The sequence below is a fragment of the Alkalihalobacterium chitinilyticum genome (genome assembly GCF_029028005.1).
Classification (GTDB): domain Bacteria; phylum Bacillota; class Bacilli; order Bacillales; family Bacillaceae_F; genus Alkalihalobacterium; species Alkalihalobacterium chitinilyticum.
Genome location: NZ_JAOTPO010000009.1, coordinates 115,344 through 206,139, shown reverse-complemented (window position 1 = coordinate 206,139; position 90,796 = coordinate 115,344). Strand labels below are relative to the sequence as shown.

The 90,796-nt window shown below is 36.9% G+C and carries 74 protein-coding genes and 1 rRNA gene; 14 read left to right on the top strand and 61 right to left on the bottom strand.

Features of this window, described 5'->3' with window-relative positions:
• The 3 genes from N7Z68_RS14360 to N7Z68_RS14350 form a co-directional block, all read right to left on the bottom strand.
• Positions 1 to 312: ribosomal RNA gene (locus N7Z68_RS14360) — 16S ribosomal RNA — on the bottom strand; the annotation flags it as partial.
• A 581-nt stretch (positions 313 to 893) separates the two neighbouring features.
• Complete coding sequence (locus tag N7Z68_RS14355) at positions 894 to 2,309, bottom strand: ABC transporter permease (protein WP_275119173.1); 1,416 nt, start codon at positions 2,307 to 2,309, stop codon at positions 894 to 896.
• A gap of 15 nt (positions 2,310 to 2,324) precedes the next feature.
• Complete coding sequence (locus tag N7Z68_RS14350) at positions 2,325 to 3,266, bottom strand: ABC transporter ATP-binding protein (protein WP_275119172.1); 942 nt, start codon at positions 3,264 to 3,266, stop codon at positions 2,325 to 2,327.
• Positions 3,267 to 3,407: 141 nt separating this feature from the next.
• Here N7Z68_RS14350 and ltaE point away from each other — a divergent pair, with 141 nt between their 5' ends.
• Positions 3,408 to 4,436 (top strand): low-specificity L-threonine aldolase, encoded by a 1,029-nt coding sequence (gene ltaE, locus N7Z68_RS14345; RefSeq protein ID WP_275119171.1) that lies wholly within the window; start codon positions 3,408 to 3,410, stop codon positions 4,434 to 4,436.
• Positions 4,437 to 4,593: 157 nt separating this feature from the next.
• On the opposite strand, the gene N7Z68_RS14340 is transcribed toward ltaE, so the two are convergent.
• From N7Z68_RS14340 to N7Z68_RS14315, 6 genes are all read right to left on the bottom strand, one after another.
• Complete coding sequence (locus N7Z68_RS14340; RefSeq protein ID WP_275119170.1) at positions 4,594 to 5,526, bottom strand: D-2-hydroxyacid dehydrogenase; 933 nt, start codon at positions 5,524 to 5,526, stop codon at positions 4,594 to 4,596.
• 37 nt (positions 5,527 to 5,563) lie between these two features.
• Positions 5,564 to 6,892, bottom strand: coding sequence for a phospholipase D-like domain-containing protein (locus N7Z68_RS14335; RefSeq protein WP_275119169.1), 1,329 nt, complete (start codon positions 6,890 to 6,892; stop codon positions 5,564 to 5,566).
• A 296-nt stretch (positions 6,893 to 7,188) separates the two neighbouring features.
• Positions 7,189 to 8,541, bottom strand: a complete 1,353-nt coding sequence (locus N7Z68_RS14330) for a sensor histidine kinase (RefSeq protein WP_275119179.1) — start codon at positions 8,539 to 8,541, stop codon at positions 7,189 to 7,191.
• Positions 8,542 to 8,550: 9 nt separating this feature from the next.
• Complete coding sequence (locus N7Z68_RS14325; RefSeq protein ID WP_275119168.1) at positions 8,551 to 9,219, bottom strand: response regulator transcription factor; 669 nt, start codon at positions 9,217 to 9,219, stop codon at positions 8,551 to 8,553.
• Between the two features lie 295 nt (positions 9,220 to 9,514).
• The gene (locus tag N7Z68_RS14320) at positions 9,515 to 12,619 is read right to left on the bottom strand and encodes an efflux RND transporter permease subunit (protein WP_275119167.1); all 3,105 of its coding nucleotides are present in this window, start codon (positions 12,617 to 12,619) and stop codon (positions 9,515 to 9,517) included.
• A gap of 20 nt (positions 12,620 to 12,639) precedes the next feature.
• On the bottom strand, positions 12,640 to 14,061 hold the full coding sequence (locus N7Z68_RS14315; RefSeq protein ID WP_275119166.1) for an efflux RND transporter periplasmic adaptor subunit: 1,422 nt from the start codon (positions 14,059 to 14,061) through the stop codon (positions 12,640 to 12,642).
• 362 nt (positions 14,062 to 14,423) lie between these two features.
• Between N7Z68_RS14315 and N7Z68_RS14310 the strand changes: the two genes are divergently transcribed.
• Positions 14,424 to 15,539, top strand: coding sequence for an acyltransferase family protein (locus N7Z68_RS14310; RefSeq protein WP_275119165.1), 1,116 nt, complete (start codon positions 14,424 to 14,426; stop codon positions 15,537 to 15,539).
• Positions 15,540 to 15,676: 137 nt separating this feature from the next.
• Positions 15,677 to 16,750: a serine hydrolase domain-containing protein gene (locus tag N7Z68_RS14305; protein WP_275119164.1), complete on the top strand. Its 1,074-nt coding sequence runs from the start codon at positions 15,677 to 15,679 to the stop codon at positions 16,748 to 16,750.
• Between the two features lie 249 nt (positions 16,751 to 16,999).
• Here the strand turns inward: N7Z68_RS14305 and N7Z68_RS14300 are convergent, their stop codons facing one another.
• Both N7Z68_RS14300 and N7Z68_RS14295 read right to left on the bottom strand, forming a co-directional pair.
• Positions 17,000 to 17,389 carry a VOC family protein gene (locus N7Z68_RS14300; RefSeq protein WP_275119163.1) on the bottom strand — a complete coding sequence of 130 codons (390 nt, stop codon included), beginning with the start codon at positions 17,387 to 17,389 and terminating at the stop codon, positions 17,000 to 17,002.
• A gap of 20 nt (positions 17,390 to 17,409) precedes the next feature.
• Positions 17,410 to 18,933 carry an NAD(P)H-hydrate dehydratase gene (locus tag N7Z68_RS14295; protein WP_275119162.1) on the bottom strand — a complete coding sequence of 508 codons (1,524 nt, stop codon included), beginning with the start codon at positions 18,931 to 18,933 and terminating at the stop codon, positions 17,410 to 17,412.
• Between the two features lie 199 nt (positions 18,934 to 19,132).
• On the opposite strand from N7Z68_RS14295, the gene N7Z68_RS14290 reads away from it, so the two are divergent.
• Complete coding sequence (locus tag N7Z68_RS14290) at positions 19,133 to 19,282, top strand: hypothetical protein (RefSeq protein ID WP_275119180.1); 150 nt, start codon at positions 19,133 to 19,135, stop codon at positions 19,280 to 19,282.
• Between the two features lie 101 nt (positions 19,283 to 19,383).
• Here the strand turns inward: N7Z68_RS14290 and N7Z68_RS14285 are convergent, their stop codons facing one another.
• Positions 19,384 to 19,818, bottom strand: a complete 435-nt coding sequence (locus N7Z68_RS14285) for a hypothetical protein (protein WP_275119161.1) — start codon at positions 19,816 to 19,818, stop codon at positions 19,384 to 19,386.
• A 146-nt stretch (positions 19,819 to 19,964) separates the two neighbouring features.
• Between N7Z68_RS14285 and N7Z68_RS14280 the strand changes: the two genes are divergently transcribed.
• On the top strand, positions 19,965 to 20,795 hold the full coding sequence (locus N7Z68_RS14280) for an MBL fold metallo-hydrolase (protein WP_275119160.1): 831 nt from the start codon (positions 19,965 to 19,967) through the stop codon (positions 20,793 to 20,795).
• Positions 20,796 to 20,807: 12 nt separating this feature from the next.
• Here N7Z68_RS14280 and N7Z68_RS14275 read toward each other — a convergent pair whose 3' ends face one another.
• The 20 genes from N7Z68_RS14275 to N7Z68_RS14175 form a co-directional block, all read right to left on the bottom strand.
• Entirely contained in the window at positions 20,808 to 21,470 is a 663-nt protein-coding gene (locus N7Z68_RS14275) for an NUDIX hydrolase (RefSeq protein WP_275119159.1), read from the bottom strand.
• Positions 21,471 to 21,724: 254 nt separating this feature from the next.
• Positions 21,725 to 22,354 (bottom strand): hypothetical protein, encoded by a 630-nt coding sequence (locus tag N7Z68_RS14270; RefSeq protein ID WP_275119158.1) that lies wholly within the window; start codon positions 22,352 to 22,354, stop codon positions 21,725 to 21,727.
• A 77-nt stretch (positions 22,355 to 22,431) separates the two neighbouring features.
• A complete protein-coding gene (locus N7Z68_RS14265) occupies positions 22,432 to 23,151 on the bottom strand; it encodes a gamma-glutamyl-gamma-aminobutyrate hydrolase family protein (protein WP_275119157.1) in 720 nt (239 codons plus the stop codon).
• Positions 23,152 to 23,452: 301 nt separating this feature from the next.
• Positions 23,453 to 25,198 (bottom strand): acyl-CoA dehydrogenase family protein, encoded by a 1,746-nt coding sequence (locus N7Z68_RS14260; RefSeq protein WP_275119156.1) that lies wholly within the window; start codon positions 25,196 to 25,198, stop codon positions 23,453 to 23,455.
• 342 nt (positions 25,199 to 25,540) lie between these two features.
• Complete coding sequence (locus N7Z68_RS14255) at positions 25,541 to 25,942, bottom strand: MerR family DNA-binding protein (protein WP_275119155.1); 402 nt, start codon at positions 25,940 to 25,942, stop codon at positions 25,541 to 25,543.
• An 11-nt stretch (positions 25,943 to 25,953) separates the two neighbouring features.
• Positions 25,954 to 26,976, bottom strand: coding sequence for a zinc-binding dehydrogenase (locus N7Z68_RS14250; RefSeq protein WP_275119154.1), 1,023 nt, complete (start codon positions 26,974 to 26,976; stop codon positions 25,954 to 25,956).
• A 66-nt stretch (positions 26,977 to 27,042) separates the two neighbouring features.
• Entirely contained in the window at positions 27,043 to 29,040 is a 1,998-nt protein-coding gene (locus N7Z68_RS14245) for an acetoacetate--CoA ligase (RefSeq protein ID WP_275119153.1), read from the bottom strand.
• Between the two features lie 531 nt (positions 29,041 to 29,571).
• Positions 29,572 to 30,051, bottom strand: a complete 480-nt coding sequence (locus tag N7Z68_RS14235; RefSeq protein WP_441296789.1) for a DUF2203 family protein — start codon at positions 30,049 to 30,051, stop codon at positions 29,572 to 29,574.
• Positions 30,052 to 30,145: 94 nt separating this feature from the next.
• Positions 30,146 to 31,591: a DEAD/DEAH box helicase gene (locus N7Z68_RS14230; protein ID WP_275119151.1), complete on the bottom strand. Its 1,446-nt coding sequence runs from the start codon at positions 31,589 to 31,591 to the stop codon at positions 30,146 to 30,148.
• 304 nt (positions 31,592 to 31,895) lie between these two features.
• Positions 31,896 to 32,069 carry a hypothetical protein gene (locus tag N7Z68_RS14225; RefSeq protein ID WP_275119150.1) on the bottom strand — a complete coding sequence of 58 codons (174 nt, stop codon included), beginning with the start codon at positions 32,067 to 32,069 and terminating at the stop codon, positions 31,896 to 31,898.
• A 190-nt stretch (positions 32,070 to 32,259) separates the two neighbouring features.
• The gene (locus N7Z68_RS14220) at positions 32,260 to 33,690 is read right to left on the bottom strand and encodes an MFS transporter (RefSeq protein WP_275119149.1); all 1,431 of its coding nucleotides are present in this window, start codon (positions 33,688 to 33,690) and stop codon (positions 32,260 to 32,262) included.
• Between the two features lie 318 nt (positions 33,691 to 34,008).
• Entirely contained in the window at positions 34,009 to 35,523 is a 1,515-nt protein-coding gene (locus tag N7Z68_RS14215; RefSeq protein ID WP_275119148.1) for a long-chain-fatty-acid--CoA ligase, read from the bottom strand.
• Positions 35,524 to 35,650: 127 nt separating this feature from the next.
• Complete coding sequence (locus N7Z68_RS14210; protein ID WP_275119147.1) at positions 35,651 to 36,805, bottom strand: acyl-CoA dehydrogenase family protein; 1,155 nt, start codon at positions 36,803 to 36,805, stop codon at positions 35,651 to 35,653.
• A 104-nt stretch (positions 36,806 to 36,909) separates the two neighbouring features.
• Complete coding sequence (locus N7Z68_RS14205; RefSeq protein WP_275119146.1) at positions 36,910 to 37,677, bottom strand: 3-hydroxyacyl-CoA dehydrogenase; 768 nt, start codon at positions 37,675 to 37,677, stop codon at positions 36,910 to 36,912.
• Positions 37,678 to 37,735: 58 nt separating this feature from the next.
• On the bottom strand, positions 37,736 to 38,884 hold the full coding sequence (locus N7Z68_RS14200) for a thiolase family protein (RefSeq protein ID WP_275119145.1): 1,149 nt from the start codon (positions 38,882 to 38,884) through the stop codon (positions 37,736 to 37,738).
• 339 nt (positions 38,885 to 39,223) lie between these two features.
• Positions 39,224 to 41,308, bottom strand: a complete 2,085-nt coding sequence (locus N7Z68_RS14195; RefSeq protein ID WP_275119143.1) for a sigma-54-dependent Fis family transcriptional regulator — start codon at positions 41,306 to 41,308, stop codon at positions 39,224 to 39,226.
• Positions 41,309 to 41,594: 286 nt separating this feature from the next.
• Positions 41,595 to 42,053 carry a hypothetical protein gene (locus N7Z68_RS14190; RefSeq protein ID WP_275119142.1) on the bottom strand — a complete coding sequence of 153 codons (459 nt, stop codon included), beginning with the start codon at positions 42,051 to 42,053 and terminating at the stop codon, positions 41,595 to 41,597.
• Positions 42,054 to 42,064: 11 nt separating this feature from the next.
• Positions 42,065 to 43,099: a phosphotransferase family protein gene (locus tag N7Z68_RS14185; protein ID WP_275119141.1), complete on the bottom strand. Its 1,035-nt coding sequence runs from the start codon at positions 43,097 to 43,099 to the stop codon at positions 42,065 to 42,067.
• 91 nt (positions 43,100 to 43,190) lie between these two features.
• A complete protein-coding gene (locus N7Z68_RS14180; RefSeq protein ID WP_275119140.1) occupies positions 43,191 to 44,192 on the bottom strand; it encodes an MBL fold metallo-hydrolase in 1,002 nt (333 codons plus the stop codon).
• 75 nt (positions 44,193 to 44,267) lie between these two features.
• Positions 44,268 to 45,056 (bottom strand): enoyl-CoA hydratase, encoded by a 789-nt coding sequence (locus tag N7Z68_RS14175; RefSeq protein ID WP_275119139.1) that lies wholly within the window; start codon positions 45,054 to 45,056, stop codon positions 44,268 to 44,270.
• 730 nt (positions 45,057 to 45,786) lie between these two features.
• Here N7Z68_RS14175 and N7Z68_RS14170 point away from each other — a divergent pair.
• From N7Z68_RS14170 to N7Z68_RS14160, 3 genes are all read left to right on the top strand, one after another.
• Positions 45,787 to 46,941: a TRAP transporter substrate-binding protein gene (locus N7Z68_RS14170; RefSeq protein WP_275119138.1), complete on the top strand. Its 1,155-nt coding sequence runs from the start codon at positions 45,787 to 45,789 to the stop codon at positions 46,939 to 46,941.
• 97 nt (positions 46,942 to 47,038) lie between these two features.
• Positions 47,039 to 47,572 (top strand): TRAP transporter small permease subunit, encoded by a 534-nt coding sequence (locus N7Z68_RS14165; RefSeq protein WP_275119137.1) that lies wholly within the window; start codon positions 47,039 to 47,041, stop codon positions 47,570 to 47,572.
• A gap of 1 nt (position 47,573) precedes the next feature.
• Positions 47,574 to 48,887 (top strand): TRAP transporter large permease, encoded by a 1,314-nt coding sequence (locus N7Z68_RS14160; RefSeq protein WP_275119136.1) that lies wholly within the window; start codon positions 47,574 to 47,576, stop codon positions 48,885 to 48,887.
• 178 nt (positions 48,888 to 49,065) lie between these two features.
• On the opposite strand, the gene N7Z68_RS14155 is transcribed toward N7Z68_RS14160, so the two are convergent.
• The 9 genes from N7Z68_RS14155 to N7Z68_RS14115 form a co-directional block, all read right to left on the bottom strand.
• On the bottom strand, positions 49,066 to 50,637 hold the full coding sequence (locus N7Z68_RS14155; RefSeq protein ID WP_275119135.1) for an acyl-CoA synthetase: 1,572 nt from the start codon (positions 50,635 to 50,637) through the stop codon (positions 49,066 to 49,068).
• 46 nt (positions 50,638 to 50,683) lie between these two features.
• On the bottom strand, positions 50,684 to 51,208 hold the full coding sequence (locus tag N7Z68_RS14150; RefSeq protein WP_275119134.1) for a TRAP transporter small permease: 525 nt from the start codon (positions 51,206 to 51,208) through the stop codon (positions 50,684 to 50,686).
• A 26-nt stretch (positions 51,209 to 51,234) separates the two neighbouring features.
• On the bottom strand, positions 51,235 to 52,554 hold the full coding sequence (locus N7Z68_RS14145; RefSeq protein WP_275119133.1) for a TRAP transporter large permease: 1,320 nt from the start codon (positions 52,552 to 52,554) through the stop codon (positions 51,235 to 51,237).
• Positions 52,555 to 52,607: 53 nt separating this feature from the next.
• Positions 52,608 to 53,780, bottom strand: coding sequence for a TRAP transporter substrate-binding protein DctP (gene dctP, locus N7Z68_RS14140; protein ID WP_275119132.1), 1,173 nt, complete (start codon positions 53,778 to 53,780; stop codon positions 52,608 to 52,610).
• Between the two features lie 930 nt (positions 53,781 to 54,710).
• Positions 54,711 to 55,310, bottom strand: coding sequence for a response regulator transcription factor (locus tag N7Z68_RS14135; protein WP_275119131.1), 600 nt, complete (start codon positions 55,308 to 55,310; stop codon positions 54,711 to 54,713).
• Complete coding sequence (locus N7Z68_RS14130; protein ID WP_275119130.1) at positions 55,307 to 56,443, bottom strand: sensor histidine kinase; 1,137 nt, start codon at positions 56,441 to 56,443, stop codon at positions 55,307 to 55,309. Before N7Z68_RS14130 ends, N7Z68_RS14135 begins: the two co-directional genes overlap by 4 nt.
• Before the next feature lie 181 nt (positions 56,444 to 56,624).
• Positions 56,625 to 57,674 carry a Delta(5) desaturase DesA gene (desA, locus tag N7Z68_RS14125; RefSeq protein WP_275119129.1) on the bottom strand — a complete coding sequence of 350 codons (1,050 nt, stop codon included), beginning with the start codon at positions 57,672 to 57,674 and terminating at the stop codon, positions 56,625 to 56,627.
• A 251-nt stretch (positions 57,675 to 57,925) separates the two neighbouring features.
• Positions 57,926 to 58,216 (bottom strand): DUF6509 family protein, encoded by a 291-nt coding sequence (locus N7Z68_RS14120; protein WP_275119128.1) that lies wholly within the window; start codon positions 58,214 to 58,216, stop codon positions 57,926 to 57,928.
• A 77-nt stretch (positions 58,217 to 58,293) separates the two neighbouring features.
• A complete protein-coding gene (locus tag N7Z68_RS14115) occupies positions 58,294 to 58,479 on the bottom strand; it encodes a hypothetical protein (protein ID WP_275119127.1) in 186 nt (61 codons plus the stop codon).
• Positions 58,480 to 58,867: 388 nt separating this feature from the next.
• Here N7Z68_RS14115 and N7Z68_RS14110 point away from each other — a divergent pair, with 388 nt between their 5' ends.
• Together N7Z68_RS14110 and N7Z68_RS14105 are read left to right on the top strand one after the other, a co-directional pair.
• Positions 58,868 to 59,293 carry a hypothetical protein gene (locus N7Z68_RS14110; RefSeq protein ID WP_275119126.1) on the top strand — a complete coding sequence of 142 codons (426 nt, stop codon included), beginning with the start codon at positions 58,868 to 58,870 and terminating at the stop codon, positions 59,291 to 59,293.
• Between the two features lie 547 nt (positions 59,294 to 59,840).
• Positions 59,841 to 61,424, top strand: coding sequence for a bifunctional metallophosphatase/5'-nucleotidase (locus N7Z68_RS14105; RefSeq protein ID WP_275119125.1), 1,584 nt, complete (start codon positions 59,841 to 59,843; stop codon positions 61,422 to 61,424).
• A gap of 443 nt (positions 61,425 to 61,867) precedes the next feature.
• Here N7Z68_RS14105 and N7Z68_RS14100 read toward each other — a convergent pair whose 3' ends face one another.
• Positions 61,868 to 65,125 (bottom strand): DEAD/DEAH box helicase, encoded by a 3,258-nt coding sequence (locus tag N7Z68_RS14100; protein WP_275119124.1) that lies wholly within the window; start codon positions 65,123 to 65,125, stop codon positions 61,868 to 61,870.
• Positions 65,126 to 65,380: 255 nt separating this feature from the next.
• Between N7Z68_RS14100 and N7Z68_RS14095 the strand changes: the two genes are divergently transcribed.
• A complete protein-coding gene (locus N7Z68_RS14095; protein ID WP_275119123.1) occupies positions 65,381 to 66,415 on the top strand; it encodes an AbrB family transcriptional regulator in 1,035 nt (344 codons plus the stop codon).
• Between the two features lie 755 nt (positions 66,416 to 67,170).
• Here N7Z68_RS14095 and pepF read toward each other — a convergent pair.
• Together pepF and N7Z68_RS14085 are read right to left on the bottom strand one after the other, a co-directional pair.
• Positions 67,171 to 68,973, bottom strand: coding sequence for an oligoendopeptidase F (gene pepF, locus N7Z68_RS14090; RefSeq protein WP_275119122.1), 1,803 nt, complete (start codon positions 68,971 to 68,973; stop codon positions 67,171 to 67,173).
• 154 nt (positions 68,974 to 69,127) lie between these two features.
• A complete protein-coding gene (locus N7Z68_RS14085) occupies positions 69,128 to 70,342 on the bottom strand; it encodes a hypothetical protein (RefSeq protein ID WP_275119121.1) in 1,215 nt (404 codons plus the stop codon).
• Positions 70,343 to 70,909: 567 nt separating this feature from the next.
• Between N7Z68_RS14085 and N7Z68_RS14080 the strand changes: the two genes are divergently transcribed.
• The gene (locus N7Z68_RS14080; RefSeq protein WP_275119120.1) at positions 70,910 to 72,133 is read left to right on the top strand and encodes an MFS transporter; all 1,224 of its coding nucleotides are present in this window, start codon (positions 70,910 to 70,912) and stop codon (positions 72,131 to 72,133) included.
• Positions 72,134 to 72,242: 109 nt separating this feature from the next.
• Here N7Z68_RS14080 and N7Z68_RS14075 read toward each other — a convergent pair whose 3' ends face one another.
• The 11 genes from N7Z68_RS14075 to phaQ all read right to left on the bottom strand — a co-directional run bounded on the left by N7Z68_RS14075 (position 72,243) and on the right by phaQ (position 82,929).
• The gene (locus N7Z68_RS14075; RefSeq protein WP_275119119.1) at positions 72,243 to 73,601 is read right to left on the bottom strand and encodes a flavin monoamine oxidase family protein; all 1,359 of its coding nucleotides are present in this window, start codon (positions 73,599 to 73,601) and stop codon (positions 72,243 to 72,245) included.
• A gap of 159 nt (positions 73,602 to 73,760) precedes the next feature.
• Positions 73,761 to 74,483 (bottom strand): amino acid ABC transporter ATP-binding protein, encoded by a 723-nt coding sequence (locus N7Z68_RS14070; protein WP_275119118.1) that lies wholly within the window; start codon positions 74,481 to 74,483, stop codon positions 73,761 to 73,763.
• Positions 74,480 to 75,103, bottom strand: coding sequence for an amino acid ABC transporter permease (locus N7Z68_RS14065; RefSeq protein WP_275119117.1), 624 nt, complete (start codon positions 75,101 to 75,103; stop codon positions 74,480 to 74,482). The genes N7Z68_RS14070 and N7Z68_RS14065 overlap by 4 nt, the downstream gene beginning before the upstream one ends.
• A 97-nt stretch (positions 75,104 to 75,200) precedes the next feature.
• Complete coding sequence (locus N7Z68_RS14060; protein ID WP_275119116.1) at positions 75,201 to 76,025, bottom strand: basic amino acid ABC transporter substrate-binding protein; 825 nt, start codon at positions 76,023 to 76,025, stop codon at positions 75,201 to 75,203.
• A 363-nt stretch (positions 76,026 to 76,388) separates the two neighbouring features.
• The gene (locus N7Z68_RS14055) at positions 76,389 to 77,675 is read right to left on the bottom strand and encodes a DUF2254 domain-containing protein (protein WP_275119115.1); all 1,287 of its coding nucleotides are present in this window, start codon (positions 77,673 to 77,675) and stop codon (positions 76,389 to 76,391) included.
• A gap of 64 nt (positions 77,676 to 77,739) precedes the next feature.
• Positions 77,740 to 77,895, bottom strand: coding sequence for a hypothetical protein (locus N7Z68_RS14050; protein WP_275119114.1), 156 nt, complete (start codon positions 77,893 to 77,895; stop codon positions 77,740 to 77,742).
• Positions 77,896 to 78,051: 156 nt separating this feature from the next.
• Positions 78,052 to 79,059 carry a rod-share determining protein MreBH gene (mreBH, locus tag N7Z68_RS14045; RefSeq protein ID WP_275119113.1) on the bottom strand — a complete coding sequence of 336 codons (1,008 nt, stop codon included), beginning with the start codon at positions 79,057 to 79,059 and terminating at the stop codon, positions 78,052 to 78,054.
• Positions 79,060 to 79,272: 213 nt separating this feature from the next.
• Complete coding sequence (locus N7Z68_RS14040; protein ID WP_275119112.1) at positions 79,273 to 80,130, bottom strand: alpha/beta fold hydrolase; 858 nt, start codon at positions 80,128 to 80,130, stop codon at positions 79,273 to 79,275.
• A 149-nt stretch (positions 80,131 to 80,279) separates the two neighbouring features.
• Positions 80,280 to 81,623, bottom strand: coding sequence for a cytochrome P450 (locus N7Z68_RS14035; protein WP_275119111.1), 1,344 nt, complete (start codon positions 81,621 to 81,623; stop codon positions 80,280 to 80,282).
• Positions 81,624 to 81,953: 330 nt separating this feature from the next.
• Positions 81,954 to 82,508: a polyhydroxyalkanoic acid inclusion protein PhaP gene (gene phaP, locus N7Z68_RS14030; RefSeq protein ID WP_275119110.1), complete on the bottom strand. Its 555-nt coding sequence runs from the start codon at positions 82,506 to 82,508 to the stop codon at positions 81,954 to 81,956.
• Positions 82,480 to 82,929 carry a poly-beta-hydroxybutyrate-responsive repressor gene (gene phaQ, locus N7Z68_RS14025; RefSeq protein ID WP_275119108.1) on the bottom strand — a complete coding sequence of 150 codons (450 nt, stop codon included), beginning with the start codon at positions 82,927 to 82,929 and terminating at the stop codon, positions 82,480 to 82,482. Before phaQ ends, phaP begins: the two co-directional genes overlap by 29 nt.
• Before the next feature lie 168 nt (positions 82,930 to 83,097).
• Between phaQ and N7Z68_RS14020 the strand changes: the two genes are divergently transcribed.
• Positions 83,098 to 83,883 (top strand): alpha/beta fold hydrolase, encoded by a 786-nt coding sequence (locus N7Z68_RS14020; protein ID WP_275119107.1) that lies wholly within the window; start codon positions 83,098 to 83,100, stop codon positions 83,881 to 83,883.
• 80 nt (positions 83,884 to 83,963) lie between these two features.
• Here N7Z68_RS14020 and N7Z68_RS14015 read toward each other — a convergent pair whose 3' ends face one another.
• From N7Z68_RS14015 to N7Z68_RS14000, 4 genes are read right to left on the bottom strand one after another with little or no spacing between them, the layout of a single operon-like run.
• Positions 83,964 to 85,055 carry an alpha/beta fold hydrolase gene (locus N7Z68_RS14015; protein ID WP_275119106.1) on the bottom strand — a complete coding sequence of 364 codons (1,092 nt, stop codon included), beginning with the start codon at positions 85,053 to 85,055 and terminating at the stop codon, positions 83,964 to 83,966.
• Between the two features lie 22 nt (positions 85,056 to 85,077).
• Positions 85,078 to 85,656 carry a polyhydroxyalkanoate biosynthesis repressor PhaR gene (locus N7Z68_RS14010; RefSeq protein ID WP_275119105.1) on the bottom strand — a complete coding sequence of 193 codons (579 nt, stop codon included), beginning with the start codon at positions 85,654 to 85,656 and terminating at the stop codon, positions 85,078 to 85,080.
• Between the two features lie 30 nt (positions 85,657 to 85,686).
• Positions 85,687 to 86,274, bottom strand: coding sequence for a hypothetical protein (locus N7Z68_RS14005; RefSeq protein ID WP_275119104.1), 588 nt, complete (start codon positions 86,272 to 86,274; stop codon positions 85,687 to 85,689).
• Between the two features lie 51 nt (positions 86,275 to 86,325).
• Positions 86,326 to 86,760 carry a hypothetical protein gene (locus N7Z68_RS14000; protein ID WP_275119103.1) on the bottom strand — a complete coding sequence of 145 codons (435 nt, stop codon included), beginning with the start codon at positions 86,758 to 86,760 and terminating at the stop codon, positions 86,326 to 86,328.
• 370 nt (positions 86,761 to 87,130) lie between these two features.
• Here N7Z68_RS14000 and N7Z68_RS13995 point away from each other — a divergent pair, with 370 nt between their 5' ends.
• A complete protein-coding gene (locus N7Z68_RS13995) occupies positions 87,131 to 87,937 on the top strand; it encodes an alpha/beta fold hydrolase (RefSeq protein ID WP_275119102.1) in 807 nt (268 codons plus the stop codon).
• 52 nt (positions 87,938 to 87,989) lie between these two features.
• Here the strand turns inward: N7Z68_RS13995 and N7Z68_RS13990 are convergent, their stop codons facing one another.
• Both N7Z68_RS13990 and N7Z68_RS13985 read right to left on the bottom strand, forming a co-directional pair.
• Positions 87,990 to 88,769 (bottom strand): SDR family oxidoreductase, encoded by a 780-nt coding sequence (locus tag N7Z68_RS13990; RefSeq protein ID WP_275119101.1) that lies wholly within the window; start codon positions 88,767 to 88,769, stop codon positions 87,990 to 87,992.
• A gap of 117 nt (positions 88,770 to 88,886) precedes the next feature.
• Positions 88,887 to 90,521 (bottom strand): long-chain-fatty-acid--CoA ligase, encoded by a 1,635-nt coding sequence (locus N7Z68_RS13985; protein WP_275119100.1) that lies wholly within the window; start codon positions 90,519 to 90,521, stop codon positions 88,887 to 88,889.
• Positions 90,522 to 90,796: the final 275 nt, after the last annotated feature.

Here is a 90,796-nt window from a genome sequence, read left to right as displayed (position 1 = left end):
TCACCCTCTCAGGTCGGCTACGCATCGTCGCCTTGGTGAGCCGTTACCTCACCAACTAGCTAATGCGCCGCGGGCCCATCCTGTAGTGTTAGTATCCCAACTTTTACAATGACACCATGTGGTGTCACTGATTATCCGGTATTAGCTCCGGTTTCCCGAAGTTATCCCAGTCTACAGGGCAGGTTGCCCACGTGTTACTCACCCGTCCGCCGCTAACCTCATAAGAGCAAGCTCTTATGAGGTCCGCTCGACTTGCATGTATTAGGCACGCCGCCAGCGTTCGTCCTGAGCCAGGATCAAACTCTCCATAAAAGTGTTTGATATAGCTCACTTGTCACCGTAGTGACTACTTCATATATAATGAAGTTGATTGACGAGATATCATGTATCTCATTTATTTCGCTTGGCTTTTTGTTCAGTTTTCAAAGAACTTTTCCGTCGTGTTAACGACTGGATACTTATCTTATCACGCTTATTCCTTTTCATCAATGAACAATTATTGGTAAAAAGTTTTGTTTTTTTCAAAGCGATAAGTTCAACTATATCAATAAACTTTGACAAAAGCAACATTTAATTTAAATTTCCAAAACCAATCATTAACCTTTTTGGCTTTGATTTGTTAGTCACTCACAAAAGCGACAAGAAATAATATATCAAATAAAATAATGAATTACAACCATTTATCATTATGAAATGATTGGTAATCATTAGCCGCTTTTTCAGCCGTTTGCTGTTTGGACATATCATGCGGGAGATAGTTTTTGCTTAGTGACGTTGTTTATGCGTAACTATTTCGATTTATAATGTGCAACACTCATCACAACCTCCATATAAAAAAGGTGCGAATGAACGTAATTCATCAGCGCACCCAATTAAATAGAGTAACTACCTTTTTAAGAGTCCTTTTCAACTAATTCATTTCTAGTAATTATCTGCTTAGTAGAGTCTTGCTCCCCTGAAATATAGGTTCTCATCCTCCAGATTGAAATCAACATAAACACTGCCCCAAAACCTCCAAGAATGAATAAATTATTTAATATATCTGTCCAGCTAAGTTCTCGGACTAGTATATCTTGATATGCTGTCAATGCCCATGCATGAGGAGTAATAAAAGCAATTTGTTGCATCAAGTCTGGCATGACGAATAATGGGACCATCGTTCCACCGAGTGCTGCCATCGTCAAAATGACCATCACAGACCAACCTGTAATTTGCGATTCAGTCTGAACGAGAGAGGCGATTAGCATCCCTAAAGATGAACTAACCCACACTAACGCTAAACTAATAAGAAGTAACGCGAATAGCGAACTTCCTAGGGACATCCCAAAAACGAAATGACCGAAACTGAAAAGGATCGCAACTTGAGTAAGGCCGATCAAGTAAAACGGAACCCATTTACCTATCAGTAAATTCCAACCAGAAACAGGAGCTAATAAAATCCTTTGCAACGTTCCTGATCTTTTCTCATTTAAGAATGACCTGCCAGCAAAAGTGACTATAAAAAATGCAAACATAACGGTATAACCAGGTACATTTTGTTGAAAAGGATCCGGTTGGGATGATCGTCGTTGGGCACCTGTCAAGGAATGAACCGTTACATTGGGGTTATTTAAGGCTTCTTGTGCTTCTATCTTCAATTCGTCCTTCATCGCATCTAGTATTAGGGAATCTCTTTCAATATCACCGGCTATTGTTGAACTTTCAATCGTTTCAAGAGAAAACAAACCCACACTCACGCTGTTTAACAGTTGCTCATACTGTTGTTCGTATTTTTCCTCCATTTTTGCTAACTCATCATTCAATTTTTCATTAACAACTTCCACTTGGTTGTCGACCATACGATTAATGGTGTATTGCATCGAAAAGGACTGAGTAACACCTTCAATCGCTTTCTCTAGTACAGAAGTTGAACTTCGTTGAGCTGCATCTTGATAAGTCGTAATGGCAATAGGCTCTTGCTGGCTCAATGCTTGACTGAATTGACTAGGGATAATGATTGAAAGTGGATATTTTCCATCTAACACAAGAGACTGTGCCTGTTCTTCTGTTAATTTTTGACCCTCAAATTTAGAAACGACAGTAAGTCCATCTACCTTATTCAATGTTTCTTCAAAACGAAAAGAGGCTTCACTCGAGTCATCGTTTACCACAAGCACTTCAACATCTTTCCCACCTAGATTATACATAGGCATTAACGCAAAGCTCATAATACTAATAAACATGATTGGAAGTAAAAATAAAACAACGACAGCCCCGCGATCTTGCAGTAGAATTTTTAAATCTTTTCTCGTAATTACCCAAAACGACATAGCTCGCTCCTCCAATTATTCTCTCAGTGCTTTTCCAGTTAATCGTAAAAATACGGTTTCCAAATTAGGTGGCATAATCATTAAATCATCAATAACGATGCTGTTCGCCTGAAGTCCATTCATTAAAGTTCCGATCGCTTCTTGAATATTCGTCGTTACAACTACCATTACTTTTAATTCACTGGTTTCAACCTCTTTCACAAACGGCAGTGTGCTTATGTAATGGACAGCTGGCTCTAATTGATCTCGAGAACGTAATTGAAATTCAACAATTCCGGCAGAAACAGTATCGATTAAATCAGCTACTTTATCTAGCATTAATAGTTTTCCATGATCAATAATCGCTACTCTATCACAAAGCGATGTCGCTTCCTCCATATAATGCGTCGTATAAATGACCGTTTTTCCTTCTTTTTTAAGCATTTCAATGAGCTCATATATTTTAATTCGGGATTGCGGGTCTATTCCAACGGTAGGTTCATCCATTAAAACGACTTTAGGATCATGCAAGAGTGCTGCAGCGATATTTATTCTTCTCTTCATTCCACCTGAATACTGAGAGATAGGTTCGCTCGCACGGTCACTAAGACCAGTTAAATCTAAAAGCGAATGGACTCGTTTTTTTAATTCTTTACGTTTTATTCCATATAAGGATCCAAAAAAGAATAAGTTATCAAAACCGCTGAGTTCACTATACAAAGCAATATCTTGTGGAACAACACCGACAAATGACTTTACCTTTTTCATATTTTTTGTTAAGTCCACCTGATCAAACCACACAACTCCGCTCGTAGGTTGGAGTTGTGCACTAAGCATTAGTAAAGTTGTCGTTTTCCCCGCCCCGTTCGGTCCAAGGATTCCAAATACTTCTCCTTCTTTTATACTCAAACTAATCCCGCTAACTGCCTTTCGCTGGGCATACTCCTTTTCAACGTTTTCTAATTCAATGATGTTCATAGGTACTCCTTTTTTACTTTTTTGATATTTTTTCCATATTTAAATGCAGTCATACAGATACGAGTGGAAATAGCACAAAAATTAACGACAACACCTTTCTCCTGTATAATGGTCATAAAATACATCATAGGAGAGAGGAAAATGACATTTATTGATTTTCGTAGCGATACAGTAACCAAACCAACAGAAGAAATGCGACAAGCGATGTTGACAGCAGAAGTCGGTGATGACGTCTATGGTGAAGACCCTACCATTAATCGCCTAGAAGCATTAGCCGCTAAAATACTAGGGAAAGAAGCCGCATTATTCGTTACTAGCGGTACACAAGGAAACCAAGTCGCCGTTTTAACGCATTGCCGTCCAGGTGATGAGGTGATTTTAGAGGCTGAATCTCATATCTTTTTATATGAAGGTGGTGCTTCTTCCGCCCTTGCTGGTGTACAAACGAGACCAATTCAAGGTCTGCGGGGAGCACTGGACCCGTTAGATGTAAAAAAAGCGATTAGAGGAGAAGATATTCACTATCCTTACTCAGGTCTAATCTGTTTGGAAAACACACATAACAAAGCAGGTGGTAAAGTCGTACCTGTTCAAACGATGAAAGAAATTTATGAGATTGCTAGAGAAAAAGACGTACCGGTCCATCTTGATGGTGCCAGACTGTTTAATGCCGCGGTAGCATTAGGTGTACCCGTTTCCGAGTTAACACAGCATGTCGATACCGTTCAAGTATGCTTATCGAAAGGGTTATCAGCACCGGTTGGTTCCATCTTAGCAGGTAGTCAATCATTTATTAATGAAGCAAGAAAATGGAGAAAACGTCTCGGCGGCGGTTTACGCCAAGCAGGTGTAATTGCAGCTCCAGGTATTATTGCATTAGAAAAAATGATTGACCGTCTAGCAGAAGACCATGCAAATGCTCAGCTGTTAGCAGAAGGGTTATCTACCATTCCTCAACTTCAAGTAAGGGTAGAAGAAGTAGAAACGAATATCATTCTTTGTAATATTAAAGAAACAGGCTTATCCAACGACCAATTTTTAAGTAAACTAAAAGACGCAGGCATTCTAGCTGTGCCTTTCGATGATGGAATTATCCGTTTTGTCACTCATCGTGAAGTAACAAATGACATGGTTCAAACTGCAGTGGAGACGATCAGCGGAATTTTATAATCCTTTAGGTCGTGTAAGGCATCGGACAATAAAATTCACACATTCACCTAACTACATGTAAAATCTACAAAAAAACAACCCTCTTACCAACAAAATAGTCGGCACGAGGGTTGTTTTTGCTATAGTTAGTTTTAAAGTTGCTCTTCGCAAGCTATTATTAAAATCCTTTACTAATATTAACTTGATTACGAAGGGAATTGCCTGCTTCAATGTTCCGTAACGTATCAACAAAGCAATCGACACCTTCATCAGGTGTTGTCACTGCTGAAATATGTGGTGTGATCGTTACACTTGGATGGCCCCATAATGGATGTTCTTGCGGGAGTGGTTCTACAGTAAAAACATCAAGTACAGCAAATTTCACATGCTTTCGGTCAAGCGCTTCAAGCAATGCTTCTTCATCGACTGATGCGCCCCTGCCAACATTAATAAACCCTGCGTTAGATAAGGAATGAAAAATTTGACGATCAAACAGCTTCTCTGTTTTCTCAGTTAACGGTAAGGTATTAATAACATAGTTAACTTCACCTAAACGCTTTTCATGGGAACCAACAGGCAGAACCTCTTTAAAATAGGCTTTATTTTTTCCGCTTAGTGAAACACCATAAACCTCTATCCCGAATGTTGATAAGACTTCAGCAGTTTTTTGACCAATTTCTCCTGTTCCAAATATCATCACTTTTTGTTCACTCAGTAACCGAGGCGTAATCGGTTCCCACGTCTTGTTTGTTTGCAACTGTTGAAACGAATCGTGGAATTGTACATCTTTTAAAATATAGCTTAAACAATATTCCGCAATTCGTTGACCGAATGAACAAACCGTCCGTGTTAATAGAACATCTTCAGGCCACTTTTTCTTAAATAAAAATCGATCCACACCTGCACCAAGTGAATGAACCCACCGAACTTGACTATAGTCATAATCCTTTTTTGTATTAAATGCAACAAATGCATCGGCCCACTCTAAATCACTTGTGGTCACTTTTTCTTCAGGTAAGAAACGAAAGTTATACGCTAAGTTTCTATTGTTTATAATTGTTTTAATCTCATTATGCATCGGACTTACAACAACAATATTATTGATGTTCACTAGCCTCACCCCAACTACAATAGTTTCTCCTATACTATTACAACATATATTGAAAAAAACGCATAGGAATAGATAGCATTTTTGTAATTGCTGCTTTAAAAAATGAAACATGCTCTGCTTCAACGTGTGAACTTCGATCATAAGAACCATTAGAACCTACTAATAAACTCTGCTCAGTCAGTACGGTTTCAACTTCGTCCTGTAAAGCTGAAGCAAACTCAACACTATCAATCACGACCATAGATTCTGTGCTAAGGAATGTACTTCGCGGATCGAAATTAAACGAACCCACTACACTGATCCGGCTGTCAAATAAAAATGATTTCATATGCAACTGTCTAGTGGAGCTCTGAAATTCGTATAAATCAACAGTCGAATAGGTCGCAATATCTTCTCGCGATTTCATATAACCGGAGTAAGCGATCATATTTGAGGTTGCAGCTAAAGAATTTGTTAACATGAGGATTTCATCTGCAGTAACAACATCTTCATTCAAATGTTTCATCATATCGTGATTAGGGATAATATACGGACTTTGTATTAAGATTGACTTTTCCGCATGTTCCATTAAGCTTGTTAACTCATACCATACCCATGGCTCTTTATTCATCCGGCTAATTGGGTTATGAATGAATGTAATTTTATTGGTAGGAAAGGATTGTTCGAGCCAATTCATGTCCTTTTGAATAAATTCTGGATAAGTGCTATAAAAAGTCTCTGGAAAATGTCGTAGTAGATTTAACTTTTCTTTAGCCGCCACTTCTTGTCTTTTTGATAATTGGGTTAATGGGACTTTAGAAAATTCATGATCCCAAACATCATCAAAGTAGTCCTTCATTTGAGAAGTAACACTTTCATGAAATAAGTTTTGATTCGTATTAATGATCACCACATCTCGATCATTTGATGCTCCTTCATAACCCTCTGGTGCAAAGTATTTATCGCCTATATTCCGACCACCAATCATTGCATACTTTTTATCGATAATGATTAATTTATCATGGAGCCGATTATTCCAAGTCCAAGGCCGAGAAAGATCAAGTGGTTCATAAAATTTAAGCTGGATGTTAGGATGATCCGTAAATACATACAGAATGTCTTTCATCGACCCTCTTAAATTATGAAACACCCCATCTAGTAAAACACGAACTTGAACTCCACGGTCTGCTGCACTAATAATACTTGAAAAAAACACTTCACTCGCTTTCCCTTCATGTAATACATGATAAGAAATATCAAGGCTATGATTTGCACTTTCGATGAGGTTGACACGAGCAAGACCAGCATCAAAAGGATCCTCCACTAACGCAACCCTGTCTTGTGAATGCTCATCTCCATAAAAACGATCAACGTTCAGGTTATTCATATAGTTACTTTCGTGCGGTTGGTGAAACCTAAAAGCCAATACCCCAGAAATAAACGCATATAACCCATAGATCACGATTAGTATAACAGCTACTATGACAGCCGTTTTAAACCCTCTCCTCTTTATAGAAATCACCTCTTTTCATTGCCTTTCATTTCATTCAACAATCCCAAAATGATATTAATTTTCAAAAACCTATTTCATGTACCTATTATATGAACCTATTTTTTAATCTAATTACGTCCCTACAGACAGATGAAGGTGTGAAATTAAATTTCACACCTTTACCTTTATCTTTACTCATTTTCCAATAGTGGTATTCGAACGATAAACGTTGACCCAATCCCTTCTTCACTTTCCACACGAATTGAACAACCATGCAGGGCTAAGATTTTTTTAACAATCGATAATCCAAGCCCATTTCCTTTTACGGAACTGCTTCTAGCTTTATCCACTTTGTAGAAACGTTCAAACAAGTGAGGGACAGCCTCTTTCGGAATACCTTTTCCTGTATCCTTTATGCTGACAATCAGTTCATTGGCTTGTTCCTTCAAGGAGATTTCAATCATCCCGTTTTCATCAGTATAACGGATGGCATTCGTAATGAGATTTAACCAAACTTGTTCAAATAAATCTTGATCCGCAAATACATGATGCGATTCAAGCTCGAGGTGGATGTCAAGATTTTTATTTTTCCACAACGGTTCGGTAGCAAGTACTGTTCTTCGAATTTGTTCATCAAGCTTATACTTTCCAGGATGATACGGATGGTGCTCTGATTCTAACGAAGCTAGTCTTAACAAGTTGTCACTCAGCCTGGATAAACGTTCGGTTTCTTGGTAGATGATATCTAAATATTCTTCTTGGTGATCTTTAGGGATCACGTCATCTTTTAATGCTTTTGTAAAGCCTCGAATAGAAGTAAGAGGTGATTGGATTTCGTGAGAGACGTTACTGACGAAGTCTTCACGCATTTTATCAATTTTCCCTAACTCCGAAGCCATGTAATTAAAGCTCGTAATTAGTTCTCCTACTTCATCTTTATTTTTACTCTTTAATCGCACAGAAAAATTCCCTGTCGCCATTTCTTTTGCTGCATCCGTTAATTTTTTTATTGGGTTTACGAAATATCTTGAAGCAAGTAAAATTAATAAGCTTCCTATAAATAGAACGAGAAACAGTGTAAAAAAGATCACTCGTTTAATCGCAAACAATTCTTCCTCAAAATTAATTCGAACAAACAGAGCGTGTCTTTCATTAGCAATCTCGACAGGTTTACCGATAATCCTCGTCGTAGAGCTCATTTCATTTTGCGGAAGAAAATGAGGTTCCTTCTTAGATGATTGCAAGACCGTTATGACCGTTTCTCGATCGATTATAAACGATGGGTCAGCAAAAGAATGTAATACTCCTTCTTCATTTATAAGCATAAGTTCAAAATTAAATTCGCTCAACGTCTCAAATAATTCAGGGATTTTTTCCACTTGAGCAATTTCAACAAGTTCTGCAACGCCAGTCGTATGTTTAGTAACTTCCTCTTCTATAAACAATTCACGATGAAAAAAAAGTGAATTGATCAAATAAGAAATAAATAAACTAATGATGACCACACTAATAAACGTTACAACAATTCGTGAGTAGAGACTCATTTTTAACAATTAAATCTCCTCCAGGCGATAACCTAATCCTCTAACTGTAGTGATCGTTAAATCAGGAAAGGATCCTATTTGTTCTCTTAGCCGTTTAATATGGACATCGACTGTTCTTTCATCACCATCGTAGTCATACCCCCAAATTTTCTCTATCAACTGAGTACGAGTGAATATTTTACCTGGCGAACGCGCTAATTCAAACAGCAATTCACATTCTTTCCTTTTTAAATAAACGTTTTTATCTGAAGCTTGTACAATAAGTCGCTCTAGATCAATTAACGTAGATCCGACCTTAATGATATTCTCTGAATTTGCATTGTAACGTTTTAAGAGAGCATTGACTCTCAGAATTAGTTCTACTGGATCGAACGGCTTTACTAAGTAATCATCTGTTCCTGCTTTAAATCCTCTGACCTTGTCTTGAGATTCACCTTTTGCGGTGACCATCAAAATCGGGATATTTAGAAATGATCGAATATCTTCTGTTAATTCAATTCCATCTACATGTGGCATCATCACATCAACAATCGCTAACTCCACTTGTTGCTCTGCTAAAACAGCTAACGCTTCTCGACCATCTGATGCTTCAATTACCGAGTAATTGTTATTTTCAAGATATAATCTAATTAACTTACGGATATGCGCATCGTCATCAACAACTAGAATTGTATTCATAGGACATTCCAACTTTCTTTTCATGCTTTTCTTACTGATACCATAACCTAGATCTAGACCTAGATAAGACTTTTGAATACCGTTTTTCGATTCCTCTTGGATTTGAGCTTCTCCGGCTCTTTGATTAACATTTTTTCGATCTTCTCTAGATTTCAGGCTTCAACCGGTTCTTTGATCACCATTTTTTCGATCTTCTCTAGATTTCAGGCTTCAATCTTCGTATATAAACAAAGGATGGACGGATCCACCCTTTGTTTGCTTTATCCCTTTTTAAATTGCTAAGAATTACGAGTTATTACACATCGATTTCATTTTTTTCTTTACGACGAGTAAATATGCCTTTCCACCAATTTGTAAAGTTATCCGTGTAGATGTAGATAACCGGAACAAGGACTAACGTAATGACAGTAGAAAATGTTAACCCAAACACAATAACGGTTGCCATTGGGGCTTGTAACTCCGCACCTTCACCAATTCCAATCGCTAATGGTACCATCGCTAGAACAGTTGTCAGCATTGTCATTAAGATTGGTCGTAACCTCGTTGGTCCAGCTTCCAAAATCGCTTCATCTCTTGTCATTCCGCGATCTCTCAATTTGTTAATATAATCAACTAAAACAATCGCATTATTTACAACAATACCTGCGAGCATAATGACTCCGATAAAAGCAGGGGCACTTAATGGACGCCCTGTAATCAAGAAGCCTGCCATTATACCAATAAATGTTGCTGGAAGGCTGAACATAACGATAAATGGATACAACACTTTTTCAAACTGGAACGCCATAACTGCATAAACTAAGAATATAGCTAAAGTTAGGGCAAGCGCTAAATCAAAAAACGCCTCCATCATCATTTCATAGTCTCCACCAATTTGATAATCATACCCCTCAGGGAAGATGTACTGATTCAATTCAGCTTCAACATCTGCGATGACGCTACCTAAGTCACGTTCCATGATGTCTCCTGTTACAGCGACACCACGTGTTTGATTTTGACGATTAATAACATTCGGTCCATCAGCTTGAACAAAATCAGCAATCGTCGAAAGCAGAACCGTATCTCCGGCTGGAGTAACTAGCGGTAAGTTTTGCAATTGCGTATAATTTTCTCGATATTCTTCAGGCAGTATCACCGTAATGTTTATTTCCTGTCCTTCAGTTCGCATAAGCGACGCAACTTGTCCGCTCACACTACTTCTAACAGTGTCCATCACTTCAGCATACGTAAATCCATATTGCATAGCGACATCACGGTCAACATGAATTTGCATCTCTGGTCTTGTTTCCCCCATTGAATGCGTCACATTAGCTGTACCGGGAATTTCGTTAATTAACTCACTAATATCATCTGCAATCACCTTAAGAGTATCAAAGTCTTCACCTCTTACTTCTACTTCAATCGGGTTGCCTCCCATTCCATCACTTTCAAATGAGAAAACATTTACTTCGATATCAGGAAGTGTCTCGGAAAACTCGGCAAAGTCTTGAATAACTTGGTTTGTAGTAACATCTCGCTCACTTGCTGGGACGAGGCGAATATAGAAATTCCCACTATTGGAGCCTCCACCAGCCCCCATCATTCCTCCGCCCCCGATTGAAGTGTAAACGACTTCAGTGACACCAGTGTCTAATAAAAACTCTTCTAATTCACTTACAACAGCCTGTGTTTCTTGAAGTGACGTTCCAGAAGGCATTTCAAAGCTTGCTGAAATCTCCCCTTGATCAAACGCGGGCATTAGTTCTAGCCCAACGAACTTAACCGTTCCTAGACTGGCTACTAATAAAAACAACGTTCCAAATGTAATGGTTTTTCGATGATTAATTGACCATTTCAAAATACTACGATATTTATTATTAATTCCTTCTAGAAATTCACCAATTTTGACACTTACTTTCCCTAAACCTCTCGGATCTTCTTCTACTTTCATTTCCGGTAATAAAAGACCAGATAACATTGGTACGATCGTTAAAGCTACGGCTAAGGAGGCAATCAATGTGAACCCTACAGTAAGCGCTAATGGTAAGAACAGTTCCGCCGCGATTCCCTGCGTAAATAAAATCGGAACAAAAACGACAAGACTTGTCATCGTTGATGCAATTACAGCAGACGAAACTTCAGAAGCCCCTTTTATCGCAGCTTCTTTCGGACTATAACCTCGCTCTCGGTATTTATATATATTTTCTAAAATAACGATCGAGCTATCTACTAGTAAACCAATCCCTAAGGCAAGTCCACCGAGTGTAATAATATTTACAGTTTCTCCTGCAAAATATAGAAGCGTAAATGCAGAAATAACTGCGATTGGAATTGACAATCCAATAATTAACGTACTTCTAAAACTCCTTAAAAACAGCAATAAGACAAGCACCGCCATGGCGCCACCAAGGATCATATTCATTGTTACACTTTTGATCGAGTCTTTAATAAAAATGGAAGAGTCCATAATCATTGTTAGTGTAACACCTTGGGGTAATTCTCTTTGGAGTCTTTCCATTTCTCGATTTACAGCATCTGCTACATCTACTGTATTGGCATCTCCTTGTTTTGAAATATCAATACTTAATGTAGGTTCACCGTTAACATAAGCAAATGAAGACATATCTTTAAACGTATCTTTTACTTCTGCAACATCTTTTAACTTAATGGTTTCACCTGTACGGAGTGGTAGATTAATATTTTCAATCTCTGAAATCGAACGGAACTCCCCAATCATTCGCAGCGGCATTTCTTGCCCGCCTCGCTTGATTTCTCCTGCCGGTGCACTTATATTCTCTCCACCGATGATTTGTGATAATTGTGAAATGGTTAAACCGTAGTTTTGCATGAGCGTTAAGTCCGGCTCAACAATAATTTCACGTTCTTGCGCCCCTGTTAAATTAACAGTAGCAACACCAATAATACGTTCCATACGCGGAATAATAGTATCTTCAGCAATGTTAGTAAGTCTTGTTAAATCCATGTCTGCTGAAATACCCATTTGTATGATCGGAAATTGATTTGGATCAAATCGCATCGCACTAGGTGTTCCAGCACCATCAGGTAAAGTCGTTCGAACCATATCGATCCGATCCCGCAAGTCTAACATGACGGCATCTAAATCTGTGTTAAAGTCATACATTAAAATGATTAATGACTGATTTTGGGTAGAAATCGACTGCATTGTCGATAGACCTTCTGTTGCACTAAGTGCTCCTTCGAGCGGCCTTGTGACTAAATTTTCAACCTCTTGTGGTGCAGCACCACTATATGAAGTGGAAACAGCAGCAATTGGTAAATCTAAATCCGGCATTAAGTCTACTTTTAAGCCAGATAACGACACCCCGCCAAGCATAATCATAACGAGAGCGACGATGATAACACCAACTGGCCGTTTCACCGATTCTTTAATTAATTTCATTTAGAACCCCCGTTTTGTGATTAAGCGTCATTTTGTTCTGTTTCTTCATTATCTGCCTCTTCAGTATCTTCATCATTTTCTTCTTCATCATCAATATCGTCGTCTTTTATTTCATCTTCAGATTGTTCTTCTTCATCATTTATACTTTCTTCTGATTGAGGTCCAAACGATTGACCAATATCATTACGGATGTTAATTAGCGCTCCTTCATATAGTTGATGAGTTCCTCTAACAACAACGTATTCTCCTTCTGCTAGTCCGCTTTCAACACTATACATCTCAGACGTTTCACTCTTGATCGTAATAACTCGTCTTTCAACTCGCTCTCCATCAGAAGTCACATAAACAATTCTTTCCTCATTTTCAATAGTTACAGCGCTGGCAGGGACTAAAATTTCTTCTACTGCGAACGAAGGTTTAATGAGTACTTCAGCAAGCATTCCGATGCGTAAGTTTTCATCCGGTTCTGTCAATGCAATTTCTACTGGATACGCGCGTGATTGCTCTGCTGGAAGAATGCTAATGTGTCTAATTTGACCTTCATACGTTTGGTTCAATGAACGAATATGAATATCAACAGATTCGCCGACTTGCAAATTTGCTAGAACTGATTCATTTACGTTAAGTTGAACGATTGGTTCGTCCATTTGCACGATTTGTAATAATGGTGATTGGGGTGACACCATTTCTCCTACGGTCACATTAAAGTTACTGATTTCTCCCGCCATCGGTGCTCGCACGACAGCATGTGTTTTTTGCTGTTCAGCCATTTGAACGCCGACCTTAGCTTGCTTTACTGAAGCTTCAGCTGCCGAAATTTGATCCGTACCTCTAGCTTGTTGCAATGCCATCTCAGCTTGCTTTACTGCATTTTCAGCCTGTTTTTTATCGTTTTCAGTTGGCATGTTACTATCTAGTAAACTATCAACAACACCTTGCAGTTCTTCAGGTACATCATCCAGCGAGACATCAGGTTTGCTGGCCGTATTAATCATGTGGAGAACATCTTTTGCTTGTTGAACCTGTAATTCGGCTTGTTTAATGCTTTGTTCTCTCATTGACTTAGCACTCTTTAAATTCGCTTCAGCAGCTTCTAGACCAGCACGGGCTTGCGAGATATTTAAATCCACGTCAGTAGCATCTATTTCAATAATGACATCATTTCGCTTAACCGTATCTCCGTTTTTAACATGAACGGCTTTAACTTCACCAGTTAACATAGGAAGGACAGGTACGACCTTACCAGCCATGACATTTCCATTAAGTTTTAGTTCACTAACTAGTTCCCCTTTTTCGATTTTACTAATTTCAACTGGAAAAGAAACTTCCTCATTTTCTTCCTCTACTGAACTAGTTGTCTCAGAGTTACATCCAGCTAGTCCAAGTCCAACTATCATTGTCGTTGCTAGAAGTCCAACTCCAATACGCTTTCTAAACCTCATCCTCTTGACCTCCATCTATATAATCAAAATAAATAACTTTTATTAACTTTAGCCATTTTAACATTTCTAAATGAACTGAATATGAACTAAACGATTTGTTCAATATTTTTATAACGATATTATAACTAATTTTTAAAATAAATAGTAAAAAAAAGTAAAGAAAAAAGCACGGTAGCAGGTACCTTTACTACAGTAAAAGAGTAAAGGTACCTGCTACCATGTTTATGGGTTGAATATTGAGGGTAACTAGTTATAAACCAGAGGCGCTTGAGCTTATCAAAAGCTTGTCGCTTTAAAAAATGGTAAAAATATGTTAAATTCGGTTGTATAACTTTAAAACGAGAGAAAGATGTTGAGTAATTATGAAAAAAAACCATGTAAATGAGATCTTTTTTCTAAGAAGTATTGCGTGTTTAACGATCGTACTTCTGCATTCAATTGCATGGGGTACGGAGTATATACGGGTTTTATCAAAACTGCCTGATTTCCTTTTAATCATACTAGACTCTTTGAATGTATTCCTATATTACGGAACACCTGCATTCATTTTTATTACAGCCTTTATTCTCGGTTATAGTTACAAAGATAGAACAATTGACTATAAGCCATTTCTGCTAAAAAGAGTTAAATTTATTTTAATACCGTATCTATGTATGGCCGTCCTTTACGCTCTACCATTCTTACTGATTTCATTCGAACAATTTACTTTAAAAGTATTTTTAAATGCTTTGATTGGTGATTTCCATGCTTATTTTGTGCTCATTATTTTCCAATTCTATCTGATGTTTATTCTTTTCAAAAAGTGGTTTGACAAACATTCAGCAATCCTCGTCATAACAAGCTCTTTAATCATCAATATAATCTACTTATCTATCTTTAATTTCAGCAATCCGATAAACTTTTGGTTTAGCGAATATATTTGGGAACGTTACTATTGGATCCCTTTTCCAGGTTGGATTTTTTATTATTCACTCGCGTATTACACAGGAAGACATTATCAAAAAGTAACTAACTATATTAATCAATACAAATATTTAGTGTTTAGCGCTCCCGTGATAACAAGCGTGATACTGCTTTTTTTATACCATTCAGAATTTATTACGATCCACAGTTCAAAACGAATTGACATTCTATTCCATACAATCAGTATCATTGCACTTGTCCTATATTTAGCGATGAAAATGAAACGAATCCCGAGCGCATTTATGCTCATCAGCAAATATTCTTATGGTATCTATTTGCTTCATACACTCTATATGGCAGCACTTATTTTGGTCTTTAGTCTGACCGCTGTTAATTTAGGCATTTTTACAATTGTGGTTTTGTTTTTTGGCAGCATTCTTGCCTCTATTTATACGATCTATTTATTTAATCTCTTTTCGTTTGGGAAATATATAGTTGGTCATGTCGACATCACAAAAACATCGATAAAGACGTCAACGACACCCATTAGCTCCATTTCTAAGTTTATTAAATAAATGATCGTTGTCGGAAAAGTCGTAACGCCCTAAACTCAATGTTAATTTTATTGAAGTACACAAAAAAAGTAACTACAATAAACGATAATTAGATAATAGAAGACGAAAGTAACCTACTAATTAAGGATGAATGAACTATGCTCGGTAAAAAGAAATGGCCAATTATTATCCTTTCTGGGATCTTTTTTACATTCATTTACACTCTAACAAGTTCAAAAAATTCAACACCGACAATTACACACTCGACATGGAAACAGTATGAAACACCTGAACATGCGGGCTGGTCATCAGAACGACTAGAAGAGGCCAAACGTTACTACGATTCTTTAGGTTCAACTGCAGCCATGGTCATTTACGACGGGAAAGTTCTTGTGTCATGGGGAGATACGACGAGAAAAAGCAATATTCATTCTGTCAGAAAAAGTTTCTTAAGTGCCCTTTACGGAATTCACGTCCATGAAGGAAACATTAATATTCAATCAACTTTAAAAGAATTAGACATTATCGACAACGTGCAACTGACCGAGCAAGAACAAACAGCAAAGATCGTTGACTTACTTACATCGCGTTCGGGCGTTTTCCTAACAGCTGGTGAAGAGTCACTATGGATGAGGTGGACTCGTCCAGATCGAGGCTTACATTTGCCGGGCACTCATTTTTATTACAATAATTGGGATTTTAATGTATTAGGAACCATTTTTAAAGAAAAAACAAACACTGATCTATTTACGGAATTCAAAGAGCGAATAGCGATTCCAATCGGTATGGAAGATTATACTACCGACGATACGTCTTACAAGCTAGAAGTTAACCGTTCCATTCACCCTTCTTACCTGTTTCGAATGTCAGCAAGAGATATGGCAAGATTCGGCCAATTGGTTCTTCAAAATGGGGTATGGGAAGGTGAGCAAATTATACCTAAACAATGGATTAAAGAAAGTACAACCGTTCATACTTCAGTTCCAGGTACGGAACAATATGGGTACGGGTATATGTGGTGGATAGCAGACACTGGTGAGTTCAGTGATTTAGGTCTCTATTCAGCGATCGGACGATACGGACAATCGATCGATATCATACCGGAAAAAAATCTAGTTTTTGTTCACCGCGTTAACTCAGATAATATTTTGAACCGTACCATTCATCAAGTTAGTAATAAAAAAAGATTAACGCTACTACAGAAAATCCTCGATGCACAAATAACAGGGTAATACGCCTTAACAAGGGACCCCAATTCGTCATCACTATTATGAAGGACGCTTCCCTTGCTGTTCTTCCTTGTTTTGTCCTTCATCAGCTCTATGAAGGACACTTCCCTTGCCGTTCTTCCTTGTTTTGTCCTTCATCACCTCTATGAAGGGCATTACGTCTTTGTTAAAATAACCAGCCTCCTCGTGTAAGTGCATCTTTTCACAAGACGTCCCTTTTTATATCAATTTACCATTCAACGCTCACAGCCTTTATAAATCTTTTTGATCCACATTTAACTCAATAATATGGCCATCTGGATCAGTACAAAAAATTTGAGCAAAACCGCTTTTACTATAACGATTTTCTTTGAATGAGACGTTATGCTTCTTCAGCCATTCTAATGCTTTGTCATATTCGTTAACTCTCACGGCCAAATGAGCGTCACGCGTACTAATTTCTCGTTTCTGTCTAATCATCTCTGACCCTGGAAACACGATGAGATGAATCTGTTGCTTCCCGACTTGGAACCAAGCTCCATCAAAATCAAAATTCGGCCGATCCAGTTCCTCTAGTCCTAATATCTCTCGATAAAATATTTTAGATCTCTCCAAATTAGTTACTGGTAAACTAACATGATGAAGTTCCTTATATGTAATCAAAACGTAGCCCTCCCTTCTTTCTATGGTTGAAACAATTTTAACGCATTTGGTATTTTTTCAATCACATCCGTAGCTATTATATCCGTATGTGTGTGCTTACCTTCAAGTAACAAATCGGCTGCTTTTCCGTGAACAAACACAGCATTACTAACCGCTGCCTGAACAGACGTGTATTGCATAATAAAGGCGAGGATCATCCCTGTTAAAACATCCCCTGAACCACCTTTAGCTAATCCCGCATTCCCAGTTGGATTGACAAACTGCTCACCACGAGGTGTCGTTACAATGGTGAAAGGGCCTTTCAGCACCAGATAAACGCCATATTCCACTGCAAACTGCTTAGATAACTCAAATCGTTTTTCTTCAACATCTTCAATCGATATTCCGCATAAACGAGCCATCTCGCCTGAGTGCGGAGTTAACACAGTTGGCTCTTTACGCTCTTTTAAAAGAAGCATCAGCTCTGTAACGTGAAATAAAGCATCAGCATCTAACACAACAGGTACCCTCTGCTGTAAAACCTCTCCAACTACTTTTTGGCCTCCTGCTGTTCTTCCCATCCCCGGACCAACGGCAACTGCATCAAATCGACCAAAATCAATAGCTAGTTCACCTTGAAAATGATCCTTCTTCGTAGCACAAGGCAAATACATCGCCTCTAAAAGATGTGTTGCCACAATCGAATGAATGACGTCTGGAACTGCCACAGTGAGTAAACCAGCACCACTTCGAAGCGCAGCCTTTGCAGAAAGCATAACAGCACCTGTCATTTCCCGAGAACCACCGATCAATAATGCCTTACCATTCGTACCTTTATGCACGTGTGGTTGTCTTGTTGGCAAGTGCTTCAACACATGTTTCTCTGTCCATAACTCTTTTCGTTCTGTACACTCATCGACAACAAGCGGCGGGATACCGATATCAACCACACTAACTGCCCCATAATAGGATGCCGCTGGATAAGTAAACGCACCCACTTTTGGATTTTGGATTGTAATCGTTGCATCTGCTTTAATCGCATCAATTACATTCCCCCCGTCTGCTGCGACTCCACTTGGAACATCAACAGAAATGACTTGGGCAGACTGCAAGCCATTGACTTCTTTAATGATCACGTTGTATGGTGCACGCAGATCACCTTTTACACCAATTCCTAATAGACAATCAATAATTACATCGTATGTCGACAACAACTTAAAGAACTTTTCTTCATTTTCGGTGAAGTACTGGACATTATAGCCAGAGCGAAGGTATACATCTAAAGCGTGTTTAGCTGCCCCTTTTATTTTTTCAGGAGGTGGAATGATCCACAAGTCAGCACGATACCCGTAACTTTTTAATATCCTTGCGATCACAAATCCGTCTCCACCATTATTCCCTGCACCCGCGAGAATCATGATGGTTTGACTAGGATTTAGCTTATCAATCATCAGCTTTGCAACAGCTTGTCCTGCACTCTCCATTAAGGTATCTTCACGAATGCCAACCTTCTCAATTGTGTATGTATCCATCTTATACATTTCTGCAGCAGTTACTATTCTCAATACGATCACCTTCTTTTTTTCTTACCTATTATGATAAGTTATTTACCATTCATGACGGTAGTACGTTGACAAGATTTTTTATTTTCTTATTTGAGATATCTCTTTAGATAATTACGCGATTTATTATGTGAATGAAGCATAATTCCTTTTAAAATTGCCATCATATTTAAGGAAGAACTAAACTGTAGGAGTGAAGACATTGACTAACAACAAAAAAAGAATGAACCAGAAAAACGGAAGTCAAAAAGGAAATCCATATAACGATGGAATGACTTCAGATAACATGTTATCAAAAGAAGAGCTGGAAAAAGCAATTTCTCCAACAGGACGTCAAAATTCAGAGCAATAATCCAGTTAAGCATCTCACCCCAATTTATAACGAATTCATCCCCTCCTAAAGATCCACCTTACATTCGTAGAGTGCATCTTCCGAGGGGATTTTCTGTAATTTCATCCCAAAAGATACAACGCTTGTATCACAAAAGTAGCAACGATTAATACACCGACTCCTATATGTTCAGCATCTGGAACAATGTGATTTTTAATTCTCGGTAAAAATTTATATGTCCTCGTAAAATATTTTTCGTAATCGCCCCGCACCCCATTCGGATATCCCGTTAAATAAGGGAGCCACCAAGCAAACAAATGCATGATCAAAATCGTACTTGTTAACACGAAACCAACCCACACACTCCACGTCATATTAAAGTAAAAACAAAACGCAATGATAATGAGAGGCGGATAATTGCCCAATACTTCGAGTTTCCTTAACCGCGTATCCTTTGCCTTGATATCATTGAATGGGAAAAGATCTACAAAATCAATAATCACTTGATACAGCAAAAGCAAAAGTGGAAAAACCATAGTTAAAACATGTAAATTCATCTGTCTAACTCCTTATATAAAAAAGTTGGCATGACCCAACTAAAAAAAGTTAGCTGACTGGTAAGTTATCTTTTAAAAGGAATATGATGAGAAAAGAAGAAACAGTTGTTATGGTATAAAATAATGGACTAGAAAGGAAAGTGTTTATGCAAGCAGGTCATAAAATTAAAATTGTTCAGATCCCTGTTCCAACTCCAACACTGTACCCACACACGACTACAAATTGTTATTTAGTTGGAAACGAGAATAAAAGTTTACTTGTGGATGCAGGTTATGATCGAAAAGAGACGAGAGACAAAATTGAAAAAGCGATTAAGGAAAATAACATTGCCCAACCAAGCGCAGTCGTTCTCACCCACTCCCACCGTGACCACGCACCAGGTGTACGACAATTCCGTGACTGGGCACCTACTGTATACTGTCATAAGCATGAGAAACAAGACATCTTAAAAGCAATCTCACCAATAACTAGTATTTCTTGTTTACAAGATGGCGCCACTCTGCAAATAGCTGATGTTGACTTGACCATCATTCACGGACCTGGTCACACAGCAGGGCATTTAAACGTATTTATACCTTCAGAACAGGTTTTGTTGGCTGGAGACAATATCGTTGCTAATGGGACGACATGGATTGGACCTCCAGAAGGAAACATGAGCGATTATATCCAAACATTAAATCGCCTAAAACAGCTTCCACTTGCTAAAATTGGACCTGGTCACGGACAATGGGTAACAAACCCTTATGAACAGATTGATTTCGTTTTAAATCGTCGACTTCAACGAGAAGATCAAATCAAAATGTTACTGCAGCAATACAAACAGCTAACCGCAGCTCAATTGACCGAAAAGATCTATGAAAACACGATTCACCCTAGTGTTTTTCATGTGGCAACGAAAACAATAGAAGCGCACCTGATCAAACTTCTAACAGAAGACCTTGTCACAAAACGAGGTATTCATTATGCAATCCGGTGATATGACGTTACTTTATCCATTACTTTTCTGTCTTTCTGGCATCATCAATGGATCACCTTTTTGATGATTGACTAGCGTACGAAGTGAAACAATCGTTGGTGAAACCATCGGCAATTCGCCCTTCTCATATAAAGCTAAAGCATCTTCTGGTGCGATCCAAAAAGCCTCGTCAACTTCATGCAAATCGGGACTAGGTGTTTGTCCTTTCGGTAGTTTAGCAAGGAAAAAGCGAGTATCAAACCGAAACGGACTTGCTTTCGGTGTTAACCGGTAGCCAAAGTATTGCAAATGATCAAGGTTCAGATAACAATGTTCTTGCCTTAACAGGTGTAGAAATGAAAGCTTACCTTCTAATAGTTGTTGACGATAGTCGTTTTCTTGTTGTTCTGTAAAATACGCAGGCTGTCCGTCTTTTCGTGTACCAAGAAATATACCAATCTCTTCAAATAGTTCTCTGGCAGCTGCTACATAGTGGGCTACACTAAATGTCTCACTAGGATCATGATTTTTAATATAATCACTTCCTGCTATGTAGTCTTCTGTTTCAACAGTGCCACCTGGAAAAACATAGAAACCACCTAAAAATTTCATCGCTTTCGGACGCTTCGTTAAATACACTCGAGATAACTGATCCATTAAAACTACAGTTGATGCGGGTTTAGGAATGACAGCCATTATTACCTCCTTTTTTCAATTAGCTAATAGATTGTTCATTTAAACAAATACCACTCTTACTATATATCTATTCAATTTTCTCGACTTGTTTCCCTTCCTTATCATAAATCATTCAAACATACAAAAAGCTGGACTGTTTAATGGTTAAGTTTAGCATCTGAAAGGCACTGTTTGACCTGAAATTTCATTCGACAAAACTAAATATTCTTTATAGCAAAATGAAAAAGACGCCTTTATTATGAGCGTCTCAATCTCTACCTAATTAACCTCTCGATCTCACTTTTCTCATAGTTTCCGTTAACACCTGGTTTTGAAATTAAATATTCAACAATTTCTGAGGAACTAAGCTTTACATTCCTTTTAAGACCTTCAATAATCATGCTTAAATACGGTTCAGAAGGCTTGTTAAAAGGAACATCTAAATCCCAATCGGCTGTAAATGTAAAAATGGGATAACCGTCTTCTTCTCCAATATATAGAATGGTTCCGTACCACGAGTCACGTAATGTTTTATACTCGCTTTTCTTTACTTCAGTTAAGTTGATCTGTAAGTCAATTCCGTTATTTTCTTGTTTCACAACATCAAAAAACTGATCTTCTGTAATTAAATATTTTCGACTATAGGTCTTATGATTTTCATCCTTAATAAGGCCGATAAATGCGACACCTTGATTTTGCCAACGGTCGGAATTTTTCGCAAAATACAGTGGATAGTTCATAATATGTGAACGTTGCTTTAGAGGCAAGGATTGGTCTTTACAGCCTACTTCTTCTTTGTCAGATCCTTCAGGTTTACCTCCACGAATGTAACATAAAAACCGGTCATTGCTTAAGTTTGAACCATAACTTGCGTACCATACGTATTTTTCTTTCTCTTGTGTCAATCCAGTCACTCCTTTCGCTCTTAAGTTTCTTTTTCAATAATCACTTCAATATTAGTATGACTTCTTCCTCATCCCATCTACTCAGTACATTTTGAAATAAAGCTTCTAAATAACTCACCCATACTTACGTCCTCACTGACCATTTCCTCCGGATGCCATTGAATACCCACCATGAATGAGGCCCCAACTCCCTCAATTGCTTCAACCACTCCATCAGGAGCACTAGCAACGATTTTGAAATTTGGTGCGAGCTTTTCAATTGCCTGATGGTGCATACTATTGACACGTGTTGATGTACACTTTAGAACATCATACAGCCAACTTTCTTTATTGATCTTAATTTGATGAGTCGGCTCAGGCCTTTCCGCAAGCTGAAAATGCTTAATGGCTTTTGGGTTATTCGATTCGATGTCTTGTAAAAGTGTACCACCAAAAGTTACGTTTAAAATAAAAATTCCTCTGCAAATTGCTAGAATGGGCTTTTGTTTACTTTGTGCTTTTTTCACAAGATCAATCTCAAACTTATCCCGTTTACTGTTTGTTGTTTGTAACCTAGGATGTGGATCTGTATCGTAATAGTAAGGATCAACATCTTCACCACTGCTTAAAATAAATCCATCACACATCGAAACCCATTCTTTTACCATTTTTTCAGGTCCAATTGGGATTACTATCGGTATTCCACCTCCAAGTATAACCGCTTGAACATATTTCTCATGGACATGTACAGAAGGTATATTATTATGCTTTTCTATTGTACTGGTAATTCCAATGACCGGCTGGTTGGGACGTAACACGATATCATCTCCTCAAACAAAAATGCATGGATAATAAAGTTGAGATCCAAGATATTTTAAGCTAAAAATAATTCATTCATACATCGCCGTTTCCTTTGTTTGAGAAGCTTTCAGAAAGAACATTTCAATAACCATTGAAAGTAGTTTAGGGAAAGTACAGCCGAAAACCCTCAATCCATAAACTTAAAATAACAAAACAAAAGCCACAACCAATCAACCCCCAAATAAAAGCACCACACCTCCTATTAGCACCTAAACGGCATTTGTAGGAAGTGTGATGCAATATGAATAGCAGTAAAATTTAACGTGAAGATTTATCGAAGCAAATCAGGGCTTCAAACACTTCATCGGAAATGGTTTCATTTGTTAGAATTCCGCGATCTGGTGAGCGATCGAAGACGAGGCGATTCCATTGTTCAACGGCTAATACCCTGCGGCGGTCGCCACTCACTTTAAGATCATATTGTGCTTCTTCTAGTAAATGTACACCTGCATAAACATCATACATAAAATCAGCTAGTTTTTTTGCTAATGCAGTTTGTGTATATGCATCTTGGCTCAACATATGATTGAGTAACTCCTCCACTCGATCAACTTCTTGCTGAAGAGTTTCCTTGTAATCTGTTAACGCCGTATCGTCTATTCCATTTAAAGTTGTACGTAAATCGTTCGTAAAACAACCAGTTCCTGCTTTTTGCAACGTTTTTAATATTTCCAATGCTTGAATGTTGGCCGTGCCCTCCCATACAGGATTAACGACGGCATCTCGAAGCAGTCGCGGCGTCACATAATCTTCAATGTATCCATTTCCACCATGAAGCTCTAGAGCATCTTTTGTAGCCGAAACACCAAGTTCACTACCACGGTATTTTACTAACGACAGTAAAATTCGTAGTAACGCATAATTTTCATCTGTTTTATTATCAAACGTGTGTACGTCATCAAATAACTTGATCATCTGAGCGGAAATCGCCCAGCCCGCTTCAATTTCTGTTATCATTTTGACTAATGTTTCACGAACCATCGGAAAACGATTAATACGTTGTCCGAACGCTTCACGATGTTCCGTGTAGATCGCAGCTTCTAGAAATGCACGCCTTGCCAGTGCAATACCAGAAATTCCTGTTCCTAAACGAGAAACATTCAGCGCTTCAGCCATGTATTTAAAGCCTTTATCTTCATCTCCAATTAAATAGCCAACAGCGTTATTAAAAATCAGTTCTCCACTCGCAACAGCTCGCACCCCTAACTTATCTTTCAAACGGCGAATGGTTACGTTATTTCGCGTTCCATCAGGAAGTGTGCGCGGGACAAGAAATAGCCCCAATCCTTTAGTCGAAGGTTTATCGTTCACACGAGCTAGAGCAATCGCTACTTCGGCATCACAATTACTCGCGAACCACTTTTCACCTGTTAATAAATAATGGTCGCCATTTTTAACTGCTGCAGTTGTCGCAGCCCCGACATCAGATCCCCCTTGAATTTCCGTTAAAAAAGTCGCGCCTTCTTGATGCGTTTCTGGGTCCCAAGAAGCAAGTGCTGATAAATAGTCAGCCTTCTGTTGATCAGAACCGAATTTTTCAAGGACAAACGCAGCAGATTGTGAAAGTCCAACAGGACATGTGAAGCCAGGCTCTGTTTCACACATTAAGTATATTAAGATTGCATTCACTAAAAATGGAATCTTCTCAGGAGCGCTCTCATCGTAACGATAGGCAACGACACCGGTTCCATATCCATCTTTGACCGTTTGCCTATAACCCTCGTTGTACCAAACTTCATTGATTTCCTCACCTTTTTTATTGTAGCGATTTAATCGTGGAGCACCTTCACGATCCGTATGTACCGCACGTTTATCCATTGGACCTGCAGCTAAAGCACCGGTTTTCTCAAAAGCTTCTTCAACATAATTGAATACAGCGGTTGATAGATACCGTTTCGCATAACGTGTCAAAATCGGATCATCGGTATACCAATTAGCTTCATTCCCGCTTTCCCACTTCCCATAATCCAACTGATTTTGTTCTTCAATCAAGTTTTTCCCCATAGTTTACATCTCCTTTATTTTTACTATGATAAAGCTCTTTACATCTCACATAACGAAATAATCTGATAGATGCCGTATCTTCTTCAAGTCTATTCCGGAAGCGCTTTCATTATATTCTGTAAAACAAGAGAATAGTAAATTAATAGAGTTTAAATTTTAAAAAACAAAACAATCTAGTTCTAGTTGTCGTCAACGTCAACTTAATGAAATTTTAACACTCACCTTTATATTTGTCAAAATATTCTTTATTAGTTGTGTGGTCAATTCGAAAATAAAAGAACTTTCTCTTTTAAGTCAGTATCAACTTCTTAAAAGGAAAGCTCTAATTCACATAAAATGACATTAACCCTTTTGCTCGTTGTCTTTCTCCTCTAGGAATCGTTGCCGGTGCATTTCAATCTCGGCCCTCATCATTTCTAATTCATGTATTTTTTCTGTAATTTCAGCAATTTTCTCATCGGCATATTGTAAAATACGCTGTCTTTCCTTTTCACCCGTCGGATTAGACTCATAAAGATCAATCATTTCTTTAATTTCCTCTAATTTAAATCCTTGACGTTTACCACGTAAAATCAACTTAAGACGCCGACGCTCACTATCCGTAAAATACCGTTGGTGAGTAGGTCCTTCCCTCTCTTCAGACTTCAACAGGCCAACCTGCTCATAATAGCGGATCGTTCTCGAAGTAATGTCAAACATTGATGCAATTTCACTTATGGAGTACTTTTCTTTTCTTTCCATCATTTCTCCTAGCTTTATTCAGGTATGGTTAGAACTATTTTTCCAAACTGACTGCCTTGTTCCATTTGTAAGTGTGCTTCGTTGACCTGTTCCAATGGAAATACTTGATCTACGACTGGTTGGATTTTATTCTTTTTATATAGCGCGAGCATTTCGCCAAACTCTTCTGGTGTTCCCATTGTTGAACCCATAATGTGAAGTTGCTTAAAAAACACGCGTGGCATGACTAAATTATTGACTGGACCTAAAGTTGCCCCAAAAGAAACAATTCTTCCACCAGGCTTAGCAAGATTGATCAAGTCATTGAAAGTGTCTCCACCAATACTGTCGATTGATAGGTCGCCACCACCAGATATCTTCTTTAATTCCTTTACCCAGTTTTCTGAGCGATAGTTTACTCCTCCAGCAGCACCTAACTCGATAGCCTTAGCGATTTTTTCTTCACTACTTGAAGTGACAAATACGTTTGCTCCCTTAGCTGCAGCAATTTGCAGTGCAAAAGTTGCCACTCCACCACCGATTCCAGGAATGATTACCGTGTCTCCTTCTTTAACATTTCCTTTCGTCACAACTGCACGGTACGCTGTAAGTCCTGCTAGTGGAAGGGCAGCTGCTGCTTCCCATGATAAGTAGTCTGGTTTATGAAATACATTCTCAGCTGGTATTTTAATATATTGAGCATATGTGCCATCAATCGGCACCCCTAACACACTAAAAGTTGGGTTGGGGAATGCTGGGTTCTCACCCCAATCCATCGATGGATTAATTACAACTTCATTACCTGCTTCAAATCCTTCAACACCTTCACCTACTTCAGCAATTACACCAGCCCCATCAGACCCTGGTATAGAAGGAACTTGAATGCCTGGGTACATTCCATAACGAATAAATATATCACGACGGTTTAATGCAGCAGTGCGAAGACGAACTAAAATTTCTCCTTTTCCTGGCTTTGGAGTAGGTACTTCCTCATAAAATAATTCTGCTTTTTGTTTCGAACCTGGTTTTATTAAATCTTTTAAAACAATCGCTTTCATTTTTTATCCTCCTTTAAATAATTCTAAAACTATTAAACAATATTTTCTGAAAAACAGAGCCACTTATTAAAATAATTTTTCCTTATGCTTTTCCATCAATGATGCGGATAAACCTTTGAAAAACTGTAGCGATTCTGGATTACTCATTGAATCCGGATTCACGACTTTCTCCATTTCAAACCCTAATAACATTTTCCGAATTGGAACTTCCATTTTCTTTCCATTCAATGTCTTCGGGATTTGTTCTACTGCGTATACGTTATCTGGCATAAAACGGGGCGATACGTGCTTACGTATTTGTTCTCTTATTTTTGTAACCAATTGAGCATCCAAGTGCGTTTTTGGATTTAGAACAACGAATAGTAATAATGACGAGTCACGCCCGAGAACTTCTAAATCAATTACTAGACTTTCCATCACTTCGTCCAACACTTCTACAACGCGGTAAATATCACTCGTACCCGTTCGAACGCCAGATCGGTTTATAGTTGAGTCAGATCGTCCATAAATGATGCAACTTCTCTTATCATCGAATTTAATCCAATCTCCATGTTTCCATACCCCAGGGTAAGTGTCAAAATAACTATTAAAATACCTTTGGTTATCATGGTCGTTCCAGAAAAATAGTGGCATCGATGGCATTGGTTTCGTGATCACCAATTCACCTACTTGGTTCGTTAATGAGTTCCCATCCTCATCATATGCCTCAGCATGAACTCCTAAGGCAGGCCCTTGGATCTCACCGACTCGAACAGGTAAAGTCGGAATGCCACCAACAAATCCGGTACATATATCAGTACCACCACTCGACGAACTTAACCAAATATCATTTTTAACATTTTCGTATACCCATAAATACCCGATATCGGACAAAGGGGCGCCAGTAGAGCAAAGCGATTTTAAGTTTAATAGATTATATTTTTGTTTTGGTTTTACATTTAATTTTTGACAGTTTAATAAGAAGGGAGCACTCGTGCCAAAAAACGTTACGTTTGCATCTTCAGCTAATTCCCATAAAGTATCCATACTTGGGTATGACGGACTTCCATCATAAAGGACGATCGTTGACCCCGCTAGCAACCCGCCGATGAGCAAATTCCACATCACCCACCCTGTTGAAGTAAACCAGAAAACTGCGTCATCTGGAGAAAGGTCTTGATGAATTAACGTTGACTTAAGGTGTTCTACTAAAATACCGCCATGTCCTTGAACGATCGGCTTAGGCATTCCCGTAGTTCCTGAAGAATAGAGAATCCATAAAGGGTGATCGAATGAAACGCTTTCAAAAGTTAGTTCAGCCTTTTCTTTTAATAGCTGCTCCCAAGGGATCACATCTCCTAATTTGTTCTCGATTGCAGCCTGTCCTTTGTATGGAACCAAAATGGTATGTTTAATTGATGGCAACTCTTTTTGCATCTCAGAAACCACTGAGGTTTTATCGAACGTTTTCCCATTATATTGATAACTATCTATAGCAAATAAAACGACAGGCTCAATTTGTTTAAATCGATCGATGACACTTCTAGAACCGAAATCAGGAGAACAACTTGACCAAATCGCTCCGATACTCGCAGCCGCTAGAAAAGCAATCACCGTTTCAGGGACATTTGGCAAGTAGGCAACGACTCGATCCCCCCGCTTTACTCCCATTTGCTTTAATGAATGAGCAACAGAGGCTACTTTTTCACTCAGTTCTTTCCAGCTCAACTCGCGCCTGCGGATATGCTCTGAGCGAAAGTAAATAGCTACTCGATCGGCTTGATACTTAGAAAATATGTTTTCAGCATAATTTAACCTCGCCCCTTCAAACCATCGAGTTTCGGGCATTTTTCGCTCAGCTAACACTTGGTTATATGGTTGAGTTGCTTTTATATCACAAAACTCCCAGATCGACCCCCAAAAATCTTCAAGTTCATCAACAGACCACTTCCATAAATCATTGTAATCCCCAAACTTCAATCCTTTTTTATCTTTCAGCCATTTCATATATTTAAACATGACTGAACTTTCAACCTTTTCTTTTGATGGTTGCCATATGATTTCACCTTCAGAAAAATGTTTCACAACGACCCTCTCCTTTTAATGTAAGCTCTGTTATTGTTGAGTGAAGATTTAATTCAGCAAAAATGTCTACGGTTGGCTCTCTTCTCAAAAATTTTCTGCTATATACTTTTGGACAGTTAGCTAGGTAAAGTGGCTGCTTAACTCTACATTGTTTTTGCAAAAAACGTTCCAAACAACAAAGTTTAGAAACAACCTCTAAAGTTTTCCCGTAAAAAAGTCTAATTTATATTTGCATATTTCATGCCAAGACATTCGGTTGAAAAAAAACACATTATAACAGGGCTTTTAAACACATGAAAAAACTGACATGTATGTTTTTCAAACATTTTATTAACAGTCGTTGTCCAAAATCACTTCAATTTCGTACAGGTGCCCTAATTCAAATTAAATAAAAAGGAGAGTCATGACTACTCTCCTGTGTTGACTACTATTTTATATCCCAAAGATGCTAGTGTTTGTTCATGGTTACTTTGTGAGACTATATAAAATGTTTGATCATCTTTTGTAACAACGACCTCGTCAGGGCTTTTATCAACACTCGCATCTAGTAAGCTGTCGTATCCCATTCCTAAAATGGCTGTTAAATCCATCATTCCACCTCCCCATATGCAATAAACCTTTAGTTGATTGGCTTTCTCCCAGAAAATCCTTCATGCTGACCATGATAGTGGGTAATTCTTGACTCACCTTGTTTCCAACAAAGAAGGACTTCTTCCCCATTAAGTATTGCAGGAAATCAAGTAACCCTAAATCAATTCCCTTTAACTGAACTCCTTTTGACTCAATGTTCCGTAGGTGGAGATTGGCCTCCATTTGTAAAAACTCCAGCTCGCTTTCTAGTGTGAAAATCCCTTGTTCAGGTCGTTGATGATCACGACTAGCTTTCAATTCTTTTAATTGTTTGATTTTCAATTGGAAGGTTGTTTGTATTTGTTGTAAGGTTGTTAATTCCACTTCTAATAATGGTAGTAATTCGTTAGCTTCTTCTATTGTAAAATATTTTTTCTCCATCTCTACCTCCTCTAATTGCTCTTATGGTTCCATATTAATACCTTCGTTAAATAAAGAACAATTTCCTGCCTTATTACTCAGTATTAATTTGTCATTACTCCTTGGCTGGATGAACTTTTAACTGTTTGCCTTTAATCGTTGTATTTTTCATTGCTCTTAATACGATGGGACCTTTTCCATTTAAAATATCAACAAATGACGATGTTTCTTGGATCGTAATGACCCCGATATCATCTGCAGTAACACCGGGTATTTTAGAAATCGTTCCTACCAAATCGACTGCTCTTATTTTCTTTTTCTTGCCACCATTAAAATAAAGTTTCATAATTCCTTTGTTCAAATTAGCACTTTTATCTTTTTTGAATGTTGGTTGATCCTTGTTCTTTCTCTCAAATGCAACTCTTTTTCTTGCTACCTCTTCCTTTGAAGGGACAGATAGCTTTGTTATTTCAAAACCAATGTATGCTTCAATAACTTCTAAGTCTTTTTGCTCACCAGGAGTTAAAAGGGTAAATGCTTTACCTGTTTTTCCTGCACGACCTGTTCTCCCTGTTCGATGTACATAGCTTTCTTTCTCTAACGGTAGGTCATAGTTAATTACATGCGTAATATTATCAATATCAATACCTCGTGCAGCAACATTTGTAGCGATTAAGTACCTAAACCTCCCTTTTTTAAAATCATTCATCACAGAGAATCGGTCTTCTTGGGTCATTCCACCATGAATTCTTTCACAACTGTAACCGTAACGTCTGAGATCCTTATACAAATCATCGACTTGATTTTGAGTACTACCAAAAATAATACAACTATCTGGATTTTCTACGATCGTTAAATCTCTCAGGACAGCTAATTTGTCTTCTTCTGTAACTTCGAAAAGAAAGTGATCAATCTTTTCAGTTGTAAGACCTGTTGCTTGTATTTCTATGTGAACAGGATCTTTCATGTATTTTCGGCAGAGACTTTCAATATCTGGCGGTAACGTTGCAGAAAAAAGCATTGTAACACGCGCAGTAGGAAGTTCAGTAATAATCGCTTCTACTTGGTCGATAAAGCCCATATTTAACATCTCATCTGCTTCATCTACTACTAAAAAATTTAAACGTTCCAACGAAAGTGTACCTTTTTGAATATGATCTAATACTCGTCCTGGTGTTCCGACAACGACATGGTTTTTTTGCTTCAATTCTAACTTTTGTCTAGCAAAAGATTGCTTTCCATAAATTGCATTTGCTTTAATTCGTTTATAACGCCCTATATTCGTCATATCTTCTGTAACCTGTACTGCAAGTTCTCTCGTCGGTGTAAGAACTAGAGCTTGAGGCTTGTTTTCCTCCCAATCAATGAGCTCACAAATTGGGATACTAAAGGCTGCTGTTTTCCCACTCCCTGTTTGTGATTTAACAACCAGATCGCATTTTTTTAATGCAATAGGTATGACCTTTCGTTGCACTTCAGTCGGAAGGTTATATTCCAAACTACTCAACGCTCGAGTAATATCCGTACTCAATTTATAATTTTGAAAATTATTATGACTCATTTAAAAACCTCATTTATGTTTTTTGTTTAAGTATTCCCTATCAAAATAAAGTAATAATCTTTCTTTGATAAATCATACGCTTTCGCCATCGGCAGTGCAAGGTATATGGGTAATGGCGAGAAACGAATAATTTGAGGTTAAGTGTAGGATAGTAGAGAATGTCCCAGGATCATTAGTAATCTACTAATAGATTATTTAATCTAACTCAAAGAATTTGTCAATTATGACATAAAAAGGCTTACTTAAATGATCGCCAATTGCGATTTTTTAAGTAAGCCTTTCACCTAACAAAATATCTTTTAAATTATCCAACTTTCGAAATAAGACAGTTCTCTTCCCATTTTTTGTATTCTTCTTCTGAAGACCCCCATTGTAACCAAGAAACCATAATTTTTATATCACTGTTCTTCACTAACCAATATTCCCATCTTCTTTTACTAATGTTCTCATAAATTCCGCTTTTTCGAACCATGCTCATAATTTCCTCCCTAGATAAAATTATTTTTACGTACCTGGAATTATCTTTTACAGGATAAACATGAAAACGCTTAATACCTTTCTATAGCTTATTAATTCTATGTTTAGGTGAGAAATCCTTTATTTTTTAGAATTTTCTTTATTTTCTGTTATACATTGCGATCTACATTACTATAATAATACTTAGGCGACTAATCGTTTTTATATGAAATGGGTTCAAACTGCACATCATCTCTAAGTAACAACATTTGGTGTTTACGATTAGAGAGATAAAAATAGAGACCAATAAAGATCGTAAGCAGAGCCATCCCGACAAAAATATTACTGTACACTACGACGATACCAATACTTTCAATAAACGGATTTAATGAAATACCGATAAATGAATAATCTAAAATTCTACCAATGATCGCACCACCTACTGCTCCAGACAGTAAGTTCCCTAGATTGTATATCCCCATTCCAACACCCATTTGGTCATCTGGTAGAACTGATGAAATTAAATTAGCCATCGACGTTTGAAAAATTGGGAACGCAATAAAATTGATACTAAATATTAAACTAATAATCCAAGGGGCAAAACCGACAAAGCTCGAAAGAAGGAACGAACCAATTAATATTAAAGTAATTGCAAAATAACCAACCGAATGACTCCCAAAGCGATCAGTAAACCCTCCGGCTACACGTCCAACAAACGCACCAAGGATTGCGCCGGGAAACAAGACTAATCCAATTTGTATCGTACTCAAACTATGCACTTCTCTTAATAGTAAAGGCAAAATAAATAAATTACTAAACATAATTAAAGTCCCGAAAAAGCTAGTTAGGACTGTAAGCCGAAAGACTTTATTCTTAAACATCTCAGGTAAAATTAACGGATGTTTATAATGAAAAATCCACCAGAAGAACGAGCCAATAATTAAAGTACTTAATAAAAAGTAAATCCAATTAAACGTTGTAATAAATAAAATAAATAAAGCGACACCTGCAGCCATTAATATTGCTCCAATGACATCAGGTTTACCACTTTTCTTCTCTTCTTTCGGCAATAGAACACGGATAAAAGGCAAAGTCAAAACAACAACAAAAGAAAAAAGAAATATATAATGCCAATCTAAAAAACCTGCAATAAATCCGCCGAGTACTGGGCCCAAACCAGCACCAAATGCCATTGCAGAAGATAAGATACCAAGCATCTGACCTTTCTCATGAGGAAAATACCGAGATGGAATGACAAAAACAATTGCAATAATTGCAGCAGCACCACAAGCTTGGATCATTCTTGATATGACAACCATCAAATAATTGGGTGAAAAGAAGCCAAATATTGATCCTAAAACAAATAAAGCAATGCCAAATGTTAATAGATTTTTAATCGGAAAAATATCACCTAACTTCCCATATAACAAAGCACCAATTGAGTATAAAATAATATACCCTGTAACCACCCAACTTACTTGTGAAGGTAAGAGATCAAAATAAAAAGCGATATCAGGTACAGAAACCATAAACATCGTCGAATTCATAATTGAAAACAATAACAAAATACATAACAAACTAATCAGCTTTTTCTTTTCTGATTCAGAAATAATATATTGTTTTTTAGAAATATTGTTGTTCATTTCTATCCTACAACTCCTTTAATAGACTGATAGACATCAGCTATCACCCTATAGCAAATTGATAGCAAATATATAGTTTACTATCAATTACTTTAAAACACTCCCTATATAGTTTTGATCAACATATCTATAATATGATTAACATATTGCTTAGTGATGAGCTAAATAATAATAAAATATAAAAAAAGTTTTAATCAGATAAATAATTGCAAATGGGTTTAATCTTTTGCTCCCCATCACTAAGTAATACGTATATTGGTCTTTAATAGACTATTCTTTAAGACTACAAAATAAAACGGCAACAATTCTTTACTATGATCACTTAGTATTTCGTGATTCTTGATTTTTTCTCAAAGGCGTTTTCAGAATCTTTCCTGTAGCTGTCTTGGGCAGTTCTTCAATAAACCTAAAGATTCTAGGAACTTTATAATTAGCCATATTCTTTTTGCAATATGAAGAGAGTTCCTCTTCTAACAATTCATTTTTGGTAACGACATACGCTACAATTTCTTCTCCAAATACTTCATTAGCCTCACCGATTACTGCACATTCAATAATATCTGGATGAGCATATAGCACTTCTTCTATTTCACGTGGGTATACGTTGTAACCTCCACGTATAATCATATCTTTCTTCCGGTCTACAATAAATAAGTTTCCATCCTCGTCCTGATAACCTAAATCGCCAGTATAAACCCAACCGTCGCGAATGGTCTCTTTCGTTGCTTCTGGTCTATTATAATATCCTTTCATAGCGTTACGTCCACGGAAAATAATTTCTCCTACTTCACCTTGTGGAACATCCTTGTCATCTGCCGTCACAATACGAAGATCCAAACCAGGAACTGGAATTCCAACTGACCCGACAAGCTTTTCACCGTGAAGCGGTTGACAAGTAATCATTACCGTAGATTCAGTCTGACCATAGCCTTCAAGCATTGCTACGCCAATTTCCTTCTTAATACGATCAATGATTTCAACTGGGATACTAGCACCACCAGATCCAAAAATTCTTAGTGAAGAATAGTCATAGTCTTTCAGCTTTGGAGAGTGGACAAACATTGTAAACATTGTAGGTACACCAGGGAAAACCGTTATTTTCTCACGATCAATCATTTCTAGCATTAAATCAGGAATAAAACGGTCTTCTAAATACGCAGTTGCCCCTTTATAAATTCCACATAATAAACAAGCAACTTTTGCATAAGCATGGAATAGTGGTAAGACGACGACTATTTTATCTGTCTCACTCGTTTCTTGGACTTCCGTAACTGTATTCGTCATCCATAATACGTTATCATGTGTAATCATAGCACCTTTTGGATGACCAGTTGTACCAGAGGTATAAATAATTTGTGCTGTATCATTCTCATGTCTTTCGCTCGGTTGGTTGATCGGTTCACAGTCCAATAATTTAGACCACTCGCACTTATCGTTACCTTTACCATAAAAAGAAATGAGATTATTAACAGATTTAAAACCATCTTTCGCATTTAATACCGTTTCTGCAAAATAGTGTTCGTAAATAAGGGCTGATGCATCCGAATCATTTAACACATACGTTAACTCTTTTTCCTTAAACTGCGGATTGATAGGGACTACCGCGGCCCCAACGGCTAAAGCTGCAAAATAAGAAACCACATACTCTAGACGGTTTGTCATCATCAATCCTACATGCATATTTTCTTTTATACCACTCGTCCTTAAACCATTCGCTGCCTTAAACACTAATTCCTTCAATTGTCTATAACTCCACTTTTCGCTTTTGTATACAATGGCGGTTTTTTCAGGTAAACGATCTGCTGTATCAACGAGCATATTCACAACATTCATTCTGTTTCCCCCTATTAAAAACTATTATGTGAAGGTAAGGTTCTCTCCAATCCTAAGCAATGTTCTACTCTCAAATTCTAGTGTCAAAGCAGCAAATAATTAGAGTGTTTTCATAATGCTGTGCCTATCATAGCCCCATATTTTTCGCAATAATCTGTTTCATAATCTCATTTGTACCTGCATAAATTGTTGAAACTGGAATGTCACGGTACCTTCTAGCAATCTCGTACTCTTCCATATAACCGTAACCACCATGAAGTTGCATACATTCTCCAGCCATCTTTTTCGCCAGATCTGTAACCCACCATTTTGCCATCGAAACTTCTGTTACAACGTCTTCCCCTGCCATATGCTTAACGATTAAATTATCAACAAACGTCCGTCCTATTTCAATTTCTGTTGCCATTTCAGCAATTTTAAATTGAGTATTTTGGAATTTACTAATAGGTTTACCAAAAGCTTTACGTTGTTTGACATAATCGATCGTGATTTCTAACATTCTTTCGGCTGAAGTTATTGCTCCAATAGCTACCATTAACCTCTCTTGTTGAAGTTTATCCATCAAGTAATAGAAGCCTTTTCCTTCTTCGCCAAGTAAGTTCTCCACAGGAACCCTTACATCTTCAAAGATTAATTCTGCTGTATCGGATGTATGTTGGCCAACCTTTCTAAGTTTTTTCCCTTTTTTAAATCCAGGAACTTCACCATCAATTGTATCTACAATAATAAGACTAATACCTTTATGAGGAGGATTGACATTGGTGTCTGTTTTACAAACAACAACGATGAAATTTGTTGAATATCCGTTCGTTATAAACGTTTTTTCACCATTTATCACATAATGATCTCCATCTCTCACAGCAGTTGTTTTAATAGCCGCTAAATCGGAACCAGTTCCTGGTTCTGTCATGGCAATGGAAGAGATCATTTCCCCAGTTACACTCCGTGGTAACCATCTTTGCTTTTGCTCCTTTGATCCATAAGAATCAATGTATGGCATAACAATATCATTATGGAGGCCAGGACCACCGATACCTGCACCGACTTTTTCTAGCTCTTCAGTAAAAACAACAGAATAACCAAAATCAGCATTCATGCCACCATATTCTTCATCGAGCCATGGACATAGGAAACCTTGTTCTCCTAGCTGTTTCCAATAGGTTCTTGGTACTTGTCTCGCTTCTTCCCAGTCCTCGAAATTGGGGATTACTTGCTTTTCTAAATATTTTCTTAATGACTTTCTAAATATTTCATGTTCTTCTGTTAAGTAAGGTTTGGACATAATGACACCTCTCCATTTAATTATTTAGGGCCATTCATATGAAATGATTTAGCTTCCATAAACGAATTGAATGGCCCTGTTATTTTATTAAGCTAACTTCCTACTTATTTTGGTTGCATACGAATTGCGCCATCTAAGCGAATCGTTTCTCCGTTTAGCATTGGATTTTCAATAATGGCTTGAGCAAGCTGGCCGAATTCTTCCGGTACACCTAATCTAGGCGGGAATGGTACTTGCTTACCTAATGCCGTTTTTGCTTCTTCGGGTAATCCATTAAATAGTGGTGTTTCAAAAAGTCCTGGGGCAATCGTTACGACACGGATCCCGCTTTTAGATAGGTCACGTGCGATCGGTAATGTCATACCAACAATGCCACCCTTTGATGCACTATAAGCTGCTTGACCAATTTGCCCATCAAAAGCTGCAACAGAAGCAGTATTAATAATAACACCACGCTCTCCTTTATCATTCGGTTCATTGTCCGCCATCTGTTTAGCCGCCAGACGAATAACGTTAAATGTACCAATAAGGTTTACATTAATTACTTTGACAAATCCATCTAAATCATGAGCTTGACCTCGACTGACCGTCTTTTCGGCAAGTCCAATCCCTGCACAGTTTACGACAGCATTGTAACTACCAAATTTTTGTGTTGCTTCATTTAGTGCACTTTGGACACTTTCCTCATCCGTTACATTTGTTTTTACAAACATAACATCTCCACCTAATTCCTCAACAAGACGGTTTCCGTTTTCTTCAGACAAGTCAAAAATTGCTGCTCTTCCTCCGTTTGCGACAATATTTCTCACTGTCGCTTCTCCTAAACCTGATGCTCCACCAGTAACAATTGCTGTTGTTTCTTGCAAATTCATATACTAATTCCTCCTAATTTAAACTGTAATAAACACCCTAAGTCTTTTAATCTATTTCCTAAATTCTTTCAATAATCGTAGCATTGGCCATTCCGCCACCTTCACAAATCGCTTGAAGGCCATATCGACCGCCTGTTCTTTCTAACTCATGCATTAGAGTAATCATGACACGTGCACCACTCGCCCCTAATGGATGACCTAATGCAATCGCTCCACCGTTTACATTTAATTTTGCCGGGTCGGCTTTTATTTCATCTAACCAACACATTGGAACAGGTGCAAACGCTTCATTTACTTCATATAGATCTATATCGTCTATTGTTAAGCCCGCCTTATTTAACACTTGTTTTGTAGCTTCAATAGGACCCGTTAACATTAAAGTCGGATCTGAGCCTACAACTTTACGAGCAACTACACGGAAACGGGGTTTTAGACCAAGTTCAAGCGCTTTATCTTTTGACATTAAGAGAATTGCTGCAGAACCATCGCTCATTTGACTCGCATTCCCGGCATGAATGACACCGTTTTCAGAAAATGCAGGTTTTAATGAACCTAATTTCTCAAGAGATGTTCCTTTCCGAGGACCTTCATCTTGTGTTACAACTGTTGTTGTACCATCTTCAAGAGTTACTTCAAATGGCATAATTTCACGATCAAAGCGTCCTTCTTCCTGAGCTTGTAGAGCTCTACGATGACTTTCTAATGAAAATTCATCTAATTGTGTACGGGAATATCCCCACTTTTCACTAATCCGTTCTGCGGATAAGCCTTGATGAATCATCTCGTAGCGAGAAGTTACTTCTTTACTCCAATCTGACTTTTGTCTAGTAGCTCCCATTGGTACACGGGACATACTTTCGACTCCACCAGCAATAACAATATCCATATCTCCACTCGCAATTGCCTGTGTTGCGAAATGGACAGCCTGTTGACCTGAGCCACACTGACGATCAATTGTTGTTCCAGGTACGCCAATTGGGAAATCCGCCTGTAAAACTGCAGTCCTAGCAATATTCAAGCCTTGCTCTTCAACTTGAGAAACACATCCCATAATAACGTCCTCAACAAGAGATGCTTCAATTCCTGAACGATTTACTAATTCCTTTAGTACTTTCGCTGCCATATCATCAGGGCGAACTGTACTTAATAGCCCTTTTCGTTTTCCAACAGGTGTTCGAACTGCTTCTACAATTACCACTTCTCTCATTTTCATTCCTCCTATAAAATGTAAAAATTAATCAAATGACTCTCACATTCTTACCATTGCAAAAATCATGCCATATTTAAAAACCCACTATTTGAGTCTTTTACTATCGTTATACAATCACATTGTCTGAAAACTGAACATTATTAAAAAAATAGTGTCTCCATACGACGCAACAATCCTTTCTATTAAATCCGGATAACAATTAAATATGTTCGAGAATACTATTTAATGAATCAAAAAAAGATAAGCATAACACAAACTAAATGTTTGAATGTTATCCTTATCAGTAAATATCAAATTATATGAAAATATCTTAATAGTTGTACAATTTTCCTTCTCTTAATTAACTTCAATCGCTTCATATTTTTTTAATTTATCATATAGAACCGATCGGCTTATCCCTAACAACTTACATGCTTGGCTCTTATTTCCATTAGATTTTATCAACGCCTTTTGAATTGCAATTTGCTCAGCCTTTTCTAATAAAGATTGCTCTGGTATTGTTGTCTCCTCTTCTTCAATTAATAGATCATAACCGACTTTCTTTAATAAGTAATCAGGTAAGTCTACAAGTTGAACATTTCCATTTTCTGAAAAGACCATTGCTCGTTCCCACACATTTCGCAATTCTCGGATATTACCTGGCCAATCATAATCCATCATAGCTTGCTGCACCATTGGGTCCCACCCTATAATACTCGTTCCATTTTGTTTATTTAATTCTTCAATGAACGACTCACTTAACAATAAAATATCTTTTTTCCTCTTTCTAAGTGGTGGAATTTCAAATGAAATCACGTTTAGACGATAAAATAGATCTTCTCGAAACTCACCTTTTTCAACCATTTCTTCAAGCGATCGATTCGTTGCAGCAATAATACGAACATTAACCTCAATTCGTTCTGTTCCACCAACTCTATAAAACTCTCTTTCTTGTAAAACTCGAAGAAGCTTGGCTTGAAGCTGTAAGGACATATCACCGACTTCATCTAGGAATAAGGTGCCACCATTGGCTAAATCAAATTTACCCATTTTGCCCTTTTGTTTAGCTCCAGTAAAAGCGCCTTCCTCATACCCGAAAAACTCCGATTCCAGTAAATGCTCAGGTATTGCTGCGCAATTCACTGTAATAAAAGGACCTTTTCCAGAAGAACTAGAACTATGAATAGCGTGAGCAAAAAGTTCTTTTCCTGTTCCACTTTCCCCACGAATTAGAATAGTTGTCCGTCCTTTTGCTGCTTTAATTCCACTTCGCATCAGTTTCTCCATTTGCGGGTCTTGAGAAAGAATTTCTTTAAAAGTAAATCTTGACATCTCAGTCTTTCTACTTGAAACTTGCAACTTCTTTTCTACGTCTTCATATCTTCTAAAACGTTCGCGCACTTCATGTAATTGCCTGTAAACAATCTTTCCAATCACACCGATAATTTGATCATCTTGATATACCGGAATTCGATGAACCATATAGTTAATTCCCTTAATCTCCATAAAATCACTTATATCCGCAACCCCTGTTTTTAATGTAGGAATTAATTCGAGATGCGGAAGGATAGTATCTACTGGTGATCCTTCAATCGTTTTATTATCAAGTTCAAATAATTCAATAAGTGAAGGGCTAATAAAAATAATCTCACCATTTTCATTAATCATAACTAAACCATCGTAAGCATTATCAATGACAGTTTGTAAAATACTTTTCCACTTCTTCACAGTTTGTAATTCCTGAGCCATGTTCTCTAATTCTGAAACATTTTGAAAAAGAGCGATGAAACCTTTTTTTCCATTGGGCATATTATAAGTGGACAACCGAACGACAAAGTAGTCGGAATCTATATTAATTCGAAAATGAACATCTTTATTAAAGCTAGAACTTTCATATTTCGGAATGATTTGTTGTAAATCGGTAAATAACAAACGATCTTCTGGTTGTTTTAGCATTCTAGTTAGTTTTTCGTTTACAAAAATAATACTCCCTTGCTCATTGGTCATTAACGCACCTAAGTTTGATGTCTGTAAAATCGTCTCTAATTGACCTTTTAATAATTGTGTACTATGTAAAAAACTTAAAACTGCTGACGAAGTCGTAATAAGGCCGATTGGTTTTCCAAAATCATCAATAACAATCCCCGTTCCAACTTCACTAATTTCAATGAACTCTTCTAATTCCTCAAAAGTAGTATCAAGAGTAACTGTTCCAATATCTTCTTTAATATATTTCGCAATCGTCGTCGTTTGCTGTAATTCTAATAAAAGCATTTGATAAAGAGAGCTACGAGTAAAAACACCTATTAGTTTACCCGTAAGATCGGTAACTGGAACGGTATTCCACTTTGTTTTCTTCATAAATTTGATCGCTTCATTTAAAGTGTGATTAGGAGTCAGACACTCATCAACAGGAATCATAATCTTTTTTACAGAATTCAATTTAATCTACTCCTTTTTAATGCTTGTTTCAACGTACAAATTATGTGTAGCAAGGACACTTTCCTCAATTTTACCATAATTTTGTGAGAATAATCCGACAATTAATGCAAAAATGCCTTAAAAGGTTTAATTAAAGACCTTTTAAAGCATTTTTTAAACACCTTATTTGGTTTCACCGCAAACTAGGGGTTGTATATTAATTAATAATGATGTGTAATATTTCAAAGTGCTGTTAAGGAACTGACAAGGAATTGAACCCAAAATAGAATGATAAAAGAAACAAACCTCAACGAACGAGAGCCATTTCAATTTTAAGCTGCTCCCTTAATTTTTGTCTTAACGGCAAAATATACATGGATTCCACATGCCCATTAACCGTATTTTCTTTATATAAAGCACGAATGAGTTTACATTGTAGTTCATTTAACCGGTTCCACTTAGTAGTGATATCTTCGATCAGCTCTGTTTCTTTTAATTCTTCTAATAGCTGTTCAGCTAGTCCATCCGTTTGAAAATTAATAGAGTCGTTTTTTAATTTTAGAATATATTCATATAGAGTTTCTTGAATAAGTGAATTTAACTGTTCTTTCGGACTTAAATTTTGAGAGGTTTGCATATCTAAGTTCTTCAACACCGAAATTAGAGCAATTGCCTGTTCTTTTGCCATACTATTATTGATGTTCGGGATAATGACTTCTTTTAAAATTTCAGTTGTCGTCTTAAACGTATATGATTTATCTAGCATTAAATCACCTCCTAGTATCCTAACAATTCTGCTAGTATCCCGCGCATTAATGGCCAACGAAAACCTTGCCGAGCCATTCGAAGATCTTTTGTTTTCGATTTAGCAAAGTCTGTTCCTGCTGATTGAGAAATTAATACAAATCGCACTTGATGGAAAACTTCATAATAGTGTAGGACATTTTCATCAATCGATAAGCCTGTATACTCACTGTACGTCTTCAGAAACATTTGCTTGTCTAACAAGTAATTTAATAGTGGCGAGTCCATTCGATTTGATTTTGCACATACATACGCAACATCTGCCATTGGATCACCGATTTCTGTCGCTTCCCAATCTAGTATTCCAGTTATTTTGTTTTTGCTATATAAAAGATTACCTGATCTATAGTCACCGTGAACTACCGATAACCTTTGTGCAGCTGGCTTATTGGCTTTTAACCATTCTAGTGCATCAACCATTATCGGATCTGGACTAATTAGATATTTAACATACATCTCTTCGAATTCATTGATTTTGCTGTCAATATACCCATATTTCCCACTCGGTTCGACTAAATCTTCAGTGAGTCCTATTTCTTTATAATCAAGAAGATGTAAATCTGCCAAATGACGCACGAATTGTAGTGGTATCTCACCTTCTTCATGTGCTCTTTTAAAAAACTGTTTTCCTTCTTTTGACCATGGAACATAGCTTTTACCTGGTAGCTTATCCATCACAAAAAACGTTCCGCCCAAAATCGCTTCATCTGTTTCATACCAATGAACACCTGGAAGAGGTAAATCACTATGTTTACTTAATCGGTCTAAAAGTTTAAAGTGCTGATACGAGTCTTGATACTCTGTCATTAGTCCACCTTTATTTTGTTTACGAATTGCAAATCCTTTTTGGTGCATTTCACCATTTTGTTCCCAATTAACTGTAAAAGTAAATGCTTCATCTGACCAACCCGCTGAAGGTTGGTGGAAATCAGTAATTTGTACACTTTGACCCTCTGAAATTTTCTTCTGAAAATACAATTGGATTGCCTGTTTAGTTTCTTCAGCCAAAATACTACCTCCTCGCTCTTTCTTACTAATATTCTAGTAAAGGGCTTTTTTCTCCTAATAGGAATGAAAAGTAAGAGCTTAATTCACAATACTAAATTGAATAATAAGAAACGCCTTCAATCTCTTCGACTTTTACTTGATGGAGAAGTGTTAATAAATCAAGATGTCCAATCGTTTCTGATATCGTCAAATTTAATTCTTTTTTAAAAATACTAGGAAAAAGTAATGTCGTAAGCTCATACACCGTTTTAGGCCCATCTTCGAGCAGATGACGAATTTTTTCTGTCCGAAGCCAGTTATTCTTCAATCGTTCATGTATTAATTGCCGGTGCTTCGTAACGGGTTCGCCATGACCTGTAAAGATTATTTGTATATCTTCATCTGCACACATTTCAAGTGCTGCCCGGTATTGAACTAATGTCAGTGGTCGTTCATTAGTTGAATGAAGTGGTGGTTCAATTAATGCATTCGATGAAATATGTTCGATTATGTGGTCGCCGCCGAGTAAGACTCCGTCACGTCTACGGTAAATGCAAAGATGATCTTGAGAATGACCAGGTGTGTATAGAACTTGCCAATCTTCCAATCCTGGTACTTGCTGTCGATGTGCCAATTTAATGTCTACTTGGCTTGGATCGAATAAATGTTGGAACCGTTTCTGTTGTCTAGCGAAATGATGCTGATATTCATGTGGTACTCCACAGCTTTTATACAGTTTAAAATAAAATTGATTACGATACTCATTAAATTCTGGCTTAAGCTCGATATATGGTTCTAGTAATGGATGTCCGAGTATTTGAGCACCTGAAACCTTTCTAACACGTTCCAGAAGTCCACTGTGATCAATATGGTAATGTGTAATAAGAATTTGTTGAATATCCATTAATTGATAACCAACTTCTTCTATACCTTTAATAAGTATCTCCCAAGCTTCATCCGTTTTAGGGCCAGTATCTACTAAGGTTAATGCGTTACCTTCAATTAAATACACATTCACTGGCCCTACAGGAAAAGTAGTTGGAAGAACAATTTGATACAATCCCTCTTTAACTTCTTTTGAATATTTCTGCCTATTTAAAGGTTTGTTCTTCATTATACTCCGTCCTCCAAGTAGTCAGTATTGAACTCCAGCTAAAATGGTGTAGTATAGCCGTTTCATATAATGCTTTTAACGATGTTTAAAATTTGGTTGGCGTTTTTCAATAAACGCTTGGACGCCTTCTTTTACATCTTCCGTCTGAAACACACTTGCAAAATACGTCGCTTCAAGCTCAATTGCTTTATTAAATTCAAGTTCCATTCCTTCATTTACTGATTTTTTAATTCGACTTAACGCTTCTAATGAATAACGAGCCATTTTTCGTGCCATTTTTTCAGCTGTCGCCATCCCTTCTCCTGTTGCTACAACTTTATTAACTAATCCTATCTCTCTCGCTTCTTGGGCTGTTAGGGGGTCTCCTAAAAACATTAATTCTTTCGCTTTTGCCTCTCCCACAAGTCGCGGTAAGCGTTGTGTACCTCCACCACCTGGAAAAAGGCCCAGTTTTACTTCGGGTAGTCCAATTTGCGCATGTTCCTCGGCAATACGAATATCACACGTCAATGCAAGTTCACATCCCCCACCAAATGTAATTCCATTTAACATAGCAATGGTTGGTTTTTGAATTTCATCTATTTGATTTAACACTTTATGAGATTGTAAGTTCATAGTCTTTAATTCTTGTTTATTCATATGCAACCAGTTAGGAAATTCCTTAATATCAGCACCAGCCATGAACGCACGCTCGCCAGCCCCTGTTAAAATGATAGCAATGACTTCAGGATCTTCTGAAAGAGCTGAAAATACTTCACCTAACTCTTTTGTGACCTGTCCACTTAACACATTCATAGGTGGATTATCTATCGTAACCGTTGCAACTCCATCTGATTTTTGATAGCGAACTAATTTTCCCATCATAATTCCTCCTCAATTTCATTCATTTAATAATTTGGGCAGTTATCTCCCACCCTGGGTACATATTGAACTCATTTATAATTAATACTTTGCAATATCTGTGCCAATTCAATCAAACTGTAACCAAAGATTTCCTATTCTTTGGCTAACCTAACTCTATAGATTTTTGCATACAAAAAACTGTTCTATATATTACTCATGACAAAAGAACTCTCCAATGTAAACTTCTAAACAGAAAGTGTACGAATTATAAACAAATTAGAAAGTATAGTTGTATTTATACTAAACGATCCTGCTTCGCCTTTTTTGATCATGGACTATTTTCTGTACATTCCTTAACTGGCATATTTTTTGCAAGGTAAACGGTAAGTTTATCTACTTCATCAATACTAACTTTCCTATTACTTTCCTATTATTCTCTCTTCAATCTTCTAACTACTTATCGAATCTTATATCCCAATCACATTAAAAGCACCAAAAATGTAAGCGCTTTATTTATCTTCCGAGCAACTACTTTTTTATGAACTTAAGACTAAACCTATTATTTTTTAAAGGAGGTGAAAGTAAAAATACATGAGTTTATATGTAATTAAGGAGGAATGCAATTACAAAGAAAATCATTCAAATTATCTCTTTTGTTATCTACATCATTTTTATTTTGTCTTTTTGTTTACCTATCTAGCTGTCCTCAATAACGGGATGCTTGCCTATTAATATATTCAGGAGGCTTATTATGATTAAAAAAACTATGCTCAGAGCTTTTCTTTTCGTTGCTTTTGTATTGATGATCACTTTCATTACGGCTGCTTGTGGAGGTAATAATTCAACTTCAGCACCTTTAAATGAAAACAATGAAGAAACAAAAGCAGAAGCTGAAACGACCACAACAAATAGTGATGAAATTTTTACATTAAAAATGAACTCAATGTATCCGCCTTCAGTATACGACTGGGAGCCAAAATACTTCTTACAAGAAAAATTTGCTGAAGAAGTAGAATTACGAACGGACGGCAGAGTAAAAATAGAAATCTTCTACAGTAATCAACTTGCAGGTCAAGCAGAGTCATTAGACGCGCTTTCAAGAGGAACAATTGATATGCAAAATGGTGTAGCTGCAGTATGGGCAGATCGCATCCCAGAAGGATTATTTCAAGGTCTTCCATATTGGAATTTAGATGAAGATACTGGGAACTATTTACTTCATGAAACTGAATTAAGAGATTTATACAGTGAAGCTTTAGAAGAATATGGTGTTAAATTAATTGGTAATTGGGCTACAAGTTTATCTGGTTATATGTCAACAGAACCGATGATCACTGCTGAAGATTTTAGAGGTAAAGTAGTCAACTCTATGTCAGCATTAACTAGTGAGTACTTTAGAACATTAGGTTCTGGGATAGCAACAGTTCCTTTTGTTGAACAATATGAGGGACTTCTTCGAGGTACTATAGATGCGATTCCATTTCCGTTTTATTCATTAGACACATATAAACTGCATGAAGTAGTTAACTATATTACCGTTCCACCTCTTTATGTTGCATATGGTGAAATTACAGCTAGCTTAACTGTTTGGAATAAGCTACCTGAAGATCTTCAAAATACTATCCTAGAAGTTGCGAGAGAAATGGAAGAGTTAGCTACTGAAGGCTCCAAAAGATTAACTGATTTTGCCTTTGAAGTTGCTGAAGAAAATGGTGTTGAGTTAGTTAAAATGTCTAAAGAAGATTATGAAGAAGTTAAACAGGTTGCCATAGATACTGCATGGCAGAGCTATGCTGCTATTAATGAACGAACTCAAAGAATGGTAGAAATATTAATAGAAGAAAACGAAGAATTTATGCAATCCGAACAAGGTGAAGCTTTTATTAAAGAATTTTTACAAGACTAACCGTTTATAAGATTTAAACAAACTTAGCGACCTAGTTTTTAAAGTTTTATTTTAGAAAACCAGGTCGCTACAACAATAAGACGAAAGGAGTGTATAGATGAAAAAAACGGTCATACAGATTATGAAAATGATCACAAAACTAAATAAATCAATGATATGGGTAGTAGGTGTGCTTGTCTTTTTTGCTAGTATCTTTTTATTTGTTGATGTTTTGTTAAGGTACTTTTTTAATTCCGCAACAGCTTGGGCTTTTGACCTAGCGGTTACGAGCACAGGGTTTATCGGCTTTATGTTAGGTGGCTATGCACTCGCTATTGGTCAGCATGTTCGAGTAGATTTATTCTATGAAAAATTTTCTCTTCGTGTTAGATCACTCATAGATTTAATTAGTGCTTTATTTTTATTTCTTATGGCAGGAGCACTATTTTGGTTAGGTATGGATTATGTTATTCACTATTACACAATTGGAGCAGTTACTACTGGGGGAGTCCCAATGCCTCTATGGGTAAAATGGCTAATGGTCCCTCTTGGTGGTCTTTTAATTGGCCTACAAGGGCTAGTAAAACTTACTAATGATATTTACATTATCGTAACTGGAGAAGAACTCTATAACTCTGAGGAGGGTGTGTAATATGGAAATTGGATTAATTGCACTCATCCTTTTCGGCTCTTTAGTCGTTTTCCTTGCGTTAGGTATACCTGTAAGTTTCACAATGGGCGGAATATCACTTATTCTTGGATTTATATTTTGGGGAGGTATGCCAAGTGTAGATGGTTTTGTGTTAGGTTCATTTTCAAATCTTACACAATCCGTGTTAACTGCCCTTCCTCTCTACATCTTTATGGCAGCTATTTTAATGTATAGTGATTTAGCTGATGATATGTATGAATGTATTTATCGCTGGTTCGGTGGGTTGAGAGGCGGTCTTGCAGGTGGAACTGTCATTATTTCCTCCATTTTTGCTGCTATGGTTGGGGTTATATCTGTAGCTACTGCAACACTAGGAATGATAGCTAGACCATCCATGTTAAAGCGTGGATATGATGATCGGTTAACTGTTGGGGTTATTATGGCTGGAGGGGTTTTAGGCCTTCTCATACCTCCAAGTATCGTTATGATCATATATGCAGCGGAATCAGGCGTATCAACAGGGGCATTATTTATGGCAGGAATATTCCCTGGTGTACTGGCAGCACTCCTCTTTATCCTATACTCTCTAGTTTTATGTTATATAAAACCTGAAAAAGGACCTTCAGTTGAAATCGAGGAACGGTACACTTGGGGAGAAAAATTAAAATCGTTAAAAGGTATTGTCCTTCCTTTAAGTGTTATTTTAGTTGTATTAGGGTCGATCTATTTGGGAATAACCACTCCGACAGAAGCAGGAGCTGTTGGGGTCGTTGGTGCACTAATTTCCACTGCTGTTAAAAGAAAATTAACATGGGCCAACATTAAAAAAATATTTATAATGACTGCTCGTCTAAATGGACTAGTTTTTTGGATTTTGATAGGTGCTGTTGCTTACGCACGAATTGTAGCTGTTACTGGTGTTGGTGGTGCACTTGCAAGAGTTATTACAGACACCGACATCAATCGTTGGCTTATCTTGATTGCTATCCTGTTAGTATTTCTAGCACTGGGGATGTTAATCGATACTGTCGCAGTGCTGTTAATTACAGCACCGTTATTCTTACCCTTATTAACATCATTTGGATTTGACCTCGTATGGTTTGGTGTACTCTTTACAATTGCCGTCTGTATCGGAAGTCTAACACCACCGTTTGGTATTAGTATCTTTATTATGAGAGGAGTAGCTCCTGATATAAGTACCAAAAAAATATATTCTGCGGTATGGCCTTTTATTTTTTTATTGTTACTAGCCATGGCGTTAGTATTAATATTCCCACAGATCGCCTTATGGTTACCAGAATATATGAGAAATTGACTAGGAGGGTGCCACTTACCCCTACCTCCCACACCATCGTTTCGACATACCACTATTCAATTAGTATGACGTAGAAATTACTCACTAATAAAAACTTTTGAACCCTCGACCACTCTAGTATGAGCTATCGAGGGTTCCATTTAGAATTTGACTAAAAGCACCTATCACCTAAGACCAATTATTGGATCTTTTCATTACTTCTACTGTTTGAGCTTTTTAATACATATTTTAACACTTTACCTGCTGCGTTTCGTGGAAGAGCATCAAGAAATTCTACATGTTTAGGTTTTTTATACGAGGCTAAATGACTAGCACAATATGTGATAACTTCTTGTTCTGTTAAACTACAATTAGGTTTAAGAACCACGTATGCTTTTACATTTTCACCCCACTCCGGATCCGGAACACCAACAATAGCAACTTCTAATATAGCTTTGTGCTTATAGAGAACATCTTCTATTTCTGCAGGATAGATGTTCTCACCACCACTAATAATCATGTCTTTTTTACGGTCCATAACATAGACAAATCCTTCATCGTCCAATTGAACGAGATCTCCACTATGGAACCATCCACCTTTAAATGCTTCTTCCGTAGCTTCTGGGTTATTATAGTATTCTTTCATTAAAGTAGGACCGCGGTAAACTATTTCACCTACTTCTCCTACAGGAACGTCATTCATATCCTCATCTACAACTCTCACTTCAACATTAATAAATGGGCGTCCAACTGAACGCATTTTCCGGATGGCATCCTCTGGCTGCAATACGGTAGTTGCAGGACTCATCTCAGTTTGCCCAAAAACATCATAAATGCCTGCATTTGAAAATAGTTTCATTACATTTTCTTTAATCTCTAATGGACAGATTGCTGCACCTGTCATACAAGTTTTCATCGAAGACACATCATATTCAGTTACATTTGGTACTTGTAACAGAAAATTCCACATTGCTGGAACAAGAAAAAGCGTATTAATTTTTTCCACTTCAATAGTTTGCAAGACTTGAACCGGATCAAAGTCACGGTGAACAAACGTAGTCCCTTTCACTAAACAAATGGTGACTAATGAATTCATAGCAGCCACATGAAATAACGGGGTTACAATAAGTTGATTGCACTCAAACTTTAACTTGAATTCCCATATACAATTCATTCCATTTTGAAACAAATTTTTATGTGTAAGTACAGCACCTTTGGGCCGTCCAGTCGTTCCTGAAGTATAAACGATCATACAACCATCTTCGTCTCGTAATTGTTCTACTGGTTTATATTCACATTCTTGTTCATAAATAGAGTTATAGCTTATAAATTCATCAGTTGAATGGTCAGATCCTACAACAATTATTTTTTCAACTTTTGGAAGACGTTTACGAATTTTCTCAATAACATTAACATATTCAGAATCAATGATTAAAATCTTAGAGTCAGAATTATTCACGATGTATTCGATCTCACCTGCAGCCAAACGGAAGTTCATCGGAACACCGACTCCACCTGACAGTGCAATACCGAAAAAAGTTTCTATAAATGGAAGGCCATTTTTTAAAATAAACCCTACTTTTTCATCATGTTTAACTCCCTGTTCTTGAAGCCAGCCGGCCAATTGGCTGGCTCTTTCATCCATTTGTTGATACGTAACCCTTATCCCTTCACAAACAAATGCATCACTGTTTGGCGACTGCTGAGCTGCTCTTTTTAAACATTCTCCAACTAACTGTTGTCTCGATAATACCAATGTAGATGAACTCATTGTTTCACTCCTCTTTTTAAATGAAATTAACCAAGGTCATCGGACATTAAGTCGTCGTTCCACTAGCGAACGGTCTTTTCAAAAACTCTCTAATGATATTGAAAACAAGCTCAATTGTTAGTAATGCAAAGCCTAGCGGGACTAAGAAGAGAACAGGATAAAGCGGGTACATTTTTCCACCTGCAGGAAATGTAACACCTGATTGAAGGCCTTGAATAGCATACTTCCAAGAGTAATAAAAAATCAGTATCATCACAAACATCTCAAGAAACAATAAAAATAAGTTTATGATGTATTGTACTTTTTCTGGTAATTTCTCTACAAACATCGTAATCTTAGGCATTAATCCTGAAGAATACGTAATCGCGATCGCAGGAAAAACGGCCAGCGGCATAAGGTATCTTTGGATAATTTCATAATTACCAGGAAAAGATGCGCTAAATACATTTCTAAGTAACACATCTAAAACGATAAAAGCCATCATCAAGAATACAGCAATGCCAGCAAGGACAAGCCCACCATTTTTTATGATATTAAAACCTTTATATAGAGTGTCAATTTTCCCCTCCAATTTTCTCACATCCTTTATCTTAAGATTCACATCGTACTAGGCAACCAAGTAATAATTTGCGGGAAAAGAAGGGAAAGTGAAACAACTACTAACACGACTGCAATAGCAAAAATAGTTGTATGCTTAAACAACTTTTCAATTGGGGTTTTTGTAACACCCGATACCGCATAAACGCATAGTCCAACGGGTGGCGTTAACATACCAGCTGCCCCAACTACACATAAAAGGATACCGAATTCCAATGCACCTAATCCTGCCATTTCTGCTAAAGGCAATGTAATTGGAACCGTCATCAATATAACAGCCGCCCCTTCGATAAACATAAATAAAATAAAATAAGTTGTAAGTAATAGGATTATAACTAGCATTGGAGTGGACGCTAAAGGTTCTAATAATCCCATTAATTTTCTAGGAAGCATGGATAATGAAACAAACCTTGCAAATACAGCTGCTCCAACCATTATGAATAAAACCATACACGTGATTTTTACAGTACTCATAAACGATTCTTTAATGAACGTCTTATTGACTTTTCCTAATAAGAGGGCAGCAACTAAACTTACAAATGCTCCAACACCGCCTGCTTCAGTGGGAGTAAATATACCTGCATAAATCCCACCAAAAATGGCACCCATAATCACAATACTAGCAATAATAGAAATAACATATTTTGATTTTGGGATATTATCTTCTACTGTAGTGGTAGCTGCTACCTCGTCAATCGCAACTCTTCCTTTATTTGACAGTTTAAACATAATGGAAGTACAAACGACCAAAACAAGGACTGTTAAGATACCTGGTATGATTACCGCCATAAATAGTGAACCAACCGGCGTTTGTGTAATCGCTCCATAAATAATTAATCCAATCGAAGGCGGGATTAATGTTGAAAGAGTTCCCGCAGAGGCGGCGATAGCCCCTGCGAGATCTTCTGAATAACCATGTTTTTTTAATTCAGGAACTGAGATTTGACCAAGCGTGGCAGAAATTGCTGTTGCAGATCCAGACACGGCACCTAAAAAACCACCTAAAATGATCGTAAATACTCCTAGAATTCCTGGCTTGCCTCGTGACATTTTAAAAACTAGGTGGTACAAATATTTTACAATATCAGAATGCATGATAAATTGAGACATTAAAACAAATAGTGGGATTGTTGTTAATGCATAACTCGCTACTCTTGCATAAGGATCTGTTTGTAAAATACCTGTAAGTGGGCCAATACCACCTAGTAAGAAAATTCCTAAAATCCCAGTTACTAATAGAACAGTACCTATTTGCAAGCCTAATAGTAAAAGGGTAATAAATACTATAAAAAATATCGTTAACATTATGGGATCTGCCAAGGAAGATTCACCTCCATTTAATACAAGTTTTTTCTAGCAGTATCAATTTTTAATTAATCAAGGTCTTTTATTTTATCAGGTACATCCCCGCCAGCTTCAATAATTAAGTCTCTCCAAAGTTTTGCTACTTCTTTTCCAGGAGAACCTTGTGCTTCAATTAAGTCAATCCAATCGAACCATGTTTTTTCCATCGCTTGCACAATATGATCTCTTGTCTCATCATCTAAGTCATTAATTGTAGCAAATACGACTTCGCCTTCTACTAATTCACGAACTTCAATATCTTTCGCAAGCATATAATCATTCGCTTCTTGTGCTAGTTGCAACTCTTTTGCTGCATTATCCATAATTTCTTGAATATCAGCTGGTAAGCTATCCCACTTTTCTTGTGTCATTCCAATCACAGATGTAAAATGACCGATATTCGCACCTTCAAGTACATATTTTATTAAATCTTGGAAGCCCCATGACATCCAATCCCCAACGGTCATTAAGTTTCCATCCAGCGCCCCTCTGCTTAACGCGTCATAAGAATCAGTTTGTGGCATGCTAATTGATGTTGCACCAACGTTCGTAATAAACATCTCACTTAAACGTGAACCTGTGCGAATTCTTGCATTTCTAAAATCTTCTGGTGAACTAAACTGCTTTCCTACTGTATTAATTACATATCCCTCTCCAGCATTCATTGCCCAAGCTTTTAAGCCATTTGCTTCCATCTCTAGCTCATAAAATGTTTTGCCATCTTGAAGTTCACGGTCACTATATACTAGATTGTGGTATGCTTCATTAACGACTTCTGTACCGGATACAGTTAATGGGATCATGGTTATTTCTGATAACGGAAAGTGATGCGGGTCATAAAGATGCATAACAGGAATAGCAATATCAATCGTTCCGGCTTTTAATGCGTCAAACTCTCCACCAAGAGTAACTAACTCTCCACCAGTAAACACATCAAATTGAACACGCCCATTCGATTCCTCTTCTACTCTTTCCATCCACCCATAAACAAAAGACTCTAACCAAACATGATGGGACGGTAACCCAGAGGAGGCACGTAAGACAATTGTTTCTTCTGTCTGGTTATTACTATTATCTCCATTTTCATCACTAGTTTGGTTGTTTCCACTAGATGCTGGCGATTGGTTAGATGAACACCCTATCACCAATAAAGCAATTACACCGAAAATCGTTAACAATAAACCCTTTTTCATTTGTACCATAAAACAGCCCCCTTATACCTAAAAATTTTAAATTTTCAGTTATTTAAAAACGAAAAATAACTAATCCAAACAGCAATCTAACTACATTTGGTAACGCTTTCATTTTAGAGAAGTTCGAAATAATATTCTCATTGTTATCAAAATCTTTTTTTGGATTATTACATTAACTAATATTAAATTTTAGTGTGTTGTTTTCGTTAAACATTCCTATACGGTTGCTAGTTATAACTACCCTAACAATTACAATTCAACTGGAAACTAGTTTTAGATCTTTACTACCTAATCGTTTCAATCCCCCCCATAATAATTTCTTGTGTGAGTGTGTGATCATGGTCTAAATATCTATTCAATTCTAAACAAATATTAGTTTAGAAGGAATATTCTGTTTAAAACTTAACGGTATGAATAAGTAGTCAAAATTTGCTTGGCTAATTCTCTAAAAGCAAATACAAACAAAAGAGTCTTTTAAATTTACTTCTTTCATAATTTATAATTCTCTTTACAATTGATTATAACCTCTTTTTTTACGAAAAATTTAAATTTTAAACGTAAGGTTAATTATAATACGTGGCAGACAAAAAAAGAGCAGAAAATCATTTCTTAGTATGGGATTCACAAAATAAATGGTGATTTTCGTAAAGTAATGTAGTTTTAAAAAAACTGAATTGGGCGTTCTAGCGCTATTAAAGAAAAGAATTATATTTTGAATATGTGTTCAAATACAAAATATAAGGTTAGTTAACTAACAAAAAAAATATAGATCGATCGCGATCATTATAAAGGGTAAAGGAATTTTCTTGATAAGTTTAATATTATTGAAATATTCAAATAATTTCAATAATAAATTAGGAAACTATCGAAAATTTCTTTCATGGTTACTAGGTTCGAAAGAAAAAGACGGATCTATTCTTTATAGAATCCGTCCAATTATTATTTAAACCATCCTTTGGCCTTCGATTGCGTGATCGCTTCAATTCTGTTTTTTACTTCTAATTTATCTAGAATAGTAGAAATGTAATTTCGAACCGTCCCTGTTTTTATGCTTAATTCTTGAGCAATTTCTTTTGTCGTTTTACCATCAGCAATCAGTTCAAGTACAGCCTTTTCTCTTTCTGTTAAGGGATTTTCCTCACTATATAAATCATCCATTAATTCAGGAGCATACATTCTTCTTCCAGCTATCACACCACGAATCGAATCCGCTAACTCCTCACTTGGACTATCCTTTAACAAGTAACCACTAACCCCTGCTTTAAGCGCTCGTTGAAAATAACCTGAACGCGCAAATGTAGTAAGGATAATAACTTTGCAATCGAGTGCCTTCAACTCTTCTGCTGCTTCTAAACCACTTTTTTCCGGCATTTCGATATCCATAATACAAATATCGGGTTTTAATTGATGAACAAGAGAAACCGCCTCGGTACCATTTGAAGCTTTCCCAACAACTTCCATATCATCTTCTAAATTTAACAATGAACCTAGTGCCCCTAATAACATTTGCTGATCTTCAGCAATGACGATGCGTATCATAGCAAGTCCCCCTTGTCCGTCATCTTGATTACATTTGGTACTTTCATTTTTATCATCGTTCCCTCAATCGCTTCAATTTCTAAGGTGCCATTCACAAACTCTAGACGTTCTCTCATCCCTTGCAAACCACTGCCTTTATAGAGATCTTCGTCTTTTTTTATACCAATTCCATCATCTTTTACCGTAATGCATATTCCATTAGAAGATTGCTCGATTGAGATATGACAAGTTGACGCTTGACTATGCTTAACAACATTGGTCACTGCCTCTTTCATACACATACTTAAAATGTTCTCAATAAACAAAGACACATTCGTTAATTGGACCTCTTCATCTAATACTAATTCAATTTCAGCAGCTTTAAGTATTTGTTTGACATGAACAATTTCTTCTTTAATTCGGATTCCACGCATTTGTGAAACCATCTTTCGTACTTCATTTAATGCCGTCCGAGCGGTTTGTTGTACATCCTTGATCTCCACTCTTGCTTGATCAGGGTCTTTATAAATTAATTTCCTCGCTAAATCGCTTTTAAGTCCAATAAGCGAAAGTTTTTGACCTAATGTATCGTGCAGGTCACGAGCAATACGTTGACGTTCTTCTTGCTTGACCAACTCAGCAATTCTTTTATTTGCGTCTTCTAACTTTTCTTCAAGCTGGTCTTGTTTCTTTCTATTGTATAAGTTGAATGGCAGGAGAATTACACTTATCCAGACGATAATAATAAAAGGCAATTGCTTTAAAAACAGATCACCTTTCATGAGGATCGAATAATTGATTGAAATGGTCGTAAACACTAGATGAATAATGTACAACGTTAAAAACGCAATTCTGTTTTTTATATTTCCATTATAATAAGCAATATAGAACGCAAAATAGATGAACTGGAACAAAATCGTCATCGTAATGGAAATTGCAATTAAAATACATGTCCAAACATACACTGGCCATTCTTTCGACATAAATGCAAATCGTAACGCGATAAAAAATAAAATCGTCAGCGTTATACCTGCGATAATCTCAGGAGTGGACGAAGATTGAAAAATAAAATAGAACGGTAGAATACTAAAGCTACTCCAAATATAGGGAGTAATCCCCGAATTCTTTTGAAAAATCTTCAGCTTTTTTAACATAGTTGAAACCTCATTTATATATTCTCTTACTCGTTATCTTATCATAAGTACAGTATAGGTGCCCTTTAAGTATCAATGAAAACCCAAAATTTAGATCACCTATAAACAAATATAAAATCAGCCTCTTCTTTTTTACAAACTAACAAGACTAGTAAAAAAGAGAGGCGTAATATATAGTGTCTTATAACTCTGACTTTACAGACGGAGAAATCTTTGATGTTTTAACTTTCGGTTTTGCTTTCACACTTTTAAGGTCTTTAAATCCAATGAACGCCTTATTCTGTTCATCCCATAGACGGAAATGAATTGATTTTAAGCTCGAACGGATCGTAATCGTTTGAACATCCTGTAAAACTTGATGGTTATTATGGACTTCTTCAAGCTTATAATTAGGAACACGAGGACTAAGGTGGTGAATGTGATGAAACCCAATGTTCCCTGTTAACCACTGTAACACTTTCGGTAATTTATAATAAGAACTACCTTCTAACGCTGCCTTTACATAGTCCCACTGTTCTTCATGTTCGAAATACGAGTCTTCAAACTGATGCTGAACATAAAATAACCAAATACCTAAAGAACCAGATATTAAAAAGATCGGCCCTTGAATTAAAAGAAAAGCCTGCCAACCAATCGCCCAACATAATACTGCGATAACCGCTACGATCGAAAAATTCGTTACATACGTGTTAAGTCGTTCTTTCATCCGCGCATCTTTCTCGTTAAAACGATATTCAATAAGGAAAATATAAATTGGACCTAAAACAAACATCACAAACGGGTTTCGATACAATCGATAAGCCAACTTTCTCCAAAAAGATGAATTAAGGTATTCATCGACCGTTAGTACCCAAACATCACCTGTCCCTCGCTTATTCAAGTTGCCACTTGTCGCATGATGGACCGAATGACTATGCTTCCACTGTTCATACGGAACAAATGTCATAATCCCAGTAATGGTTCCAAGGATTTGATTCGCTCTTCGGTTTTTAAAAAACGATTGATGACAACAATCATGAAAAATGATAAATATTCGTACTAAAAACCCTGCAGCTACCACAGAGATGGCCAGCGTTAACACATACGAAACAGAAAGACTAAGATAAGCGAGATACCACAACACAAAGAAAGGAACTAGTGTATTAATAACTTGCCATACACTATCCTTCGTACTCGACTTTTCATATGGGGCAATTTGTTTCCTTAATTGATTATGATTTTGTTTTGCCATGTTTTATTTCACTTCCTTATTGTTTCTTTATAACTTAAGGATAAACGCTTTCAAAAAAACGTTGTAGTCATACATGTCATAGTTAAAACATGATAAATGTCATATAATCTGAGGAGGCAGATGCCAACTCTGGGGATTATATCCAACCTTTATGGGGTTCAACCGCAATGTAATCAACATTTTTCAACAACCTAAAAACCCCAGACCAATTTAGTCTGGGGTTCATTAATACATTATGAGTTGCAATTTGGTTATTTACCCATTTCAACTTGTTGTTTACAATAGTTAATAATTAACGCTTCTTCATCTTCTTCTAAAGCGAAATCAAGAGATTTATCTGTTGTTTTTTCGTAAAAATGATATTGTGCAATTCGGCCTTCATGACCATCGACGGCGAAGATGACCCGTATATAAAGACCATTTTCTCTATATAAATCATCGTCCTGCGGCACCTGAATATCTAGAGTAAATTCATAACGATCCCCGAGTAGTATTCCTGTCTTATCATCAATCTTTTCAACTGAATGTCCTGTAATGTCCATAATTGATCCAACCTTTCTTTTCAACAAACGAACTGTATATTCATTTGGCTGTTAATTCCGAATGTATGATTCTTCTTTTATTTTAATGCTTTTTGTTTCTGCATAATCTGATAAGATTTTTCAATAATATCTGTCAACACATCTCCTTTGTACACCCTGCCCAGTTTTGTATTTTCTTGATAGTATTCGACAATTTCTTCAAACTGTTTCGCTGTTTCACTAGTAATTCTTACGTTTAATTGGACCCTGCTTTCCTCGCTCAACTTCAAACCTCCATTCCGATTAATACATCCGATCTTTTTGCTATCAACTGCTAGCATCATGATATCTTACTGTTATTTTATACGATTTATCCTCATTTGCCTAATGATTCACAGTAGAAATTTAAATTTGATTGTCGAAACCTTTTATGTTGAAAACTGTTGTTTTATATCTAATCACTGTAACATAGTCCCTATGCCATTTCCAGAAACCTAAGAAGATCAAATCGCAGTAAAAAAAACAAATGCTAACGCTAAATCAACAAATTCGAATATAAAAGCATAAAATTAATACTTTACAAAAGACTAATGAAACATAAGCATTGATACATTTTCTTGTACTCTGCCTATACAGGCAATACGTTCTAGAGGTGATGAGGAGGGAGTACTGATGGAACAGTTTCGAGGAGATGCTCATAAATTTTATAAAAAAATCAAGAAAGCCACTGATCAGGAATACGCAGTTAAAGATGTAAGAGAAATTGATGAAATTTATTCGATACAAAAATTTTACGAAACCCTTCCCGTTAATGAATTAAAGATGATCCATTACCGAATGGTGAAAGAAAAAAACGGAAGTGGTACGTTTCCTTTACTCATATCGATTTTACCATGGCTAGGATTAATTTTTTCAAAACAAATCCAAGAAACTGCTGAGGGGAACTTATTTTTTGTTTTTCTTTTTCTTACTTTCTTTACATGCTTTGCGATTGTTTTCATTTTACTTCACTATCGTGAACAAGCATGGGCGTCCTTACATACGGAGATATTAAAGGACCTCATCGAAAGAAAAGATAAAAAACAAATTATGAATTAAACAAAGCGAAACGTTTAACTCTTCCCCTTGGTAATATTGGGTTAAATGTTAACAACATTCGATTTAGATGTAGCTTCATTTTTATTTATCTAAAACACACCGAGAACCAAAGAAGGAACGTGGTGTTACTTACACGTTCTTTCTTTGGTGTTACACGTACTTTGTTGATTAAATCTTAATAAATTAGTGCCCCATTTATCTTGCTTACTCCTTTACAATTTAATTACCTTCAGTCACTTATATTCTTGTAAATCAATTATGTATAATTGTTTATGCTTGCAGCTTCTTCTCTTATAACTACCTTTAAGTTATAATAATCAACGAGTTCAGCGTAAGTACCGCGCCTACAATCAAACCGCTAGATAGACCAAACCCTTTAATCTAGTTTAAACTGTTAAACTGTTATACATCTTCCCTACATTATTTAATGCAGGATCTCGAGCAAAAAAATGTGATGAAAAATTAGTCCTAACCGCAGTTATAATTGAGGATAAGCGTATAATTCTATTCTTTTCCAAGAAAACTCAAAAAGAAAGGAAGTATGATAATGACCAAAAAAGTTACTCTCTCTATTCTCGAAACCAGTGATGTACACGGTAATATTCTTCCTATTAACTATGGTAATAACGCTACGAGCCAAGTTGGATTAGCAAAATTATCTACACTAATTAAACGATACAAAGCGACCAATAAGTCTCATACACTACTCATTGATAACGGTGATGTCATTCAAGGAACTCCATTAACTTATTTCTATGCTCGCGTTAATAGCGAGGGCGTAAACCCTGTCATCTCAGTCTTAAACGAAATGGGTTATGATGCTGCTGTACTCGGTAACCACGAATTTAATTATGGGCAGCACATACTGCAAAAATCGATTAACGATTCTAACTTTCCATGGCTTTCCGCTAATATTATTAACAATGAAACGAATGAACCTTATTACGGGAAACCTTACCTCGTTAAAGAACTCGAGGATCAATTAAGAGTAGGAATTTTAGGGTTAACAACACAATACATACCGAATTGGGAAAATCCAAATCATATTAAAGGGTTGTCGTTTGATGATGCATTAGAGACCGCAAAAAAATGGGTACCTATTTTGCGTCATGAGGAAAAAGTCGATGTCGTCATCGTATCTTATCATGGTGGCTTTGAACGTGACCTTTCTTCGGGTGAAGCTACAGAACACTTAACGGGGGAAAATCAAGGCTATGCACTCTGTAAAGAAGTTGATGGTATTGATGTATTATTAACAGGGCATCAACACCGCTCACTTACAGGTGAAGTGAACAACGTTACAATCGTTCAACCGAGCGATAAAGGGCAGGCATTAGGACACGTATCTATCACTTTAGAAAAAGAAACGGATACATGGAAAATCGTTAAAAAAAGTGCCGAACTTATTAAAATGGATGAGTCGGTTGAGCCTGATATACATATTATCGATTTAATTAAAGTATTCGAAGATCAAACACAAGAATGGTTAGATCAACCGATCGGTAAAATTAACGGCAATATGTTGGTTGACGATCCTTTGAAAATCCGCACGCACGACAATGCATTAATTGAGTTTATAAATAAGGTACAAATGGACGTTGCAAAAGTCGATATTTCGAACACCGCTCTCTTCAATGATGATGCACCTGGATTACATTCCGATGTAACGATGCGAGATATCGTCTCAAATTACATTTATCCAAACACGTTAAAAGTTCTGAAAATAACAGGCCAAGACATGAAAGATGCACTAGAGCGCTCTGCCTCCTACTTTGCCACTTATAATGGAAAAGAAATTGAGGTCAACCCTGAATTCACAACACCAAAACCTCAACATTATAATTACGATATGTGGGAAGGGATTGAGTATGAAATAAACATTTCTAAACCATTTGGCGAAAGAATTGTCCGACTCTATTATGGAGGCAAGCCAATCGATTTAGATCAAGAATATCATGTTGTCATGAACAATTACCGTGCTGGCGGCGGCGGAGATTATATGATGTTCCAAGGAAAAGAAGTTGTCCAAGACATCCCGCTCGATGTGTCTGAACTTCTTGCCAACTACATTTTAGAACGCAAAGTTATCGACGCCACTGTGAACCACAACTGGAAAGTAGTGCACGATTAAATGAAAATGGCTGACTCTTCTTAATCAAGGGTCAGCTTTTTTCATTCCGATCCAGCGCTGGCTAAATAAAAGAACACCACACAAAATTACTTAATAACGGCGACTAACTTCTAGCTTCAAGCCTACCACATATTTATACAGCACCTATCACTTCTATACATGACCACCTCACAAACAGCGAAACATTGTTACATCCGATAATTAAGTTATTCAACTTCAACTAAAACTGTCCACTGCAGAAGAACACAAAGAAGATCGTTTTACATTGTGTCCAATCCCCTTCTTATATTCATCTAATGTATTTATATATCAAAATAATATCCTTATTATATAAAAATAAAGGACATGCAGCTGATTTTCAGACCGCATGTCCTTTATCACATGATATTGTTTTTTTTTAACTGTCTCTCATAAAACAACTGCCTGACTGACTCCAATACAGACTAACCTAGTAACTCTAGTATTTCTTGTTCCGTTAAACTAGTGAGCATCGTTTCTCCAGGTTGGATCACCTTTTCAATTAACTCTTTTTTCGATTGCTGCATCTCATATATTTTTTCCTCGATTGTTCCTTGAGCAATCATCTTAATAACTTGAACGACATTTTTCTGTCCAATTCGGTGTGCTCGACCAGCTGCTTGTTCCTCTATTGCCGGGTTCCACCACAAGTCATAGAGGATAACGGTATCTGCGCCTGTTAGGTTCAAGCCTGTACCGCCTGCTTTCAAGGATATCAAAAACAAGCTGTTCTCACCTTGATTAAATCGTTCCGCCATATCGACACGATCTTTTCCTGGCGTTTGTCCGTCCAAATAAAAATAGTTATAGCCTTCTGTTTTCATTCTTTCTTCAATAATTTTAAGCATTGAAGAAAATTGAGAAAAGATGAGAATTCGCTTTCCGTTATCAATGGCAGTTTGGACGGTTTCAAGAAGTTGCTCCATCTTTCCAGAACCACCGTCATACTTTTCTAAAAACAATGAAGGATGGCAACAAAGTTGGCGCAGCCTGGTTAGTGCAGCTAGTATTTTAATTCTGCCTTTATTAAGCCCTTCTGTTTTGAGAATTTCTGAAGTTTCTTGCTTTACCTTTTGTAAATATCCGACATACAATTCTTTTTGCGTTTTCGTTAGCTCGGAGATTTGTACGGTCTCAATTTTATCAGGCAGTTCTTTTAATACATCTGTCTTTAAGCGACGAAGAATGAACGGCTTAACCATTTTTGATATTTGCTCAAGTTCTAGTTTGCTAAACTCTTGTTTTTTCGGAAAAAAGCCTGGCAGTAATACGTAGAAAATTGACCACAGCTCATCAATAGAGTTTTCAATCGGTGTACCACTTAAAGCAAAACGCTTCGGTGCCCTTATTGACGTAATCGCTTTAAACGTTTTCGTTTGCGGATTTTTGATCGCCTGTGCTTCATCCAAAATTAAAGTATCGAATGTTCTTTCAGCGTAAAGGTCACTATCTTGTCGCATCAATGGATAAGATGTAATGCAAACATCTACACCGTTTAAATCCTCAAGCTTCTGCTTTCTTTCTTCCGGAGCGCCGTCAATAACAGCTACGGTTAGACTCGGTGCGAACTTTTGACATTCACTTTTCCAGTTGTAGATCAATGATGCTGGTGCGACGACGAGAGAAGGGAATTCTGATGGATGTTCTTCTTTTTCCGAAACAAGATACGTAATACTTTGCAATGTTTTCCCCAGCCCCATATCATCGGCTAGTATGCCACCCAAACGATAAGAAGATAAGGTCTTGAACCATTGGTATCCAAAGTTTTGGTAATCCCGTAATTCAGCTTTCACATTCTCTGGAAAAGTAAAATCAAGTTCATCCGGGTGCTTTAAATTTTGCAAAAGCCTACGAAAAGCTTTGCTGTACTTTGCTTTATAATGTTGATCTTCTCCGATAATGTTTTCCAGTTGCATGCTTCGATAAAGAGGAATTTCAACCTTACCCTTATCGAGCTCTGAACCTTGAATATCGAGTTGCTTAAAAATCTGATCCATTTGTTGAAATGACTTGTCTTCAAATGATAGAAATGCGCCATTTGGGAGACGATAAAAACGTTTCTTCTCCACAACCGCTTGTAAGATCGCTTGGACGGACTCTTGTTCGATTCCCTCAACGTTAAAACTCACTTCCAGCCAATTCCCGCTCGAATCAATATCAATGGAAGTTGAAGGTTCATATTGTTCGTATCCTAATAAGTTTTTAGCGGAGTTTGTAAGAAAAACATCAGCAGCTTGCTCAAAAAGAGGAAGACTATGAAAGAGAAAGTGATAAATCTCTTCATCCCCTTCAACATACAACTGATCGCCGTTAATTTTTAAGAATGAGCTTTCTATTACATCCATGACTCGTTGTTCGTTTTCTACATCACGAATAATAATACGTTCACTGACATCAGCAGCTGTTCGGCTTTCCCTTTCAAACGGATTGATTGTAATGTCACCATAATGATGCTCTACTTTGACTGTAACTTTTTCCAAATCATAGTCAATAAAAACGTTAGAACGAAGTGGAACACTGATCAAATCATCTTGAAGTGTTTCATCCATTTGAATAGTAGTTAGTTTATTTAATTTCGGAACGACGTGCGATACAAATTGTTCAATTTGCTCTTTAGAAATGGCTAATTTTTCTTGAGTTAAAAACCGTTCCAACTCTTTCATATACGTTTGTTGCTCGTTCGTTAGCTTATAAAGGTTTTTTTCATCAAACACATAACCGTACATTTCCATAAAAAACAGATCCTGAAAATGACTCAAATCAACAATAAATTCATTCTCTTCGCCTTTTAATAATTCAATGGAGTAAGGCAACTCAAAATACGGATGAATCTCAATACGTTGTTTCCTTCCATATGCATCGCTATAAAATAACTCGGTTCCAGTTTCCTTAAATGTTGAAAACAAACGATCAATTGAATAGGGTGCAATCAGCAATTCCCGGTTAGGTATAATGGATGTCTTTGACCAATAATTAGGAGACATACGCGTATATAACTGTTCTTGCGCATACATGTCATAGAGCATTTCTAAAAGCTTTTCATCCGTACTTGTAAACTTATGTTCAAAAGGATCGAAACTAAAGTTATTCGTAAAAAAGTATGATTTTTGTTCGTGGTAATGCTCTAAAAACTCCCCTACCTTCTTAACAACATACGTTCTTTTCGGACCAACCTTTAATTCAAGCGTAAAAAAATACTTATCTTGCATAGAATATGAATTATGTATTTTTAAATAGTATTCTACGGTCAACGCTTCCTTTGTAGGTAAGCTTTGTTCGGTCTTCTCACGGGGACGCAGGTTGGTAAAAGAGTTAATAAGCGCTTTAGCTGTTTCATAACTTCTGCGTTTTTGTTGTTCTTCAAAATACGTTTGACTATCTTCTAACGATCCGCTTTCAGAAAGCTTAAGTAAAACAGCCACACTATGTTTACATTCGCCGTAACTTGCATGAGCAGGACAACTGCAGTGATCAACAACCATTCCATTTTTCTTTACACTAACTTCAACATCATAAGATTCACTTCCGATAACTGAAGCATGCCATACTTGTTCATCCGCATCATAGGTCAAATCCTCTATACGATTTTCATAATAATAAACAAGGCCTCTTTTAAAAACTGAACTAGAGAACATATCTTTTATTTCTGATTTAGTAAGCGACAAATCGATTTTCGATTGCATGGTTCACCAACTCTTCCTATACACAGTTCTATTTGCATTATACTACGGTATGGAATCAACATCCAATTATCACATTAATCTCTTCTTCCTGAACCGCTTTTCATGTAAGTTTTCCACCCTGTTTGTGGCATGAGAACAAATATAAATATTTCGACAAGCGAAATTGTTTCTGATGTGTTAAAATTTTCATAGATATCTAAATTACAGTGAGTTCATAAGCATCTAAATTATTGTGCATAGAAGGAGTCTCTAAAAATGAACACCACAGAATTTAAAAAGTTTTTGGAAACGATACTTTTAGGTCTTGCAGGCGGGTATGTGTTCAGCCTTGCTAACCTCCCGTTACCTTGGGTGTTAGGACCATTAACATTTGTTATGTTATGGCAAGGCTTTTCCAAGCGTAAAGCCAACTGGCCTAACCCTATTAAACAATCTGGATTAATTATTCTCGGAATATATTTCGGGTTGTACTTTACAGCTGAAACCTTTTTAACAATTGGACCGTATTTCCTGCCGTTTCTGCTCGTAACGACTTTAATAATAAGTGTAAGTGTTATCGTAAGCACCCTAGTTACGAAATGGATTGAAGTTGACCAAGTGACAAGTGTATTCGGTTCTATACCTGGTGGCTTAACCGAGATGGTCATTGCTAGCGAGTCGTTAAATGCAAAATCTTCATTAGTTATCATCTTCCAAACGGTCCGGTTATTAACCGTCCTCTTTATTGTTCCTGCGGTCATTGTCTTTTATTTTACCGGCCAAGAACAAGTAACAGGAGCCTCGGAAGTGGTTGCAGACACGTTTACTTGGGGAGGGTGGAACTATTTATGGTTCATACTTCCAGTCATAATGGGAATTTTGGTTCAAAATAAAATTCCAGCTGGGATCGTTATAGGACCTCTTGCGATTACTGCACTCATGAACATCGGATTAGTTAGTCTCCCGAGTATACCTGAGTTTGTATTACTTGCTGCACAAATGGCGGTTGGAATCAGTCTTGGTAAAAGTATTTCTTTTACTGACTTAAAACTAGGAGGTAAATACTGTTACGTTTACTTTGGGATTACAATTTTTTTAATTATTACTTCTTTTGGATTAGGTGCCAGTTTAGCTTACTTCACATCACTCGATTTAGCGACGGCGGTGTTAAGTGTTGCTCCCGGGGGAATTATCGAAATGGTCTTAACGGCTGCATATGTCGGCGGGGATCCAGCAATTGTGAGCGCACTGCAACTCACCCGGATTTTGGTTATAATTGTATGCGTTCCACCCTTTGAAGTGGTATTTTAAAAAGAACGCTGCGAAACACGCCGCGTAAGAGTTGCACTATTGATAGACGATTACTCGGCCGTTTTCAACGCTGACTTTTCGCTCAATCTAGTAAGATTTAGTAGTTAATAGTTGGAAGTGTCCGTTTTTCGTATTATAAGAAAAACGGGCTTTTTCTATTGTGGTCGAACCAAACCCACTTCTTCATTATTCTAGCCTGTGTCCGCATGTATATTCTAATGCACACCTCAATCTTCTATTATATGGAAATATAGAGCCATATCTTCTACTTTCGAACCCCGCATTTCCACTTTATGTAAATACTGAGCCATATCTTCTATTTATGAACCCACTCTTTCCACTTTATGTAAATACTGAGCCATATCTTCTATTTTCGAACCCAACATTTCCACTTTATGTAAACACTGAGCCATATTTTCTACTTTCGAACCCACTATTTCCACTTTATGTAAATACTGAGCCGTACTTTCTACTTCCAATCCTATCACTATTATTTTTTGTAAATATCAGTAGCATCTCCCCCGCTTCTTTGCATCATTCCAACTATTCCTATGTGACGATCGATTAACTGAATGAATTACCCACAATACTCTTCAAAAATAGAAAAGTGCTGAGCACCATTAGATGGGCACTCAGCACATTAAGTCATAAATAGTTGCCAAGCATACACATTAAGCAACCACTTAGCTATTTATCTATTATTTCTCGTTCTGTATCATTATATATCATTTATTACAAACACTAGAATAGATAAGTTATTCAAACCCCTTTTCCAACTCATCGATTAGAGAACCGACAAATTGAACGGTTTTACGAATTGGCTCCGGACTCGTCATATCAATACCCGCCATCTTCATAAGCTCAAGAGGTTTTTTCGTACCACCTGCTTTTAAAGCTTCCATCCAACGTTCTGCAGCAGGTTGTCCTTCTTCTTGAATCATTTGAGCGACTGCAGTTGAAACCGTCAACCCTGCCGCGTAAGTATATGGATATAATCCCATATAATAGTGAGGCTGACGCATCCAAGTCAAACGAGCTCCTTCATCAATTTCCACTGTATCGCCCCAGAAATCAGATAGTACAGCACCTTTTAAGTCACATAAAACATTTGCTGTAATCGGCTTTCCTGCTTCAGCATGAGCGTAAACGCGACGTTGCATTTCGCCTTCTAGCAAGTGCGTTACATAGTTATGGTAATACGTCCCTAACACTTGTACAATCACCGCTAAGCGTTTACGCGGATCTGTTGATTTAGCTAGTAAAGAATGACTCAGTAACATTTCATTTAATGTAGACGGCGCTTCAATAAAATACAAAGAAGGTCTCGTATTATGATAACGTTGGTACCGACCAGCTAATGCAAAATGACCAGCATGCCCCAGTTCATGTGCTAATGTGAATGCCGAACGCATTTTTCCTGCCCATGTCATTAAGATGTATGGATGTACCCCGTATGGACTCGAACAAAAAGCACCACTCCGTTTACCAACTGTATCTGCATAGTCCACCCAGCGCTCATTGATTGCTTTTGTCATAATATCCATATATTCAGGTCCCATTACTTCTAAAGCTTCAAGGACTTCTTGTGCAGCCTCATCGTACGTCACATCAGGATTATACTCTGGGTCAAGCGGTGCTTTCAAGTCACATAAGTACATTTTATCAAGTCCAAAAACGCGTTGCTTTAACTTAGCGAAACGTCTCATATGAGGAGCTAATTCCGTTTGAATAACTTCTAAAATATTATCATACATTTCTTTGGTGACTTGTTGCGGCTGTAACAACATGTCCGTTACTGATTTGTAATTACGCTCTCTCGCCATAACAACTTGTTTCTTAACTTCTGTCGCGTATGTAGCAGCAAATGTGTTTTTATATTGGTTTAATGCTTTTGTATAGGAAGCATATGCTTTTCTTCGTTCAGTTGTATTCGATGACTGTTCATAGTACGTTTCATATAAAGCTAAAGAGACATGTTGCTCTTCACCTTGTTCATCTATAATAGGATCAAACTGCATATCTGCTGTTTTACTACGTGAGTAGATCGAAAAAGGACCATCCAACACTTCCCCTAACGACGCTAAAATAGCTTCTGTTTCTGGTGATAATCGATGTGGTTTTGTTTCTAGAAGTTCCGTTAACGTCTTTCGATAGGTGCTCAGCCCTTCCTCTTTACTAAGAAATTCTTCAACGACTCCTTCTGGCAAATCTAAAATTTCTGATTGAATAAAAGAAAGCGCTGCATCGATCGAAGCTACAGTTGATGATGCATGACTTGCATTCGCCTGATACGCTGGATTCGTTCCATCAACAGACGTGTTTAAATGGGCATAGGTCGCTACACGAATTGTGCGTTGTAAGAGTTCATCTTGAGCTTCTAAACAGGCAAGCAAAACGTCCGAACTTTCACCTAATCTCCCTTTATATTGAGTCACATTTTTTACTTCCTTGGATAATTGATTAAGTTCCGTTTCCCAAGCTTCAACTGAAGCAAATAAGTCACTTAAATCCCACGTTTGTTCCTTCGGTGCATCCGTACGAGCTAATCGTTTAGACATACTCATTCATCTCCTCATTCGTAAAGTCTACTAAGAAACTATTAAAATATATTTCGTAATCCGAAGATAAATTCATTATACCACGTTTTCTACAGCCAACGAAACATTTAATAGGAATATTCAGTTTTCTAAGTACTCTTTAAGTAAGTCTCCACTACAATAGAAGAAAACCCATTAATACTCCAACTGCTCCATAAAAAAGTGCAAACGGCATGTTGCGAAGGGTAATTCGATAAGGATTTTGATCTGTATTCATTGACGTCATCGTAACAGTCACTCCATATGTTCCTACTGTTGCTGTTGCCAAAGCCCCGGTAATAAGAACGATCCCAATACTAACAGGGTTTATTAATTCATAGAGTGGCGGCAGTACCTCTATTAAGACACCAATTGTTGCGATAGGATGTACACCAATCATGCTCATAAACAAGTAGGTCATTTGAATTAATATTAATATGATCAGCGGTTGATCAGAAGCTCCTAGAAAAGGCTGTTGAATGAACTGAAGAAACGGTGTTTCATTTAAACTACTAGAAAAGAAAGCTAACGATAAAAATAACACCACGAAGTTTTGTAGATTATTCGTTCGGATTTTCCAGGTTTTCCAGCCGATTGCACAAAAACTATACCATCTTTTCATAAGTATGGCCCAACCAAATGAAAACGGTAAAATGACTAACGTAACCGAAAGAATAAAGTTTAAGTTAAAATAGTTGCCAACTGTAACGACCGTGACTAGAAACGCTGTCAGTGCAAGTAATAATTTAAAGATTTGAATCATGATGTTTCTCGGATTGACTTTCCTTGTTATCCCGCCTCCAGCTGAATGATATGGAATCGGTTGGAATTTCTTTTTACTCCACAGACTATCAAGAGTAAATATAATGAAGGAAAATAAGAACATCCACGGTAGATAAGTGAGATAACTAACCCCTGTTGCGTCAACCGTAATGGCAACTATAATTTCCATCGGACTCCATGCTAATGCAAGAGCGAACGCTCGTAATGTCGACTTGCTGATAAAAGAGTCGCTAATTTGCTTCTTCATTTTTGCCAGGTTATCTTTCAAAACTTCTTGAGTAAACGATAAAGCAGACAAGTTAATAAACGTACATAAAATATACGTTGTAAATGAACTTCTCATATACAATTTTCCTAGATCATCGACATTAACTTTCATAATTTCATTAATTCGTCGATCAAATCGACCGGAACGAACCACACTGTTCATCCATGGAAGTACTGTTAAAAAAGCTAATAATGGCATTGTCGACGTTGTATAAAGTGGAATTTGATAGATCGGTAGACCAGAATAAACGTATAACCCAAAACCAATCACTACAAAAATAGTACCCATTACACGAAACAACCGTGATGCCCCCAAAAAAGAAATACCTAGCATCGGAACTGCTAAAATCCCTACAATATAATTTATTATCATATTTTCAACAAACATATTGATGATAAAGAGGAGTAATATGGATGTATATATCCAATATAAATTGCTATTGATCCATTTGCACATTTAACTTAACCCTTCTTTCAGTAGTTCCCTTATTTTGATAAATCGTCTTTTAAATCGATTGAGTCCATGACCTAAAACACTTTATAATGTTTCCCATTCCTCTACTTTACTTGTTGCAACAACAATTATTATAACGTACCCACCTACTCTATATCCCTAATGAAGACCATAAATATCAATCTGCTATCGTTTCATAATAAACGACCACCAATTATTATCCAACCAAAATGATTTTTCTACTAAATATTCATTGAATTCCAAATAACAGGAAATTAACCATTTTATTTTTTCGGAATCCATAGTAAAATTAATTATCAGAAAATTTAACTGACAGTCAAAAAACTTTCGAACTACATTTTTCAAATGGAACTATTTTATTAAGTTAAATTCTTTTAAAGGAGATTATAAAATATGACGTTGAATCAAAAAAAGAAACTATGGCTTTATTCACTTCTAGGCATGTTAACTACTATTGTCGTATTAGCTTTCGCAAGACTTTCTTATGGTGTTGTTCTCCCATTTATGAGAGACGGTTTACATATTACATACAAAGAGGCAGGCTTACTCGGAACCATTACATCATTCGGATATGTATGTACAGTCATGTTTGCCGGGGTTCTGGCTGCAAAGTGGGGCGGAAAACAAACGGTTCTTCTCGGGATCTCCATTGTTACCTTTGGATTTATCGGATTAACCTTCACTCCGTTTTATTCGTTAACTATATTATTTATGCTTTTATTAGGTATTGGTACTGCATTTACGTATACTCCATTAATCTCATTACTTGTCGCTTGGTTCCCGCAGCAGAAAGGATTTGTCATAGGTCTTACCGCAAGCGGGGTCGGTGTTGGACTATTGTTAACAGGGGTTATCATTCCAGCATTAAATGCCAGCTTCCCTATTATTGGCTGGAGGTTATCATGGGGACTGTTCGCTATCGTTAGTTTTACCGTTGTCCTATTGACATTACTTTTAATTAAAAATCCGCCTGCTGCTAATTCCCAAGAATCAAATAATCAACAATCTTCTCCAAGAGAAATTTATAGAAACCCTGCCATTATTAATGTAGGCTTTATTTACGGAATTATTGGTATCGCTTACATTATTCAAATGTTGTTTATTATGAGTTTTATGATCGAATATGGGGTCAGTGCTACGTTAGCGGGACAATTAATTGCCTTAAACGGAATTTTATCTATTTTTAGCGGGCCCATCTGGGGAATTGTATCTGATAAATTAGGAAGAAGAAAATCATTAATTTTAACAATGGCGCTTACTTTAATGTTTATGCTCCTTCCAATTCTTTACCCTACGTTACTCGGTTTTATCGTTCACATGGTCGGGTTAAGCTGTACTCTAATCGGCTTATTTACATTGATACAGGCTGCTAGTATGGATCAAGTAAAACCTGCGGATATGCCGCTCGCTTTCAGTTATGTGACCCTTTATTTCGCCGTTGGTCAATTTATCGGACCTACGATTGCCGGGTGGTTAATTGATGATTGGGGTGGTTTTAAAGGAGCCTTTCTTTTCTCGTCCATCTGTTTATCGGTTGGATTGGTCTTGTGCTTAAAAGTAAGAAGTACTGTACAGCAAACTGAAGCACAACCGAAAGTTAGTGCAGAAATGAACTAAGAATTCTCTACCATTTATAAAAGGATTTCTTTTGCTGAGATATTCTTTTTATAACTTACAGCTTTTATGAAAAAAGCACGTGAGGTTCATTTCCTAACCTCATGTGCTTCTACTGTTTGGAATGCAAATCATGCCACACTTCTTCAGCTGCTCTTTGTCCAGATTGTACGGCACCTTCCATATAAAGTCGCCACTTAGTTGCTGTTTCTGAACCGGCCCAATGTATAGGACCGACTGGCTCAGTTAAAGCATTTCCGTATTTTGTTAACGTCCCTGGTGGAAAATGACTTCCATACCCGCCCCGTGTCCACTTGTCCTCTGACCAATCTTTTTCGTAGACCTGAATAGGTGTCCCTGCTTTCTCTCCAAAAAATCGTACTAACGTTTTAATTGTTTCATTTCTCCGGTATTCTTGACCCATTTTACTATAGATTTGCGCATTCTCCCCACCTATTAAAATCGTCAAAACGCCGAACCTTTGATCTTTTGGTGAACTATCCATCGTTAAACTAATTGGACCCTGATCTGAAAATAATGATCCATTCAAACCAGCTTCTCGCCAAAACGGCTTATCATATACAACTACCATCTTCATAACAAAAGGAAAGTCCGATTCCTTTTGCAGTGCAGTACGGGCTTTAGGCAGCTCAGGATCAAACTTGATGTTCCCCGTAATATTAGGTGGAACAGTGATAATCACTTTTTTCGCTTTCCATTGTTTCTCTCCTGAAGAAACAACTGCCTCGTTATAAGAATCGTATTTAACTTCTTCAACTGGTCGGTTATACTCAATATAATCCTCAAGACGTTCTGCCATAGACTCCACTAACGACGATGCTCCCTCTCGGATCCAATACTGCTCTGCGGACAATAGTTTGTTGACACTTCCGGCCGATTTCAGGAACCAAAAAACATCGAGTGCTGATACATTATACATCTTTGTGCTTAATTCTTCTTCTGCCAACAATGTAAAATGGATTTTTCCCTCGTCTGTAAACATCGAAGCATTCACAAAATCCTGCATCGTAATTTGATCAAGACTTTGCCCCAATTCCGAATTCCAAGGAGCTTCGTCCGGAAGTTGTTTTATCATGTGATTGATTTTACGTTTGACTTTGAAAAGGTCCATCAGAGCTAAGCGTGAAACAGGTGGTAAAAATCCGTTTACTTCCTTTACTCTGCCTCTTTGTTCGTATATCGTTTTCCCTTTTTGACTTGTCGAAATCGTTTCTAGATCATATTCAGCAATTAATCGTTTCATTTTCTCGTGGTGAGTACTAATCCATTGGGCTCCTAAATCGAGGCCGAAATGATCCTCTTTTAAACTATAGATACGTCCCCCAGCCCGGTCGCGCGCTTCTAGAATGGTAAAAGAAATATCTTGTTTTTTTAATTCAAAAGCAGCTGTCAAACCAGATAAACCAGCTCCAATAATGACAACATTCACTTCGTTATGAGAGTTCGCCACTTCCATTCCTTCTTTCTAACATCTAGAAATTATACTTAGTATTTCCTTAACTGCCTTTATTTAATTCTCTTCTATAATAGAGGTTTTGTCTATATAAAGGAAAAAAGGTCACAAAATAGAAAAAAGATGCTGATAATGAACCAGCATCTTTCCCTTCTATTATAACACTTTGGATAAAAAAGCTTGGGTACGTTCGTGTTGTGGATTGCCAAAAATCGCTTCTGGCTCTCCTTCTTCCACAATGTAGCCGCCATCCATGAAAATGACTCGGTCAGCCACTTCTCTAGCAAACCCCATTTCATGAGTTACAATGACCATGGTCATTCCTTCTTTAGCTAAATCTTTCATAACTTCTAAAACACCACCGACCATTTCAGGGTCTAGAGCAGATGTCGGCTCATCAAATAACATAATGCTAGGTTCCATCGCTAGTGCTCTAGCAATGGCTGCCCGTTGTTTTTGTCCACCTGATAAATTATCGGGATAAACACTTGCTTTATCTGTCAATCCAACCTTTTCAAGAAGTTCCATCCCAAAAGTATGGGCTTCAGATTTCGATTTTCCTTTAAGACGAATAGGTGCAGATGTAATGTTTTGCAGTACAGTCATGTGTGGGAATAGGTTAAACTGTTGAAACACCATCCCTAGCTTTTGACGCATTTTATTAATGTTATTTTTAGGGTCGGTAATATCGTTTCCTTCTATATAAATTGACCCTCCTGTCGGTTCCTCTAGACGATTAATACAACGTAAAAATGTACTTTTCCCCGAACCCGACGGACCGATAACACAAACAACTTCTTGTGGTTTAATTTCCGCGTTAATATCTTTAAGAACTTCAAGGTCACCAAATGATTTTTTTAAATTGTCGATTTTTATCATGCGACATCCAATCTCCTTTCAAGCCAGCGAGAAAATAACGTTAATGTATAGATTAAGACGAAGTATAGTATGCCGACCATCCCTAAAATTTCAAACGCTCGAAAGTTCATCGCATAGATGGACTGACCAGACATCGTTAATTCAGCAATACCGATAACTGAAAGAAGTGATGTATCCTTAATACTAACGATAAATTGGTTCACGAACGCTGGAATCATTCGACGAACAGCTTGAGGTAAAATGATTATACGCATTGTTTGTGCATAAGAAAAGCCTAACGTGCGACCTGCTTCCATTTGTCCTTTGTCAATGGAATTAATTCCAGCTCGGAAGATTTCAACTAAATAGGCACCAGCGTTAATACTGATCGCAATGACACCTGCTGTAAAGGCAGTAAGTGTAATACTTGTCGCTGATGGCAGACCAAAATAAATAAATAAAATTTGGACTAATATCGGTGTGCCGCGAATTAAATCAACGTATATGGTTGCTATAGCTCGTAACAGTTTATTTCTAGAAATACTACAAAGTCCAAAAGCTAAACCAATGACCAATGCAATTAAAAGGGAAATGACCGTAATAAGAACTGTAATCCACAACCCTTTTAATAACACTGGCATCGCATCGATGATTATCTGTAAAGTCTCGATTGTAAGTTCCTCCTTATGATTTAAGTAAAAAAGGTGAGACCTAATCAGTCACACCTTTAAAACCCCGTTATTCACCAAAATACTGATTGTAAATTTCATCGTATGTTCCGTTCTCCATAATAGTAGAGAGTCCGTTGTCCATTTTCTCAAGTAGTCCATCTGCACCCTTAGATACAGCGATACCGTAATCTTCACCTGTTAAACGTTCACCAACGATACGTAATTGTGTGTCATCACCATCTGTTGTAATCTTATAAGCAACACTTGGATAATCGTTAACCAATGCATCAGCGTTACCTGATAAAATTTCCATGTACATCGTTGCATCTTCTTGGAGAACCGTTACATCACCGTTATACTGTTCTGCAAATTCTCTCGCCTTTTCAAGACCAGATGTTCCTTGTTTCCCAACGATCTGTGCACCTTCTAAATCTTCAATGCTATTAATATCGCTATCTACTGGAACAACTAATGATAAACCAGATTCAAAATAAGGCTGTGAAAAATCAACTACTTCCGCACGATCATCACGGATCGTAATCGCAGATACAGCTGCATCTACCTGATTTGCTTGTAATGCCGGGATAATACCATCAAACCTCATGATCTCCCAGTTAACTTTTAAGTTCTCTTCAGCCGCAATTGCTTCGATAATATCAATATCAAATCCTGTTAAATCACCATCCACTATGTACTCAAACGGTGGATAATCTTGTACAACAGCAACTGAAATCTCTTGTGCTTCTTCCTGCGTACCTCCATCACCTGATGCTTCACCTTGAGTTTCATCAGCCGTTCCACACGCTGCCATGCCTAGTAAAAGCGCAGATGTAAAAAGACCACCCATCCATTTTTTCATCTTACTGTTTCTCTTTCTTTCTAATTTTTTCAAGTTGTTTGCCCCTTTCTTTTTTGTAAAGCGAAGTAGTGTCATTTCATCACATACTTTTACAAACATTTTTCATACGTTTTATGTTAAACATATATACAATTTTTCACAAATTGTGTATTTACTGATATTTTAGTATTCATGCTGTTATTTTATAATAAGGGTTTGTTAAATATAATACGTAGCCATTTCCTCCTAAATAACGGAAGATCCTCCATATCCCTAGGAATTTGCTTAATAAAGTTTTGAAATCGTTAAATGTAAGGTACAAAGAGACATGTATTTCCTTGTCTACATACATAAACCATAAACCGTAAAGAAAGAAGACAAAAAAACTGTAGAGTGATCCACAGTTTTCAAAAAGGATTAAGTCATTGTTTTTGCTCGTAGTTGATTTACTTTTTTATCGTAGTATTGAAGATCGAGGTCTTGAAGCACTTCTTTATTAAAACTTTTATCTATGTACTGGCTAAATGTCCAGATCTTATTTTTAATCCGTTGATTGTTTTCTTCTACAATCATAATTAAAGCTTCATAAGTGGCAAGCATGATCGATATATCTTCACGACCGTAATGGCAAATCTGATAAAAAGTGACGTAAAGAATTTCTTCTACTGATTTTTGATGAGCAATCACTCGTACAACAGAACGATCGGAATATGCAATGTAGTTTCCATCTTGCTTACATGCTTCTGCTAATAATTTTCCTAAGTGCAAAATTCCATCTATTGCGGTATTTGGATCATTAATACCTGGTGACAAAGCCCTAAGTGTTACTTCTACCACTTTTTGTATTCCAAAATCAACATCCTGTAAAATCGTGCGATCATTACCGACTTCTACGTATTTATGAAAATTGATCTTTGGTTTTTTATATTGATAGTAAACGTTAAAAATGGTTTGGTTTGTAGTGATAAATGTGCCAATTGCAGGAACAATTTCTATGTAAAGATCATCCTTTTTCGCTCTTTTTAATAAGTGATCATACTGATAGAGTTGAATATATCCGAATGTTCTGCTTCTTACTTCCATTTTAGTGAACGCCTCTGGGACTAGCTTCGGTTTGTTATAGCTAATACTTATCGTTTCCGTTTTTCTTTCTGGCTTTTTGCGATTATAGACCGTATCAAGTGTATGTCTAGTTAATTCGCTAATTAACTTATTAACTTGAATAGAAGTCGCTACAAAATGAATAAAATAAGCGAAAAAGGCTAAGCAAACAATCGAAAATAGTACACCAATTGTCCCTGCTATCACTTCATGTTCTAGGTCCTCTCTCATAAATAATAGAGAAAGGATCGAGTACATAAACCCTCCCATATAAATTCCTAACACCCGCATCGTCACTTTATTCGTTACAAAATCCGAAAGCGTTCTCGGTGAAAACTGTGATGAATAGGTTGTAAGAACGACCATAATAGTAGAAAATGTGATTGTAATCATCGTTAATAAAGCAGCAGCAATAATCCCTAATATCGTCTGGGCAAGATCAACACTAATTAATATCGTTGCAGGAAGTGCAGCTTCTACTCTCTCCCCATGAACTGTATCTAACCAAATGATAAAAAGAGCTAGAACGGTAGCTAGTACACAATAAGCGCTCGGTATAAGCCAGATATTTTTTCTTACCTTCAATACAAGATGATAAATCATGAGCCACCAACCTCCTTGTAACATGAATAAGAGGGTTCGCTAGACATAAGTTTTCCACACCTGACTAATGAGTAGAGATGTTCCCTTCTTTTAACTCATTTCGTTCTTGTTCATGGTCAAATTCGGTTTCAGATAAATTCGTAATCAGTATATTTAAGCAAACGAACAAGATGACTAGCCAAATCCACCACTTTTTCCAAATCGGTTTCTTTTTTTTCATCGAAATCTAATCCTTTATAATAAGTTTCACGTATCACTAGAATAGCCAGTAGCCATTCTTTTATACTTTAATTAGATTATTGAGATGTCATACAAAAAGCATCTATAGTCAATTGACTATAGATGCTTTTAAATTTTAGTTACAAACCATTTTATATTAACCGATACGTTTTTTCATTCTTGATAACATTTTTAGAGATTTACCAGTACCGACCGCGACGGACTCTAATGGACTTGGCGCCAGCATAACAGGGACAACAATTTCTTCACTCAACCAATCCTCAATTCCGTTTAAAAGAGCACCTCCACCGGTTAGGATTACTCCTCGGTCTACAATATCGCCGCTTAATTCAGGCGGGCAATCCTCAAGTGTTGCACGAATGGCTTCTAAAATATGAAATAGATCTTCTTTCATCGATTCTTGTATTTCTGTTGAGTAAATTGTAATGTTTTTAGGAAGTCCTGATACAAGATCCCTTCCTCTAATTTCAATCGATTCTTTCTCATGATCGCAAGGCGCGTAACCAATGTCCATTTTAATTTGTTCCGCTGTTCGTTCACCAATTAATAAGTTGTACTTTTTGCGAATGTATTGAATAATATCCTCATCAAACTTGTGACCGCCAATACGGATCGATTGACAAGAAACTACACCGCCAAAAGAAATGATCGCAACTTCCGTCGTTCCCCCGCCAATATCAACGACAACATTAGCAATTGGTTCATCTACTGGCAATCCAGCACCAATTGCAGCTGCAACGGGGCCTTCGATGAGCTCCACTTGTTTCGCACCACAACTTCTGACCGCATCGATGATTGCACGTTGTTCGACCGATGTGGAGCCTGAAGGAGCACAAATGATGACACTCGGCTTTCTAAACGACAACCCTAGCTTTTTTGCAGATAATTTCATCACATGTTTGAGCAACATCGCTGTTACATCAAAATCAGCAATAACTCCATTTTTTAATGGACTAACCACTCTAATGTTTTCAGGCGTTTTCCCTACCATTTGCTTAGCATCCATTCCAACGGCTACAACTTCATGAGAATGCTTGTTAATTGCAACGATGGAAGGCTCGTTTAATATAATCCCTTTTTCTTTACTATATACAAGGATATTAGCTGTTCCTAAGTCTATACCTAATTCAAAATTCATAAACATAGCTATTTCACCAACTTTTTTATTCTTTACTGTGGTCATTTTATCAGTTAGTTAAATAGTAGAAACAGCTTCTAACGCCTTATCTTCTATGTAATTTCATGTAGTAATATGTAATGAACTGCCGAAAAAAAGGAGGAATGTACGTCTATTTGTTAAATAGTGGAGCGAAAACAAGACTTTCTAATCAATAACCGCAGTACCTAAAAGACTAGTTTATACTTTATTAAAATGTTCCTTTACAAACGTTTGCGTTGCTTCTGGAACTTCGATATGAATAAAATGGCCGGCATCTGGGATAATATGAACTTTAGCATGAGGGAATTCTTGATCACGAAGCTTATAAGCGTAATCTGTCGATACATACGGATCTTTTTCTCCCCAGATAATCGTTACAGGTTTATTTATTTGCTTCAGTTTTCCTTGATAAGGTATAACTTTTTTCATATCACCGGAACGGTATAACTCTAAAATGGCAGATCTCGTGTTATCACTTGAAAAGATTTGGAAAAAGTCTTCAAGAACATCTTCACCCACACCTGGAACTTCTTTTTTCATCCCTGCAAACCATAATCCTTTATTGGACATTTGTTTAATAAGCTCTTCGCCTTTCCCTGGCGTTTGCCAAATTTGCGCAGCTTTATGCCAAGTATAATCAGGAGTAAACGTCGTGTCTGTTATAATTAAACTATTTACTCTTTCAGTGTTTGAGCTCGCCCATCTTAGCCCAATTAATCCACCCCAATCGTGTAAAACGATATGAACCTGTTCTAACTGAAGCTCATTTAAGAAATCAGTGACAAACTGTTCATAACGTTCCCAACTTGAAGTTTCATTGAACCGTTCACTTTGTCCAAAACCTGGCAGGTCCGGTGCGATCGTTCGATATCCTTCAGAAACAATCGCAGGTATGATGTCCTTCCATAACATGCTTGATTCTGGAACACCATGAATGAGCAAAACGACCGGGTCATCAGTGTGACCGAAATCTAGATAAGCCACATTTTGACCTTTGATTTTGATTTGTTTTTTTAGCTCTCTTCTTACTTCTACTTTCTGCACTTGTTTTGACATTGTATCCTCCTAAGAAAAGCGCTAGCGCCCGTTTAGCGGAGTCTCGCTATTCGCTGGGTGCTGGAGCTAGACATCTTTGAATTTTATACTTTTATTTAAAGTAATGACACTAAATACTAACCACTCAGTATTTGGTGTCACGTTTAAATTTACGATCGTTTCGTTGCTACCATCGTTAAACCATGATTTGGTCTTAATGTAATTAACGGGATTTGTTTTACCGTTTGATCCTCAGCAAGTGTTAATTTATATTTTTGACCGATCGTTGCTAAAATAAGAACAGCTTCCATGATTGCTAAGTTATTACCGATACAAATTCGTGTTCCTCCACCGAATGGGAAGTAAGCATACTTTGGAATTTTTCTTAATAAATCTCCATCAAAACGTTCCGGGATAAAATCATGTGGTTGGTCAAAATAGCGTTCGCTACGTTGAACTGCATACTGACTCATTCTAAAGTTATCACCTTTATTAAAAGTTACGCCACCAATCTCAACTGTTTCAAGAGCTTCACGACCGATCTCATAAGCAGCTGGATATAAACGCATAGACTCTTGTAGAATGCAGTTTGTATACGAAAGTTGTCGTACAGACTCAAGTGTTGGTTTCTCTCCCTTAAGAACCGTGTCTAGTTCATTCCAGAATTTTTGTTCTACTTCAGGGTGCTGTGAAATTAAGTACCATGTCCAAGTTAAAGTATGAGCTGTCGTTTCATGACCCGCTAAGAAGATTGTCATAACTTGATCGTATAATTCCTTATCCGTCATAGCTGAGCCATCTTCTTCATATCGAGATGAAATTAACATTGATAGTAGATCATGTTCATGAACGCCGTTTTCAATTAACTTTCTCTTTTCTTCGATAATTGCATAAATAACTTTATTTAACGTCTTCACTGCTTGGTACAATTTCATTTGATTTTCTTGTGAAGGATTTCCATTTATAATTTTATCAACAAAAGTACTTGCAAAATTACTAAAAGATTCATCAATATCACCTAGTAATTTCTCATCGAGTTTAGTACCGAACATCGTTTCAGTAATGATGTTCAATGTTACTTCCATCATTTCCTTTGAGATTAGTAGATTTTGTTCATCTTGCCAATCTTTCATTAAGTTGTCTGCATTTTTAACCATCAAATCTGCATATTGAGCGATGCTCTTCATATGAAATGATGGTTGTGCCAGCTTACGTTGTTTTTTATGTTTTTCACCTTCACTTGTTAATAGACCCTCTCCAAGTAGAAGCATTAATCCATCATAGTCTTTACCCTTTTTAAATGACTTTTGTTTTTTTACTAGAACTTCCTCAATGTGATCTGCATTGAATAAGAAAAAGTTCTTTTCATCCTCACTTTTTGTAGGAATTTGTACGATATCATGCTCACCGTACTTATCAAGCAAATGTAATGAAGCTTTTAAGTGACTAGTGAATAATTCTGCTGCTTCTTCTGGTGTAGCTTTGGCAATTCTCTTTTCAATGATCTTTTCCATATCAATACCCCTATCTGATTTTTCTGATATTTTTTAATATATTAATATTATATTGTTATTTCTTTTGATTTTTCAACAATATTTTTCCATTAATAACAAAAACTTGTCGATGATTTCCGACAAAAACCTTCAGTTTCATGACTTTATTCTTATACTTTTAATATAAAATTTGTCGATTTTTTGCATAAACTTTGATAATCGAAGTATTATTTTAGTTAACACTTTTTAAGTATATTATTAGTTAATAACAATTAACTCTATTTTAGATCCAAGAAAAATAAAAAGAGGAAAGCCTAATGCTCTCCTCTTGTACTTATTTATGTTATTAAATTAACTCCCAGTGTTGACTAATGTACGGAAGCTATTCTCTAAGCGACGAGCCGCATTAATATTTTGCGTTCTAGCATATTGGATATACTCATCTGTTAGAGAAGCCCACGCTTTACGGCGATTACGGCGGTAGTTAATATATTGCTCAGTGTTTTGTTCAATACGATCTTCCACACGGTTAATCATATCAAACATTTGTTTCATTGGCGTTAAAGAAATTTCTTCTAATCTGCTTGTCACATCACGCCATTGATTTTGTACTTCTTTAGACTTTTCTGATGGTTCTCTTTGTAATCTTTCAGTGATATTAGAAGTAATTCCATTATAAACTTCTTTATTCGTATTTCGAGCTTCTTGATAAAAGCCTTTAAGTGTTTCTCTGTAGTCTTGATTAAATTTCCTCGTTTGCTTGAATGCATTTAAATATGCATCATATCTTTCATCTGTTTGAGTACGATAGCGAGCTAGTGCCCCCTCGTATTGATCCCATAATGTCTCTACTAGAGTATCAGTTACATGATTTGTTTCATTCTTTTGCTTCGCCTTTTGACTCATCTTCGTTCCTCCTCATTTGTTTTTCAAATTCCTCTATCTTATCCTCCTTTTTAAAAGAAGGGATGTAGAGCTCAAGAAAACTAGAATACATATTAAAAAATTGATCAAGCATCGACTGGTAAAGTTCAAGCTTTTTCGCATAACCTTGTAAATAGTTTCTTCCTACATCTGTAATAGAATATAGTCGTTTTGCCGGGCCGCTTCCTGTTGTATCCCATTCAGATTTCACAAGGTTTTCGCTTTCGAGTTTTCTTAACAATCGATACAAGTTTCCTTGATCAACTGTTTGAAAACCAAATGCTTGTAACTTTTGGATAAGCTCATAACCGTGAAGAGACATTCTACTTAAGATTAATAAAATGAATGGCAATACAAAATTTTTTGAAGGCACGATGGAAGTATCTTTTTTTTCATTTGCCATAGTTATACACCTCTTGAAAAATTCTTATAGGTGTATTTTACACATAGAGGTCATATTTAGTCAATAGTGCATATACTTAAATTAAAAGATTTGTGACAATTTGGTTAACATTCCAAAATATTGGGTAAAACGTTATAAGAAACTAAATTAAACCTAGGAGGTTTTTATATGCACACGGTGAATGTAAATAACATCCCCGTCCACTACCAACGTCTCGGAAATGGTGAGCCACTCGTATTAATTCATGGTTTAGGTGAAATCAAAGAAGGTTGGATTGACCAACATGAACTAGCAGATCAATACGATCTCATTATCCCAGATTTACGCGGCCACGGTGAAAGTGAAATATATGAAGGCATTTCCATTAAAAACTTTGCCAGTGATGTTTTAGGATTACTTGATGCACTTAATATTGAAAGCGCTCACATTTGCGGCTTGTCCATGGGCGGTACAGTTGCTCAAGAAATTTACAGGCAAGCGCCAGATCGTTGCCGCTCATTAACCTTTGTCAGTACGTTTCACTATGCACCTAAATTACTCGGAAGATCTTTCTTAAGGTTTAGAAAGTTTAGATCGAAATTATACACTCCTAAGAGAGCTAGAGATATAGCAGCTCGTACATGTCTTTATGCCTGGGATGAAGAAAAGTCAAATAAATTTCTTCAGTTCTATAACCCTAAACCGAATAGTTACCAAAAATCAATGGAAGCTTGTCTTGCAATTGACAACCGTAAGCTCTTACCGCAAATTAAAGTACCTACGCTTGTTATTGGTTGCCAATATGATACAGTTGTCCCATTATGGGTCCAAATTATGATGCATGAAAGCATTCCACACTCTGAATTGGTGATTTTTAAGAACGTGGGGCATATTGCTAAGCTTGAAGATACTGAGAAGTTTAATCATACCCTTCGTACGTTTTTAAACAAGAACAAACAAGAACAAGCTGTTTAGACACTATATAAAATGAATGTAATTGTGGGAGGGGCTATGTCCTTCCCACAATTTATTCTATTAAAGCATTTAAGCAAATATTACTTTGATTTTGCAATTAAATTTGAACGTTCTGTTAACCATTCGTCAAGTAATACAGGGAATTTCCCAGATAATGCTAACGAAACATGGCCAGCTTCAACTAACTTATACGTCTTATCCTCACTAGAAACTAACTCCATCATAGGCAGGCTCTGTTCCTCTGGAATTAGGTGATCGTACTTAGACGTAACGACTAATAAGTCAGCTTTAATATTCGCTAAGTCGACCTTCTTTCCGCGAATCGTTAATTCACCTTTTACCAGCTTATTGTCTCGACCTAAATCATTTGCTAGTTGTTTGAAAGCCTCTCCAGTGAACGGTACATGTTCTTTCGTCCACTTATCTAAGCGACGCCATCTTTCTACAAATCGTTCATCATGTGCTTTTGTCAATAACTGCACATATGGCGTGAAATAGACAGGAGCTGAGATCGAACGGAACATAGCATTGACAAATGCTGGTGGCATATTGCCATACACTTCAATCAGTCGATCAATGTTATAATCGCCTTTTCTCATTCCTTCTACCCATTTATCTGGTGCAGATTGTACACTGAAATCGATTGGAACAGTGGCTACAATTAAGTTTTTAATAGGTTCTTCAGCAATAGCTGCATAAATAGAAGCAATTGTTCCACCTAGGCAGTAACCGATAACTGAGATCTCTTCTGCTCCAGAATGACGCAACGCTCGACGAACACCCTTTTGAAGATAATCAAGGATATAATCATCTAAGCTGATCTCCTTATCTTCATAACCTGGTGTACCCCAATCAAGTAAATAGACGTCATAACCTAATTTAGTAAGACCTTCAATAATACTTGAACCTGGGTTTAAATCTAAAATAAACGGCTTATTGAATAATGAATATACAAAAAATAACGGAACATCATATTTCTTTTCAACGGCTGGATAATACCATAATGTAGATTTATTCTTCTTCCATACAGCTTGTCTAGGGGTATGACCTACTTTCGGATCAGACTCCATTTCAGTCATAATATTCATGAAACGACTCCATCGCTTCCATTCTTTTACCATATCAAAAGTTGGGAAGGGAACAGTGTTTCTTTCTCGTGTTTTAGTTGTCACTTGGGCTCCTCCATTTCAATGATTACTTTTCGTTTTCACCAACAAGTACTGGTTCTAATTTTTGTTCGTTAGTTTGATTTTTATCTTGTAACAGCCCTTTTAGGGAAGTAAGTTCTTCTTTAATATCGCTCAATTGAGCTAGCTCTGCTTTTAGTTCTTCTAACTCAGCTTTAAGTTCTTTTGTTTCAGAAACTTCTTTCTTCGTTTTAGTTAGTTCTGTTTTCAGTTGCTTTGTCACCTTTACAACTTCACGAGAGATTTCTACTACACTTTCAATCTCTTGATTAGTATTGTTGAATGAGTCTGACAAACTCCAAATTTGTTCTTCTAATAGATCTAGTTTTTCTTCCGTTTGAAGTGCCAGCTTAGAAACGTTCGCTAAGTCCGTTTTTGTCGGAATGTTTAATTGAGTAGCTAACATTTCTTGGTTTCTGCGTAAAAGTTCTAAGTATCTAGAATGTGCGTCTGAATTCACTTTAGCATAACGAACGAACTCTGAATTATTCGTCCATAAATGAATCATATCGTTGATTTGTTTTTCCCATCTGTCGCTAAATTTTTTAAAAGTATCGTATGGATCATATGATCTGTTTGATGACATATTCCTCTCCGCCCTTCTTTATTTTTAAGATTATGATTTTACTTCGCTAGAACGTTCGATGTACTTATTAAAAGGAAATAAAACGTTTTTCAATTGTTTTGAGAAAAGGTTAATCATTCCTCTTTGATTTTCATGAATGATATTTAACGTTGACTTTAAGTTGTCAAGAAATTGAATGCGGCTTTTCTTTCTGAACTCGATATACTGTTCCACCGATTTTACATAGTAATCTAGGTGCTCACCGTTAGCGAAAGGTCGCAGCTGTAACTTAGATAGTTCTGTTGTTTTACTTTGGAAGTTATCCATAACTTTATTGATCTCTTCATAAGACTTAATTGGGAATAAATATTGTAATGACGTCGTTGATGTTAAAAGTTCTTCACGCGCCGTTTTTTCCCACTCGCGTTGCTCTTTTACTAGCTGGTCTAGTAATTCTTTAGCGTTACTTTGGTTTCTTTTCATATTTTCAATGATACGCTTTGTATTGCGAAGTAATGCTTCTTCGCGAAGGCTCGCTCTTTCATTCCAAGCATCTAACTCTTGTAATGATTGTTTCCAAAGTAAGTCTAAACTCGTTACTTTCTCTTCTACTTCTACAGTTTCTTTTTCTTGTTCCATTGTTATTCCTCCTTATTTGTCTTTCATTTTTATTAGGAATTACAGCAACGATTAGTTTGCTAGTAAGTCTTTTAATTCATCTTGGAGTAATTCTAGCTTTGTTTTTGGTTGTAGAAGTGTCCCTTCTTTCTCAAGAAGTGTCTTCATCTTTCTCAGTTCAATAAACAATTCCTTCAGCATTAGATTTTGCTTCTTATTGGATTGAAGTAGGCTGAACAATCGTTCTTCTAAATCATCCGTTTTATGCTCCAGCCTTATTATGATGTTGGCCATCATCGCAAGTTCATTTTTTGTTGGAACGTTCATTGTATTTAACCATTTTTCCGCGTTCTTTCTCCTGTCCAGTACACAATCAAGATGTGCTTCTAGCATTTTTCCAGACAATCGAACATATTCGGGACAATTTAATGTAGAGATGAGTTCGTTGTTCCATTCTTCTTCTAGTTGCTTGTAATGTTCGTATAGATCTAAATTGTTGTCACTCATTCTCTTCTGCCTCACCTATCTACTACTAACCGGTTGGTATGTTAACCTTATAATATAACTAATTTTCTAAATTATCAATTATAATTTTCCAAAAAATTAAAATTTTTCTAAAGAATATTATTTTATTTTAATATACTAGCCTCAACAACTACATTTTAGCTCAAAGACACTAAATTCTTATTAAGTCAGAAGATATGAAAATAACTAGTTACCATAATAAGTTATATAAATATAGATTTTTAGTAGGTTATTCTATTACTAAAAAAGAACAAGTCTACGTTAGTACTAAATAAAAAGTACTTGTATTCCTATGATTTTCATATAATATTAAATAAAAATATCCATTTTTTTCAAAAGGAGGTATGTTGCAATGCCAACTACAAATTCGAATGGTGCTGAAATCTATTACGAAGTCCATGGACAAGGTGAACCTTTACTGTTGATTATGGGACTCTCTCATAATTCCTTATCTTGGTTCCGGACTTTACCTGAGTTAGCGAAACACTATAAAGTTATCATTTTTGATAACCGTGGCTGCGGTAAAAGCGAAACACCCACTTCTCCCTATTCCATTGAATTGATGGCTGAAGACGCTCGCGCAGTTTTAGATGCAGCGGAAGTTGACTCAGCACATGTCTATGGCATCTCGATGGGAGGCATGATCGCCCAGCGTTTAACCCTGCTCTACCCTGAACGTGTCAAGTCCCTCGTATTAGGGTGTACAACAGCTGGTGGCCCAAACCATGTTCAACCGTCAATGGAAGTATCTATGCAGATGATGGCTCGAGCTAACTCTCAAGCTACTCCTGAGGAAATGGCCTGGGAAGCAGCTCGTTTAATTTACAGTTCATCTTTTATTGAGACAAATCGTGACATTATCGCTGAAGATATTAAAAAACGAATTGAAATCCCAACGTCTGCCCAAGGGTATATGTTACAATTACAAGCATGTCTGGGGCACCATACAGATGAAGAACTCCATCAAATAAAATGTCCAACCCTCGTTTTTCACGGTGATGCCGACGTACTCGTTCCTTATCCAAACGGCCAAAATTTAGCTAATAAAATACCTAACGCTGAACTTATCACCATTCCCGGGGCTGGGCATATCTATACTTCCGAAGCCCCTGACCTCGTGCATAATAAATTGCGAGAATTTCTCGGTTCACAAAAATAAGATTATAGATAAAAAGTGCCATGACAAAATATGACAGGGCACTTTTTATCTTTTAGATAACAGCTGCACTAGCTCCTCCATCAACAACTAGTGTATGACCATACACATAATCAGAAGCCTTAGAAGCTAAGAATAATGCTGCACCTTTCATATCATAATCTGAACCGAAACGTCCTGCAGGTGTATGAGCTAGTAATCTTTCACCCGCTTCATCAAGTACCCCTTTTGCCATTTTCGTAGGGAAGAAACCTGGTGCAATTGCATTAACATGAATGTTGTAACGAGCAAGCTTTACAGCAAGATCTTTTGTAAATGTAATTACGGCACCTTTACTTGTCGAATAACCAATCGCATCCATCACCTCAGGGTTTTGGCCGCCAGTACCTGCGATCGAGGCAATATTAATGATTTTTCCAGACCCCTGATCCGCCATTACTTTTCCTACTTTTTGAGAGAACATGAATATTGCTTTTACATTGACATCCATTACTTTATCCCAAGCTTCAACAGGCATTTCTAGTGCAGGCGCCCCCCAAGAAGCTCCACTATTATTTACTAAAATATCAATACTTCCGAACTCTGTTAGTGTTGTTGCAACAACAGCATCAATATCTTCCTGTTTCGTAACATCACATTGTAATGCAATGGCTTTTACTCCCTTTGCTTTTAACTTCTCGCTAACTTCCTGACACGCTTCAAGCTTACGAGAACAAACAACGATATTTGCACCTGCTTCAGCATATGCATTAGCAATTTGTTCTCCTAAACCTCTTCCCCCACCAGTAATAATTGCTGTTTTATTAGTTAGATCGAATAATTCTTTAATTTCCATTTCTTGTTCCTCCATTTGCTTCGATTATTAGTATAATTTAGGCGCCAATACTTTTTGGCCTAAGACACTTTTCTAGAGCTGATTAAAAGTAACTTGGCGCCTTTGTTTTAGATTAAATTAATGAGTTTTAGCTGCTTCCTCATCACGAAGAGCGCGTCTTAGTAGTTTACCTACTGCTGTTTTTGGAAGTTCGTCGCGGACCTCAACAAACTTTGGTACTTTATAAGGAGCTAACAGTGATTTTGTGAATAGAATAATATCCTCTTCTGTTGCTGTTTTTCCATCTTTTAAAGTAACAAATGCTTTTACTGTTTCTCCGCGGTACGCATCTGGAACTCCAACTACGATTACTTCTTGTACTGCTTCGTGCTGGTATAGCACTTCTTCAATTTCACGCGGGTAAACGTTGTAACCGCTTGCGATGATCATATCTTTCTTACGGTCTACAATATAGAAGTAACCCTCTTCGTCCATACGTGCCATATCACCAGTGAATAACCAACCATCTTTTAATACCTCTTCCGTAGCGTCAGGGCGTCCCCAGTATCCTTTCATAACTTGTGGACCTTTAATAACCAACTCACCAACTTCTCCTACTGGAACTTCAACGACTCCATCTTCTGTTTCTTGAATAATTTTAGCTTCAACACTTGGAAGAGGAATACCGATACTTCCAACAACTCTTTCACGGAAAGGCGGATTGAAATGTGTCGTTGGTGATGCTTCAGATAAACCAAACCCTTCACATAAGTTACAACCTGTACGTTTTTCAAATAAGTGAAGTTGTTCGATCGGCATTGCAGATCCGCCGCTATTGAAATAAGGTACTTGATCAAATCCATAATCCTCTAGGTTTGGATGACTGTTTAATGCAACATACATTGTTGGAACTCCTGAGAATTGGAAAGGCTTTTCGCGCTTCACAGTTTCAACTACTTCTTGTACGTCAAAGCGTGGTAAGATGATTTGATTGCATCCTGCTTTAAAGCCTAGGAATACGTTACACGTCAATCCATAAATATGGAACATTGGAAGGACACTCATAATTTTCGGATTGTCCGGAACGTCGATTGCTCTAAACATAAAGTCATAGATTTGTTCAAGGTTTGAAATTAAATTACGGTGAGTTAACATAACTCCTTTTGAAACTCCCGTTGTACCACCAGTATATTGAAGCATTGCAACATCTTCTGCTGGATTAAGTTCAACTTGTGGCGGCGTCTCTGCTTGCAGTTGTAAAAAGTCATCAAAGTAATAATCGCCTTCTGCAAGAGATGTCGTTTGTTGTTGCAAGCTCACCACGATAATATGTTTAAGGTTCGTGTTTGCTTGTACTTGTTTAACACGAGGGTATAGAAGGTCTAAGACAATCATATACTCTGCGCCAGAGTCTTTTAACACATGCTCAATCTCTCTTTCAACATACATCGGATTGACTTGAACACCAATCCCTCCAAGACGAGATGCACTAAATAATGAAAAAATATAATGAGGTGTATTTGGTAACATGATCGCTAATCGATCACCTTTATTAAACCCAATACTATGTAATGACGCTGCGTATTTTTCAGAGATACCATATACTTCATTAAAACTAAATGTTTTATTATAAAACGTAATGGCCGTTTTAGGACCGAACTCCTTCACTGAGTTCATTAAGACATCAGTAAGAGAAATGTTTGGGATGTTTGCGTTTTCTCCAATTTTTTCATCGAAATGTTTTAACCATGGCTTTTCACTGTACACTGTCATGTTAATCCCCCTTATAATAATGTCAATTTCCGTCAATACCAACCGGTCAGTTAGTAGATGATAACTTATTACCCTTCACACGAAAATTATAGTAATAGCTTTACACTTAGAATTATTAAGTTTAATGGCAAGTTTGTAAATAATTGTTTGTCGACAAATAAAGTCATTCGATAGCAATTGTTGTCGATTAGTTTGTTAATAAAAGTTGTTTAAAGTATGTTAATCCTTGTCATATCAAGTGTGTTTTCGTTAAAATTCGATGGTGAAGTATATCG

Excerpts from the sequence above, each read along its gene's own strand:
- N7Z68_RS14355 (WP_275119173.1), bottom strand. The coding sequence starts at position 2,309 with ATGTCGTTTTGGGTAATTACGAGAAAAGATTTAAAAATTCTACTGCAA.
- N7Z68_RS14350 (WP_275119172.1), bottom strand. The coding sequence starts at position 3,266 with ATGAACATCATTGAATTAGAAAACGTTGAAAAGGAGTATGCCCAGCGA.
- ltaE (WP_275119171.1), top strand. The coding sequence starts at position 3,408 with ATGACATTTATTGATTTTCGTAGCGATACAGTAACCAAACCAACAGAA.
- N7Z68_RS14335 (WP_275119169.1), bottom strand. The coding sequence starts at position 6,892 with ATGAATAACCTGAACGTTGATCGTTTTTATGGAGATGAGCATTCACAA.
- N7Z68_RS14330 (WP_275119179.1), bottom strand. The coding sequence starts at position 8,541 with ATGAGTCTCTACTCACGAATTGTTGTAACGTTTATTAGTGTGGTCATC.
- N7Z68_RS14325 (WP_275119168.1), bottom strand. The coding sequence starts at position 9,219 with ATGAATACAATTCTAGTTGTTGATGACGATGCGCATATCCGTAAGTTA.
- N7Z68_RS14320 (WP_275119167.1), bottom strand. The coding sequence starts at position 12,619 with ATGAAATTAATTAAAGAATCGGTGAAACGGCCAGTTGGTGTTATCATC.
- N7Z68_RS14315 (WP_275119166.1), bottom strand. The coding sequence starts at position 14,061 with ATGAGGTTTAGAAAGCGTATTGGAGTTGGACTTCTAGCAACGACAATG.
- N7Z68_RS14310 (WP_275119165.1), top strand. The coding sequence starts at position 14,424 with ATGAAAAAAAACCATGTAAATGAGATCTTTTTTCTAAGAAGTATTGCG.
- N7Z68_RS14305 (WP_275119164.1), top strand. The coding sequence starts at position 15,677 with ATGCTCGGTAAAAAGAAATGGCCAATTATTATCCTTTCTGGGATCTTT.
- N7Z68_RS14285 (WP_275119161.1), bottom strand. The coding sequence starts at position 19,818 with ATGAATTTACATGTTTTAACTATGGTTTTTCCACTTTTGCTTTTGCTG.
- N7Z68_RS14280 (WP_275119160.1), top strand. The coding sequence starts at position 19,965 with ATGCAAGCAGGTCATAAAATTAAAATTGTTCAGATCCCTGTTCCAACT.
- N7Z68_RS14275 (WP_275119159.1), bottom strand. The coding sequence starts at position 21,470 with ATGGCTGTCATTCCTAAACCCGCATCAACTGTAGTTTTAATGGATCAG.
- N7Z68_RS14260 (WP_275119156.1), bottom strand. The coding sequence starts at position 25,198 with ATGGGGAAAAACTTGATTGAAGAACAAAATCAGTTGGATTATGGGAAG.
- N7Z68_RS14255 (WP_275119155.1), bottom strand. The coding sequence starts at position 25,942 with ATGATGGAAAGAAAAGAAAAGTACTCCATAAGTGAAATTGCATCAATG.
- N7Z68_RS14250 (WP_275119154.1), bottom strand. The coding sequence starts at position 26,976 with ATGAAAGCGATTGTTTTAAAAGATTTAATAAAACCAGGTTCGAAACAA.
- N7Z68_RS14235 (WP_441296789.1), bottom strand. The coding sequence starts at position 30,051 with ATGGAGAAAAAATATTTTACAATAGAAGAAGCTAACGAATTACTACCA.
- N7Z68_RS14230 (WP_275119151.1), bottom strand. The coding sequence starts at position 31,591 with ATGAGTCATAATAATTTTCAAAATTATAAATTGAGTACGGATATTACT.
- N7Z68_RS14225 (WP_275119150.1), bottom strand. The coding sequence starts at position 32,069 with ATGAGCATGGTTCGAAAAAGCGGAATTTATGAGAACATTAGTAAAAGA.
- N7Z68_RS14220 (WP_275119149.1), bottom strand. The coding sequence starts at position 33,690 with ATGAACAACAATATTTCTAAAAAACAATATATTATTTCTGAATCAGAA.
- N7Z68_RS14215 (WP_275119148.1), bottom strand. The coding sequence starts at position 35,523 with ATGAATGTTGTGAATATGCTCGTTGATACAGCAGATCGTTTACCTGAA.
- N7Z68_RS14210 (WP_275119147.1), bottom strand. The coding sequence starts at position 36,805 with ATGTCCAAACCTTACTTAACAGAAGAACATGAAATATTTAGAAAGTCA.
- N7Z68_RS14205 (WP_275119146.1), bottom strand. The coding sequence starts at position 37,677 with ATGAATTTGCAAGAAACAACAGCAATTGTTACTGGTGGAGCATCAGGT.
- N7Z68_RS14200 (WP_275119145.1), bottom strand. The coding sequence starts at position 38,884 with ATGAGAGAAGTGGTAATTGTAGAAGCAGTTCGAACACCTGTTGGAAAA.
- N7Z68_RS14190 (WP_275119142.1), bottom strand. The coding sequence starts at position 42,053 with ATGCTAGATAAATCATATACGTTTAAGACGACAACTGAAATTTTAAAA.
- N7Z68_RS14180 (WP_275119140.1), bottom strand. The coding sequence starts at position 44,192 with ATGAAGAACAAACCTTTAAATAGGCAGAAATATTCAAAAGAAGTTAAA.
- N7Z68_RS14175 (WP_275119139.1), bottom strand. The coding sequence starts at position 45,056 with ATGATGGGAAAATTAGTTCGCTATCAAAAATCAGATGGAGTTGCAACG.
- N7Z68_RS14170 (WP_275119138.1), top strand. The coding sequence starts at position 45,787 with ATGATTAAAAAAACTATGCTCAGAGCTTTTCTTTTCGTTGCTTTTGTA.
- N7Z68_RS14165 (WP_275119137.1), top strand. The coding sequence starts at position 47,039 with ATGAAAAAAACGGTCATACAGATTATGAAAATGATCACAAAACTAAAT.
- N7Z68_RS14160 (WP_275119136.1), top strand. The coding sequence starts at position 47,574 with ATGGAAATTGGATTAATTGCACTCATCCTTTTCGGCTCTTTAGTCGTT.
- N7Z68_RS14155 (WP_275119135.1), bottom strand. The coding sequence starts at position 50,637 with ATGAGTTCATCTACATTGGTATTATCGAGACAACAGTTAGTTGGAGAA.
- dctP (WP_275119132.1), bottom strand. The coding sequence starts at position 53,780 with ATGGTACAAATGAAAAAGGGTTTATTGTTAACGATTTTCGGTGTAATT.
- N7Z68_RS14135 (WP_275119131.1), bottom strand. The coding sequence starts at position 55,310 with ATGATACGCATCGTCATTGCTGAAGATCAGCAAATGTTATTAGGGGCA.
- N7Z68_RS14130 (WP_275119130.1), bottom strand. The coding sequence starts at position 56,443 with ATGTTAAAAAAGCTGAAGATTTTTCAAAAGAATTCGGGGATTACTCCC.
- desA (WP_275119129.1), bottom strand. The coding sequence starts at position 57,674 with ATGGCAAAACAAAATCATAATCAATTAAGGAAACAAATTGCCCCATAT.
- N7Z68_RS14120 (WP_275119128.1), bottom strand. The coding sequence starts at position 58,216 with ATGGACATTACAGGACATTCAGTTGAAAAGATTGATGATAAGACAGGA.
- N7Z68_RS14110 (WP_275119126.1), top strand. The coding sequence starts at position 58,868 with ATGGAACAGTTTCGAGGAGATGCTCATAAATTTTATAAAAAAATCAAG.
- N7Z68_RS14105 (WP_275119125.1), top strand. The coding sequence starts at position 59,841 with ATGACCAAAAAAGTTACTCTCTCTATTCTCGAAACCAGTGATGTACAC.
- N7Z68_RS14100 (WP_275119124.1), bottom strand. The coding sequence starts at position 65,125 with ATGCAATCGAAAATCGATTTGTCGCTTACTAAATCAGAAATAAAAGAT.
- N7Z68_RS14095 (WP_275119123.1), top strand. The coding sequence starts at position 65,381 with ATGAACACCACAGAATTTAAAAAGTTTTTGGAAACGATACTTTTAGGT.
- pepF (WP_275119122.1), bottom strand. The coding sequence starts at position 68,973 with ATGTCTAAACGATTAGCTCGTACGGATGCACCGAAGGAACAAACGTGG.
- N7Z68_RS14080 (WP_275119120.1), top strand. The coding sequence starts at position 70,910 with ATGACGTTGAATCAAAAAAAGAAACTATGGCTTTATTCACTTCTAGGC.
- N7Z68_RS14070 (WP_275119118.1), bottom strand. The coding sequence starts at position 74,483 with ATGATAAAAATCGACAATTTAAAAAAATCATTTGGTGACCTTGAAGTT.
- N7Z68_RS14065 (WP_275119117.1), bottom strand. The coding sequence starts at position 75,103 with ATGCCAGTGTTATTAAAAGGGTTGTGGATTACAGTTCTTATTACGGTC.
- N7Z68_RS14055 (WP_275119115.1), bottom strand. The coding sequence starts at position 77,675 with ATGATTTATCATCTTGTATTGAAGGTAAGAAAAAATATCTGGCTTATA.
- N7Z68_RS14050 (WP_275119114.1), bottom strand. The coding sequence starts at position 77,895 with ATGAAAAAAAAGAAACCGATTTGGAAAAAGTGGTGGATTTGGCTAGTC.
- mreBH (WP_275119113.1), bottom strand. The coding sequence starts at position 79,059 with ATGTTTATGAATTTTGAATTAGGTATAGACTTAGGAACAGCTAATATC.
- N7Z68_RS14040 (WP_275119112.1), bottom strand. The coding sequence starts at position 80,130 with ATGTCAAAACAAGTGCAGAAAGTAGAAGTAAGAAGAGAGCTAAAAAAA.
- N7Z68_RS14035 (WP_275119111.1), bottom strand. The coding sequence starts at position 81,623 with ATGGAAAAGATCATTGAAAAGAGAATTGCCAAAGCTACACCAGAAGAA.
- phaP (WP_275119110.1), bottom strand. The coding sequence starts at position 82,508 with ATGAGTCAAAAGGCGAAGCAAAAGAATGAAACAAATCATGTAACTGAT.
- phaQ (WP_275119108.1), bottom strand. The coding sequence starts at position 82,929 with ATGGCAAATGAAAAAAAAGATACTTCCATCGTGCCTTCAAAAAATTTT.
- N7Z68_RS14020 (WP_275119107.1), top strand. The coding sequence starts at position 83,098 with ATGCACACGGTGAATGTAAATAACATCCCCGTCCACTACCAACGTCTC.
- N7Z68_RS14010 (WP_275119105.1), bottom strand. The coding sequence starts at position 85,656 with ATGTCATCAAACAGATCATATGATCCATACGATACTTTTAAAAAATTT.
- N7Z68_RS14005 (WP_275119104.1), bottom strand. The coding sequence starts at position 86,274 with ATGGAACAAGAAAAAGAAACTGTAGAAGTAGAAGAGAAAGTAACGAGT.
- N7Z68_RS14000 (WP_275119103.1), bottom strand. The coding sequence starts at position 86,760 with ATGAGTGACAACAATTTAGATCTATACGAACATTACAAGCAACTAGAA.
- N7Z68_RS13995 (WP_275119102.1), top strand. The coding sequence starts at position 87,131 with ATGCCAACTACAAATTCGAATGGTGCTGAAATCTATTACGAAGTCCAT.
- N7Z68_RS13990 (WP_275119101.1), bottom strand. The coding sequence starts at position 88,769 with ATGGAAATTAAAGAATTATTCGATCTAACTAATAAAACAGCAATTATT.
- N7Z68_RS13985 (WP_275119100.1), bottom strand. The coding sequence starts at position 90,521 with ATGACAGTGTACAGTGAAAAGCCATGGTTAAAACATTTCGATGAAAAA.